The 115,343-nt window shown below is 57.8% G+C and carries 98 protein-coding genes and 1 pseudogene (1 of these 99 cut by a window edge); 54 read left to right on the top strand and 45 right to left on the bottom strand.

The genetic code is table 11. The features are described 5' to 3' along the window. The first annotated feature begins 22 nt into the window (after nucleotides 1-22). A complete protein-coding gene (locus tag FO268_RS09520) occupies nucleotides 23-568 on the top strand; it encodes a PRC-barrel domain-containing protein (RefSeq protein WP_150992323.1) in 546 nt (181 codons plus the stop codon). Nucleotides 569-654: 86 nt separating this feature from the next. Here FO268_RS09520 and FO268_RS09515 read toward each other — a convergent pair whose 3' ends face one another. Further along, on the bottom strand, nucleotides 655-1,926 hold the full coding sequence (locus FO268_RS09515) for a DUF2254 domain-containing protein (protein ID WP_225316571.1): 1,272 nt from the start codon (nucleotides 1,924-1,926) through the stop codon (nucleotides 655-657). Between the two features lie 94 nt (nucleotides 1,927-2,020). On the opposite strand from FO268_RS09515, the gene FO268_RS09510 reads away from it, so the two are divergent. Next, nucleotides 2,021-2,788 carry a matrixin family metalloprotease gene (locus FO268_RS09510; protein WP_202336593.1) on the top strand — a complete coding sequence of 256 codons (768 nt, stop codon included), beginning with the start codon at nucleotides 2,021-2,023 and terminating at the stop codon, nucleotides 2,786-2,788. Nucleotides 2,789-2,794: 6 nt separating this feature from the next. Here the strand turns inward: FO268_RS09510 and FO268_RS09505 are convergent, their stop codons facing one another. From FO268_RS09505 to guaB, 4 genes are all read right to left on the bottom strand, one after another. Beyond that, nucleotides 2,795-3,343: an outer membrane beta-barrel protein gene (locus tag FO268_RS09505; RefSeq protein WP_202336586.1), complete on the bottom strand. Its 549-nt coding sequence runs from the start codon at nucleotides 3,341-3,343 to the stop codon at nucleotides 2,795-2,797. Between the two features lie 161 nt (nucleotides 3,344-3,504). Next, on the bottom strand, nucleotides 3,505-12,060 hold the full coding sequence (locus FO268_RS09500) for a GH36-type glycosyl hydrolase domain-containing protein (protein WP_225316569.1): 8,556 nt from the start codon (nucleotides 12,058-12,060) through the stop codon (nucleotides 3,505-3,507). Nucleotides 12,061-12,291: 231 nt separating this feature from the next. Continuing rightward, nucleotides 12,292-13,869, bottom strand: coding sequence for a glutamine-hydrolyzing GMP synthase (gene guaA, locus FO268_RS09495; protein WP_150992317.1), 1,578 nt, complete (start codon nucleotides 13,867-13,869; stop codon nucleotides 12,292-12,294). Between the two features lie 65 nt (nucleotides 13,870-13,934). After that, nucleotides 13,935-15,398, bottom strand: a complete 1,464-nt coding sequence (guaB, locus tag FO268_RS09490; RefSeq protein WP_150992315.1) for an IMP dehydrogenase — start codon at nucleotides 15,396-15,398, stop codon at nucleotides 13,935-13,937. 191 nt (nucleotides 15,399-15,589) lie between these two features. Here guaB and xseA point away from each other — a divergent pair, with 191 nt between their 5' ends. The 3 genes and pseudogenes from xseA (at nucleotide 15,590) to FO268_RS09475 (ending at nucleotide 19,523) form a co-directional block, all read left to right on the top strand. After that, the gene (gene xseA / locus FO268_RS09485; RefSeq protein WP_150992313.1) at nucleotides 15,590-16,969 is read left to right on the top strand and encodes an exodeoxyribonuclease VII large subunit; all 1,380 of its coding nucleotides are present in this window, start codon (nucleotides 15,590-15,592) and stop codon (nucleotides 16,967-16,969) included. 93 nt (nucleotides 16,970-17,062) lie between these two features. After that, nucleotides 17,063-18,952 (top strand): annotated as a pseudogene (locus FO268_RS09480) (propionyl-CoA synthetase); the annotation flags it as partial. Between the two features lie 358 nt (nucleotides 18,953-19,310). Further along, nucleotides 19,311-19,523, top strand: a complete 213-nt coding sequence (locus tag FO268_RS09475; RefSeq protein ID WP_137434736.1) for a cold-shock protein — start codon at nucleotides 19,311-19,313, stop codon at nucleotides 19,521-19,523. Nucleotides 19,524-19,601: 78 nt separating this feature from the next. Here FO268_RS09475 and leuA read toward each other — a convergent pair whose 3' ends face one another. Further along, nucleotides 19,602-21,302: a 2-isopropylmalate synthase gene (gene leuA / locus FO268_RS09470; protein ID WP_150992309.1), complete on the bottom strand. Its 1,701-nt coding sequence runs from the start codon at nucleotides 21,300-21,302 to the stop codon at nucleotides 19,602-19,604. A gap of 145 nt (nucleotides 21,303-21,447) precedes the next feature. Here leuA and FO268_RS09465 point away from each other — a divergent pair, with 145 nt between their 5' ends. Beyond that, nucleotides 21,448-21,945 (top strand): Lrp/AsnC family transcriptional regulator, encoded by a 498-nt coding sequence (locus tag FO268_RS09465; RefSeq protein ID WP_150992307.1) that lies wholly within the window; start codon nucleotides 21,448-21,450, stop codon nucleotides 21,943-21,945. A 4-nt stretch (nucleotides 21,946-21,949) separates the two neighbouring features. Here FO268_RS09465 and FO268_RS09460 read toward each other — a convergent pair whose 3' ends face one another. Together FO268_RS09460 and FO268_RS09455 are read right to left on the bottom strand one after the other, a co-directional pair. Then, on the bottom strand, nucleotides 21,950-22,564 hold the full coding sequence (locus FO268_RS09460; RefSeq protein ID WP_150992305.1) for a TetR/AcrR family transcriptional regulator: 615 nt from the start codon (nucleotides 22,562-22,564) through the stop codon (nucleotides 21,950-21,952). Nucleotides 22,565-22,573: 9 nt separating this feature from the next. Next, nucleotides 22,574-23,002 (bottom strand): PaaI family thioesterase, encoded by a 429-nt coding sequence (locus tag FO268_RS09455; RefSeq protein ID WP_150992303.1) that lies wholly within the window; start codon nucleotides 23,000-23,002, stop codon nucleotides 22,574-22,576. A 108-nt stretch (nucleotides 23,003-23,110) separates the two neighbouring features. Between FO268_RS09455 and FO268_RS09450 the strand changes: the two genes are divergently transcribed. After that, nucleotides 23,111-24,844: a proline--tRNA ligase gene (locus tag FO268_RS09450; RefSeq protein WP_150992301.1), complete on the top strand. Its 1,734-nt coding sequence runs from the start codon at nucleotides 23,111-23,113 to the stop codon at nucleotides 24,842-24,844. 45 nt (nucleotides 24,845-24,889) lie between these two features. Here the strand turns inward: FO268_RS09450 and murB are convergent, their stop codons facing one another. The 9 genes from murB to FO268_RS09405 all read right to left on the bottom strand — a co-directional run bounded on the left by murB (nucleotide 24,890) and on the right by FO268_RS09405 (nucleotide 33,714). After that, nucleotides 24,890-25,918 (bottom strand): UDP-N-acetylmuramate dehydrogenase, encoded by a 1,029-nt coding sequence (murB, locus tag FO268_RS09445; protein ID WP_150992299.1) that lies wholly within the window; start codon nucleotides 25,916-25,918, stop codon nucleotides 24,890-24,892. Then, nucleotides 25,915-26,394: a low molecular weight protein-tyrosine-phosphatase gene (locus tag FO268_RS09440; protein ID WP_150992297.1), complete on the bottom strand. Its 480-nt coding sequence runs from the start codon at nucleotides 26,392-26,394 to the stop codon at nucleotides 25,915-25,917. The genes murB and FO268_RS09440 overlap by 4 nt, the downstream gene beginning before the upstream one ends. Further along, complete coding sequence (kdsB, locus tag FO268_RS09435; RefSeq protein ID WP_150992295.1) at nucleotides 26,391-27,179, bottom strand: 3-deoxy-manno-octulosonate cytidylyltransferase; 789 nt, start codon at nucleotides 27,177-27,179, stop codon at nucleotides 26,391-26,393. The genes FO268_RS09440 and kdsB overlap by 4 nt, the downstream gene beginning before the upstream one ends. A 12-nt stretch (nucleotides 27,180-27,191) precedes the next feature. Then, nucleotides 27,192-27,380 carry a Trm112 family protein gene (locus tag FO268_RS09430; RefSeq protein WP_150992293.1) on the bottom strand — a complete coding sequence of 63 codons (189 nt, stop codon included), beginning with the start codon at nucleotides 27,378-27,380 and terminating at the stop codon, nucleotides 27,192-27,194. Next, entirely contained in the window at nucleotides 27,373-28,401 is a 1,029-nt protein-coding gene (gene lpxK, locus FO268_RS09425) for a tetraacyldisaccharide 4'-kinase (RefSeq protein ID WP_150992291.1), read from the bottom strand. Before lpxK ends, FO268_RS09430 begins: the two co-directional genes overlap by 8 nt. After that, entirely contained in the window at nucleotides 28,398-30,173 is a 1,776-nt protein-coding gene (gene msbA / locus FO268_RS09420; protein ID WP_150992289.1) for a lipid A export permease/ATP-binding protein MsbA, read from the bottom strand. Before msbA ends, lpxK begins: the two co-directional genes overlap by 4 nt. Beyond that, entirely contained in the window at nucleotides 30,170-30,592 is a 423-nt protein-coding gene (locus FO268_RS09415; protein ID WP_150992287.1) for an ExbD/TolR family protein, read from the bottom strand. Before FO268_RS09415 ends, msbA begins: the two co-directional genes overlap by 4 nt. A 5-nt stretch (nucleotides 30,593-30,597) precedes the next feature. Then, complete coding sequence (locus FO268_RS09410; protein WP_150992285.1) at nucleotides 30,598-31,224, bottom strand: MotA/TolQ/ExbB proton channel family protein; 627 nt, start codon at nucleotides 31,222-31,224, stop codon at nucleotides 30,598-30,600. A gap of 93 nt (nucleotides 31,225-31,317) precedes the next feature. Beyond that, nucleotides 31,318-33,714, bottom strand: coding sequence for a DNA internalization-related competence protein ComEC/Rec2 (locus FO268_RS09405; protein WP_150992283.1), 2,397 nt, complete (start codon nucleotides 33,712-33,714; stop codon nucleotides 31,318-31,320). Nucleotides 33,715-33,809: 95 nt separating this feature from the next. On the opposite strand from FO268_RS09405, the gene FO268_RS09400 reads away from it, so the two are divergent. Then, nucleotides 33,810-34,385 carry a DUF2062 domain-containing protein gene (locus FO268_RS09400; protein ID WP_150992280.1) on the top strand — a complete coding sequence of 192 codons (576 nt, stop codon included), beginning with the start codon at nucleotides 33,810-33,812 and terminating at the stop codon, nucleotides 34,383-34,385. On the opposite strand, the gene FO268_RS09395 is transcribed toward FO268_RS09400, so the two are convergent. Next, entirely contained in the window at nucleotides 34,373-35,083 is a 711-nt protein-coding gene (locus tag FO268_RS09395) for an ABC transporter ATP-binding protein (RefSeq protein ID WP_150992278.1), read from the bottom strand. The two genes, FO268_RS09400 and FO268_RS09395, sit on opposite strands and share 13 nt — an antisense overlap. Then, nucleotides 35,076-36,317: a lipoprotein-releasing ABC transporter permease subunit gene (locus tag FO268_RS09390; protein ID WP_150992277.1), complete on the bottom strand. Its 1,242-nt coding sequence runs from the start codon at nucleotides 36,315-36,317 to the stop codon at nucleotides 35,076-35,078. The genes FO268_RS09395 and FO268_RS09390 overlap by 8 nt, the downstream gene beginning before the upstream one ends. A 113-nt stretch (nucleotides 36,318-36,430) precedes the next feature. Between FO268_RS09390 and FO268_RS09385 the strand changes: the two genes are divergently transcribed. The 9 genes from FO268_RS09385 to infA all read left to right on the top strand — a co-directional run bounded on the left by FO268_RS09385 (nucleotide 36,431) and on the right by infA (nucleotide 43,289). Further along, complete coding sequence (locus tag FO268_RS09385; RefSeq protein ID WP_150992275.1) at nucleotides 36,431-37,018, top strand: PilZ domain-containing protein; 588 nt, start codon at nucleotides 36,431-36,433, stop codon at nucleotides 37,016-37,018. 92 nt (nucleotides 37,019-37,110) lie between these two features. Further along, nucleotides 37,111-37,419 carry a hypothetical protein gene (locus FO268_RS09380; RefSeq protein ID WP_150992273.1) on the top strand — a complete coding sequence of 103 codons (309 nt, stop codon included), beginning with the start codon at nucleotides 37,111-37,113 and terminating at the stop codon, nucleotides 37,417-37,419. A 95-nt stretch (nucleotides 37,420-37,514) separates the two neighbouring features. After that, complete coding sequence (locus tag FO268_RS09375; protein WP_150993301.1) at nucleotides 37,515-38,549, top strand: agmatine deiminase family protein; 1,035 nt, start codon at nucleotides 37,515-37,517, stop codon at nucleotides 38,547-38,549. Beyond that, nucleotides 38,546-39,469: a carbon-nitrogen hydrolase gene (locus tag FO268_RS09370; RefSeq protein WP_150992271.1), complete on the top strand. Its 924-nt coding sequence runs from the start codon at nucleotides 38,546-38,548 to the stop codon at nucleotides 39,467-39,469. Before FO268_RS09375 ends, FO268_RS09370 begins: the two co-directional genes overlap by 4 nt. A gap of 7 nt (nucleotides 39,470-39,476) precedes the next feature. Continuing rightward, nucleotides 39,477-40,388, top strand: coding sequence for an AAA family ATPase (locus FO268_RS09365; RefSeq protein WP_150992269.1), 912 nt, complete (start codon nucleotides 39,477-39,479; stop codon nucleotides 40,386-40,388). Between the two features lie 21 nt (nucleotides 40,389-40,409). Continuing rightward, nucleotides 40,410-41,360 carry a thioredoxin-disulfide reductase gene (gene trxB / locus FO268_RS09360; protein WP_150992267.1) on the top strand — a complete coding sequence of 317 codons (951 nt, stop codon included), beginning with the start codon at nucleotides 40,410-40,412 and terminating at the stop codon, nucleotides 41,358-41,360. 202 nt (nucleotides 41,361-41,562) lie between these two features. Continuing rightward, complete coding sequence (aat, locus tag FO268_RS09355; RefSeq protein ID WP_150993299.1) at nucleotides 41,563-42,282, top strand: leucyl/phenylalanyl-tRNA--protein transferase; 720 nt, start codon at nucleotides 41,563-41,565, stop codon at nucleotides 42,280-42,282. After that, nucleotides 42,279-42,992, top strand: a complete 714-nt coding sequence (locus tag FO268_RS09350; RefSeq protein WP_150992265.1) for an arginyltransferase — start codon at nucleotides 42,279-42,281, stop codon at nucleotides 42,990-42,992. The genes aat and FO268_RS09350 overlap by 4 nt, the downstream gene beginning before the upstream one ends. A gap of 78 nt (nucleotides 42,993-43,070) precedes the next feature. Continuing rightward, the gene (infA, locus tag FO268_RS09345) at nucleotides 43,071-43,289 is read left to right on the top strand and encodes a translation initiation factor IF-1 (protein WP_007153725.1); all 219 of its coding nucleotides are present in this window, start codon (nucleotides 43,071-43,073) and stop codon (nucleotides 43,287-43,289) included. Between the two features lie 66 nt (nucleotides 43,290-43,355). Here infA and FO268_RS09340 read toward each other — a convergent pair whose 3' ends face one another. The 3 genes from FO268_RS09340 to clpS form a co-directional block, all read right to left on the bottom strand. Next, nucleotides 43,356-44,387 (bottom strand): putative solute-binding protein, encoded by a 1,032-nt coding sequence (locus tag FO268_RS09340; RefSeq protein ID WP_150992263.1) that lies wholly within the window; start codon nucleotides 44,385-44,387, stop codon nucleotides 43,356-43,358. A gap of 226 nt (nucleotides 44,388-44,613) precedes the next feature. After that, entirely contained in the window at nucleotides 44,614-46,884 is a 2,271-nt protein-coding gene (gene clpA, locus FO268_RS09335) for an ATP-dependent Clp protease ATP-binding subunit ClpA (protein WP_150992261.1), read from the bottom strand. Between the two features lie 18 nt (nucleotides 46,885-46,902). Beyond that, the gene (gene clpS / locus FO268_RS09330; protein WP_137434762.1) at nucleotides 46,903-47,262 is read right to left on the bottom strand and encodes an ATP-dependent Clp protease adapter ClpS; all 360 of its coding nucleotides are present in this window, start codon (nucleotides 47,260-47,262) and stop codon (nucleotides 46,903-46,905) included. Between the two features lie 329 nt (nucleotides 47,263-47,591). On the opposite strand from clpS, the gene FO268_RS23270 reads away from it, so the two are divergent. The 8 genes from FO268_RS23270 to FO268_RS09290 all read left to right on the top strand — a co-directional run bounded on the left by FO268_RS23270 (nucleotide 47,592) and on the right by FO268_RS09290 (nucleotide 54,648). Next, nucleotides 47,592-47,918 carry a cold shock domain-containing protein gene (locus FO268_RS23270; RefSeq protein WP_150992259.1) on the top strand — a complete coding sequence of 109 codons (327 nt, stop codon included), beginning with the start codon at nucleotides 47,592-47,594 and terminating at the stop codon, nucleotides 47,916-47,918. 203 nt (nucleotides 47,919-48,121) lie between these two features. Further along, a complete protein-coding gene (locus FO268_RS09320) occupies nucleotides 48,122-48,763 on the top strand; it encodes a pseudouridine synthase (protein WP_150992256.1) in 642 nt (213 codons plus the stop codon). Next, nucleotides 48,760-49,209, top strand: a complete 450-nt coding sequence (locus tag FO268_RS09315; RefSeq protein WP_150992254.1) for an NUDIX hydrolase — start codon at nucleotides 48,760-48,762, stop codon at nucleotides 49,207-49,209. Before FO268_RS09320 ends, FO268_RS09315 begins: the two co-directional genes overlap by 4 nt. A gap of 10 nt (nucleotides 49,210-49,219) precedes the next feature. Further along, nucleotides 49,220-50,419 carry a tRNA 2-thiouridine(34) synthase MnmA gene (mnmA, locus tag FO268_RS09310; RefSeq protein WP_404802913.1) on the top strand — a complete coding sequence of 400 codons (1,200 nt, stop codon included), beginning with the start codon at nucleotides 49,220-49,222 and terminating at the stop codon, nucleotides 50,417-50,419. Beyond that, entirely contained in the window at nucleotides 50,416-51,060 is a 645-nt protein-coding gene (gene hflD / locus FO268_RS09305; RefSeq protein ID WP_150992249.1) for a high frequency lysogenization protein HflD, read from the top strand. Before mnmA ends, hflD begins: the two co-directional genes overlap by 4 nt. 79 nt (nucleotides 51,061-51,139) lie before the next feature. Then, nucleotides 51,140-52,507, top strand: coding sequence for an adenylosuccinate lyase (gene purB, locus FO268_RS09300; RefSeq protein ID WP_150992247.1), 1,368 nt, complete (start codon nucleotides 51,140-51,142; stop codon nucleotides 52,505-52,507). A gap of 3 nt (nucleotides 52,508-52,510) precedes the next feature. After that, complete coding sequence (locus FO268_RS09295) at nucleotides 52,511-53,662, top strand: cupin domain-containing protein (protein ID WP_150992245.1); 1,152 nt, start codon at nucleotides 52,511-52,513, stop codon at nucleotides 53,660-53,662. A gap of 20 nt (nucleotides 53,663-53,682) precedes the next feature. After that, a complete protein-coding gene (locus FO268_RS09290; RefSeq protein ID WP_150993297.1) occupies nucleotides 53,683-54,648 on the top strand; it encodes a GNAT family N-acetyltransferase in 966 nt (321 codons plus the stop codon). Here the strand turns inward: FO268_RS09290 and FO268_RS09285 are convergent. Further along, entirely contained in the window at nucleotides 54,637-55,647 is a 1,011-nt protein-coding gene (locus FO268_RS09285) for a LysR family transcriptional regulator (RefSeq protein WP_150992243.1), read from the bottom strand. The two genes, FO268_RS09290 and FO268_RS09285, sit on opposite strands and share 12 nt — an antisense overlap. A 258-nt stretch (nucleotides 55,648-55,905) precedes the next feature. Here FO268_RS09285 and FO268_RS09280 point away from each other — a divergent pair, with 258 nt between their 5' ends. Further along, nucleotides 55,906-56,679, top strand: coding sequence for a hypothetical protein (locus FO268_RS09280; RefSeq protein ID WP_150992241.1), 774 nt, complete (start codon nucleotides 55,906-55,908; stop codon nucleotides 56,677-56,679). 126 nt (nucleotides 56,680-56,805) lie between these two features. Further along, nucleotides 56,806-59,076 carry an ATP-binding protein gene (locus tag FO268_RS09275; RefSeq protein ID WP_150993295.1) on the top strand — a complete coding sequence of 757 codons (2,271 nt, stop codon included), beginning with the start codon at nucleotides 56,806-56,808 and terminating at the stop codon, nucleotides 59,074-59,076. On the opposite strand, the gene FO268_RS09270 is transcribed toward FO268_RS09275, so the two are convergent. Both FO268_RS09270 and FO268_RS09265 read right to left on the bottom strand, forming a co-directional pair. Then, nucleotides 59,036-59,506 carry a MarR family winged helix-turn-helix transcriptional regulator gene (locus FO268_RS09270; protein ID WP_150992239.1) on the bottom strand — a complete coding sequence of 157 codons (471 nt, stop codon included), beginning with the start codon at nucleotides 59,504-59,506 and terminating at the stop codon, nucleotides 59,036-59,038. The two genes, FO268_RS09275 and FO268_RS09270, sit on opposite strands and share 41 nt — an antisense overlap. A gap of 3 nt (nucleotides 59,507-59,509) precedes the next feature. After that, entirely contained in the window at nucleotides 59,510-59,995 is a 486-nt protein-coding gene (locus FO268_RS09265) for a glutathione peroxidase (RefSeq protein WP_150992237.1), read from the bottom strand. 218 nt (nucleotides 59,996-60,213) lie between these two features. Here FO268_RS09265 and FO268_RS09260 point away from each other — a divergent pair, with 218 nt between their 5' ends. The 3 genes from FO268_RS09260 to htpX all read left to right on the top strand — a co-directional run bounded on the left by FO268_RS09260 (nucleotide 60,214) and on the right by htpX (nucleotide 62,879). After that, nucleotides 60,214-61,428: a pyridoxal phosphate-dependent aminotransferase gene (locus FO268_RS09260; RefSeq protein ID WP_150992235.1), complete on the top strand. Its 1,215-nt coding sequence runs from the start codon at nucleotides 60,214-60,216 to the stop codon at nucleotides 61,426-61,428. An 11-nt stretch (nucleotides 61,429-61,439) separates the two neighbouring features. Next, on the top strand, nucleotides 61,440-61,901 hold the full coding sequence (locus tag FO268_RS09255; RefSeq protein WP_150992233.1) for a hypothetical protein: 462 nt from the start codon (nucleotides 61,440-61,442) through the stop codon (nucleotides 61,899-61,901). A 96-nt stretch (nucleotides 61,902-61,997) separates the two neighbouring features. Continuing rightward, complete coding sequence (gene htpX, locus FO268_RS09250; RefSeq protein WP_150992231.1) at nucleotides 61,998-62,879, top strand: protease HtpX; 882 nt, start codon at nucleotides 61,998-62,000, stop codon at nucleotides 62,877-62,879. Nucleotides 62,880-62,891: 12 nt separating this feature from the next. On the opposite strand, the gene pdxB is transcribed toward htpX, so the two are convergent. The 3 genes from pdxB to FO268_RS09235 are packed head-to-tail and all read right to left on the bottom strand — an operon-like array spanning nucleotide 62,892 to nucleotide 65,937. Beyond that, nucleotides 62,892-64,046: a 4-phosphoerythronate dehydrogenase PdxB gene (gene pdxB / locus FO268_RS09245; RefSeq protein ID WP_150992229.1), complete on the bottom strand. Its 1,155-nt coding sequence runs from the start codon at nucleotides 64,044-64,046 to the stop codon at nucleotides 62,892-62,894. Between the two features lie 19 nt (nucleotides 64,047-64,065). Continuing rightward, a complete protein-coding gene (locus tag FO268_RS09240; RefSeq protein WP_150992227.1) occupies nucleotides 64,066-65,352 on the bottom strand; it encodes a DEAD/DEAH box helicase in 1,287 nt (428 codons plus the stop codon). Between the two features lie 6 nt (nucleotides 65,353-65,358). Next, on the bottom strand, nucleotides 65,359-65,937 hold the full coding sequence (locus tag FO268_RS09235; RefSeq protein WP_150992225.1) for an elongation factor P hydroxylase: 579 nt from the start codon (nucleotides 65,935-65,937) through the stop codon (nucleotides 65,359-65,361). 151 nt (nucleotides 65,938-66,088) lie between these two features. On the opposite strand from FO268_RS09235, the gene dsbD reads away from it, so the two are divergent. Continuing rightward, on the top strand, nucleotides 66,089-67,996 hold the full coding sequence (gene dsbD / locus FO268_RS09230) for a protein-disulfide reductase DsbD (protein WP_150992223.1): 1,908 nt from the start codon (nucleotides 66,089-66,091) through the stop codon (nucleotides 67,994-67,996). Here dsbD and tusA read toward each other — a convergent pair whose 3' ends face one another. Next, nucleotides 67,997-68,236 (bottom strand): sulfurtransferase TusA, encoded by a 240-nt coding sequence (tusA, locus tag FO268_RS09225; protein ID WP_150992221.1) that lies wholly within the window; start codon nucleotides 68,234-68,236, stop codon nucleotides 67,997-67,999. An 87-nt stretch (nucleotides 68,237-68,323) separates the two neighbouring features. Here tusA and FO268_RS09220 point away from each other — a divergent pair, with 87 nt between their 5' ends. Continuing rightward, the gene (locus FO268_RS09220; protein ID WP_150992219.1) at nucleotides 68,324-68,611 is read left to right on the top strand and encodes an antibiotic biosynthesis monooxygenase family protein; all 288 of its coding nucleotides are present in this window, start codon (nucleotides 68,324-68,326) and stop codon (nucleotides 68,609-68,611) included. Between the two features lie 24 nt (nucleotides 68,612-68,635). Here the strand turns inward: FO268_RS09220 and rlmM are convergent, their stop codons facing one another. Beyond that, nucleotides 68,636-69,712, bottom strand: a complete 1,077-nt coding sequence (gene rlmM / locus FO268_RS09215) for a 23S rRNA (cytidine(2498)-2'-O)-methyltransferase RlmM (RefSeq protein ID WP_150992217.1) — start codon at nucleotides 69,710-69,712, stop codon at nucleotides 68,636-68,638. 113 nt (nucleotides 69,713-69,825) lie between these two features. Between rlmM and FO268_RS09210 the strand changes: the two genes are divergently transcribed. Next, nucleotides 69,826-71,667: a sensor domain-containing diguanylate cyclase gene (locus FO268_RS09210; protein WP_150992215.1), complete on the top strand. Its 1,842-nt coding sequence runs from the start codon at nucleotides 69,826-69,828 to the stop codon at nucleotides 71,665-71,667. 1 nt (nucleotide 71,668) lies between these two features. Here the strand turns inward: FO268_RS09210 and FO268_RS09205 are convergent, their stop codons facing one another. Continuing rightward, nucleotides 71,669-72,331: an alpha/beta fold hydrolase gene (locus tag FO268_RS09205; protein ID WP_150992212.1), complete on the bottom strand. Its 663-nt coding sequence runs from the start codon at nucleotides 72,329-72,331 to the stop codon at nucleotides 71,669-71,671. 223 nt (nucleotides 72,332-72,554) lie between these two features. Between FO268_RS09205 and ccoN the strand changes: the two genes are divergently transcribed. The 9 genes from ccoN (at nucleotide 72,555) to FO268_RS09160 (ending at nucleotide 81,249) form a co-directional block, all read left to right on the top strand. Beyond that, nucleotides 72,555-73,985: a cytochrome-c oxidase, cbb3-type subunit I gene (gene ccoN, locus FO268_RS09200; RefSeq protein WP_150992210.1), complete on the top strand. Its 1,431-nt coding sequence runs from the start codon at nucleotides 72,555-72,557 to the stop codon at nucleotides 73,983-73,985. Nucleotides 73,986-74,000: 15 nt separating this feature from the next. Beyond that, nucleotides 74,001-74,609: a cytochrome-c oxidase, cbb3-type subunit II gene (gene ccoO, locus FO268_RS09195; protein WP_150992208.1), complete on the top strand. Its 609-nt coding sequence runs from the start codon at nucleotides 74,001-74,003 to the stop codon at nucleotides 74,607-74,609. 5 nt (nucleotides 74,610-74,614) lie between these two features. Then, nucleotides 74,615-74,803 carry a cbb3-type cytochrome oxidase subunit 3 gene (locus tag FO268_RS09190; RefSeq protein WP_150992206.1) on the top strand — a complete coding sequence of 63 codons (189 nt, stop codon included), beginning with the start codon at nucleotides 74,615-74,617 and terminating at the stop codon, nucleotides 74,801-74,803. Then, nucleotides 74,800-75,690: a cytochrome-c oxidase, cbb3-type subunit III gene (gene ccoP / locus FO268_RS09185; RefSeq protein ID WP_150992204.1), complete on the top strand. Its 891-nt coding sequence runs from the start codon at nucleotides 74,800-74,802 to the stop codon at nucleotides 75,688-75,690. The genes FO268_RS09190 and ccoP overlap by 4 nt, the downstream gene beginning before the upstream one ends. Before the next feature lie 131 nt (nucleotides 75,691-75,821). Continuing rightward, nucleotides 75,822-77,255, top strand: coding sequence for a cytochrome c oxidase accessory protein CcoG (gene ccoG / locus FO268_RS09180; RefSeq protein WP_150992202.1), 1,434 nt, complete (start codon nucleotides 75,822-75,824; stop codon nucleotides 77,253-77,255). 38 nt (nucleotides 77,256-77,293) lie between these two features. Continuing rightward, nucleotides 77,294-77,809, top strand: a complete 516-nt coding sequence (locus FO268_RS09175; protein WP_150992200.1) for a FixH family protein — start codon at nucleotides 77,294-77,296, stop codon at nucleotides 77,807-77,809. Then, complete coding sequence (locus tag FO268_RS09170; protein ID WP_150992198.1) at nucleotides 77,806-80,253, top strand: heavy metal translocating P-type ATPase; 2,448 nt, start codon at nucleotides 77,806-77,808, stop codon at nucleotides 80,251-80,253. Before FO268_RS09175 ends, FO268_RS09170 begins: the two co-directional genes overlap by 4 nt. Before the next feature lie 43 nt (nucleotides 80,254-80,296). Beyond that, a complete protein-coding gene (ccoS, locus tag FO268_RS09165) occupies nucleotides 80,297-80,551 on the top strand; it encodes a cbb3-type cytochrome oxidase assembly protein CcoS (protein ID WP_150992195.1) in 255 nt (84 codons plus the stop codon). Next, a complete protein-coding gene (locus tag FO268_RS09160; protein ID WP_150992194.1) occupies nucleotides 80,551-81,249 on the top strand; it encodes a sulfite exporter TauE/SafE family protein in 699 nt (232 codons plus the stop codon). The genes ccoS and FO268_RS09160 overlap by 1 nt, the downstream gene beginning before the upstream one ends. Before the next feature lie 15 nt (nucleotides 81,250-81,264). Here FO268_RS09160 and ttcA read toward each other — a convergent pair whose 3' ends face one another. Next, nucleotides 81,265-82,176, bottom strand: a complete 912-nt coding sequence (gene ttcA, locus FO268_RS09155) for a tRNA 2-thiocytidine(32) synthetase TtcA (RefSeq protein ID WP_150992192.1) — start codon at nucleotides 82,174-82,176, stop codon at nucleotides 81,265-81,267. A 79-nt stretch (nucleotides 82,177-82,255) separates the two neighbouring features. On the opposite strand from ttcA, the gene FO268_RS09150 reads away from it, so the two are divergent. From FO268_RS09150 to FO268_RS09140, 3 genes are read left to right on the top strand one after another with little or no spacing between them, the layout of a single operon-like run. After that, a complete protein-coding gene (locus tag FO268_RS09150; RefSeq protein WP_225316562.1) occupies nucleotides 82,256-82,924 on the top strand; it encodes a TetR/AcrR family transcriptional regulator in 669 nt (222 codons plus the stop codon). Between the two features lie 11 nt (nucleotides 82,925-82,935). Further along, on the top strand, nucleotides 82,936-83,583 hold the full coding sequence (locus FO268_RS09145; protein WP_191966930.1) for a DNA-J related domain-containing protein: 648 nt from the start codon (nucleotides 82,936-82,938) through the stop codon (nucleotides 83,581-83,583). A gap of 58 nt (nucleotides 83,584-83,641) precedes the next feature. Beyond that, the gene (locus FO268_RS09140; RefSeq protein WP_404802919.1) at nucleotides 83,642-84,640 is read left to right on the top strand and encodes a polysaccharide deacetylase family protein; all 999 of its coding nucleotides are present in this window, start codon (nucleotides 83,642-83,644) and stop codon (nucleotides 84,638-84,640) included. Between the two features lie 7 nt (nucleotides 84,641-84,647). Here FO268_RS09140 and FO268_RS09135 read toward each other — a convergent pair whose 3' ends face one another. The 4 genes from FO268_RS09135 to FO268_RS09120 are packed head-to-tail and all read right to left on the bottom strand — an operon-like array spanning nucleotide 84,648 to nucleotide 89,268. Continuing rightward, complete coding sequence (locus tag FO268_RS09135; RefSeq protein WP_150992183.1) at nucleotides 84,648-85,700, bottom strand: MalM family protein; 1,053 nt, start codon at nucleotides 85,698-85,700, stop codon at nucleotides 84,648-84,650. Between the two features lie 35 nt (nucleotides 85,701-85,735). Then, entirely contained in the window at nucleotides 85,736-87,361 is a 1,626-nt protein-coding gene (locus tag FO268_RS09130; RefSeq protein WP_150992181.1) for an OmpP1/FadL family transporter, read from the bottom strand. Between the two features lie 37 nt (nucleotides 87,362-87,398). Further along, nucleotides 87,399-88,409 carry a transporter gene (locus FO268_RS09125; protein WP_150992179.1) on the bottom strand — a complete coding sequence of 337 codons (1,011 nt, stop codon included), beginning with the start codon at nucleotides 88,407-88,409 and terminating at the stop codon, nucleotides 87,399-87,401. A gap of 58 nt (nucleotides 88,410-88,467) precedes the next feature. Then, nucleotides 88,468-89,268, bottom strand: a complete 801-nt coding sequence (locus FO268_RS09120; RefSeq protein WP_150992177.1) for a C39 family peptidase — start codon at nucleotides 89,266-89,268, stop codon at nucleotides 88,468-88,470. A 252-nt stretch (nucleotides 89,269-89,520) separates the two neighbouring features. Between FO268_RS09120 and malT the strand changes: the two genes are divergently transcribed. Further along, nucleotides 89,521-92,277: an HTH-type transcriptional regulator MalT gene (gene malT, locus FO268_RS09115; RefSeq protein WP_150992175.1), complete on the top strand. Its 2,757-nt coding sequence runs from the start codon at nucleotides 89,521-89,523 to the stop codon at nucleotides 92,275-92,277. 25 nt (nucleotides 92,278-92,302) lie between these two features. On the opposite strand, the gene FO268_RS09110 is transcribed toward malT, so the two are convergent. Next, the gene (locus FO268_RS09110; protein ID WP_150992173.1) at nucleotides 92,303-93,766 is read right to left on the bottom strand and encodes an SLC13 family permease; all 1,464 of its coding nucleotides are present in this window, start codon (nucleotides 93,764-93,766) and stop codon (nucleotides 92,303-92,305) included. A gap of 20 nt (nucleotides 93,767-93,786) precedes the next feature. Beyond that, nucleotides 93,787-94,107, bottom strand: a complete 321-nt coding sequence (locus FO268_RS09105) for a TraR/DksA family transcriptional regulator (RefSeq protein ID WP_150992171.1) — start codon at nucleotides 94,105-94,107, stop codon at nucleotides 93,787-93,789. 155 nt (nucleotides 94,108-94,262) lie between these two features. On the opposite strand from FO268_RS09105, the gene FO268_RS09100 reads away from it, so the two are divergent. The 5 genes from FO268_RS09100 (at nucleotide 94,263) to malK (ending at nucleotide 100,456) form a co-directional block, all read left to right on the top strand. After that, nucleotides 94,263-95,888 (top strand): diguanylate cyclase domain-containing protein, encoded by a 1,626-nt coding sequence (locus tag FO268_RS09100; RefSeq protein WP_263645065.1) that lies wholly within the window; start codon nucleotides 94,263-94,265, stop codon nucleotides 95,886-95,888. Beyond that, the gene (locus tag FO268_RS23215) at nucleotides 95,851-95,985 is read left to right on the top strand and encodes a diguanylate cyclase domain-containing protein (protein ID WP_263645064.1); all 135 of its coding nucleotides are present in this window, start codon (nucleotides 95,851-95,853) and stop codon (nucleotides 95,983-95,985) included. The genes FO268_RS09100 and FO268_RS23215 overlap by 38 nt, the downstream gene beginning before the upstream one ends. Nucleotides 95,986-96,075: 90 nt before the next feature. After that, on the top strand, nucleotides 96,076-97,440 hold the full coding sequence (locus tag FO268_RS09095; RefSeq protein WP_150992169.1) for a sodium:solute symporter family transporter: 1,365 nt from the start codon (nucleotides 96,076-96,078) through the stop codon (nucleotides 97,438-97,440). 245 nt (nucleotides 97,441-97,685) lie between these two features. Beyond that, nucleotides 97,686-99,302 (top strand): alpha-glucosidase, encoded by a 1,617-nt coding sequence (locus FO268_RS09090; RefSeq protein WP_227716379.1) that lies wholly within the window; start codon nucleotides 97,686-97,688, stop codon nucleotides 99,300-99,302. 38 nt (nucleotides 99,303-99,340) lie between these two features. Then, nucleotides 99,341-100,456 (top strand): maltose/maltodextrin ABC transporter ATP-binding protein MalK, encoded by a 1,116-nt coding sequence (gene malK / locus FO268_RS09085; RefSeq protein WP_150992166.1) that lies wholly within the window; start codon nucleotides 99,341-99,343, stop codon nucleotides 100,454-100,456. A gap of 406 nt (nucleotides 100,457-100,862) precedes the next feature. On the opposite strand, the gene malG is transcribed toward malK, so the two are convergent. From malG to malE, 3 genes are all read right to left on the bottom strand, one after another. Continuing rightward, nucleotides 100,863-101,753: a maltose ABC transporter permease MalG gene (gene malG, locus FO268_RS09080; protein WP_012137814.1), complete on the bottom strand. Its 891-nt coding sequence runs from the start codon at nucleotides 101,751-101,753 to the stop codon at nucleotides 100,863-100,865. A 10-nt stretch (nucleotides 101,754-101,763) separates the two neighbouring features. Beyond that, the gene (malF, locus tag FO268_RS09075; protein WP_150992164.1) at nucleotides 101,764-103,257 is read right to left on the bottom strand and encodes a maltose ABC transporter permease MalF; all 1,494 of its coding nucleotides are present in this window, start codon (nucleotides 103,255-103,257) and stop codon (nucleotides 101,764-101,766) included. Between the two features lie 165 nt (nucleotides 103,258-103,422). Further along, nucleotides 103,423-104,622, bottom strand: coding sequence for a maltose/maltodextrin ABC transporter substrate-binding protein MalE (gene malE, locus FO268_RS09070; protein WP_150992162.1), 1,200 nt, complete (start codon nucleotides 104,620-104,622; stop codon nucleotides 103,423-103,425). Nucleotides 104,623-104,884: 262 nt separating this feature from the next. Here malE and FO268_RS09065 point away from each other — a divergent pair, with 262 nt between their 5' ends. The 3 genes from FO268_RS09065 to FO268_RS09055 all read left to right on the top strand — a co-directional run bounded on the left by FO268_RS09065 (nucleotide 104,885) and on the right by FO268_RS09055 (nucleotide 109,021). Continuing rightward, on the top strand, nucleotides 104,885-106,711 hold the full coding sequence (locus FO268_RS09065) for an alpha-amylase (protein WP_150992160.1): 1,827 nt from the start codon (nucleotides 104,885-104,887) through the stop codon (nucleotides 106,709-106,711). Between the two features lie 2 nt (nucleotides 106,712-106,713). After that, nucleotides 106,714-107,601, top strand: coding sequence for an aldo/keto reductase (locus FO268_RS09060; RefSeq protein ID WP_225316561.1), 888 nt, complete (start codon nucleotides 106,714-106,716; stop codon nucleotides 107,599-107,601). A gap of 169 nt (nucleotides 107,602-107,770) precedes the next feature. Next, nucleotides 107,771-109,021, top strand: coding sequence for a substrate-binding protein (locus tag FO268_RS09055; RefSeq protein WP_150992158.1), 1,251 nt, complete (start codon nucleotides 107,771-107,773; stop codon nucleotides 109,019-109,021). Between the two features lie 103 nt (nucleotides 109,022-109,124). Here the strand turns inward: FO268_RS09055 and tpiA are convergent, their stop codons facing one another. The 4 genes from tpiA to FO268_RS09035 all read right to left on the bottom strand — a co-directional run. Continuing rightward, a complete protein-coding gene (tpiA, locus tag FO268_RS09050; protein ID WP_150992155.1) occupies nucleotides 109,125-109,922 on the bottom strand; it encodes a triose-phosphate isomerase in 798 nt (265 codons plus the stop codon). Nucleotides 109,923-109,955: 33 nt separating this feature from the next. Then, nucleotides 109,956-111,257 carry a phosphopyruvate hydratase gene (eno, locus tag FO268_RS09045; RefSeq protein ID WP_150992153.1) on the bottom strand — a complete coding sequence of 434 codons (1,302 nt, stop codon included), beginning with the start codon at nucleotides 111,255-111,257 and terminating at the stop codon, nucleotides 109,956-109,958. A 172-nt stretch (nucleotides 111,258-111,429) separates the two neighbouring features. Further along, complete coding sequence (locus FO268_RS09040; RefSeq protein ID WP_150992151.1) at nucleotides 111,430-113,436, bottom strand: methyl-accepting chemotaxis protein; 2,007 nt, start codon at nucleotides 113,434-113,436, stop codon at nucleotides 111,430-111,432. Between the two features lie 235 nt (nucleotides 113,437-113,671). After that, a protein-coding gene (locus FO268_RS09035; protein WP_150992149.1) for an ABC transporter substrate-binding protein crosses the window boundary here: on the bottom strand, nucleotides 113,672-115,343 show its 3' portion. 77 nt of this gene lie beyond the right edge of the window; only the last 1,672 of its 1,749 coding nucleotides appear in the window; its start codon lies beyond the right edge, outside the window; its stop codon occupies nucleotides 113,672-113,674.

Genomic DNA, 115,343 nt, shown 5'->3' with positions numbered 1-115,343 from the left:
ACCCGATTCGCAGGAGGATCCTATGAATAAGCTACATGCACTCGCATTCTATGGGCTGGTCGCACCGGCCATAACCCTGGGTTCAGGTGCCGTGTTCGGCGCCGAAACCGGCAGCGAGACCAAGGACGCGGGAGAGCAAAGCATGGGTCAGGATGCTGGCGCGGCTAATCAGAGCTCTCAACAAAGCCAGAATGCCACCCAGCCCAGCCAAAACGAGAATGCGCAAAGTGCCGCGAAAGCAGACAATCAGTCTGGCATGAAAAATCAGGGCTACATGGCCTCTGCTCCGGCTAACGGCATGCAGGCCAGCGAGTTGATCGGTACTGACCTCAAAACCAGTGGCGACGAAAGTGTAGGCGAGATCGGCGACCTGATTATTGACCAGAATGGTCAAGTGGTGGCTGTTGTAGTCAGCGTCGGCGGATTCCTGGGTATGGGCGAGAAACACGTAGCCATCAACTGGGATGATGTACAAATGTCAAGCAGTCCTGATGGCCAGGACCTGCGTGTTGACATTACTCGTGAGGAGCTTGAGTCAGCACCGGGTTACGAAAAACAGGAAAACTGAAAGCCAGCACCACCCTTTAATATCAGGGTGGAATGAGTTAACAGCAGGGGCCGATGCCCCTGCTGTTTTGGTTTGGCTTCCCGAGTCTAGGGTGCCGAAAACGCAGCGGCCCTGCGTACAGCCTCGATATCATCTTCAAGTGACATAGCACACTCCGCGCGTGCCAGCGCCATGCGGCTATGCTTTTTAGCGGCCGCAGCCATCGCATGATCTCCTGTCTCAGCCAATGCAAAGAATGCTTTTTGCAACCGGATGGAAACTTCTACCATCCCTGCGCCGTCACGGGCCATAGCCGTAAAGGCGTCTTCGAACAGGTCGTCGATCACCAGCTCCGGTACTGCCACACGGTTATAGATGACCTTCCGCGGGCTGCCTTTTTCAAGCGGGGAATGCCAAAGAGTGAACAGCCGCACCATGGTACCGATAACATTGATCGCCGTTCCCGGGTCATTGATACCAGGCGACAAGGCTTTGTCGGCGATCTCGGAAAGCGCGAGAAGACCGAAGCGGGGATCATCTTCGAAGGTGCGGCTTGAACTAATCGTGAATGCGCTGGCAAAGGCCTCCGGCCTGAAAACTTCGTCCGCCTCAGCACCTTTCTCAACATGCAGAAGCGGGGAGCATGTGCTGACAAATTTTCCAGGTAATGCCGCCACACTCACCCGGCAATTGAGTGCTTCAGCACAGGACTGTAACGTCTCCATATCAATGTGCTGAACGTAACCAACCACTGTAGATAATACGGGAACGCCCGTTTCTCCTGCCCGCTGCTTCACGACTTTCAATGCGCCCAGTGTTGGCGCGCGCCGGCGACGATCCAGTGCGTCACCGGCTGCCGCTTCTGCTTTCTCAATAGTGTTCACCACCCTGCCTAGCCGGGCAATTCTGTCTACCCAGCGAACGAAAGTGACAATGACTACGGCAAACACCAGAAGAGTAAGCACGAAGATCGAAAAGCGGCCAGCAGAGCCGAACAGGTGGTTCTGAACAGCGATCAACGAAACAATACTGAAGATAAAAGCGCCAATAAAAGCAGACAATGCATTCTGGGTAACATCATCGGCAATAACCAACGGTATGGAACGAGGCGTGGTGCCCTGACTGGCAGAGGCATAAGCAGCCACCATCGATCCAACTGCGAAGGTCGCAATAACCAACATGCTGGAAGCCATTATAGACAATAGGGTCTCGACAGATTCCAGAGTGACCTCAGGTAATAGCCCTGAAAGGCCTGCACCATCGGCAAGCCCGGCAATAAAGGCACCACCGACGGAAAGTACGCAAAGCATCAGTGGCTTGACCCACAGACGCTCTTTGATGCGGCTGAGCACAAAGCGCAGCCTGTCGGCGCTAAACATTGTTGATAAGGCCCTCATTGCATGCTCCGGTAAGTAAACAATCCATTACCAAACTACAACCGATATATCCACTGCGTACCAGTACTCTGCCGTAATGAATCGACTCCTGGTATCGCTGGTACGCTCCGCTCAGTTCGGGTATATCACAAAAGCTCTCATAGTGGCCTTTTTCCTGTCACTGGCGCTTCCGTTGCATGCCGCTGATAGAGCTGACGGATATCGGCTACTGGAGCTGGAAGGCTACAAGGTCAAGTGGGGCGAGCGAAAATTGGGCGTGGGAGCAAGCATAAGCTACGCCTTCGCTGATGAGACAATGCGGTTCGAGGAGGCGCGCAACTGCGGTGTTCTGGTGCCGATGAAGACGCTCTCTGGACAAGATCTCCCGTTTGAAACATTGGAGCGGGAAACGGCCGCTGCGTTTCGGGTCTGGGAGCGAGCAGCCGACCTGTCATTCCATCGGGTTGCGAACGCCATTGAGGCAGATATTATCCTCGGTGCTCAAGGGGAACCCCGCATGCGGGCATTTGCCAACGTGTCCTTCGCGCCCGAAGAGGAAGAAGGTGTGCGCACCATCCGTCAGTCACTTGTGTGCCTGAATCCCGAGCAGAAGTGGAAGGTCGGGTTTGGCGGCGACAAAGAGGTGTACGACATCCGCTACACGCTGATTCATGAGATTGGCCACGCCATCGGCCTGGACCACCCCGGTCCATCCGGTCAGGTGATGGGATTTCGCTACACTGAAGCCTTCCCCGGGCTTCAGCCCGGGGATCTGCTTGGCATCCGCCGTCTCTATGGGCGTGGTGCCAGTGGTAACCAACTTGCCGATGGCCCAGAGGCCCACCTCTTCAAATCAGTACCCTGACATGGCTCAGAAGTTGTAGCCCAGACCCACCGTGTAGGCCCAGATGCCATCATCCTGAAACGCGTCGGTAGCATCATCGGTGTCGCTGAACAGGAACTGGTACTCGGCGCGGGCGAGGAAGAAAGTCTTCGTCAGCACGTAGTACCTTATACCCGTTTCCAGGCCGGCAAAGGCACTGTCCTTGACACCGTCACCGTAGATCCCGCCAAGGCTGGCACCAACGAAGGGCCGGGCACGGTCTTCCAGGAACTGATGGTTGAGGTAACCACGGGTAGAGCCGTTCCAGAAGTCATCCGAGACGCCTTCGCCTTCGATATCGGCGTAACTGATGCTTTGCCTTACGCCGGCAACCATGTTGTCCCGCAGGTACCAGCCCAGATCGCCGGTCACGCCGAAGCTGCCGCTATTGAAGTCCCGGTCGTTACTGCCGGTGCCCGAGATGGAGAATTCCCGCTCACCCTCTTTGGGGCCGAACTCTGAGGATTGTGCAACTGCCGCCATTGGCAGTGCACCGAGAAGACAGAAAGTGATGGCCGCAGTGTTGATTCTGATCATAGGACATTCCTTACTCGCGTTTCCGTAATGCGCCGTTTCGTACCTGGCGCGGATCGTGGCGAGACGGCTACTACGGCATTCAGCCGACGCGAACGCACACCTGTAGAATCGGCGAACAGACACCTGACTGTCTGTTCGGCAACGCACACAGGGCGCCGCTGTTACGCCCCTCCCAGGTCTACCTCGACAAAGTGCTCCTGGCGGTCATCGATCAGCGGAATGCGCATATCAGGCCGTCCGGCTCCATCAACGCTCACGCTTGTTACCTGCTGTGATGGTCCCCCGGTGCGTCGGACGTTAATATGGTAAACAGTCTCACGAAAACGATAATGAACCCTGTAGCCATCCCAATCGACCGGCACACAGGGCTCGATGCGTAGATGGTCCACTTCGAGCCGCAGCCCCAGAAGCGTTTCCACGGTAAGCCTGTACATCCAGCCTGCGGCACCGGTGTACCAGGTCCAGCCGCCGCGGCCGATGTGCGGCGAAACCCCGTAGATGTCGGCACACATGACATAGGGCTCGACCTTGTAGTGCTCTATGGCTTCAGGCGTACTGCCGTGGTTCACAGGATTGAGCATGTCGAACAATTCCCATGCGCGCTCGGTGTCACCCTGCATGGCGAATGCCATCGTGGTCCAGATCGCGGCGTGGCTGTATTGGCCGCCGTTCTCGCGAACGCCAGGAATGTATCCCTTGATATACCCCGGCTCCAGATCTGATTTGTCAAAGGGCGGGTCGAGCAGCTGGATGATCTTCTTCTCGCGTCGCACCAGGCGCTCGTCTACAGCCATCATCGCCTGTCTGGCCCTCAGCGTATCTCCGCCTCCCGAGATAACCGACCAGCTCTGGCTGATTGAATCGATCTGGCATTCATCGTTGCTGGCCGAACCCAGCGGAGTGCCGTCGTCAAACCAGGCGCGCCGGTACCAGGCACCATCCCAGGCATGGCGCTCGATATTACTGCGAAGGGTTGTCGCCTCTGCGTTGCACAGGTCGGCAAATTCCTGTTCATCGCGGTCACGAGCCAGCTCAGCAAACAGTTCGAGATTCTCAACGAGAAACCAGGCCAGCCACACGCTCTCACCGCGGCCATCCTTGCCGACCAGATTCATACCGTCATTCCAGTCGCCGCAGCCCATCAGCGGTAAATGATGGGGGCCGAAGCGCAGCCCGTACTTGAGCGCACGCACGCAGTGCTCATACAGGCTAGCCGCCTCGGGCGAGCGCTGTGGCTGGTCGTAGTAGGCTTCCTCTTCCGCATATAACTCCCGCCCCTCCAGGAAATGAATGGACTCGTCAAGCACACCAGTATCTCCAGTGGCCAGAACATAACGACAAGTGGCATACGGGAGCCAGAGATAGTCGTCAGAAAAATGGGTGCGCACGCCCTGTCCGCTGGGCGGGTGCCACCAGTGCTGTACGTCACCTTTGAGAAACTGGCGACCGGCATGCCGGACCAGTTGCTCACGGGCCAGCCATGGCGTCGCATGAATCAGCGCCATGGTGTCCTGCAACTGGTCGCGGAAACCGTAAGCCCCGCCGGACTGGTAGTATCCGCTTCGTCCCCAAAGCCTGCAGGACAGCGTCTGGTATACTAGCCAGCCATTAGCCAACACGTTCAGTGCCACATCGGGCGTGTCGACGCTGACGGCTCCCAAAGTATGGTTCCAGTGCTCCCATACTGACTCCAGGGCCTGGCGCGCGCCGGCCTGTCCGCCGAACTGCTGGATGAGATGGCGCGCTTCATCGGCGTTGGCGGCTGCTCCGAACACAAACACAACCTCCCGTTCCTGGCCCGCATCGAGTTCGATCGCGGTCTGGATGGCTGTGCAGGGATCGAGCCCCGCGCCGGTTCGACCCGACAGACGCTTCCGGCGCATCGCCGCCGGGCTGGCCAGGGTGCCGTTGCGGCCAATGAATTCGGTGCGGTTTCCGCTCACCGACCGTTCTCGCTCGCTGGTCTGCGCAAACACCACCCGATTACCACATTCGCGACCATAGGCATTGCGGGCGAACAGGGCGCCAGTATGCAAATCGGTTTCCGTAACAATGTGCATCAGGTTAGCGTGCCGCCACTCCCCCATTACCAGTTCCCAATACCCCGTGAGTGAGAGGCGACGGGCACGCTTCGACTGATTGCGCAGTTTGACCACCAGGAACTTCACCGGGGCATCCATGGCGACATAGGTGAACAGTTGGGAAGCGATCTCGGCCTCAAAGTGCTCGAACACGCTGTAGCCGAAACCATGCCGACAGACATAGCCGGAGCGGCCGCGAGCAGGCAGCGGCGTCGGCGACCAGTACTCACCGGTTTCCTCGTCGCGGATGTAGAGCGCTTCTCCGCTGCTGTCGGAGATCGGGTCGTTGTACCAAGGGGTAAGGCGGAACTCATGCGCATTTTCCACCCATGTGTAGGCACTGCCGCTCTCACTGACGACAGTGCCTATGTGAGGGCTGGCGATCACGTTAGCCCAGGATGCCGGCGTAGTCTCTCCCGGTTCGAGGGTAACGACGTATTCGTGCCCGTCGGGGGTAAAGCCGCCAACGCCATTGCTGAAAATCAGCTCGCGCGGCTGCAGCGGATACACAGTTTCGGCACGCGTTGGCTGGGAAGGCTTGAACAGGTCTGATGGACGTCCTGGCGAAACCCGGCGATCCACCTGCTCGATCAGGGTCTCGGCAGTGTCGCTGAAGACAATGCGGGCTACGGTTTGCAGCAGCACACGCTCATCCTCGGTAAGCTCTTCGGCCCGGCGCACGAAGATCCCGCCCGGTTTATCGATTACCTGCGCTTCGGGTCCAGCATTGATCAGCCCCATGATCAAATCCTGTAGCTCCGCCCGATAGCCTGAGAAACCTTCGTTGACGATCACCAGGTCTGCAGCCAGGCCCTTCATTCGCCAATAGGCGTGTGCCTGTACCACCTGCTTGACCAGATCGATGCGGTTGAGGTCTCCGATGAACAGCAGGACGATGGGCAGATCCCCCGAAATCGCAAAGCGCCAAAGTCCTGACTGCCCCAACTGATTGCGAGCGATGATGTCCGGCGCCGCACGGCGCAGGGCATTGCCGTAAATGACCGAGTTGGCCAGGCGGCCAAATTTCTGGGCATCGGCTTCGGTTGCGTTAAGGTGTCGTAATACCTCCTGGCTCTGGAACCAGGCCATCTCGAACGCGCGCTCGACGAAGTGGCGGTCACAGTATTTCTCGAGCAGAATCAGTGCAGCCTCGCGCGTCTCCGCAACACCGGAAATAATCTGAACTCTTGCCGATTCATCCGGGGTCAGGGTCACCGTGCTGCGGATTGCCACGCATGGGTCAAGCACCGCCCCCTGAGTGTTCGACAAGGTTGATGAGCGGCCTTCGCTGTCCATCACCACCGGATTGGCGGCCGTGCGACCGCGGCCTATAAATATAAAGCGGGCCCGGTCAGTCTCACAGGAGGGCTTATCGGTCACAGAACCTGGCACGGCCAGCAGGTGAAACATCCATGGCACCTGCTCGCCCGGTGTGCGGGGGCGTCGTGTACAGAGGATTGCCCGCCGCCCGGGCAGGATTTCAGTCTGCACGAAGAGGTTGCTGAACGAGCGATGTGCCAGGTCCGCGTTGAGGGGCGCCAGAACCACTTCAGCAAAGCTTGTCACTTCAATATGGCGGGTGCGAGACGACTGGTTGGTAAGCTTGACGCGCCTAATTTCGACATCATCTTCCGGGGAAACGCTGAGCTCAGTATGTGCTTCGATTAAATGGTCGCGCCGCCGGTATTCAGCGCGGCCCTGTACAAAGATCGCTTCGTAATGGTCGGCCGGGCGCAGGGTGGGCTGGTGCGCAGTCGACCAGTATGTTCCGCTGTCGCGGTCGCGCAGGTAGACAAAGGTGCCCCAGTTGTCGGAAGTGGCGTCCTCCCGCCAGCGGGTGACCGCGAGGTCACCCCAGCGGCTGGTGCTGCCGCCAGCATGAGTGGCCATCACGTGATAACGGCCGTTCGACAGCAGATGAACTTCGGGGAGTCGGGTGTCCGTGTCCGTAAAGACGCGCATCGTTGCGCCGGCTTCTGCACTGGGCGGGCGCGCCGCGGCGCTGGCTTCGGCTGCGTGGGGGTGCAGGGTTTCCCCTCGCTTCGGCACCCGCTCCTGCAGCAGCAGTTCGGTTGCTCGCGCGAGGGGGTCGGACATGAAGCGTCGCTGCATCGGCTGGTGGAGCAAAACATGGGCAAAGGCCAGGAGGCTCATGCCCTGGTGATGTGCCATGAATGTCTGCACGATGGCGTGCGACTTGCCACGGGGGACACGTGTGGGCGTGTAGTCGATCGCCTCGTAAAAGCCGTAGGCGGCAAGAAAATCCTGATCAGCCAGCGCCTGCAGATTACGGCAGGCTTCCCGCGGCATCACCGTTAGTGCCAGTGCGCTAGCGTAGGGTGCGATCACAATGTCGTCGCCCAGCCCACGCTTGAGGCCAAGGCCAGGTACCCCGAAAGCCCGGTACTGATAAACCTGATCAAAGTCGGTGGCGTTATAGCAGGATTCGGAAATCCCCCAGGGTACCGCGCGTTGACGGCCGTATTCGATCTGGCGCGCCACTGCAGCCTTGCAGGTTTGCTCCAGCAGCGTTCTCGCATAACTGGGCATTATCAGCTGAGGCATCAGGTATTCGAACATCGAGCCGCTCCACGAAATCAGGCTGACGTCGCCACCATGACTGGTCAGCAAGCGGCCGAGCGTGAACCAGTGCTTCTGCGGCACCTGCCCCTGTGCGATAAGCAGGAAGCTGGCCAGGCGAGCTTCCGAAGCCAGGAGGTCATAGCAGGCAGGATCGCGGCGGCGCTCACTGACGTCGTAGCCGATAGTCAGCAGGCCTCGTTCACTATCGTAAAGAAACTCGAAATCCATTTTTGCCAGATCCTGGCAACGGGTCATCAGGTCATCGATGAGGTCGAGCTGTGCCTGCGCGCCAGCTCTATCGGTGCGGCGATTTGTGGCGGCAAGTTCCACCCGGGTCGGAAGCCCACTGCCCTGCCACGATTCGGGCACCAGCTCACCAAGTTCATTGCGAAGCGCACGGAATTGCTCGTCGAACGCCCGCGCCCAGTAAACCAGTTCGCCATCAATACCGACATCCTCCGACAGCCAGGGAAACAGTGCCCTCTCGGCGCGCGCAATCTGATCCAGTGCGCTGACGGCGGCAGCCTGAGTCAGCGGCTGCCCCTTGAGTGTGAGGTCGCGCAGGGTGTCTTGAAGCGCGCGGATGTGGTTGCCCAGTTCGGAGGCAGACGAGACAGGCAGCTGTTCGGCCAATACTTGCAGGGTGTCCTGCAGGCCGTGCAATGCAATGAGCGACAGCACCGGCTGGTCTTTCAGCTCGGCCAGCCCAGCCTGAAGGGTAATAAGGCTGCCGACCAGGTTGCCGCTGTCTACCGAGGAGACGTATCGCGGTTGCAGTGGCTGCAGCGTTCGGGTGTCATACCAGTTGTAAAAATGGCCGCGATAGCGTTCCAGCTGCTCCATTGTGCGGAGTGTATTGTCGATGCGCTGCAGACACTCCCCCACTGTTATATAACCGAAATCGACCGCAGCCAGGTCGGCCAGAACTGACATGCCGATGTTGGTAGGTGAGGTGCGCGACGCGATGGTCGGCGCAGGATAGACCTGGAAATTGTCAGGCGGCAGCCAGTTGTCGTCCGGGCCGACGAAGTCAGCAAAGTAGCGCCAGGTGCGGCGGGCCGCAGTGCGCAGAAATACTTGTTGCTCACTGCTCAAGTCGGGACTGGCGGTAACCAGCGGCCGGCTGATCCACCAGCCAACAACGGGCGACACCAGCCACAGCAGCAAGATTGGGCCTGCGACGAGCCCCGCCGCCCATGTGCTTCCGACCACGACCAGGGCTACGCCCACCGCCACTGCAAGTACCGGCGCAATCCACATTTCCAGGATAAAGTCGGTCAGTGACCTGCAGGCGTTGCGGCGTTCGTAGCCGGGCAATTGCCACATCAACAGGCCACGACGTGTGAACGGCATGCGCGCGCCTGAGCGCCAGATCGCCCCCAGAACAATTCGAGTGTCATAGGGCAAGAAGACCAGGGTCAGGAGAGCAAGCGCAATCGGACGGCCGGCAGATTTTCCGGTCAGGCTCAGGTGTAGCAACCATTCAGATTCATCCGGCTTGCGAATCAGCTCAATCAGGGTGGAGAGCATGGGGGGCAGGAATACCACCATGATGACCAGCAGCGTCCACACCCACACGGGGTTCGGACCAAAAAGCCAGCCCCCTACCAAAAGGGCAAGCAGCGCTGGCGCCACCAGGCTGCGTCGCAGGTTGTCGAAAATCTTCCACAGCGACAGCGCTGACAGCGGATTTGCCTGCCGTTTCGACCTAACTCCATTAAGGCCCGGTGGTCCCGGCACGCGCGGCAGCAGCCAGCCGGCAAGCTGCCAATCACCGCGAATCCATCGGTGGCGCCGGCTGGACTCGGCGGCAATACTGGCCGGTTGCTCCTCAATGAGGTCAACATCGGTGACGAGGCCCGAACGCGCGTAGCCGCTTTCCAGCAGGTCGTGACTGAGGATGAGGTTCTCCGGAAAGCGTCCATCAACGGCCTGACGAAACGCATCGACATCGTAGATACCCTTACCGATGAACGAACCTTCCCCGAACAGATCCTGGTATACATCCGACACTTCGCGCGTGTAGGGGTCGATGCCCGAGTCACCCCCGAACAGTCTGGAAAAACGAGACTGGCCTGCGCTGGTCAGGCTGATCGGAGCACGGGGCTGCAGGATGGCATAGCCTTCTACGATCCGCCCCCTGGTGTCATCGTAAACCGGCCGGTTGAGTGGATGCGCCAGGTTGCCGACCAGAGTGTGCGCAGCATCGCGGGGCAATTGCGTATCGGTGTCCAGGGTGATGACGTACTGGATCGAAGCAAGGATGGCCTGATCGCCGACGATCTCCGAGAAAGCGGTGTCTGCCCCGCCCCGGAGCAGGGCGTTGAACTGCTCGAGCTTGCCGCGCTTGCGCTCGTAGCCCATCCACACCCGCTCGAACGGGTTCCACACTCTTGGCCGGTGAAAAAGATAGAAAATGCAGGGGCGGTCATCGCGATAGGTTTCGTTAAGTGCTTCTACCGCTGCGCGCGCGTACGCAAGCAAAGCCGCATCTTGCGGCAGTGTTTGCTCGGGCGCATCGGGGAAATCTGTCAGCAGGGCGAAGTTCAGATTGGGGTCCCGATTGCCCAGATAGCGTATCTCCAGGGCTTCGATCAGATGATCGACCTCCCGCCGACTGCCGAGCAACGTGGGGACCACAACCATGGTGCGGTGGGCATCGGGAATACCCTTTGAGAAATCCAGCCGTGGTAATGCACGGGGTGGCAACAACAGCGTGACCGCCAGGTTAACCAGCGCGACCGCCAGCGCTGAGGCACTGATCATGGCCGTGATTGCAATGAACCAGTAGCGCCAGTCAGTAGGCGCGAGCCCATCAAGCAAATAAAGCACGCCAGCCGTTGTGAGCAACGTCAGTAACAGGATCACGCCGAGATAGAGTGGCAGACGGAAAGGCTGGCTCGCGCGTTTCATGCGGGTTGTAAACGACGGGCAGCAGCTGACCGAACGCTCCAGATGCGGGCGCCCCCGGTCGATCAGGTAGTAGCCTACATGCGCGCAACGGTCTTGCCGGCCCTGCTGCGCGGCAGCCGCCTGCGCAAGAACAATGGCTTCCCGGGCCACCGCCGCTTCGTCACTGCCGCTGCCCCGCGCCACATCCTCAATAACATGCCGGTAACGGTCCCGGGTGGCGAAATCCTGGCGGGCGTGCATGCCTGACGGGTCTTCGCAGAGGGTCTTTTCGACGACACTGAGCGACTCAACGTAATGCTTCCAGTCCATGGCGCCGATGAAGCGAAGGCTGCCGATGCTGTTGGCGATGGATATCTGGTTCGCCGCAGCCGTCCGCCCGGCCGCCTCCGACAACCTCGTTGCGGTGGTGCCCTGCTCAAGCAATTTCTGTTCGACCCAGGTTTGCACGAAGGCCATGGCGGGCCCCTGCGCCTGAAGCCGGTCATAAAACTCTTCCACGAACGACGCGGTCAGCGGTACATCGGCATGGGCAAACTCGGCCAGCAAATGGATCAGTTGCTTGGGTTCACTTTCTGCCGCGTCGAGCATGCGGTCCGCCCACCTGATGGCGGCGTCGCGCTCTTCGCGCCGTTGGGCGATGCGTACGCCGACGCGGCGCAGATTTTCCAGCAGCGCCAGCTTCAGCATGATGGGGAAGGCCCACAACTCGCCCAATTTCAGAGGTTCGACGGTCTGGTAGGCAGCGATGAACTGGGTGACGTTGTCGGTGTCGACCCGACCATCCATGTGGGAGATCAGCTCCAGAGCCAGGTCGTAAATGCGGGGGAAACCGACCGATTGGCCATCGGCCAGGCGCGGCAACTGCCGGCTGTAACCACGCGGAAGATGGCGCCTCGCCAAGCCCATCTGCTGCTCGATCAGATAAAAGTTGTCGAGCAGCCAGGCTTCGGTCGGCGCAATCCGCTGCCCCGCCGTTACCGCGGCTGTGACGACGTCGTAGGCCTCCAGCAAAACGCGTGCGTTGTCTGCCAGACGAGGCAGCAACCTGTCCGCTCCCGGGCTCGGATCAATTCGATGCTGTCCTGCCAGGATGACCGCATGACGCTTCAGTTGCTCAACGCTGAACAACTCCGCGCGCAACAACTCGGTATCCCGGTTATGACGAAGCCCGTTCCCTTTGCGTACCCAAAACCTGAACGCTTTGATGGTTATCGCTCCCTGTTAACCCTTTGATTGGTCAGGGCAGCCCTGGCCATATTGCCGGTATTTACCGAAAATACAGGTCCCAGTGCTTGCGATACTTCAGCCTTCGTGGTTTATTCGGTCACGCTCAAGTGTAGTTGTCCATTGCGGTCAGTGCCACATGCGCTGCTATTCCCACTCAATAGTGGCAGGTGGCTTGGAAGAGACATCGTAGGTTACCCGGGATACGCCTTCGATTTCGTTGATGATGCGGTTCGACACTGTTTCCAGCAACTCGTAAGGCAGATGTGCCCACCGCGCTGTCATGAAATCAATAGTTTCTACCGCCCGCAACGCAATCACGTACTCGTAACGGCGCGCATCGCCAACAACACCGACAGACTTCACCGGCAGGAAAACCGCGAAAGCCTGGCTGGTCTTGTGGTAGAAGTCGGCACGATGCAGCTCCTCCAGGAAGATGGCGTCGGCCCGACGGAGGATTTCGGCATACTCTTTCTTTACCTCGCCCAGAATCCGTACACCCAGGCCCGGCCCCGGGAAGGGGTGGCGATAAACCATGTCATAAGGCAGGCCCAGTTCAAGGCCGATGCGACGCACTTCATCCTTGAAAAGCTCCCGCAATGGCTCCACCAGCTTCATTTTCATGGTTTCCGGCAGACCGCCCACATTATGGTGGGATTTGATGACATGGGCCTTACCGGTCTTGGAGGCGGCGGATTCGATCACGTCCGGGTAGATGGTCCCCTGGGCCAACCAGTTCACATCCCGGATATTGGCAGCTTCTTCGTCGAACACGTCGATAAAGGTATTGCCAATGATCTTGCGCTTTTTCTCGGGGTCATCAACACCCTTGAGCTTGGACAGGAACAGGTCTTCCGCATCCACGCGGATAACCTTGACGCCCATGTTGCTGGCGAACATGTCCATTACCTGGTCGCCTTCGTGCAGGCGCAGCAGCCCATTGTCCACGAACACGCAGGTTAACTGATCGCCAATGGCTTTGTGCAGCAGCGCTGCGGTAACAGAGGAGTCAACACCACCAGAAAGTCCGAGCAGTACCTTGTCTTCGCCTACCTGATTGCGAATCTGCTGGACAGCATCATCCACGATCTTGGCTGGTGTCCACAGCGCCTCACACTGGCAAACATTGAGTACAAAGTGTTCCAGAATGCGCTTGCCCTGCAGGGTATGGGTCACTTCCGGGTGAAACTGCACACCATATAGATTACGGCTGAGATCCTGCATGGCAGCAATCGGCGCACTTTCGGTGGATGCCAGCAACTCGAAGCCCTCAGGCATGACCACAACCTTGTCACCGTGACTCATCCAGACGTCCAGCAGGGAATCACCGGTGGCCGTCAGGTGATCAGTAATATCCTGAAGCAAAGGCCCCTTCGCTCGCACCTTGACCTGGGCATACCCGAACTCCCGTTTCTCGGAACTGGCCACCCGGCCCCCCAGCTGCTCGGCCATGGTTTGCATGCCGTAACAGATACCAAGTACCGGGATGCCTTTCTCGAACAGCCCTTTGGGCGCCCGGGGGCCACCCAGCTTGGTGACAGATTCCGGACCACCAGCCAGAATGATGCCTTTGGGGTTGAAATCGCTGAGCTCCGGATCGGTAATATCGAAGGCCTTGATCTCACAATAGACACCGATCTCCCGAACGCGGCGTGCGATGAGCTGGGTGTACTGGGAGCCAAAATCGAGAATCAGAATACGGTGGTCGTGGATGTTGTGGGCCATGAAATCCTCGGATCAGAAAGAAAAAGCGCGGCTCATACCCTTGGCCGCGCCTGGAACGACAATAATCAGCCGATACGGTAGTTGGGAGCTTCCTTGGTGATCGTCACGTCGTGGACGTGGCTCTCGCGCATGCCCGCGTTTGTTATGCGAACAAATTCGGGCTTGGTACGCATTTGTTCCATGGTGGCGCACCCCGTATACCCCATGGATGCCCGAAGGCCACCCATAAGCTGATGGACAATGTTCCGCATTGGCCCCTTGCAGGCCACTCGGCCTTCAATGCCCTCAGGCACCAGTTTCTCAATACCCTTGCTGGCATCCTGGAAGTACCGGTCACTGGAGCCCTGCCCCATGGCGCCGATCGACCCCATACCCCGGTAGGCCTTGTAGCTGCGGCCCTGGTAAAGCTCAACTTCTCCCGGGGCTTCGTCAGTCCCGGCCAGCAGGCTACCAATCATTACGCTGTAGGCTCCGGCTGCAATGGCCTTGGAAATATCACCGGAGAAACGGACACCGCCGTCAGCAATCACCGGTATGCCACGGTCTTTCAGTGCCGCCGCCACGTTGGATACGGCGGTGATCTGGGGAACACCGATACCGGCAACAATACGGGTAGTGCAGATGGAGCCGGGACCAATACCCACCTTGACGGCATCAGCACCGGCATCCGCCAGGTCAATAGCCGCCTGGGAGGTGGCAATGTTGCCACCAATCACCTGCACTTCCGGGTAGTTGTCTTTGATCCACCGAACCCGGTCAAGCACCCCTTTGGAATGGCCGTGAGCAGTATCCACCACAATCACGTCAACCCCGGCCTCAACCAGTGCCGCAACCCTGGCATCAGTATCAGCACCGGTTCCTACCGCTGCGCCAGCACGGAGACGGCCTTGATCATCTTTACACGCCAGCGGGTAATCCTTGGCTTTCTGGATGTCCTTTACGGTGATCAGGCCTCTTAACTCGAACTCCTCGTTGACCACCAGCACCTTTTCAATGCGGTGGCGGTGGAGCAGCTCCTTGACGTCTTCCAGGTCTGCCCCTTCCTTGACGGTTACCAGCTTGTCCTTTCCGGTCATAATCTCGGAAACCGGTGTATCCAGGCGGCTTTCAAACCGGATGTCACGACCGGTCACGATACCCACCAGATCACGGCCATCCACTACCGGGAGTCCGGAAATATTGTTCGCCATGGTAATGTCGACCAGCTCGCGAACGGTGGTCTCCGGTGTTACGGTGATCGGATCCTTCACCACCCCGCTTTCGAATTTCTTTACCTTACGGACCGCTGCGGCCTGCTGCTCTACCGACATGCTCTTGTGCATGATGCCGATGCCGCCCTCCTGGGCCATTGAGATAGCCAGATCCGCTTCGGTAACGGTATCCATGGCCGCCGACACCAGAGGAATATTAAGCTTGATACCTTTGGTCAATTGCGTCTGCAGGTTGACCTGATGAGGAAGGACCTCTGAACGTCCTGGAACGAGCAGTACATCGTCAAAGGTGAGGGCTTCTTCGGCAATTCGCAGCATTGGGATCCGCCTTTTGAACATGCTAGATTGGAGGATTGCGGCGCCACACCCGAGGGGATGTAACAAAGCAAAATCCTTAATCGACCTATTATAAATGGGCCGTGGTTGACAGTAAACCAGCGTTGTTTGACCGCCGGGTTGCATCTTTTTGAATTTTCGTTATTTTTACCCTCCATTTTCGGCTTGTGCGTATGCATCAACACGGAGCGCCTCCCTTGGACAGCGGTTTTCAGGATTCCCGGCCACGGGCACTGAGTGTCAGCGAACTGAATCACCAGGCTCGCCATCTGCTTGAGGCCAGTTTCATGCAGGTCTGGGTTGAAGGGGAGCTGTCGGGCCTTTCCCGCCCTTCCTCCGGCCACTGGTATTTTTCCCTCAAGGACCGCAAGTGCCAGATCCGCTGCGCCATGTTCCGGGGCTTCAATCAACGTGTTAAGGAGGTCCCGAAAGAAGGCGAACAGGTGCGTATCCGCGGCAAGGTCACGCTCTATGAGAACCGGGGCGACTTCCAGATTATTGTCGAGCACATCGAACCGGCCGGCCTGGGGGCACTGCAACAGGCTTTCGAGGAACTGAAACGGAAACTGCAACAGGAAGGGTTGTTTGATGCGGACCGCAAGAAACCTCTGCCGACAACGCCTCGGCATATAGGAGTGGTCACCTCGCCCACCGGCGCGGCTATCCACGACATTCTCACCGTGCTCGCGAGGCGGTGCCCCGCCATACCGGTCACCCTCTACCCTACGGCGGTTCAGGGCAAGGCTGCCACTGCCGACATCGTTCGCGCCATAGACCGGGCTGCCCGCCACGGCGTTGCCGACGTTCTGATTATCGGCCGTGGGGGTGGCTCCCTGGAAGATCTCTGGTGTTTTAATGAAGAAGCCGTGGCGCGGGCAATAGCGCAATGCCCGCTGCCAACCGTCAGCGCGGTCGGTCACGAAGTGGATATCACGATTGCCGATTTCGTGGCCGATCTGCGCGCGCCCACGCCATCGGCCGCCGCCGAAAAAGTTTCCCCGGATCAGAACGACTGGCTGCGCCAGCTCCGGGAGCGCGAACTGCGACTGGCCGGGGCCGCCAGCCGTGCCCTCAAGCGCATGGAGACCCGGCTGGAGCACCTCTCCGCCCGGCTGCGTGATCCACGCCGGGAACTGATGGAAAAAGCCCAGCGCATGGACGAACTGGACCTGCGGCTTCACACGGCCATCACACAACGGGTTGAACGCGACAGGGTCAGAGCCGCCCATCTTGGGCAACGCCTGGCAATGCAGTCCCCAGCCAGGCGGCTCAGCGACAGCCAGGCCAGTGTCAGCCAGCTTGTTGACCGACTGGTCCGGGCGGCAAAGGAAACCATCCTGCGTCGGCGCGAGCGCCTGGAGCACATGGGCCAGACACTCCACGTCGTCAGCCCGCTGGCCACCCTTGGCCGGGGCTACGCGATCGTCCAGCAGCAGAACGGTGACATTGTCCGTCATGCCGACCGGGTCAGGCCGGGTGAAAAAATAACTGCCCGGGTTGCCAGCGGGCAGCTCGAAGCAAACGTGATTTCAGTCAATTCCGGCGACCAATAATCGCAAAAAAGACAGAAAGTTAGCCTATGGTCTAGTAGTCCTGCACCTCAAACCGCTTACAGTTGTGAGAAACGCCCCACACAACAACAACTCTACGAGGTGGATGTTATGGACTACCACTCCGAATTCAGGCAATCCATCGACCGGCCTGAGGAATTCTGGCGCGAGAAAGCGTCTGCCATTGACTGGATTGAACCGCCCAAGACCATCTGGACACCAACCGATAACGGACATGGCCAGTGGTTCCCGGACGGTGTCCTGAACACCTCGGATGTTGCTCTTGACGCCAACATCCGTGCCGGTCGCGGTGAGCAGAAAGCTCTGATTTACGACTCCCCCGTTACCGGCACCACCCAGTCCTACACCTATAATGAACTTACCCGTGCCGTGGCCACCTTTGCCGGTGTGCTTCAGGATCGGGGTATTACCAAGGGTGACCGGGTAATCATCTACATGCCCATGGTGCCGGAAGCCGTGATTGCCATGCTTGGCTGTGCGCGCATTGGCGCCATCCATTCGGTGGTTTTTGGAGGCTTTGCCGCACACGAACTGGCGGTTCGTATCAACGATGCCACACCCAAGGCTCTCATTACTGCCTCTTGCGGTATCGAAGTGAAGAAGGTTATTGAGTACAAACCGCTGGTGGACAAGGCGATAGAGCAGGCAGACCATAAACCGGAATGCTGCATTGTTTTCCAGCGGCCACAGGTGCGAGCTGAACTCACGAACGGCCGGGATTTTGACTGGAGCGAGCTCATGGCCCAGGCCAACCCCGTCGACCCGGTACCGGTAAAAGCCACCGACCCGCTGTATATCCTCTACACTTCCGGCACCACCGGTAAGCCCAAAGGCGTTGTCCGGGATAACGGTGGCCACGCAGTGGCGCTGCGCTACAGTATGCAACTGGTTTACGACGCCAGCCCTGGCGACGTTTACTGGGCGGCCTCGGATGTAGGCTGGGTGGTTGGTCACAGCTACATTGTTTACGCGCCCCTGTTCGCCGGGTGCACAACCATCCTTTACGAAGGCAAGCCGGTCAAAACACCGGACGCCGGCGCGTTCTGGCGTGTTGTCCAGGACCACGGCGTCAAACTGCTGTTTACAGCGCCTACGGCGTTCCGCGCGGTTCGAAAGGAAGACCCCGAAGCCGATCAGCTGTCGCGATACGACATCAGCTCACTGAAACGTATCTTCCTGGCCGGGGAACGACTGGACCCTCCTACTTACGAATGGCTCAAGGAACACACCCGCCTGCCAATCCTTGACCACTGGTGGCAGACCGAGACCGGCTGGGCCATCTGTTGCAATCCGGTGGGCATCGAAATGATGCAGACAAAACCGGGGTCTGCCACGGTACCCTCACCCGGCTACAACGTGCAGGTGGTGGATATGGAGGGCAGCCAGGTTCCCGCTGGCGAGCAGGGCCAGATTGCTGTCAGGTTGCCCTTGCCACCGGGTTGCATGACCACCGTGTGGGGCGATGACGCCCGCTTCCGCAAGACCTATCTGGACCCCATCCAGGGCTTCTACAGTTCCGGAGATGGTGGCTATATCGATGACGACGGCTATGTGTTTGTCATGGGGCGGACCGACGATGTCATCAATGTGGCCGGGCACCGGCTTTCAACCGGCGAAATGGAAGAAGTTGTTGCCTCACACCCCGCGATTGCCGAATGCTGTGTGGTAGGCGCCCACGATGAAATGAAAGGTCAGATTCCGATTGGCCTGGTACTGATCAAGGACGGAGCAACCATCGATCATGACGAGCTTGAAGACGAACTGATCGAGATGGTTCGTGAGAAGATTGGTGCCATAGCCTGCTTCCGCAGGGCTCTGGTGGTGGACCGGTTGCCAAAAACGCGGTCTGGCAAGATTCTGCGCCGGGTCATCCGCCAGATTGCAGATGGTGAGGAATACGCTGTGCCCAGCACCATTGATGATCCGGCGATACTGGAAGAAATCAGCCAGCAATTCAAACACTGAAACAACCCGCGATCGCCACGCATTGTCACCAACCGGAGCCTGTCAACTGGCAAAGCTTCGGTTTGGTGACAAGCTTATTACAACTTGTTGTTTTTGCGGCTTAAAAAACTTGAATAAAGTATTAAAAAAAGCGTTGACGGACTCCCAGCTCGGTCTATACTGAAAATGCTGTGAAAATACAGCGGTATTTTGTGAATGCGTTTCAACGTCCTGCCGAAGTGCTCTTCGTTGCCCCTTTCCTCAGTACTTTCTGGATTTTTGCAGCATCGGTAATCCGGCGCGGTAACCCAACAGGGGACCCGACAAGAGTGCCGACGGTCCCGTGAGGGCAAAAATCTCGGAAATACAGGAAAGATCAATGTCAGATGATACAAAAACAGGCCACGTGAAGTGGTTTAACGAGTCAAAGGGCTTTGGCTTCATCGCCCAGGACGGTGGCAGCGACGTATTCGTCCACTACAGTGCAATTAACTCCAGCGGATTCCGCACCCTGACCGAAGGCCAGCAGGTGCAGTTTACCGTTACACAGGGACCGAAAGGCCCCCAGGCGGAAAACGTAACCCCGGTCTGAGGTTTACGCGACCCCGCCCTATGCCCCTCACGGGCACAGGGAATATGAAAAAGCCGGCCAACGCCGGCTTTTTCTTTTTCAGGCCCCTTCTTCCAACGCCTCTTCATTGCCAACCCTGTGCTTGCGATCCGCACCCACCATCTGGGCAACTGCCGAAAACAGAGCCTGGAGCGTAGCAGACGTGGTGTCCTCCGCCAGGGCCGCCGCGCTGCAGTGCTGGCCGTTAACGGTCACCCGGATGCACGCCAGCGCATTGGCGTTGGTGCCTTCGCCCAGTGCAAATTCATCGTAGGCCTCGACCGCCAGCGACACACCATATTCTGCCTCAAGCGCCGCTGAAACCGCCTCCACCGCACCAAGCCCGTGCCCCTTAAGGGTGACGGGATCCTCCGCCGTGCCAATACTGACGGTGGCGGTAACGCCTTCGTCATCCCGGTGGAGGTCGTAGGACCTCAGCTCCCAGGCTTCGATCACCTTCAGGTACCGCTCTTCGAACAGCCAGTGAATGGTCAGCGAGTCGATTTCCCCGCCGTTGGTTTCCGCCTCGTGCTGCACCAGCTTGCTGAATTCGATCTGCAGCCAGCGTGGCAGGCTGATGTTGTAGTCTCTCTCGAGAACATAGGCAACACCACCTTTGCCGGACTGGCTGTTGATGCGGACTACCTCTTCATAGCGGCGACCGAGATCCCGCGGATCAATTGGCAGGTAAGCCACATGCCAGGTCTCTCCGTCCTTGCGCTTGCTCAGGCACTTGCGGATCGCATCTTGGTGACTGCCAGAAAAAGCGGTGAACACAAGTTCACCTGCATAGGGGTGTCGTGGATGGGTGGATATTTCGGTACAGGCTTCCACCACGTCGGTAATTTCTGCCATGCACGAAAGGTCTACGGTTGGGTCCACACCTTGTGAATAGAGGTTCATGGCCATGGTCACCAGGTCCATATTGCCAGTGCGCTCACCGTTGCCCATCAAAGTGCCCTCCACCCGATCAGCCCCGGCCATGACGGCCAGTTCGGCGGCAGCCACACCGCAGCCACGATCGTTGTGAGTGTGAACACTGATGCTGATGTGCTCACGGTAGCGGATATGGTCGCAAATCCACTCGATCTGGTCGGCGAACACGTTCGGCGTGGCCATTTCCACGGTGGCTGGCAGGTTGATCACTACCGGCTGGCCCTGGTCGGGACGCCACACATCATTGACTGCATCAATCACTTCTGCGGCGTAGTCCAGCTCGGTGCCTGTAAAGCTCTCCGGTGAATACTGGAAGGTCCACTCGGTATCCGGGTATTGTTCAGCGTGAGCCTTGACCAAACGGGCCCCGTTCACGGCTATATCCCTGACACCGGCCCGATCCATGCCAAACACCTGCTCGCGCTGGACCGTGGACGTTGAGTTATATACGTGCACGATGGCCTTGCGAGCGCCCTTCATGGCCTCGTAGGTGCGCTCAATCAGCTCTGGCCGGGCCTGGGTCAGTACCTGAATGTGGACGTCGTCGGGAATCCTGTCCTCTTCGATAAGCTTGCGGCAAAAGTCGAAATCCGGCTGGCTTGCGGCTGGAAAGCCGATTTCGATTTCCTTGAATCCCAGCTTCACCAGTAACTCGAACATCCGCTGCTTCTGGGCCACCGACATGGGCTTCACCAGCGCCTGATTGCCATCCCGAAGGTCCACGGCACAAAAGCGCGGTGCGCGGGTAATGACTTTATCGGGCCAGCGACGATCGGTTTTCGCCACCGGTGTGAACGCAACATATTTACGGTGATCAAAGGCCATTTGGGTGATTCCTTGCTGTTCAGACTGGAAACTATTGACTGTAAAACAGGATAGCGCGGCATTTGGGGAAAATGATTGCTTTTTTGCCTATCGAAGCGAGAGAATAGCTATATTATTCTATTTTATGCAACGGAAACGGCATTTTATGTCAACCACAGCAAAATCACTCGTTAAAATCGACAGGATTGACCGTAATATTCTCGAACAATTGCAGCAGGACGGTTCCCTGACCAATCAGGAACTGGCGGACAAAGTAGGTCTTTCACCTTCCCCTTGCCTGCGACGGGTTCGCGCACTTGAGGAAGCCGGGGTTATTGTCCGGCAAGTAACGATTCTCGACCATAAGAAGCTGGGGCTATCGTTAACCGCAATCATCCTGATCGGAATGGACCGCCATACGCCTGAGCGCTTCGATGCCTTCGAGAAGCAGGTGGGTGAGTACCCGGAAGTACAGGAATGCTATCTGATCACAGGCCAGGATGCCGACTACATGCTGAAAGTTGTGGTACCGGACATGGATCACTATCACCACTTTCTGCTCAATCGCATCACCCGCATTCAGGGCGTCAGCGGCGTGCACTCAAGTTTCGTGCTGAGACGGGTGATTGACAGTACGGCATTGCCCCTGGGGTATCTTTCCTGACCTGCTACCGGACCAGCTCAGCCAGATAGGCGCGCGCCATATTCTTGAGTTCGCTGACCATCAGGCGGGCCTGTTGCTCCGGCAGTGTAGCCGCAAGACGGAGGACTGTACCGACAGAGCGTGGCAGCATCAGACACGCCGTCCAGCGCCGCGCGTCCGGAACATGAGGGCACTCCCTCTTGAGGCGGGCATCCATATCGCGGGCATGGCTGTATAGCTCCCGGATATCCAGCTCTCTCAATTCCGGCATGGATTCCACGCCACTCCAGATCGCGGAGTACGCCGGCTCGGTCCGATAGAATTCGTAAAACTGGTCAACCAGCACATCCACCGCTTCCATAAGATCCAGGGTTTCGAGCCGGTGTCTCAACGCTGACTCCATCCTGCTCACATGGTCCTCGGCAATGGCCTTCACAATGGCGGTCTTGTTGGGGAAGTAACGATAGAGAGAAGCCAGTGACATACCGGACTGACGGGCAATAGCAGACATGCTGGTGGCATCAACACCGACCTCATGAAAGATCGACGCTGCATGCCTGAGGATGCTTTCAACCCGCTCCCGGCTTCGCGCCTGCACTGGCTGACGGCGGGGTGTCACATTGGTCGATTCTTCGGTCATATCCCTTCTTCAGTCGCAGTTATAGGGTAAAGCATAGCTGCCAGTAACGTGGGCGACCAGTTGCTGGTCATTCCCTTCCCCGGACAGCAGTCGGACTTCACAGAACGCAATCCGCCTCCCCATGCGCAGAACGGTGGCCTCGCCGATCAGATCGGCCGGCGCCGGCTTATGCAGAAAGTTAATGGACAGGTTGCTGGTTACCGCCATTTCCACCTTGCCGAGAGCGGCCATCACGGCCGCATACATCGACGCATCCGCCAGGGCCATCTGGACCGGGCCGGACAGGGTGCCCCCAGGGCGGATCAGCCGCTCCGAGAAAATCAGGCGGGTGCGGGCATAGCCCTCGTTTCCGGCCTCGTCGACAGTAAAACCGATATCTTCCGCCATGGGCACTCCGGCGCGTATGACTGCTTCCACTTCCGCCGCGGTGAGGGTCATTCACTACTCTCCCTTTGTCCATCTGTACCTTGTGGTAAACGCTCCGTACAATAGCGGCCACCACGTAATTAATAAAGAATCCCTTTTCAACTGTTTACGGATAACACCATGCGAGCAAGCCGTTACCTGATTGCCACCCAGAAAGAAACGCCTGCAGATGCCGAAATCATCAGCCATCAGATGATGCTCAGGGCGGGGATGATCCGCAAACTGGCCGCCGGCCTTTACTCCTGGCTGCCAATAGGGCTCAGGGTACTACGCAAGGTTGAACGAATCGTGCGGGAGGAAATGGACAAGAGCGGCGCCCAGGAAGTATTGATGCCTGCGGTGCAGCCCGCCGAACTCTGGCAGGAATCCGGCCGCTGGGAGCAGTACGGTGGCGAGTTGCTGCGGATGAATGATCGCCATGGCCGTGAGTTCTGCTTTGGGCCTACCCACGAAGAGGTTATCACCGACCTGATCCGCAATGAACTCAACAGCTACAAGGAACTGCCGGCGAATTTCTATCAGATCCAGACCAAGTTCCGTGATGAGCGACGGCCACGTTTTGGCGTAATGCGCGCCCGGGAGTTCATCATGAAAGACGCTTACTCCTTCCATGTGAACGCAGAATCGCTGAACGATACCTATCAGGTAATGCATCGTACCTACTGCGCCATTTTTGATCGCCTGGGACTGGATTACCGCCCGGTGGAAGCAGACTCCGGAGCCATTGGCGGCAGCGCTTCCCATGAGTTCCATGTTCTCGCCTCTTCCGGCGAAGACGCTATCGTTTTCAGTACTGCCAGCGACTACGCTGCCAATATCGAGAAGGCCGAAGCCGTCGCGCCCGCTGGCGAGCGGCCGGCCCCTTCCCAGGAAATGAAGGAAGTGGCAACCCCGGAACAACGCACCATTGAAGCCGTTGCCGGTTTCCTGAACGTTGACGCCAGCGCCACGGTCAAGACACTGATGGTCAGGGCGGAAGAAGACGACGAAGGAAACAGCAGCCTGGTAGCCTTGGTCCTGCGGGGCGATCATACCCTCAACGATATCAAGGCAGAGCAGCTGCACGGAGTTGCCGAGCCGCTGACCATGGCGACCGACGAAGAGATCGAGAAGGCCATTGGGTGCAAGGCCGGCTCTATCGGGCCTGTGAACCTTTCGGTACCGGTGATTGTCGACCGCAGCGCAGCGCATCTGGCCGATTTTGTCTGTGGTGCCAACAAAGAGGGCTACCACCTGACCGGCGTAAACTGGGAGCGCGACGTACCCCTGGCGCGGGTGGAAGACCTTCGCAATGTACTGGAGGGCGACCCCAGCCCCGACGGCAAAGGCACCCTGGAAATCCGCCGCGGCATCGAGGTGGGCCATATTTTCAAGCTGGGCAACAAGTACAGCAAGGCCATGAACGCCACAGTGCTTGATGAAAACGGCAAGAGCGCCATTCTGGAAATGGGATGCTACGGAATTGGTGTTTCGCGGATTGTGGCCGCTTCCATTGAACAGAACCACGATGACAAAGGCATCATCTGGCCGGAAGCTATTGCCCCGTTCGAGGTGTCCATTGTGACGTTGAACGCCCACAAGTCACCGGCAGTAATGGATGCGGGTGAAAAACTTTACGAACAGCTTCGTCAGGCAGGCTTTGATGTTCTGCTGGATGACCGCAACGAGCGGCCCGGTGTGAAGTTTGCGGACATGGAGCTGATCGGTATTCCTCACCGCTTCGTGGTATCTGAGCGGGGCCTGGCTGCGGAAACCCTGGAGTACAAGGGCCGCCGCGATGAAGACAAGCAGGATGTTCCGTTGGCAGAAGTGCTCCCCTTCCTGATCAGCGCTTCACCCCGTAACGGTCTCTGAGGGCTCGTTCCAGGGCCTCTGTAAAGCGGGAGTGGTTCATCCTGGCTAGCCGCCAACCACTCCCGGCTCCATTTCCAGCGCGATACCAAAGCGCGCATGGACATCACTGCGAATCCTGTCTGCCAGTGCCAGCACATCCTGGCCATTGCCATGGGAATGGTTCACCAGTACCAGCGCCTGCCGGTTGTGAACCCCAACCTTGCCATTGCGATACCCCTTCCAGCCGCACTTGTCGATTAACCAGGCCGCCGCCACTTTGGCACTGTCATCGCCCGGATAGCCGGCAATGTCCGGGTAGGATTTCTGTAGGGCATGCCAGGTTTCCAGAGGCACCACCGGATTCTTGAAAAAACTGCCGGCGTTTGGCAATTGCGCGGGGTCAGGCAGCTTGCGCCGCCTGACCGCCATTACGCCTCTGGCCACATCCAGAGGCGTCAGGTCTTGGGTGCCGTGGCCTTCGAAATATTCCGCAAGGTCTCGGTATTCGAGAGAAAATGGCCGGGAACGGGACAACCTCAGACGAACGGTGGTAATAACGTAGCGACCAGGCTCGTGCTTGAATACACTGTCACGGTAGCTGAAATGGCACAGGCTGTTGGTGAGGGTAATTTCGTGGCCGTTATGTCGGTCCAGGGCACTGACTTCCACCAGGGTATCCCGCAGCTCGGTACCATAAGCCCCAATGTTCTGAACCGGTGCCGCGCCAACGGTACCGGGAATCAGTGCCAGGTTTTCAATGCCCCTGTAACCGACGGACGCGGCGTACAGTACACTTTCATGCCAGTTCTCACCTGCGCCCAGCACCAGCGTAGCCTCATCACCCTCAACATGCTCCCAGCAGCGGCGGGAAATGGCGATGCGTATGACCAGGCCCGGGTAATCTCCCGCAAACACCAGATTGCTCCCACCGCCGAGGATCAGCAACTCCACCGACTTCGTGGAGGCCCAGTCCAGAGCCTGCTGAAGAGCCTCAACGGACGCCACTGACACAAAATACCGTGCCCTCGCGGCGATGCCCAGGCTGTTCAGGTCGCCGAGAAAAACGTTCTCCCTGATCCGTGGCTCGCTATTCAAGCCAACTGCTCCCGTATATGCTGGAGAAGTCCCTCACTGGCTTCGTTGATCAGGTCCAGCACGTGCTCGAAACCATGCTCACCGCCATAATAGGGGTCCGGCACCTCCTCGTATCCGGAACTGCCAAACTGCAGAAAAAGCACCGGCTCAGTGCCTCCATTCTGGCGCCAGACGTCCCGCACATCCGCCAGGTTCTGTCGGTCCATCACCAGCACATGGTCGAACCGGTCCAGGTCCTCACTGTCGAACTGGCGTGCCCGCAGAGGGGCAATATCAATACCGCGCTTACGTGCTGCCGCGATGGCCCGGCTGTCCGGGCCTTTGCCAACATGCCAGTTGCCGGTGCCACAGGAATCAATCGTAATCCGGTCATCAAGTCCGGCCTGTTGCACCACCTGACGGAAAACTCCCTCGGCACTCGGGGAACGGCAGATATTGCCGAGACAGACAAATAGTACTTTTACCGGTGCTGTCATGGGTTCGGGGCCTCCTTTTGCTTTGCTGCCATGATCTGCCGCAGACGCTCCAGATCCTGCTGCGTATCAACACCTGACGGTGGCACCCGGCAGGCTTCTTCCACGTGAATGCGGGCGCCGTTATACAAAGCCCGCAGCTGCTCCAGGGACTCCGTGACTTCCGTAGGCGCTGGTGGCCAGGTAACAAAACTCTGCAGCAGGCTGACGCGGTAACCATAAATACCGATATGGCGATAGTACCCGACGCCCTCCGGCATCTGCTTCTGGGCGCCTTGTCCCTGCCAGGCATCCCTTGCCCAGGGGATGGGCGCACGGCTGAAATAATGCGCCATGCCGCGGTGATCAAACACTACTTTCACCACATTGGGGTTGAACACCTGGTCTGCCTTTGAAATCCGTTCACAGAGGGTCGCAATAGCGGCATCAGGGTGCGCTTCCAGGTTGGCCGCCACCTGATCAATCAACTCTGGAGGTATCAGTGGTTCATCACCCTGGACGTTGATCACCCGCTCACCAGGTCCGAAGTTCATCAGCCGGGCAACTTCTTCAAGCCGGTCGGTACCACTGGCGTGATCTGCAGACGTCATCACCACCTCTGCGCCGAACGCCCGGCAGGCTGTTTCAATGCGAGGGTCATCAGTGGCAATGATGACGCGGGTAGCGTGGCTTTCGCACGCACGGTCATAAACATGCGCGATCATCGGCTTGCCAGCAATGTCAGCCAGCGGCTTTCCCGGCAGGCGAGTGGAAGCATAGCGGGCCGGGATCACAACGGTATAGGACATACAGGCTTCCTGTCAGCGTTTGGCCAGACGCTCATCGGTGGTCAGAGTGCGGGCCTCGGTGGCAAGCATGACCGGTATTCCTTCGCGAATCGGAAAGGCCATTGCATCCTGGTAGCAGATCAGTTCGGACTTGTCCTCGTTGAGCTTGAGGTCGCCTTTGCATACCGGGCATGCCAGCAGGGCCATCAGTTTCTTATCCATGGTGTATTCTCACAGTATCGTTGGAATCCAGTGATTGACGACAATGATTGACGCTGGCCATGAACGCTTCCCTGAACGATTCAGAAAGCCCGGCTTCTACAACCAGCACCCAGGTGTTGGCCGGCGCAAACCCACGGCATTTAACCGCATCCTTCGCCGTCATTACCAGCCACTCCCCTTCTTCTGCCCGCAGGTCTTCGAGGGTATAGCGGTGATGATCCGGCAGGGCAAGGGGCCGGACCTGCGCCCCCAGCCCCCCCAGTGTATCGAAAAATCGCTGCGGATTGCCTATACCCGCAACTGCCCTTACCGGTTGCCCGTGAAGATGCTCGGGCGGGAAACTTTCACCGGTAACCAGGTTACGCAACTCGGTGGGTGCCAGGGTCATGGTGAACTGGTGTTCGTGGTCAATCTCGTCCAGGCGGCCACCATTGGTTATGACGAAATCGACCGAAGCCAGTCGTTCCAGTGGCTCTCGCAAGGGACCTACGGGGATCAGGGCCCCGTTGCCGATGCCACGGGCAGCGTCGAATACGGCCAGCTCGATGTCTCTCGGTAACCGGTAATGCTGGAGCCCGTCATCACATACAAGGATGTTCCCCAGCTTCTGATCAAGGGCCCACAAGGCACCGCGTTTTCGGTCCGGGTCGACGACCACCGGGCAACCGGATTGCGCGGCCAGCATCACCGGTTCATCGCCCGCCACATCGGCTCCGATCTCCGGGGTAACCATCAGCGGATAGTGGTCAGCCTTGCCACCATAGCCCCGACTGAGGATCACCGGATGCCACCCCTGCTCCTGCAGTAGCCCTGTCAGGGCCGCGGTTAAAGGGGACTTCCCGGTACCACCAGCAGTGATGTTACCCACCACCACCACCGGAACCGGAATGCTTGCGTCACGAGCCTGCCACGCCCGTCGCCTCCGGCTTTCAGCAACAGCCCGGTAAAGCCAGACCAGTGGATACAGGGGCCACAGCGGGCGCTTTCCACCATACCACAGCCGGTCTACCAGCGCGGTCATGCCTGCTCGCTGAATTGCATCTGATGAAGCTGGGCGTAGGCACCACCCTGGGCAAGCAGTTCGTCGTGGCGGCCAGATTCTACGATTCTGCCGCCATCCATCACCAGAATGCGATCGGCCTTCTCGATGGTGGAAAGGCGGTGGGCAATGACCAGGGTTGTCCTGCCTTTCATGACGGTTTCCAGAGCATCCTGAATGTGACGCTCAGATTCAGTATCGAGGGCTGAGGTGGCCTCGTCGAGAATCAGAACAGGCGCATCCTTCAGCAGTGCCCGGGCAATCGCCAGGCGTTGGCGCTGACCACCAGAGAGCATGACACCATTATCGCCGATCATGGTATCCAGACCCTCTGGCATGCGCTCGATAAACTCCAGTGCATGGGCCTTGGCGGCGGCATCGGTGATCTGCTCACGGCTGTGATGGCGGAGTGCGCCATAGGCAATATTGGCGGCGATGGTATCGTTGAACAGCACCACGTTCTGGGTGACCAGCGCAATCTGGGCCCGCAATGCTTCGAGAGTGAATTCCTTCAGGGAGTGGCCATCCAGCCGGATATCGCCGCCGGTGTATTCATAGAACCTGGGTAGCAGACTGACCATGGTGGATTTTCCGCTGCCGGAGCGCCCAACCAGTGCGACACTCTGGCCTGCGGGAATGCTCAGTGAGATGCCCTGGAGAACATCCTCCAACTGATCCCGGTAGCGAAAACACACGTTGTCGAACTCGATGTCGCCATCCACACGCTCCGGAGCATAGGTGCCGGGGTCATGCTCCGGCTCCTCGTCCATAGTACCGAAAACGTCATGGGCTGCAGCCACACCTCGCTGAATCTTGGCATGCACCGAGGTTACCTGTCGTATGGGCTTGGCCATGGTGGTGGCGGCGGTGATAAACGCGACCAACTCACCCGTGCTCATGTTTCCACGGATTTCCGGGGCCAGCATAAACCAGACCAGTGAGGCGATGGCGATGGCAACCAGCACCTGGATGACCGGTATGCTGATAGCCTGAGTAGAAGCCATTTTCAGGCTCTGTTCCAGGTTTTTTTCGCTCACCTTACGGAACCGGTCCCGCTCATAGTGTTCACCGCCAAAGGTGCGCACAACCCTGTAGCCACTGATAGACTCCGACGCCACATGGGTGATATCGCCCATTGACCCCTGAATTCGCTTGCTGATCTTGCGAAACCGCTTGCTGGCATAACTCACCACAAGAGCAATCAACGGCCCTACCGCCAGGAAGACGAGCGTCAGCTTCCAATTGGTGTAGATCATGAACCCCAGCAAGCCCAGTATCGTCAACCCTTCACGAAGAGTGATGGTCACCGCATTGGTAGTGGCTTCGGCTACCTGCTCCACGTTAAAGGTGAGCTTGGATACCAGGCGGCCCGACGCATTCTCGTCGAAATAGCGGGAAGGCAGGTTCAGCAGGCGGTCAAATACCTGCTTACGCAGCGCGTTGATAACCTGGCGCCCGACATAGCTGATGAAGTACTGGCTCATGAAGGTGCCCACGCCGCGAAAGGCGAACACACCTACAATCAGCAAGGTCAGCTGTATACGGTTCTCGTCTGTAGGATTTTCCAGGGCGGTGATGACGTATTCCATGGCTGCCGCCATGCCGGTTGATGCCGCCGCGTATATGACGTTGCCCACTACGGCAAGCGAAAAAGCCAGCCAGAAGGGTTTTACATAAGCCAGCAAACGCTTGTAGGTTGCCCAGTTTGATGCCGGCTCCCGGCCTGTGTCCGCTGGTGAGGTGGATGCGCTCACTGCCGTTCCGCCTCTCGCTCGGTGGTGATGCTGAGCTTGGCAAAACCAAGGCGACCGGCAACGTCCATGGCACGGACCACGAACTCATGGGGCGTGCGGGCATCTGCGGTAATGATGAACGGTAGCGAGGCATCATCGCCTGCAAGCTCGCTGACAGCACGCTCCAGGGTTTCCCTTCGGTTATTCACCAGGGCACGGTCGTTGAGAATGTACTGCCCTTCGGCATTGATCACCACGTCAATCAACCTGGCTTCCGATTCGGACCGCTCACCGTTGGCTTCCGGCAGTTCGATATTGAGATGGCTCTCACGGGTGAACGTAGTAGAAACCATAAAGAATATCAGCAGCAGGAAGACCACATCGATCAGTGGCGTCAGGTCAACCCCGACTTCCTGACTTCTCTGGCGCTTGAACTTCACGGTGTTCAGGCTCCTTCCACGTCGATTTCGCGGTCACCATGCACTACTTCAACCAGCTTGATGGCTTCCTGCTCCATACCCACCACCAGCTCATCAACACGACGGATGAAATAGCGGTGACAGATCAGTGCGGGAATGGCCACGCTAAGGCCCGAGGCTGTAGTGATGAGGGCTTCGGAAATACCGCCAGCGAGATTGCCGGCATCACCAACTCCGGCCAACTGGATTTCAGCGAACACTTTGATCATGCCAATTACCGTGCCGAGCAGACCCAGCAACGGTGTGATGGTCGCGACCGTGCCCAACGGATTGAGGAAGCGCTCCAGATCATGGATGACCTGGCTGGCCTCATGTTCAATGCTTTCCTTCATGATCTCACGACCATGTTTTGCGTTCATCAGACCGCCGGCCAGGATGCGGCCCATGGGAGAAGAGGCCTGCAAGGCCTTTAGCTTGCGGCCATTAAGCTCTTTTTTCTTGATCCAGCGCCACAACTCATTAACGGTGTGCTGCGGCGTCACCCTGGAGGGCCTGAGAGTCCAGAAACGCTCAAGGATGATGGCAAGTGCAAGAATGGAACAGGCAAGAATCGGCACCATGAGGATGCCACCGGCTTTCAAAAGCTCGAACACGCTTGGTCTCCCTGATTGTTAGCAAGCCGCGCTACTTTAGCATAGCTACCGGCGGAGGCCACACCCGGAATGTCACGGTTTTTATACGGGACATCAGTGGCTTTCCGGTTTTCTGACCCAGAACGGTGTTTGCGCCCTCGCCTCTGTTACCGACACTCCATCCTGCTGCCACACCAGGCGGACAGCACCGGAAGTTGCGGTATTCAGCAAGCGGCTGCCAGCAGAAAGATACCGGCTCACCACATCCGGATGAGGGTGCCCGAAACGGTGGCGGTAACCCGCGCTGAACACCACAAGATCCGGCGCCATCTGCTTTACCCAATGTTCCGACGATGACGTTTTACTGCCATGATGAGGCGCCAGAACCACACGGAATTCCGCTGCTCCCGGCCGGCGGTCATCGGTGAACATGCGCTCTGCCCGCCGGGTAATATCCCCCGGCAGAACTACTTCAACGGCCGGGGAGCCGAAGCGGATGGTCAGCACGCAGGACGCATCGTTGCTCTCAACCCCGCCTGGGCTGCCACCCTCGCCGGCGCTGCGCCAGAAGGAAAGTTCCAGGTGGCCCATGCTCCGGGCATCCTGCGGAGCACAGGATTTCACTGTCACGCCTGGATCATCAGGAAGCATGCCCTTTATCCGCTCCGGCTCTCCGGTAATCACCTCCCGCACATTGAAGCTGTCGAACAACAGCGGCAAGCCGCCAGCATGGTCGCCATCACCATGACTGATGACCAGGGTATCGATACGGCTCACCCCCAGTTCCCGGAGGTTGGGAATCAGTACTGAATCAACTGCGGAGTAAACCCCTTCCAGCGCCGGCCCGGTATCGTAAACAAGTACGTGGTCCTTATCCCGCACCATCACCGACAACCCCTGCCCAACATCCCACACCCAGAGTTCCGGAGAATCCACCGGCGTATTCCCTGCACCAGACCGCGAATCCGCGACAAGACCAACTGCCACCCAGATTCCCGCCAGGCAGACCGTCGCCAAGCGAAAACCACGGAACGGCAGCAGCAACGCCAGCATAACCACAGCGGCGAGCAACAGAAGAGTCGGCACGCCCGGGGCAGGCATTGTAACGTCGACCTCCGCCAGCCATGACAGCCCCTTCCAAAGCACAGCAAAAACCAGATCAAGAACGCCTGCAACAATGCCATCGCCCGACGGGGTAACCAACATGACAACCGCCCCGAGCACGAGAACCGGCATGACCACCAGCGAGACCCAGGGAATCGCAAAGAGGTTCGCCACAAAGCCAATGACTACCTGGGACTGACCCAGAACCTCCAGGATCGGCCAGAGTGCGGCGAACACAGCCAGCTGGGCCAACAATAACCCACAAAGCCACCCTGCCTGGCGCAGACGAAGGCTGAACAGCAGTACCAGAACGGAAACCGCCCCGAATGAAAGCCAGAATCCCTGATCAAGCGGCGAGAACGGATCACTCAGCAAGACGAGAACCAGTGCTCCGAGCAACCCTGTAGAAGCCCCCGTCTTCCGTGCCCCCAACAAAACCCAGCCAGCGATAACGACCATGATCAATGCCCGCCTGGTGGGCACAGAAAACCCTGCCGCAAGCGCATAGGCGAGGCTGGCAAGTGACACGCAGAAAAACACCAGCCCCCGCAATCTATGAGGTGATACATGGCGCTGAGGCAGCCAGAGCAATAATCGGCGGCAGAGGAAGCCAGCGCCGGCTGCCACCAGACCCAGGTGCAACCCTGAAATGGCCACCAGATGAATAGTGCCGGTCGCTTTGAGGACCTCCCAGTGGCCGGGCTCCATGTGCCCGCGGTAGCCGATCATCAGCGAGGTGATAAGCGGGAAATGCCGGGCGTTCGCAAGCCGTTCCGAGGTCTCACTGACAAGGCGGTTACGCCAGCGGTGGTAGCGACATTGGAGCTGACAGTCAAAACTGCGGTCCGGAGCCAGGCTGCGAATGGTGCCGGTTGCGCCGAATCCCTTTCGGTACAGCCAGGATTCGTAGCGAAAGCCCACGGGATTCACGGACCCATGAGGACGTTTGAGGACCACCTTCAGCCTCAACTGCTGAGCGACACTAGTTGTTGCTGTTTCGCCATACCAGGCAAGACGCACTTTCCGAGGCAACCCTGGCGAGCCAGGCGCTTTTAAAGCCGCCGGCAGGTGCCATTCGTTCACACAGAAAGCAAAACGGACGCTGCCGAAGCTGGCGTAGGAGGGTACGTCACAGAGATAACCGGACACCTCCAGCACCTCCCCCTCCAGACTGACCGGAAGAGTGTCGTGTTGGCGGATGTCGGCCTGCCAACCCGCCCAGATCATACCAGCGAGACCGGCGGCAACGATTATCGCCAGCCCGCGGAGCATTGGTGAGCCAACCAGCCTCAGGGTGCAAAGCGTGATTACCATCGCGGTAATCAGCCAGAGCAAAGGTGGTAAGACCGCAAGGCTATACAGTAAGATAACGCCGCAGGCGAAGCCCGCGAGGCCAACCCTGGCCATAAAACTTCCGGACAATCCTTGTCCCCCTGATAGTTGGTCTTCTCCGGGCGCCGCAAATTCCCGGAACCATCATTCTGAGCAGGCAGAACTTCCCGATGCCAAAGAAGTTCATGAAACGCTATCTACCATCGCCGGAAAAAGTGCGCGCGATCGAATCGCTGCACTTTCTTGGCGATATCCTTCATGAACCCAATCTATGGCACATTAACCGGCACAGCGTTGCCCGCGCATTCCTGGTGGGCATCTTTCTCGCCTTTATCCCCATGCCCTTCCAGATGCTGGCAGCGGCTTTCTTTGCCATCTGGTTCAATGCCAATCTGCCGCTGTCAGTGGTACTGGTGTGGATAAGCAATCCCGTAACCATGCCCCCGATGTTCTATTTCAACTACAAGGTCGGGGCCTGGATTCTGGACAGGCCGGTGCTGAATTTCGAGTTCCAGCTGTCCTGGTCCTGGCTCAGCGGGCGACTTTTGGACATCGGCATCCCGCTTTACCTGGGGTCACTGCTGGTCGCCACGCTATCGGCCTGCCTGGCCTATCTCATCATCCAGTTCCTGTGGCGGCGCAAGGTCCGCTCTGACTGGCAAGACCGCCGCTCGGTACGCATCCGACACCGGCGGCTGGCAAGGCGTGCGCAGCGAGAACGGGCCAGCGACAATCAAAGCTCCTGAAACAGTTCTCCCTGTTCCAGCCGCAACACCCGCCCAAGACTCCTGGCCATCTTCATATCGTGAGTTACCAACACAAAGGCAATACCAATCTGATCCCGCAGTGACTCAATGAGGTCGCGAACGCCCTCTCCTGTCTGCTCGTCCAGATTACCGGTCGGCTCATCCATCAGCACACACTCGGGCTCGTTCACCAGGGCACGGGCAATGGCAACCCGCTGGCGCTCGCCGCCGGAAAGTTCACCGGGTTTGTGGGCCAGTCTATGCCCCAGGCCAACACGCTCCAGAATGGCACTCGCCTTCGCCGACGCCGGTTTTACTCCTATTCCTCCCAGGGCGCAGGGCATCATTACGTTCTCCAGCGCCGAAAACTCGGGGAGCAGGTGGTGGAACTGATAGACAAACCCCAGGTGACGGTTCCGGAAACGGGCGCGCCCTGCCTCACTCATGCGATGAATGTCCTGGCCGCAGATGTCGATGTGTCCTGAGGAGGGCTTGTCGAGCCCCCCGAGAAGATTCAGCAGCGTTGTTTTACCGGCACCACTGCTGCCAACAATACCAACGCTTTCCCCAGCCGATACCCGCAGCGAAATATCCGAGAAAATTGTGAGCTTTCCGGGGCCTTCATTGTAGGTACGGGTGACCTTCTCACAGTCAATCACCAGGGCCTTTTCCTTGTTCTCGGTTGCTGAATCACTCATAACGCAAAGCCTCCGCCGGATCGACGCGTGATGCACGCCAGGCCGGATAAATCGTTGCAAGCAGGCTCAGGGCAAGGCCGGCCCCGCTGATAATCCACACGTCCTGCCACTGCAATTGGGACGGCAGGTAGCTGATGAAATACACATCTGCGCTGAGGAACTGATGCCCCATGAATTCTTCCAGCCACGCGATGAATCCGCTGATGTTGTAAGCGCCAAAAACGCCCAGCGCCGTCCCCACAATCGTACCGGTAATGCCGATAACGGCGCCCTGAACGATGAAGATTCGCATGACCCTGCCAGGAGTGGCCCCCATGGTCCGCAGGATGGCGATATCCGCCGTCTTGTCGGTCACCACCATGACCAGGGTAGAAACGATATTGAAGGCCGCTACCGCAACGATAAACATCAACAACAGGCCAATCATGGTTTTTTCCATTCGGATGGCCTGGAAGAGATTGCCGTGGGTACGAGTCCAGTCTGAAATGTAGTGACGACCGCTGAGTTCGGTGGCTACTTCTCGGGCCACATTCGGAGCCTGGAACAGATCGTCCACCAGTAGACGCACCCCCTCGGCCTTGCCTCCGGTGCGCATGAGCTTGGAGGCATCGTCCATGTGAATCAGGGTGTAGTTGCCATCCAGTTCAGCCCCGACACTAAACACACCCTTGACGGTAAACCGCTTGAGTCGTGGCAGTACACCGGCAGGTGTCACCGAAGCCTCTGGCAGTACTACGGTCACTTTGTCCCCAATCTGCAACCGCAGCGCAGACGCCATCAGCTTACCGATGATAATACCGAACTCCCCCGACTTCAGGTCGTCCAGACCGCCTTCGAGCATGTGGTTTTCGATGATTGATACGCTTCGCTCCTGTTCCGGCAGAATGCCATTGAGCATCACTCCGCGGACATCACCTCCACCGGTCACCATGCCCTGCCCCTGTATATAAGGCGCGGCGGCAATGACCGATGGGTGCTGTTCAACCTGGCGATCAACATCTTCCCAATCCTGCAGCGCACCGTCGGCCTGAATGGTGGCATGGGGCACCATACCCAGAATCCGCTGCTTGAGTTCACGGTCAAAACCGTTCATCACTGACAGAACAATGATCAGTACCGCGACACCGAGCATCAGGCCGATCATGGAAGTGAGTGATATGAACGAAATAAAGTGATTACGTCGTTTGGCTGCGGTGTACCGCAAACCAACATAAAGTGATAAGGGTCTGAACATTGGGAGGAGCCTGTCGCTACCTTCTGGTCTGTCGAAAATCCTGCCCGATACGACGCGGCAGGAAGCTGCTAAACTTCTAACATCAAACAATAATACCGTGTTCTGGAGCCCCGATGCCTGCAACGACACCCCATAACAACCCGGAAGAGATCTCTTCTGATCGCCGGGATTTTTTTCGTATCAGCGATCATATTGGCCTGGAAATCCGCAAGCTCGATCCCGAGGACCGAGCCAAGGAAAACCCCTTTAATGGCAGTCACCTGGAAAGCCTGCGCTCGGAATTCAGACGCCTCGATCAGGACGTCAGGGCACAGTTGGCCACGCTGGCCGAGCGTGACCGCCTGCTGACCTCACTGATCAAGTCACTTAACGGGAAGCTGGATACGCTGGCGCGCATTATGGCCTTTGAGCAAAATCCGTTGCAACCTGAAGACTGGCAGGACGTCACGCTCAGCGAAGGTGGCCTGTCGTTTCATACGGCTACCGGCAGCGTCACGATGGACGAAGTTCTCGCCCTGAGGATGACCCTGCCACCGGAGCTGTTCCAGCCGGTTGCCATTGCCCGGGTAATCAGTGTCGAGCCGGACCGAAGCGGAGGCGCCAGGGTCCATACAGAATTTACCGACATCCACGACAGCGACCGTCAGCAAATCGCCCGGCATGTGATGCGTTGGCAAATTCGGCAACGCCAAAAAGAATAAACTGTCCACAAATCACCGAATCGGGGCTGACTTTTGTTAGTCTTTGTCAGATATTACGTTTTATCAATGTGATGCCATGGAGTAAGCCTCTGATGAAAAAAAGCACAATAAAAGCAGTCTGTGCCGCCACCACCCTTACCGCGCTGGCGCTGGCCCCCTTCACCACCGTTGCTGCTGAAGAAGTTCGGGTGCCGGTGAAGTCACAGGCTGAGCGCAGTGCCGAGGCAGACCTGCCCCGCACCGGCGTAAGCCAGGCCAGCGTTCGTAACGGTTGGGGTAACCCACGGGAAACCATGGGCCCGGTGGGGGACCCACCTATTTCCCAGTGGCATTATGAGGATTTTGTCGTGTATTTTGAGAGCGACAGGGTCGTCCATGCTGTGCTCAAGCCTCGACGTTGAAAAATCGTTCAATTATATCCTGACGCAACCCCTCCTGTTCGTTAGAATGTCGGCTTTTGAATAAAGGTGTTCGCAACTTGACTTCCAGACCTGTGATGCCCGCAGAGTGGGCACCCCAAAGCGCCGTAATGCTGACCTGGCCCCACCCGGGAACCGACTGGAGCGACTGCCTCGCGGAGGTGGAACCCGTGTTCCTGGATATTGCGCGAGCTGTACTCCGCTTCGAGCATGTCGTGCTCAGCTGTGAACATGTGTTTCGCCTCCAGGAACTGGAACGGGATCTGAACGCTTACGCGCAGGAACAGGGGCTGCCAGGCCGGGTTGTCGCGGTCCCCGCACCCGCCAACGATACCTGGGCACGTGACCACGGCCCCATCGCCATATCCGGCGCAAAAGGCCCGGAACTGCTGGATTTTCGCTTCAATGCCTGGGGTAACAAGTTTCCCTGGGAAAAGGACAACGCCCTTAACAGCCATCTTGCGAATTTCGGTAGCTTCGGCACGACCTCGCTGGTGCCTGTGGAGTTCGTCCTTGAAGGCGGGTCCATCGAATCCGATGGTGAAGGGACAATACTGACCACCAGTGAGTGCCTGCTGACTCCGTCCCGGAATCCGTCGATGGACCGCGCCTCAATCGAACACCTTCTGGGAGAAACCCTCGGCGCCGAGCGGATTCTGTGGCTCAACCATGGTTACCTGGCCGGTGACGACACCGACAGCCATATCGACACGCTCGCCCGTTTCTGCGCGGTGGATCGTATCTGTTACGTGGCCTGTCCCGACGTGAGCGATGAACATTACAGTGCCCTGGCGGCCATGGAAGAAGAACTGCAACAATTCCACCAGGCCAATGGTCAGCCCTATCACCTGACCCCTCTACCCTGGCCCGATGCCATCTACGACGATGAAGGCGAGCGCCTGCCGGCGACCTATGCCAACTTCCTGATCATCAATGGCGCCGTTCTGGTACCGTTCTATGGCGTGCCACAGGATCAGGAGGCCCTGGAAGTGCTGGCCGGGCTTTTCCCCGACCGGGAAATGATTCCGCTTAACTGCCGCCCGTTAATCAGACAACACGGCAGTCTTCACTGCGTCACCATGCAGATACCCGCAGGAGTTGTTCAGGCATGATCCGCCCCACCCCGGCCGGTACGCTGGCCCTTGCCGCCATTCAACAGCCCTGCAGTGCCGACAAGAACACCAGCCTGGCCACCAGTGAACGTCTGGTCCGCCAGGCTGCAAAAGACGGCGCGCAGCTCGTGGTCCTGCAGGAACTGCATGCCACCCTGTATTTCTGCCAGACCGAAGACACCTCCGTGTTCGAGCTTGCCGAATCCATACCGGGACCCACCAGCGATCGCCTCTCCGCCCTGGCGGCGGAGCTGGGAATTGTCCTGGTAGGCTCGATATTCGAGCGGCGGATGAATGGGGTCTATCACAACACCGCGGTAGTTTTCGAGCGGGACGGAAGCATTGCCGGCCTGTACCGGAAGATGCATATTCCGGACGATCCCGGCTTTTACGAAAAATTCTACTTCACACCTGGCGACGCCTGCTTCAACGATGGCACCAGCGGCTTCACCCCGATCGACACCTCCGTGGGCCGCCTTGGCGTTCTGGTATGCTGGGATCAATGGTACCCGGAAGCTGCGCGCCTGATGGCCCTGGCCGGCGCTGAAGTACTGATCTACCCTACCGCGATCGGCTGGGACATCACCGACGACGCCGACGAGCAGGCTCGTCAGCTCGAAGCCTGGGTAACGGTTCAGCGGGGTCATGCCGTGGCCAACAACCTGCCCGTGATCGCCCCGAACCGGGTCGGTACAGAGCCGGATCCCGCCGGGCTTTCGGATGGTATCCGCTTCTGGGGTAACAGCTTTATCTGCGGCCCCCAGGGCGAGTTCCTGGCGCGAGCCGACGATCACTCCGAAACCATACTGTCCACGACGATTAACCGCTCACGCAGTGAATCGATTCGACGCATCTGGCCGTATTTCAGGGACCGACGCATTGACGCCTATGGCGACATTCTCAAGCGGGTTAGGGACTGATCAATACATGAAAAAACTGACGGATACCGTTATCCGCGAACTGAACAGCATACTGCTGGGCAAGGATCACCAGGTTCGCCTGGCACTCTGTGGTCTTCTGGCCCGGGGCCACCTGCTGATAGAAGACATACCGGGCATGGGTAAAACCACCCTGTCCCACGCCCTGGCCAAAGTCATGGGGCTCAGTTATCAACGTATCCAGTTCACCAATGACCTGTTGCCTGCCGACGTACTTGGCTTCTCCATGTACGACAAGGAAGCCGGCAGCCTGATTTTCCACCCGGGGCCCGTCTTCGCCCAGGTGGTACTGGCGGACGAAATTAACCGTGCCTCCCCCAGAACCCAGAGTGCGCTGCTGGAAGCGATGGAAGAGCGACAGGTGTCTATTGAGGGTGAGACCCGGCCACTGCCGCACCCGTTCTTTGTGATCGCAACCCAGAACCCCATTGAGCAGGGTGGCACCTACCCGTTGCCGGAGTCCCAGCTTGACCGCTTCCTGATGCGAATCCGGCTCGGCTATCCCGACCCCCGCGCCGAACGGGAATTGCTCGAGGGAGAGGACCGCCGGGTAATGACTGACCGCCTGCAGCCCATCCTCTCAGCAGAGAACCTGCAAACGCTACAGGACGCCGTCAACCGGGTTACCACCAGCCCGGCATTGCTGGATTACGTGCAGCGACTGCTGGAGCAAAGCCGCCGCATGCCAGGCCTACTCTACGGCCTTTCACCCCGCGCCGGCCTTGGGCTGGTGCGTGCTGCCAGAGCCTGGGCCCTTATGGACGGCCGCCATCATGTATTGCCCGATGACATCCAGGCCGTATTTCCCGCAGTTGCAGAACACCGCCTTGAACAGGGAGAATCCGGAAAGAGCGCTGAACGAATCAGGCAACTTCTGACCTCCGTATCTGTCATTGAATAAATTGTTAACGAGAGACCCCCAATGAGCGAAACCAAGCACTCCCGACTGATCATCCTCGGCTCCGGCCCGGCCGGCTACACCGCAGCAGTCTATGCGGCCCGCGCCAACCTGAAACCGACGTTGATCACTGGCATCGAGGTGGGTGGGCAACTTACCACCACCACAGACGTAGACAACTGGCCAGGTGATAACGACGGCGTGCAGGGCCCGGAACTGATGCAGCGCATGCTCAAGCACGCCGAGCGTTTCGAAACCAATGTGGTCTATGACACCATCAACGAAGCCGACCTGCGCAACCGCCCCTTCCGGCTCAAAGGTGACAGCGGTGAATACACCTGCGACGCCCTGATCATCGCCACCGGCGCCTCGGCCATGTACCTGGGCCTGGAATCGGAAGAGAAGTTCAAGGGCCAGGGCGTCTCAGCCTGCGCCACTTGCGACGGGTTCTTCTACAAGAAACAGAAAGTCGCCGTCATCGGCGGCGGCAATACTGCCGTTGAAGAAGCACTGTACCTCTCCAACATCGCCGACGAAGTCACCCTGGTACACCGCCGCGACAGCCTGCGCGCCGAAAAGATCCTGCAGGACAAACTGTTCGAAAAAGCCGAAAACGGCAACGTCAACATCGTCTGGGACCACACCCTCGACGAAGTCCTAGGCGACGGCACCGGCGTTACCGGCATGCGCATCAAAAGCATGAAAGACGGCTCCACCCAGGAACGGGACCTGGCCGGCGTATTCATCGCTATCGGCCACAAACCCAACACCGACCTGTTCCAGGGCCAACTGGATATGGAAAACGGCTACATCAGAATCCGTTCCGGGCTGGAAGGGATGGCTACCCAGAGCAGCATCCCCGGAGTCTTCGCCGCCGGCGACGTAGCCGACCACGTCTACCGTCAGGCTGTCACTTCCGCAGGTTTCGGTTGCATGGCAGCCCTGGACGCAGAAAAGTTCCTGGATCAGGACTAAGCTTAATCGAAAAACCAATTCGGGAATGGTCCCGGGCAGGCAACTCCCAGGCCCGAAAAGGCGGGTGGGCGCGGATGTCTGAAACTGTGCGGAGCCATGGATGGCGAAGCCCAAGCGCCACATGGATGTGCTTGAGCGTGTTTCAGACCTCCGTGCCCACCCGCCGACACCACCAACACGCAAACCCGAACTCTGGACCCAGATGACCTCACTACCCTGGCTAGAACAAGACCACCTCTGGTTCCCCCCCGCCGAACAGGCCCTCGACGACCCCGACGGATTGCTGGCCATCGGCGGTGACTTGTCCACCGAGCGCCTCAAACTGGCATACCGCAGCGGCATCTTCCCCTGGTTCAGCGACGACCAACCCATACTCTGGTGGTCCCCTGACCCCCGCTGCGTTCTGTTCCCGGACGAAATACACATCGCCAAAAGCCTGAGGCGCACACTTAACAGCGGCCACTTCACAATCACCGCCGACCAGGCGTTTGCCCGGGTTATCCGACTGTGCGCCAACACCCGCGCCGAAGGCACGTGGATTACCAAGGATATGATCGACAGCTACGGCCAACTGCACAAACAGGGCGTTGCGCACTCCATTGAAGCCTGGAACCCGAAAGGCGAACTCGTAGGCGGAATGTACGGGCTGGCGATTGGGCGCTGTTTTTTTGGCGAGTCCATGTTTTCCCTGGAAACCAACGCCTCTAAAGTCCTGATGGTCCACCTGGCCAATCAGCTCAGGGTGTGGGGATACCGCATCATGGACTGTCAGGTGGAAAGCGGCCACCTGCTCAGAATGGGCGCCCGCTGTATTCCCCGCAGTGAATTTTTATCTATACTCAGAACATGCGTCGATACGAGTCCGGACCACGACCACTGGGACTTTCAATGGCAGTGGGCCGGAGACCGGAGGTGTGAATGAGTAATCTCAGAACCCTGGTATTTTTTGCCACGCCGGCCCACGATTGCAGCTACCTGCCCGATCGCGAAGCAACCACCATGTTCGTCGACCCACGGGCCCATATTGATAAGCGGTTATACAGCCAGCTGACCGCACTGGGGTTCCGCCGCAGCGGCTCCCACTATTACCGCCCACATTGTGAGCACTGTAACGCCTGCGTTCCGGTCAGGCTGAAGGTGGATCAGTTCAAGCCTGACCGCAGCCAGCGCCGGGTGGTGAAGAAAAATTCCGACCTTTCCTGCAGAATGGTCCGGGCCACGTTTTCCGAGCGGTACTACAGCCTTTACGCCCACTACATCGAACAAAGGCACGCCGATGGCGACATGTACCCGCCCTCCCGCGAGCAGTTCATGTCCTTCCTCGTTGAAGGGGCGACCGACTCCTGGTTCGTTGAAATCATGGATGGCGATAAGCTGGCGGGGCTGGCCGCCGTGGATATGCTCGACGAAGGGCTCTCAGCCATCTATACCGTGTTTGATCCTGCATATGAAAACCGGAGCCTGGGGACCTTTGCTGTACTCTGGCAGATAGAAGAGGCCAAGCGACTGGGGCTTCCCCACCTGTATCTGGGGTACTGGATTGAAGAGTGCCGGAAGATGAACTACAAAACCCGTTTTCGTCCCATTGAGGCTCTCCGGGACGGTCAGTGGCGGAAGATGGACGTTAACTGATTTTGCCAAATGGCGGCAAATCAGGCAGAATTGCGCAATTTAAAATCACAGCAAGCCAATTTACGAGGTTTTTACTGAATGGCAAAGTCCGATGCTATTGAAATGGAAGGCGTTATTGTCGACACGCTTCCAAACACTATGTTCCGCGTTGAACTTGAAAACGGCCATATTGTTACCGCTCACATCTCTGGCAAGATGCGCAAGAACTATATCCGTATCCTGACAGGAGACAAGGTCAAGGTTGAGCTGACCCCCTATGACCTGAGCAAGGGGCGCATCGTTTACCGCGCCCGCTAATAGCTATGTGATATCTGATAGCCCCGGCTCCGGGGCTTTCTCCTCCGCTGCCAGACCTGGCGCCCCCTACTCCCGGTTTTCCGCCGTACACTCCGCTGCCCCCGGGTTGGTATAACACCGCACCTTACGCAGTATGGTCATCATTTCATCGTGGTAGACTCCGGCGGCCAGCATGCCGGACTCCTCCGTGGATTCCTGCATATCAATTCGCACGCTGCGCAGCATCTCCTGATATCCCCGTACCGCCTCTGGTGATATTTCGACCCAGCGCTCTTCGGGTATCGCCCGCTCATACTGCCTTACAATACGCATGGCTTCCGGATAAAGCCTCGACATGATTCGCCGTGACTGACGCACGAAGGCGTCATCAAATTCACCTTGCCGGGCAATCAGCTGAACCGTGACCTGTCCAACCGGGTATTTCACAATACCGCCCGTCTCCCCCATGCCACGGAACATCTCCAGCACCTCATAGGCGGCTGCAGGCGCGTAGCTGATATCCGCCTCTCCGGAATTGAACAGGCGGGCAAAGTTGGAGATCTTTGCGGTCACTGGCACCGCCCCCACGTATTCCACCATGTGGCGGGCATCGTGATGCCCCTCAAACACGGTGATGCGCTTGTTCTTCAGCGCATCCACATGGTCAATGGCGCGATCATTCACAAACAGATAGGCAGCACCCATCGGCGTCACGCCAAGCACTTCGTACCCGTCCTGCTCCAGGTGGTGGCCTACCCTTGGACTGGACAGTATATGGAGCAGTACCTGCAAGTCTTCATAGTAAGGAACGGCCCCGATAGCACTGATCGACCCCGAAAAATCATTGAACTTCCGGGCTCCCATATCAGTTACCGCAACGATATCGCATTGACCGGAGCGGAAGTCAGCAATCGCCTGGTTTTCATTCGTATAGGGCCTCATCGAAAGCGGCACCCCGGCCATGGTGGCCTTGCGCTGGTAATCCTGCAGGGTGCGATAAACAAATCCCCCGGCGCCTGCTACGTCAAATACACAGAATTCCCGCCGCTCCCCGGCGCCGGCACTGTTCCAGGCCCAGAACGCGAGAGCCCCCAGCAAGAGCAGGTGTAATGCTTTCATTTCCCGATTCTCCTTATCATTGTTGTCGTGCGGAATTGCCGGCCGCGGCCCGTTCACGCCGGTTTACCCAGCCTGCAGACAACAATCTGACAGAGAACGAACAGGAATGGATTGACGGCAATGGCAGGGCGAGTGCCCCAAAAGGGCCAATCGGGAGAAAACCTTCATAAAAAAAGCCACGCTGTCTCCAGCGTGGCTTTTCGTTTTCCCGGCTAAAGTTCGGTGTCTACACCGCCTCGGCCGGTTCGTCCTCATACTCGAAATGCAGTTCATCGTCCTTGAGATGGATATGCACGTCACCCCCGCGTTCCGAGAGGCGACCAAACAGAATCTGCTCAGCCAGTGGCCGCTTGATCTTGTCCTGGATCAGCCGAGCCATCGGACGCGCGCCCATGGTGACATCGTAGCCCTTCTCTGCCAGCCACACCTTCGCAGCATCATCGACGTGAAGCACAACATGCTTCTCATCCAGCTGGGCCTGCAGTTCGGTAAGGAACTTGTCCACCACGTGGGTAATGGTGGCCGGTTGCAGGTCGCCGAACTGGATAATGCCATCCAGACGGTTGCGGAATTCCGGCGTGAAGGTCTTGGAAATAATTTCCATGCCGTCACTGCTGTGATCCTGCTCGCTGAACCCGATAGAACGGCGGGCCATACTCTCGGCGCCTGCGTTGGTGGTCATCACCAGGATCACGTGGCGGAAATCCGCCTTGCGTCCATTGTTGTCCGTCAGAGTGCCGTGGTCCATTACCTGCAGCAGCAGGTTAAAGACTTCCGGATGGGCCTTTTCAATCTCGTCCAACAGCAGTACACAGTGCGGATGCTTGCTCACTGACTCCGTCAGCAGACCACCCTGATCGTAGCCCACGTAGCCAGGAGGCGCACCGATCAGACGGGACACGGTATGCCGCTCCATGTACTCCGACATGTCGAAGCGAACCAGCTCGATCCCCAGTACTTTGGCAAGCTGCTTGGTGACTTCGGTCTTGCCCACCCCCGTGGGACCGGCAAACAGGAAGGCGCCTTCGGGCTTCTCCGGAGCCTTGAGGCCGGCGCGGGCAAGCTTGATGGCAGTGGAAAGTGACTCGATGGCCGGGTCCTGACCGAAGACCACCATCTTAAGGTCCCGCTCCAGGTTTCGGAGCAGGTCCTTGTCGCTGGTGGAGACGTTCTTCGGCGGGATACGGGCGATGTTGGCCACCACGTCCTCGATCTCTGATACATCGAGGGTTTTCTTGCGCTTGGCAATGGGCAGCAGGCGCTGATGTGCCCCGGCCTCATCGATAACATCAATGGCCTTGTCGGGCAGATGCCGGTCGGTGATGTAACGCTCCGACAGCTCCGCAGCCACCCGTAATGCCTGGTCGGTGTATTTCAGGTCGTGGTGCTTCTCGAAATGAGGTTTCAGGCCTTTGAGGATCTGGTAGGTATCCTCAACACTGGGCTCGTTCACATCGATTTTCTGGAAGCGACGGGCCAGCGCACTGTCTTTTTCGAAAATGCCTCGGAATTCCTGGAAGGTGGTGGAGCCGATGCAGCGGATTTCCCCCGAGCTCAGCATGGGCTTGAGCAGGTTGGAGGCGTCCATGACACCGCCGGAAGCGGACCCTGCACCGATAATGGTGTGAATCTCGTCAATAAACAGAATCGCGTGCTTTTCTTTCTTGAGCTCCGCAAGCAGGCCTTTCAGACGCTTCTCGAAATCGCCCCTGTACTTGGTGCCGGCCAGCAGCGCGCCCAGATCCAGGGAGTAGACCACCGCGTCCGAGATGATATCCGGTACCTGGCCATCCACAATGCGTTTGGCCAGGCCTTCGGCGATCGCGGTTTTGCCCACACCGGCTTCGCCCACCAGCAGCGGATTGTTCTTGCGACGGCGGACCAGGATCTGGACAACCCGTTCCACTTCGTGTTCCCGGCCGATCAGAGGGTCAATGCGGCCCTGACGTGCCTGTTCATTGAGATTGGTTGCGTAGCTTTCCAGAGGACGCGAAGCACCGCCCTCCTCGCCAGCTTCTTCGTGAGAAGCCTGGTCATGACCTCCCTGATCTTCGGCACCCTGAACGCGGGAGATGCCGTGGGAAACAAAATTCACCACGTCAATACGGGCAATGCTCTGCTTCTTGAGCACATAGACCGCCTGGCTTTCCTGTTCACTGAAGATGGCCACCAGTACGTTTGCACCGGTCACCTCTTTTTTGCCAGAGGATTGCACGTGAAAGACAGCACGTTGAAGCACGCGCTGGAATCCGAGCGTGGGTTGGGTTTCCCGCTCGCTATCGTTGCTGGGGATCAGTGGTGTGGTTGAATCCACGAACTCAACGAGTTCTTCCTGAAGCCTGGCCAGGTCTGCACCACATGCTTTCAGGACGCCCACTGCCGAATCGTTATCGAGCAAGGCCAGCAAAAGGTGCTCCACCGTCATGAATTCATGACGCTTGTCGCGGGCACTTTTGAAAGCCGTATTCAGTGTAATTTCTAGATCTTTGCTCAGCATGGGCCACCCCAAGGTCTATCAGTCCGCACGTTCAATCTCGCAAAGGAGCGGATGCTCGCATTCCGAAGAATACTGGTTCACCTGTGCTGCCTTTGTTTCCGCGATGTCTCGGGTATATACCCCACATACGGCCTTTCCCTGCGTATGGACGAGCAGCATCACCTGCGTCGCCTTTTCTTCGTTCATTCCGAAGAAGGTCATCAACACATCCACGACAAAATCCATGGGTGTGTAGTCATCGTTCAGAAGCAACACCCTGAAGCGTGCCGGACGCTTTAGAGCAGGCTTCTCGGGAGCAACACTGACATCATCCTGACGCCCGGGTTGTTCGTCCTCTCCCTGATTTAATACTAGTAGAGAATTCTGGATAGTCCGCATGATTCTTTACCGGAAATCGGTGCCTCTTCCTAAAGATGGTTGTCTGCCGTCCGGTTTTCAAGGTGCGTGAAGGAACCCGGACGTGCGCTGGTTATCAATAACGCCATGATACAGGCTCAGACCCCGGTTCAACCATACATTCCAGCTATAACTGCTATTGACTCTGAACGAATATTGGTCAACAGTACGATAGCAATGTAAAATATTGTAAATTGGCGTAAGCGGCCCGTTACAGAACGCCTGTAACAACCCGGTATCCGTGCAAGGCAAAACGCCCGGAATATACCAATAACAAAGACACTGACAGTGAAAGAACAGGGGAGTTCATCATGCCAAGAGGCAAAGTAAAGTGGTTCAACAATGCCAAGGGTTATGGCTTCATAATTGAAGAAGGCTGCAGTGACGATCTGTTTGCTCACTTCTCTTCAGTGCAAATGGAAGGTTACAAAACTTTAAAGGCCGGCCAGCCCGTCACCTTTGAGAAGAAACCAAGCGACAAGGGGATCCACGCGGTCAACATTGTCCCTGAAGAGCAGCCGCAAAAGCAGGGTTCGTCGGAAGCCAGTTCCGAAAAAAAGCCTGGCAGCGACAGTAGCGGTGCCGAAGAGGATCATAGCAGCGACTATCAGGATCATCCTCGCGCCGCCAACGCCTGACCCGGAACAGCTTCGCCCTCGGCGGTTATCGGAATACCCTGCCCGACCGCCGCATGGCACCGCAACTGTGCAAGCAGTTTGCGGTCTGATACCCCCGTACCCCCTGAAATAGTGGGCGGACTTGTAGTTCCGTGCGCGCTGATTTCCGGCTGTTTCTGGCATACTACCCTCTCCCAGTTCCGACCCGAAGGTAATGAGCCGCAATGGCAATGCTGATCCTGTTTAACAAGCCCTACCGCGTAATGTGCCAGTTTACCGACGGCAAAGACGGTACGGACGGCAACCGCCGTGCCACCCTTGCAGACTGGATCACCACCCCTGATGTATACCCTGCCGGCCGGCTCGATTTCGAATCCGAAGGCCTTTTACTGCTGACTGACAACGGCCAGTTGCAGCACCACATCGCCTCTCCTCGAAAGAAGATGCCGAAAACCTACTGGGTTCAGGTTGAGGGCGAAATCTCCGACAAAGCACTCCAGCAACTGCGGGAAGGGGTTGAACTCAAGGACGGTAGAACCCGCCCGGCAGAAGTGGCATCCATGGAGCCGCCCGATCTCTGGCCGCGTAACCCGCCGGTCCGTTACCGGGAAGCAATCCCCACCAGTTGGATACAACTGAGAATCACCGAAGGCAAGAACCGCCAGGTTCGACGCATGACCGCCGCCGTGGGCTTCCCTACCCTACGACTGGTTCGCTATGGTATCGGGAACTGGACCCTTGATGGGCTTGCACCCGGGGAGTTCAGAGCAATCACGGCCCACCCGCCGGCAGCCCGATCACAGACAGCCGGACGCAGACCGATAAAATCCCGTAAACCCTCCGCACGGAGAAGCCCACGCCCATGACCTGGACACCCCACGCCACCGTTGCTGTTATTGTCGAAGATGATGAGGGCCGGTTTCTGCTGGTCGAAGAGGTCAGTCATGGCCAGGTGGTGTTCAACCAACCGGCAGGCCACGTCGAGGAAGATGAACGGATCATTGATGCTGCGCTGCGGGAAACGCTCGAAGAAACCGGCTGGACGGTGGAGCCTGAGTATTTCCTCGGAGTCTACACTTACAAGGCCCCTGCGAACGGCGTGACCTACTACCGTTTCTGTTTCTCGGCCAAAGCAGTGTCCCGGGTTACCCGGGAACTGGATAATGGCATCATTGCCGCCCACTGGCTGACACCGGAGGAAATCAGCCAGCAGGCCGATAAACTCCGAAGCCCGCTGGTGATGCAATGCATAGACGATTACCGAAACGGGCGCCACTTTCCCCTGGACGTCATTGTCGAACCGCAGACGTAACCGGGCTTAAATGCTAGAATCCGCCCCTTTGAACCCGACAGACCCAGACATGACTAAACCACCAGAAAATACCCGAGTAATTGTCGGCATGTCCGGCGGCGTGGACTCTTCCGTGGCAGCCTGGCTCCTTAAAGACCAGGGCTACCAGGTAGAAGGCCTGTTCATGAAAAACTGGGATGAGGACGACGGTACCGAATACTGCACCGCCATGACCGACCTGGCAGACGCCCAGGCGGTGGCGGATGCCATCGGTATAACCCTGCACACCGCCAGTTTTGCAGCGGAATACTGGGACCGGGTATTCGAGCACTTCCTGTCGGAATACAAGGCCGGCCGGACGCCAAATCCTGATATCCTGTGTAACAAGGAAGTGAAGTTCCGCGCCTTTCTGGACTACGCCATCACCCTGGGTGCTGATTACATTGCCACGGGCCATTACACCCGCCAGCGGCCGCTGAATGATGGCAGCGGCAGAGCCGAACTGCTCAAGGGGCTTGATCCTAACAAGGACCAGAGCTACTTCCTGCATGCGGTTTCCGGCGACCGTATCGCCCGCACACTGTTTCCCGTGGGTGAACTGGAGAAACCAGAAGTAAGACGCATTGCTGCCGAGCAGGGCTTCATTACCCATGACAAGAAGGATTCCACCGGTATCTGCTTTATCGGCGAGCGCAAGTTCCGCGATTTCCTGAAGCAGTATATTCCTGCCCAGCCCGGGAATATCGAGACGCCTGACGGCCAGGTAATTGGCCGCCACCAGGGGCTGATGTACCACACCATCGGCCAGCGCCAGGGCCTGGGTATCGGTGGTCTGAGCGAATTCGGTGACGACCCATGGTACGTGGCGGATAAAGATCTTTCCCGCAATGTGTTGATTGCCGTTCAGGGCAAGCACCACCCTCTGCTTTTCTCCCGTGGCCTGCTCAGTGGGCCGGTAGACTGGATTGCTGGGGAACCGCCGGCTGCGGAGTTCCGCTGCAAGGCCAAAACCCGTTACCGTCAGCCGGATCAGGACTGCGTTGTCACCGTCCGAGGCGGTGGGTTCAGAGTAGTGTTTGACGAGGCCCAGCGAGCCGTCACACCCGGGCAATCCGTGGTCTTCTACAACGGCGAAGTCTGCCTTGGCGGTGGTGTGATCGAGCAAACCTGGCGGGACGATGAGCAGGAACCGGCACCGTCCATCCACACGTCAGAGGGAGCCGGCGCATGAGCCGTTCCATACATGACCAGACCCTTGCCCTGGCAGGGGTTTTCCAGGCCTCGGCCCTGGTTCAGCAAATAGCCCATTCGGGGCAGTGCGCAGAATCCAGCTTTGAAACCTGCATGCGCTCCCTGTTTGCGACGCAACCCGAAACCACTCTGGACGTCTATGGCGGCGAACTGAAAGACCTGCGGGAAGGCCTGTCCACGCTGGCCGGCGTGCTCAGCCAGCAAAGCAAGCAGCAGGACATCGAAGTACTGCGTTATGCCCTCAACCTGATCAACCTGGCATCCAAGCTGCGGCGCAACAGTGACATGCTGGATGTCATTGGCAGCCGCATTGACCAGGCCCGTCACACGGCCAGCCACTTCGGCTACAACCATGGCAACCTGGTTGCCAATCTGGCCTCGATCTACGCGGATACCATCAGCACCTTCCGCCAGCGCATCCAGGTCACTGGCGAGCCCACTATTCTGCAGCGCGAGGAAAATGCCGCGAAGGTTCGGGCCCTGTTGCTGGCCGGCATCCGGTCTTCAATACTCTGGCACCAGACCGGTGGGCGCCGCTGGCAGCTGATTTTCAACCGCCGCAAAGTCATCATGACTGCCCGGGAACTGGCCGAGAAGGCAAACCGCTCGGTTTACGACTGAATCCCGGCCGCTGCTGGTGTATCATATGCGCCCCCAGTTTTTCTTTTGACCGATTCTTTGATGACTTGAGAGGTTTTCGATGGAACTCAACGCCCTGACCGCCATTTCCCCGGTGGATGGACGCTATGGCAGCAAAGTCAGCGTTTTCCGTGACATTTTCAGTGAATATGGCCTGATCAGGAACCGCGTGACCGTCGAACTCCGCTGGCTACAAAAGCTGGCTGCCCACCCCGAAATCACCGAGGTGCCTGCCTTTTCTGCCGAAGCCAACCAGTTCCTGGACAACATGGTCTCCGGCTTCAGCCTGGCAGACGCGGAACAGATCAAGGGTATCGAGCGCACCACCAATCACGACGTCAAGGCGGTTGAGTACTTTATCAAGGAAAAGATCGCCGGTGTTCCGGAACTGCACGCCGTTACCGAGTTCGTCCACTTCGCCTGCACCTCCGAGGACATTAACAACCTGTCCCATGCTCTGATGCTGCGTGAAGGCCTCGACCACGGCCTGTTGCCAGCCATGGACCGGGTAGTGGACCGGTTGGCCGAACTCGCCCACGATCATGCGGAACAGCCGATGTTGTCCCGCACCCACGGCCAGACCGCATCGCCATCGACGGTGGGCAAGGAACTGGCCAATGTGGTTTACCGCCTGCGCCGCCAGATGAAGCAGATTCGAGCGGTTGAGCTGATGGGCAAGATCAACGGCGCCGTAGGCAACTACAACGCCCACCTGTCTGCTTACCCCGCCATCGACTGGGCGCAGAATGCGAAAGACTTCATTGAGAGCCTGGGGCTGGACTGGAACCCCTACACCACCCAGATCGAACCCCACGATTACATTGCCGAGCTGTATGACGCCATTGCCCGTTTCAACACCGTCCTGATTGATCTGGACCGGGATATCTGGGGCTATATTTCCCTGGGGTATTTCAAGCAGAAAACCGTGGAAGGCGAAGTGGGTTCGTCCACCATGCCCCACAAGGTCAACCCCATCGATTTCGAGAACTCCGAAGGCAACCTGGGCATCGCCAACGCCCTGTTCAGCCATCTGTCTGCCAAGCTGCCGATTTCACGCTGGCAGCGGGACCTGACCGACTCCACGGTGCTGCGTAATCTGGGCGTCGGTTTCGCTCACAGTCTGATTGCCTACGAGGCGACACTGAAGGGCCTGAGCAAACTGGAAATCAACCCGGCACGACTGGACGAAGACCTGAACCACGCCTGGGAAGTGCTGGCGGAACCCATCCAGACCGTCATGCGCCGCTATAACATCGAGAAGCCTTACGAAAAACTCAAGGCCCTGACCCGTGGGAAGGCCATGACCCCGGATGTGATCAAGGCCTTTGTGGACTCCCTGGACATTCCCGACGCCGCCAAGGCGGAACTGATGGAACTGACCCCGGGCACCTACATTGGCAACGCCACCCAACAGGCACGGGATATCTGAACCATGAAACTGCCCGGCGGAATGCCCGCACAGGAATTCCTGCGGGATTACTGGCAGAAAAAGCCGCTCGTCATCCGCCAGGCGTTCCCCGGCTTCGAGTGCCCGGTGTCGGCGGATGAGCTGGCGGGGCTGGCCTGCGAGGAGGCCGTCGAATCCCGTATTGTGATCGAGAACGACAACGGCAAACCCTGGCAACTGCACAACGGCCCCTTTGCGCCCGAGCGCTTCGGCAAACTGCCGGATAGCGACTGGACACTGCTGGTACAGGGCCTTGACCATTGGGTACCGGACATTGCCGATCTGCTGGACGAATTCCGGTTTGTGCCCAACTGGCGGCTGGACGACATCATGGCCAGCTACGCACCCAAAGGCGGGAGCGTTGGCCCCCATTATGATCAGTACGACGTGTTCCTCCTGCAGGCGCAGGGACACCGACGCTGGACCTTTGGCGGCCACTGTGACCATACATCCCCCAGGGTGGACGGCACTCCGCTGCGGATACTGAGCAGCTGGGATGGTGAAGAAACCGTGACCCTGGCGCCGGGCGACATGCTGTACCTGCCACCGGGCATTGGTCACCACGGCGTGGCCGAGGATGACTGTATTACCCTGTCCGTGGGTTTCCGTGCACCCACCATTGACGATGTACTGACCGGCTTCACGGATTTCCTCTGTAGTCAGTCCGATGCCTCCGAGCACCTCAATGATCCAGGCCTTCAGGTGCAGGATAATCCAGGAACCATTACTTCGGACGTGATAGACCGCCTTGACGGTGTAATTCGTGAAAAGCTCACCGACAAACGCCAACTGGCGCTCTGGTTTGGCCAATACGCCACGGCGCCGAAGAGTCTCGACATTGTCGTACCGGCAGAGGAACCGGTAACCCCGGAAGCCGTCAGTGGGTGGATTGCAGCAGGCACCCCAATGCGGTGGAATGAGGGCTCCCGTTTCGCCTACTATGACTTTGAGGGCGAAACGGCTCTGTTTGTGGATGGCGAGCAATTTCTGCTTCGGGGCGATGCGCGGCCTCTGGCGCCATTACTCTGTGCCCGCGCCACCCCGGATATGGCAGCGCTGGCAGGGTTTGTGGGCGACGACGCTATCTGCGGGCTATTGAGCAACCTCGTCAACCAGGGTTCACTGTATTTCGAATAACAAGCGTGAGTGACAGCGGAATGAATGTGCGGATTCGCAAATACAGCTGGCAGCTGGCGCCGGCGGACGTCCGGAACATACGCCAGACCGTGTTTGTGGAAGAGCAACAGGTGCCACCAGAGCTGGAGTGGGACGACACCGACGAGATTGCCGATCATTATCTGGCCGTATTGGCCGACAATACTCCGGTGGGGGTTGGCAGGTTGTTCTCCACCCTGGAGGAAACCGCCCACATCGGGCGCATGGCCATTCTGCCAGCCCATCGTGGCAAGGGCATCGGAGAAGCCCTGCTGCGTCATATGATGGGCGAAGCGGCGGGCCAGTTCAGTGAGGTTCAGCTTTCCGCCCAGGAACACGCCATACCGTTCTACCAGCAGTCGGGTTTTCACGTCTGCTCGGATTTCTACGACGACGCCGGCATCCCCCACGTGGATATGCGTTGTCTGGCGCCAAAGCTGGTGAGTAGCGCTTTCGGTGCCCGCCAGAACCCCATGCTACTGGGGGAAGACCGGGACGCCTGGCTGTTTGCCAGTGAAAGAATCATGACAGACCTCATGGATTCGGTAGCCGGGCAGGCCCGCCAGCGGATCTGGCTGTATGATCGCCTGCTGGACCATGATCTTTATGACCGCCTGCGGTTCCGGGAGTTGATCTCCACCCTCGCCCGCCACCACCGGCTCAGCGAAGTGCGCCTGCTGATTCACGACGACAAGCCCCTGGTGAAACGCCGCCACCAGATTGTGGAGCTGATGCGCCGCATTCCCAGCCGTATTGAACTGAAGTTGATCAACGAGGACTACCCTGTTGAAGACCAGCCTTTTATGCTGGTCGACCGTGAGGGCGTGGTGTTTCGTCACGACTTCTACAAACCCGAAGGTTTCGCCAAATTTTCGGATAGTGGCCGGGTAAAGCTGCTGGCCGAATCCTTCCAGCGCATGTGGGATGCGGGAAAACGTTCACTGGAACTGCGGGAATTACCGCTCTGAGTGATGAAGACCGGGAACCTCCGCAGATTCGAACTGCGCCCCGAACGGTGCGAACTCAGCGTCCACTTCCTCCGCCACCTCGGCAATCAGCTTGCGCAACCACTGGTGATCCGTATTGTGCTGCAACAGGGGGCTCCAGGCCATTTTCAGCTCGAACGGCGGAATCTCGAACGGCGGCACCTTGACCACCAAATTGGGATTGTCTTTCTGCAGCCAGGCCGCCCGGGAGGGTAAGGTTGCAATCAGATCATGCTGCTCCGCCAGCAACATCGCGACCTGGTAATGCCTTGTGAATACAGAGATCTGGCGCTTTCTTCCCATCAACGACAGCGCCTCATCCACCCAGCCCAGACGCTGGACATCCTTCGGATTCACCCCTACCCCGACACCAAAACCGGTCTTGCTGACCCATATGTGGCTGGCATCCAGGTAGGTATCGAGAGTAAACGGCTCCTTCAGAATGGGGTTGCGTGCATTCATCAGGCAGGCGAAGTACTCCGTCCACAGAGTTTTCTGGTGAAACGACTGGGGGATTTTATCGAAGCGGTTGATGGCCATGTCCAGCCTACCCTGCTCCACATCCAGGAAGCTGACGTCACTGGGAGTCAGCACGTCCAGGGTAACGTGGGGGGCTTCCTGGCGAATCCGCCGGAGCACCCGCGGCATCAGACATGACTCTGCGTAGTCACTGGCCATGATGCGGAAGACCCGCTGGCTTTCCATGGCGGCGAAGGCAGTTTTCTCGTGCACCGCCTGCTCGATATCCGACAGGATGCCACGCACCAATGGCTGGAGTTCTGTTGCGCGCTCGGTGGCGGTCATACCCTCACTGGTTCTGACCAGCAAAGGATCTCCAAACAAATCCCTCAACCGACGCAGGCCGTTACTCATGGCCGGCTGTGTGATGCCCAGATGATTGGCCGCCTTGGTTACATTGCGCTCTCTGAGAAGCACATCGAGATAGACCAGCAAGTTCAGATCAACCCGGGAAATATCCATACGTTGGCACCTGTGTAATGGCCAGAACCGCCTGTCGCGGGACGGTCACCCGGTACTACGGCGGCTTTATTCATAAAAATAATAGTCTCAAGCGTAGCAATTCATTGAAATGATATAAAGTCAAAATCTTTCACATTTCAAAACGGAATCGTTTCAGGTTTTCTGCTAGTCTTTCGGATACTTGCTGGATTTCTCCGGTTTATTTGCGTCACCGGAGCCCCCCAGTGGCCATCCATTAGCCGGAGCTGTAGCAATAGAATGGATACCACAATGATTGTGCTGCTACTGGCAGCTATCGTTATCGTTTCGATCGTTATTATTGTGGCCAGCCAGATGCGGGAACGGGCCCGTATTGAGCGCGCCCGCAAGATTACCGCTCTTGAAGACAGTTACAATCGCGCCAACCGCTTGCTAGCCGAGATTCCCGGCCAATACCTCACCACCGACCTCAAGCTCCTGCTGATCAGACGCATGGAAGAAACCTGCAAGGATCTCAGGGCGCTCAAGTCCGACCAGCCCGTCGATGAATGGCTCAGGGCTGCCCAACAGCTGAAAAAGAAGGTGATGGACAACGAAGACCGGCGTCCTCCCGTCAAGATTGATTCACCCGAAAAATCCGGCTATGTCAAAGAGCTGCTGCAGAATCTTTTCAAGATGATTGAAGGAATGCATAAAGCCGGCAAGATCGACAGCACCACTGCCAAGAGTAGCCTGAGGTTTGTGTTGTTCCTTGTGCACAAGACCCATGCCGACCTGCATGTCTTCCAGGCTAGGGATTATGTGAAGCAGAACCAGATACGTAAAGCGATTCACGCCTATCATCTGGCCAGTACCGAAATGGGTAAATCCAGGGATAACCCGATGGCGATGAAAGCGGTCAAGAGTTTCCGCACCCGCATCAAGGAACTGGAAGCCATGAAAGGGGACGAATCACCGGGCAGCACGGCCGAGGGGCAATCGCGTCTGGACCGCGAATGGGATACCTTCCTCCACGACGAAGAATGGCGCAAAAAGGCCGATTACGACGATTAGCCGCGGGGTAGTGGCACCTCCACACCATCCGAAACGCTGACAGACAGGGACTGTAGATACACTGTGACAACTCCATTCAAAAAACGGCTTTCCTATCGCCTGACCCGGGACACCGTTTTGATTGCAATGGTGCTGGGGCTGATACTCAATATTGTCCAGGTCACTCTCGATTATTTCAGTGCCCGGGATTCCATGGAACGGGAAATCCGGGCGCTGATCGAAATAAGCCACAGCCCCGCTTCCCAGATTGCCTATAACATCGACATCCGGCTGGCGGAGGAATTGCTGGACGGTCTGCTCCGCCACCCTGCCACCATTGACGCCCGCATTATCGACAGCAATGACCAGACCATGGCTGCAGCCAGCCAGAGCAGTCCGAATTCCCGCTACCGCTGGATCAGTGATCTGTTGTTCGGAGACAGTCGGGTTTTCAGCCAGGAACTGGTGGTGCCACAATTGAGTGACCTTTCCCTTGGCCACCTGACGGTTACTATCGATACCTACCATTACGGCCTGCAGTTCCTGCAAAGGGCTGCTTATACCCTGCTGATCGGGCTATTAAAGAGCCTCGTACTGACGGCGGCTCTGCTCGCCATTTTCTATTTCATCCTGACCCGTCCCATGCTCAATGTGATTGGCGCGCTGAGCCGGGTCCGTGCGGAGTCCCCGGAAAAAGTTCGGTTGCCGGTGCCCGCCAATCACCGCGAGGATGAAATCGGCCAGATGGTGGGCATCATTAACCTGCACCTGGAAACCATGGACGCCAGTCTTGAGCAGTTGCGAAATGCAGAAAGCGCGATAAAGAATTACTCCAACCAACTGGAACAGGAGGTGGACGACCGCACCCGGGAAATCTCCGAAAAGAACGAAGCCCTCCAGCGGGGCAACCGCGCCCTGGTCAGAGCGAAGGAAGACGCAGTCCGCCGGGCCCGTGGCCGGGCCAATTTCCTTGCCAGCATGAGCCACGAAATCCGGACGCCACTTAATGGGGTTCTGGGCATGCTGGGCCTGGCACTGGAAGGCGACCTGGAACCGGCTCAGCGTAACCGGCTGGAGATCGCACTCAACGCCGGGCAAAGCCTGCTCGGGCTGCTGAACGATATCCTCGACATTTCCAAGGTCGAAGCCGGCAAACTCAGCCTTGAGAACATCCCTTTCAGTGTCCGCAGCCTGATAGAGGAGTGCGCGACACTGCATTCCCAGCAGGCCCGACGAAAGAATATAGACGTGGTGACCGACATTGAATGCGATCTGCCTGAATCCTTCCTCGGAGACCCGACCCGCACCCGACAGGTTCTCAACAATCTGTTGAGTAATGCCATCAAATTTACCGATCAGGGCAGCGTCCGTATTCGCGCCACCCGTTTTAACGGTAATCTGCGCATTGATGTGATTGATACCGGTATTGGTATGTCCAAGGAAGGGCTGCACCGGATTTTTTCACCGTTTTCCCAGGCAGATGCCGACACTACCCGGCTGTACGGCGGAACCGGGCTCGGTCTGACGCTTTGTCGACAGTTGGTCGAACGCATGCATGGGCAGATCCTGGTGGACTCTGAAGAGCGTCGGGGAACGCAGTTTACCGTAAACCTGCCCCTGCCGGTCCACGACCAGGCAGCATCAGGAGTAACGCCCGCGGACATCCCTGCGATTGTCAGAACGTCTGGGGTGGATATGGCCATACCCGGTGACCACCCCCACCGCCTGCCTATCGAGAGCCAGCTCAGAGCCTGGAGTATTCCAGTCCGTGACGCGGCCCGCAATGGCGGTGGCATCCTCATGGTTGCGGCCGACAAAGACAAGGAAGCAGGCCAGCAACTGGCAGCACAATGGTCAGGGGCCGGGGTAATTCTGGTGGACAGGGACGGCTCAGCGGTGGCTTCCGGAAACCAGCAGATACTGACCATGCCCCTCAGGCGGGATCAGCTCTTCCGCACACTGTGCGCTGCGGCAGGGCTGAAGCCGGCAACGGCACACTCCGAAACAGGTATGGAGGAAGCCTCAGGCTCTGGAAGGTCCCTGAACCTGTTGCTGGTGGAAGATAACCAGGTCAATCAGGTGGTCGCCAGTAGCATGCTGCGGAAACTGGGCCACAGGGTCACCCTGGCGGAAAACGGCAAGCGAGCGCTGGAAGCACTGAAATCAGGAGGGTTCGATGTTGTGCTGATGGATTGCCAGATGCCGGTAATGGATGGCTACGAAGCCACCCGCAAGATTCGGGAGAACACGGAATGGCGCGATTTACCGGTTATTGCCGTCACTGCCAATGTCATGCAGGGGGACCGGGATGACTGCCTCGAATCCGGGATGAACGACTACATTACCAAGCCCTACAATCGCGCTGACCTGAAAGCGGTTATCGATCGCTGGACTCCTCCCGAGCCTCGAGAAGGCTGAGTACCGAACGCAGCTCCTCACGGAGTGCCAGGATGCGCTCCTCGTCGATCCCCGTGCCGCACAACAATCGCTCAGGAATAGCCCTTGCCTGCTGGCGCATGGCCATGCCCTTTTCCGTTGGAGCTACCGTAACCACCCGTTCGTCGGGCGTATTCCGCTGACGGGTTACCAGGTCTCGCTCAGCCAGCCGTTTCAGCAATGGTGTCAGGGTGCCGGAATCGAGACGCAACCGATTGCCCAGATCAGACACCCGCACCACTTTGCCATCCCCGGCGGCTTCCCAAAGCACTAGCATGACCAGATACTGGGGGTAGGTCAGATTCAGCTCTGCCAACAGCGGCCGGTAGCGGGCGGTGACCGCCCGGTTGGCCGCATAGAGTGCGAAACACAGCTGGTTATCGAGAGCCAGTACGTCGTCTTCCATACTCATGACTTACAGCAACTTCTGAATGTCTGCGCGAATGGCAGAAGGCCGGGTTGTTGGCGGGTAACGCCCTACAACCCTCCCCTCACGATTGACCAGAAACTTGGTAAAGTTCCATTTCACCGCCTCTGAGCCCAGCAGGCCCTTGGCATTATGCTTGAGATACTCGAACAGAGGGTGGGAGTTCGGACCGTTAACCTCAATCTTGGCAAACATGGGGAAATCCACGCCATAATTCAGAGAGCAGAATTCGCTGATGGCCTTGTCGTCTGCCGGGTCCTGGTTGCGAAACTGGTTGCAGGGAAAGCCCAGTACTTCAAGCCCTTTGCCCTTCAGGTCCGCATAAAGAGATTGCAGCCCTTCAAACTGTGGGGTAAAACCGCACTTGCTGGCCGTGTTGACAATCAGCAGTACCTTGCCGCGGAATTCGTCAAGGGAGTGTGCTTCTCCACGAATATCGGTGGCGGTAAAGTCATAGACGCTCTGGCTGCTCATGATTACTATGCTCCTTTGCATTTTCCTCCATTATATTGTGCACAACCCGTTTTACAACCAGCCACGGCCCGATATGCCAGCCAGTTCATGGGATTTATGAGCTTTGGGCGTTAAATCTCCGCTTCTGTGCCACAATTCATCATAATTGGCCTGTTGCCGCCGGCCGTTGCTCCGCTAGAATACAGGCTTATATCTTTTACTGAGGAATTACCGGGCTTATGCAGAACTATCTCAAATCCGCCAAGCTGGATAACGTGTGTTACGAGATACGTGGCGTGGTTCTGCGCGAGGCCCGTCGTCTTGAGGAAGAGGGTCACCGGGTTCTCAAACTGAACATCGGCAACCCTGCGGCTTTCGAACTGGACGTTCCGGAGGAGATCCAGCAAGACGTTATCTACAATATGCACCTGGCCCAGGGCTACGTGGAATCCAAGGGGTTGTTCTCCGCCCGCAAGGCAGTCATGCACTACTGCCAGCAGCGTGGCATCGACAAGGTGGATATCGACGATATTTTCCTCGGCAATGGCGTCAGCGAGATGATCGTGATGTCCATGCAGGCCCTGCTCAACACCGGCGACGAAGTACTGATCCCGGCACCGGATTACCCTTTGTGGACTGCCGCTGTAACCCTTTCCAGCGGCAAACCGGTGCACTACCGTTGTGATGAAGCGCAGGACTGGTTCCCTGACATTGATGATATCCGCAAGAAGATCACCCGGCGTACCCGCGCCATTGTCCTCATCAACCCTAACAACCCCACCGGGGCTGTCTATTCCCGCGAACTGCTGGAACAGGTCGTGGAACTGGCCCGACAGCACAACCTGATCGTGTTGTCGGATGAGATCTACGACAAGATCCTCTACGACGGTACCGAGCATATTCCTACCGCCTCACTGGCGGACGATGTGCTGTTTTTTACCTATAACGGGTTGTCCAAGAACTACCGCGCCGCCGGCTACCGGTCCGGCTGGATGATCATCAGTGGCGCCAAGCACCGGGCACGGGATCTGATCGAGGGTATCGAAATGCTCTCCAACATGCGCCTGTGTGCCAACGTACCCGCCCAGCTTGCCATCCAGACCGCGCTCGGCGGCTACCAATCGATTGACGACCTGGTAGCACCGGGGGGCCGCCTGTTCGAGCAAAGGGAAACCGCCTGGAACCTGCTCAATGATATCCCCGGAGTCAGTTGTGTGAAACCGAAGGGGGCGCTCTACCTGTTCCCCAAGCTGGATCCCAAACGTTTTCCCATCGTCAATGACGAAAAGCTGGTTCTGGATCTACTACTGCAGGAACGCATCCTGCTGGTTCAGGGCTCAGCCTTCAATATTGATGACAAACAACACCTGCGCGTGGTTTTCCTGCCCCGGGAAGACACCCTGGAAGACGCCATGAAGCGCCTGGCACACTTCCTGTCTTCGTATCAGCTGTAACAGAGGGTCTTATGGCGGATATTCATATTGAAGAGTTCTACAAGGACGCCGCAATCGCCCTGGTACAGCTCTACAATGCCTTCCCCCGCCGGGTAAACCTGTTCGTGGAAGACATCGCCGGCCCCGATGAGCCGGACGAATTCGGGCTGCACAGCAAACGGCACATGGCGTGTTTCGGCACCCTGCTCTGGCTGGAAGAGGAAGGCCTGCTGCGTTACGTGGACACCATCCGCCAGGAAGCGCTCGACCAGGCCGTGCTCACCCAACGGGCGTTTGTGCGCATGAGCTCACCCGCCAGCCAGGATCTGCAGGAACAGGAGACCGCCGACAGCGGCGCCGAGCTTCCACCCGCCATCCGTGAAGACTTCTCTACCCACATCCACATGCTCCGCACCGCGCTCCGCAGTGGCAGTTCCGCGAAGATCAGCCGGGTAATGCAGGCAACATTCTTCCGCGACAGCGCCGATCATTAAATTGGTGTAAGCCTGTTGAAGGCGGCAACACAGGCCACATATAGCTGTCAGATACAAACAGCCGCTTGTGGCTGATGATTCAACAAGGAAATCCGGATGCGTATTCTGCTGTTTCTTGCTACTAACCTGGCCGTCATTCTTGTTGCCAGCTTCACCCTGAAACTGCTGGGTGTCGACAGTTATCTGGCCCAGAATGGGATTCAATATGGCTCCCTGCTGGCTTTTGCCGCAGTTTTCGGTTTTGCCGGTGCGATCATATCGTTGCTGATTTCCAAGCCCGTGGCCAAATGGAGCACCAAGGCCAAGGTCATCGAATCACCCAGAACGCCGGCCGAGCGTTGGCTGGTGGATACAGTTCGGGTACTGGCCAAAAATGCCGGCATCGGTATGCCGGAAGTGGCGATCTTCCCCGCATCTCAGTCCAACGCCTTTGCCACGGGCTGGAACAAGAACAACTCTCTGGTTGCTGTCAGTGAGGGACTGCTTCACCGCTTCAACAAGGATGAGATCCGCGCGGTGCTGGGCCATGAGATCGGCCACGTAGCCAATGGCGACATGGTCACACTTGCCCTGATCCAGGGGGTGGTGAACACCTTCGTGATTTTCGCATCCCGGGTGATTGGCTCATTCGTGGACCGCGTCGTGTTCAAGAACGAGAGTGGCCACGGCATCGGCTTTTTCGTGGTGAGTATTGCTGCGGAGATCGTACTGGGTATCCTCGCCAGCACCATTGTGTTCTGGTTCTCCCGCCGCCGGGAATTTCGGGCCGATATTGCCGGCGCACAGCTGGCGGGCCGTGATGCGATGATCAGCGCCCTGGCCCGACTCAAGCAGGAAAGTGAGGTGCCAGACCAGATGCCGGACAGCCTGCAGGCATTCGGCATCAACCGCGGAGCAAGAGCGGGGCTCAGTGCCCTGTTCATGACGCATCCACCGCTGGAAAGCCGGATAGCGGCCCTGCAGACAGCACAGCTATAACCGAGCGAGTCGTTAGAGCTTCAGCTTGAAGCCCAGGGCACGAAACGTGTCCTGCATGGACTTGCTGGTGCCCTTGAGCTGAATCTTGACGCTCGAAAATTCCCGACGCACTGGATAATCCCGGCGCAGCCGGTCAAAGGCCGGCCCCCGCTCCTCGGCCGGAAGCGCCATTGCCAGGCGCATACGTGCATCGTCCCGACGGGGATCGTAACAGGCGCGTATGGCAATATTTGCCGAGTCCATTTCCTGCGCGGCGCTGGTAAAAGACAGCTTCGCCAGCGCAGGCTCCGGCAAAAACTGACCCGCCTTTTTGCGGGCAGGAAGCCCCATATAACGACTCAGCGCCAGGTACACCATTTCGCTACCCTGCACTTTACCTTCAAGGCTATAACCGGCGATATGTGGCGTTGCAAGCCAGACCTTTTCCAACAGTTCAGCGTGTATGCGGGGCTCCTGCTCCCAGACGTCGAGCACAACGGCAGGCGCATTGGGTGCGTCCAGGCGTGCCAGCAAGGCCGAGGTATCGATGACCTCACCACGGCTGGTATTAATCAGCAGTTGGTGCTCCTTCAGCGCGGCCAATCGTTCCTGTCCGAACAGATGCAAGGTGGCGTGGTTGCCTTCCCTGACAAGGGGGGTGTGCAGGGTAACCACGTCGCAGGCCATGGCCTCTTCAAGGCTGACAAAATCCGGACCCTCGTCACCTTCCCGTTCAGCACGTGGCGGGTCACAGCACAAGACATCAAAACTGAGACGCTCCAGCTTGTGAGCCAGCTCGCCACCCACATTGCCAGCACCCACAATGCCGACCCTGAGCTTTGACCAGTCAGCCACGCCCCGGCGCTCGGCATGCAAGGAGATCACCGACATCACATACTCAACCACACTGTTGGCGTTGCAACCTGGCGCAGCCGAGAAGGCGATACCGTTGGACGCCAGCCACTGCTGATCCACGTGGTCGGTACCAATGGTACAGGTGCCGACAAAGCGCACACGACTGCCTTCAAGTAATGACTGATTGACCCGGGTAACCGAACGGACCAGCAGGATATCCGCATTCTGCACGTCAGAAGCCGATAGTGTGCGGCCGGAGACGCGGTGTATCTCGCCGATGTCGCCGAAAAAAGAATCCAGTAAAGGTATGTTCTCGTCCGCTACTATCCGCATGATCCTGCTTCCCGACCCGTTAGTTCCTGCGTTGGCGCTGGTTGCCACTACGACCACCCTGGCTGCGGTTGCCCTGGGGACGCCGGCCACCGCGCTTGCGGGTGATCGGCGGCTTGGCGAGCGCGGTCATCAGCTCTTCGTCAGGAACGGCTGTGGTGAGCTTCTGGCTGATATAGGATTCGATAGCCGGCAATGAAAACGAGTCGTCCTCACTGGCGAAGCTGACGGAGACACCATGCTTGCCTGCACGGCCGGTACGCCCGATGCGGTGAACGTAGTCCTCGGCATTATCGGGCAGATTATAGTTGAAAACATGGGTCACGCCGTCAACGTGGATACCACGTCCGGCCACATCGGTGGCGACCAGTACCTGAATGCTGCCCTCCTTGAACTGTTCCAGCGTTTTGAGCCGCTTGTTCTGGGCGATTTCGCCAGACATCAGCGCCACTTTAACGCCCTGGTTCCGCAAGTCCTCATCAAGATCACGACACTGGTCTCGCCGGTTGGCAAACACGAGCGCTTTCTCAACTTCCGGGCGTCGGAGGTAATTCACCAGAACCGGCAATTTCTCGTCCTCGCCTACCAGATAAACCGTCTGCTTCACCCGCTCGGCGGTTTTCTGTTCCGGCTCGATTTCCACGAACTCAGCACTGCGGGTCCACATGGAGGCCAGGTTGAGAACGTCCTGGTTGAAGGTGGCGCTGAACAGCAGTGTCTGGCGCTCTTCTTTGGGGGTACATTTGCGGATGATGCGCTTAACATCCGGGATGAACCCCATATCCAGCATTCGGTCGGCTTCATCCAGGATCAGGATGTCCAACTGGTCAAGAAACACATCCTGGGACCCCAGGAAATCAATGAGGCGCCCCGGCGTCGCCACCAGGATATCAACAATTTCGTTCTGCAGCTGGTCACGCTGTTTGTCGTAGTTCATCCCACCCACGACGGTGACCACATTATGGCCGGTGTAGCCGCACAGCTGCTCCGCGTCCTTGGCAATCTGCATCGCCAGTTCCCGGGTAGGCGCCAGGGCAAGGACTCTGGGCTCCGAAGCAAATCGATCCTTTTCGGGAATAGGCGTTTCCAGCATGCTCTGAATGGCGGTGATCAGAAAAGCCGCGGTCTTCCCGGTCCCGGTCTGCGCCTGGCCGATCAGGTCCTGGCAGGCCAGTGTGAACGGTAGTGTTTCGGCCTGGATAGGCGTGCAATGCTCAAAACCGATATCGGTGATGGCGTCGAGTACTCGCTGGTCCAGGTTAAGATCCTTGAAACGTGTCTTGCCGGCTTCGGGTGCGTCAGATGTCATATTGCTTCAATTTACCTCGGTCTCTGTAGCGGAACACTCGGGCATCAGGCGCCTGGTCTCTTTCTTCCAGACTTCATTAAAATCAGCCTCGGTTCCATAAAATGTTCTGAGCGTCTGAAAGAACATGCCAGCACGGGCCGGCAAGCCATATTCCAGATAATCGTTGGCCTGGAACGTCACATTCCTGCGAAAGGCATCTTCGTCCCATGCGCCGTTGCCTGACAGGTTGTCGACGCTGATGTGAAATCGAGCGCCTGCGGCAACGGAAAACAGCCATTCCAGGGCCTGGGGTCTTATTTCCGCCTTTTCGAAGGCCTGCTGCTGCTCTACGCTGCGGCCGTCCGGGCAATACCAGTAACCGAAGTCCCGGAGCGTGCGCCGGTGTTCTCCGGCAATACACCAGTGACTGATTTCATGCAGTGCACTGGAAAAGTAGCCGTGCGCAAAAATAATCTGTGCGATGCTGTCAGGCCTCGCCGCCGGCAAATATTCAGGTTCATCGCCGCCCCTGACCAGCATAGTCCGGTATTTTTCCCGGAACAGGCCATTAAACAGCATGATAAGATCATCTGGATCATGTCTCATGGGACCGGTATTGTGCGACTTTAGACGATTCAATACCAGAGGGAACTTTTGCCTGGCAACTGTGTCCATTGCAACCTGTAGCGGCGCTGTCTCAACCTCGCAGGATTCAGCGCTGGTCAACACCTGAACCACCAATGGTACGTTATTGACTATGACCGGCAGCAGCACAACCTTATGCAGTAATACCCCTCCCCGGGTTTTAAGCCGTTTAATCCTGTTTCTGGCATTATCCTTTCTCTCAACGTTAACCGCTGGTGCCGGCAACTCACTGTTTGGCAATGGCAACGACTTTCTTCCGGTTGATGAGGCCCTGCCCTTCAGCTTTACCGCAGAGAATGGTGCTGTGTTGCTGTCATGGAACATTGCGCCGGATCACTACCTTTATGAGGGACGCATCAGTGTCAGCAGCAACACAGAGGGTGTTGAACTGGGTGAACCTGAGTTTTCCTATACCGGTACCGACACGGAGGATGAGTTCTTTGGCAACGTCACAGTATTCTATGAGCCGGTCGAAGCCCGGGTTCCGGTAAAGCTTCCCGAGGGCGTCCGCGAGGCTGAGCTGCAGGTAACCTACCAGGGCTGTGCCAGTGCGGGGCTCTGTTATCCACCACAGACGCGGGACGTGCTCTATTACGCCAGCGCTGGCGACGATTCGCCATCGACTACGGCCAGCAGCGCGGGAGGGGCGTCCCCTTCGGGTAACAGTCCAGCGACCCCCGCAGACACCTCCACGGCAACAGGCCTGGCTGGTTTCCTCGCAAACCAGTCCACGCTGGTCATTGCCGGCCTGTTTCTGCTGCTGGGCCTGGGGCTAACATTCACACCCTGTGTCCTGCCAATGGTACCGATCATCTCGTCCCTGGTGTCCTCCCGCAACACCAGCACAACAGCGCATGCCGTGCTACTTTCCACCAGTTACGTACTCGGCATGGCCCTCACCTATGCAGCGGCCGGGGTGATTACCGGCTTGCTCGGGGCAAGCTTCAATCTGCAGGCCCACCTGCAGTCTCCCTGGGTTCTCGGCGTTTTCGCAGCGCTGTTCGTGATATTTGCGCTGTCCATGTTCAACCTGTTCGAGATTCAGCTGCCACGGTTTATTCGCGAGCCTCTGGATAACGCCAGCCATCGCCTCACAGGGACCCGCGTAGCCAGCATTTTCGGTATTGGCGCCCTATCAGCCCTGGTTGTTTCCCCCTGCGTTTCCGCGCCACTGGCCGGAAGCCTGTTATACATCAGTACCACCCAGGATGCTGTGATAGGTGGTGTTGCCCTGTTTGCGCTCGGACTGGGCATGGGCCTTCCACTGATACTGGTAGCGGTCGGCGGGCGCAAACTGCTGCCCACAACCGGCCACTGGATGAACGTCGTCAAGGCCTTCTACGGTGTCATGCTGCTGGCTGTGGCGATCTGGCTGGTAGAACGGATGGTGCCAGGGTGGGTAGCCCTGACATTGTGGGGACTGCTTGTGGCCATTACTGGTGTTCAGCTGGGCGCCTTTGACGCTGCGAAGGCCGGCTGGGAACGCACTCGCAAGGGAATGGGGCTGGTCCTGTTTGCCTATGGCATAGCGCTACTTGCCGGCGCAGTCTCCGGCGCCAGTGATCCCCTCAGGCCACTCGCTGCGTTCACAGCCTCCAATCAGTCTTTGGCGGGGAGTTCCTCCTCAGTCGCGGCAGCGACTCATGCGGAGTTTCTCCGGCTCGACTCACCGGCTGAAATTCGTGACGAACTGAAACAGGCCAGCCAGGCAGGCACACCGGTGATGCTCGATTTTTACGCCGACTGGTGCATCTCCTGCAAAGTCATGGAACGCAACGTGTTCAGTGACGGAACCGTTATCCAAGCGCTGGCGCCCTACAAACTACTGCAACTGGACATGACGGATAACACTCCGGAACAACAGACCCTGCTGGACGAGCTCGGCCTGTTCGGCCCGCCGGCCATCCTGTTTTTCGATAACACTGGTGCAGAAATGGACACGGCCCGCGTGCTGGGAGAGATGGACCGTGACCAGTTCCTCGGTCACCTTGATTCACTGGGCGGAGGCGTACGGGGCTGATCACTCCCCGCGCCGGATAAAGAACACGAACTCTTTCTCATCGTCACTGCTATACACCAGTTCATGGTTGAGAAACTGACAAAAACGCGGAATATCCCGGGTTGTGGAAGGGTCTGTTGCTACCACTTTCAACACCGCTCCCGGGCTGATCTCCACAATCCGGTTGTGCAACATCATGACCGGCTCGGGACAAAACAGCCCCCGGGCATCCAGTTCTGCATCGTAGTCTGGCTGTCCCAATGTCTGTCCTCCTGCAATTCCACCTGAAATTTGAAAAATACGTGCTAAATTATTGTTTATAGCCGTCAAAATAATACGAGGTAAACAATGATCCGGGTGCTGATTGAACGCCATATTGCCGAATCACTAGAAACCGCTTATGAGGAGAGATCCCGCAAGGTTCTCCAGAACGCCGTAAGCGCGCCGGGCTTTGTGTCCGGCGAAACACTGGTTGATTCCCACGATGCCAATCATCGGTTTACTCTTGCCAACTGGCGCTCCGAAGCAGACTGGCAACGCTGGCATATGTCTGAGGAACGCCGGGAGCTGATGGCAGAACTGATCCCCATGATGGACCGGGAAGAAATCATCACTGTGCTTCACCACAGCGACTGACGACTGGCATCGGGAACCTGACAGTCAGTCCAGGCGCTCCACGAAGCAGGTAATCTCCTCACGGTCATGATAGAGGTGGCGGGCCCTGATGCGGAAATTCATTTCGGTCCGGCCCAGCCCCTGCTCCAGAATATCGCGGCAAATCAACCACTCGTCGTACCGTTTTTTCATCGGAAGCTTGAGGTTGAATACCGTGTAACGACAGAGCTTCTGATTCAGCCAGTCCACGGCCATTGCCGCGGTACGGCGCGGGTGATCCACAATATCGCAGACCATCCAGTCCACCCCTCGCCTGGGCCGCCACTGATAGCCATCGGCCTCAATATGCTCAACATGGCCTGACGCCATGAGTTCGCTGTTCATCGGCCCATTATCAACGGCGGTGACCATCATACCCTGCCTGACCAGTTGCCATGTCCATCCACCCGGAGCGGCCCCCAGATCGACCGCCTGCTTTCCGCCACCCAGGTAGTCCAGCTCTGCGTCCGGAAGCAAAAACACTTTCCAGGCTTCTTCCAGCTTGAGTGCCGAGCGACTGGGAGCGGCAGCCGGCAAGCGTAAGCGGGGAATCCCACTCACGAAACGGGCCCGGTTACTGGCTACACTGACACCAGCAATAACCCTGTCAAAGCCGAGCAACAGCAATTCCAGCCGAGCCGGCAATTCCGCCCGGGGGTCAGGCTGCAGTAACCCAGCGCCTCGCAGGCCTCGGGAGAGCGGCGATACCCATTTGCGGGCGAAATTACCAAGGTCCGGGTCAGTGTTGTTTTCAGGCAAACGGATTTCCACCCTGGCGCAGGCCGGAAAGTCTGCGTCCGCCTGTTTCAGAGCCTCGATAACAGCGCCCACGCGGTCTGCAGGCGGCAACGACACGTCTGCCAGAACCACGAACCAGTCCCTGACAAAGACCAACTCGTGGATAGAAATGCGGGCCAGCAGCGTGTCTGCAAGAGTCGGCCCCGGGAGATTGAAAATAATGAACCCCGGGGAAGTCCCGGGCTCAAAGTAGCCATAAACACCCTGGGTCGCTGCTGTGTCGGTAAGCTCCCGGCCGGCCTCGGTCTCGAAGCCCGGGCGGCAGAAGGCAATCAGTTGTTCCATCAGTCACCTGAAACGGGGCCGCGTAGGGGACCCTTAAATTTGAAACTGTTTAACATCCGCAAGGCTCGCAATTGGCTACACTGTTGAACTTCCCGCTGGCAGGAATACCTTTAATGCTGCTGTACCTGCGTTATTTCATCCCGTTTGTTGCATTGCTGCTTGGCGCAGGCGTGGCCATCGCAGCCCATCCGGCGCAAACGGAACACTGCCCGACCCTGGATGCCAACGTTCCGGAGCAGCGAGCCTCCCTCATGGACCATGTATGCTACCTAAGCGCAACTCCCGGGGAGCCTGCACACGCTGCCAGCACACCAGGAGAACTGGCCGTTGACGCAAACTGGAAAGCAGCCAATGGCCATGATCTGGTGTTCAGTCACACCAACGCTGTTTACTGGGTCCGCCTCAATGTGCGCAATTCTGGCGACACAAGGCAGCTCTGGTACCTCAAGCTTTACTATCCGTTGCTGGATGAAGTCACCTTCTGGCAGTCCGGCAGGGACGGAACAGAAACCATGGCCACCGGAGACCAGTATCCGTTTATGTCGCGGGGCATAGATTACCGGTATTTCCTGCTCCCCGTCACGCTCGGTAGCAACGAAAACAAGACCATCACCCTCCGCATCCACAGCAGTGGCGCCCTGAACGTTCCCCTGTCGCTGGAAACCCCAGAGGCCACCATTGCCCAAAGCAACCATCTGACTCTGATTCACGGCCTGTTCTACGGTGCGCTGCTGGTATTCTCGGCGTTCAACCTCTTGCTTTTTTTCAGCTCTGGCACTGCTTATTACTTTTACAACGCCTTCTATATGGCCTCACTTGGCCTTTTCCTCTTTGCCATGGGTGGATTTGCCAACCAGTATTTCTGGCCCGACAGCACGGGCTTTGCGAATACCTCAATACCCATGTTGATGTCGGTCAGCTCGCTGGCCATGACCCTGTTTGGCCGTTCGTTTCTGGAAGTCCAACCGGACTCCAGGGCAGACCGGGTACTTAAAGGTCTGGCACTGCTCAGCCTGGCCCTGATTGCCTTTGCCTTCATGCTGCCTTACAACAAATCCATCGTGCTGAGCACCACTGTTGCCCTGATCATTATTGGCACCCTGTTCGGGATCGGGCTTGTCCGCTGGCGTCAGGGGTATCTGCCCGCCAAGTGGTACGTCATGGCCTGGTCCGGAATGCTGGCAGGAGCTCTCACTTACTCGCTCGCGGCGTTCGGGTACCTCGCTGACTTTCTGGCGCGGGAGATTTTCATGCAGGTGGCGGTGGGAGCCCAGGTGATACTTCTCAACTACGCCATGGTTCAGCGTTGGCGGCTGCTGAACCAGAAATTGCTGGACGTGGAGCACAATGCCCGCACCAACCTGGAGCTCAAGGTTCACGAACGTACCGCCCAGCTGCGCAACACCATGAGAGAACTCGAGAGAGCCAACCGACAGCTAGCCACACTCAGCCTGAATGATGCGCTGACCGGGCTGCACAACCGGCGCCATCTGGATAACCTGTTACCTGAACTGTGCGCTGAGTCCCGGCGCAGCGGCCAGCCGCTGACCATCGCGCTGCTTGACGCCGATCATTTCAAGGCAGTGAACGATGACTGGGGGCACGACTTCGGTGACCAGTGCCTGCAACATATGGCCGACATGCTCCGGCGCCACGTCAAGCGGCCAAGGGACGTGGCGATCCGTTTCGGAGGTGAGGAATTTGCCCTGCTCTTGCCCGGAACAGGGGCCGACGGGGCGCGCCAGCTCTGTGAACAGATTCTGGAAGACCTGGCCGGTACCCCAATCGCAACCAGCAATGGGGAGTCCGTCATCCTGACCATGAGCGCCGGTACCGCCACCCTCGTTGCAGGAGAGGACGAGAGAGAGCTTTTCCGACGGGCGGATGACGCTCTTTACAGGGCCAAAGCTGCGGGTAGAAACCGGGCGGAACAATCGGAACCGGAACCTTCCTGACCTACTTCCCCCTGCGCATGTAACCGGCAGCCACGCCGGCCGCCTGCCTGATCAACTCATCATGGGTCTCCGGTTGCCGGGCCAGCGGGCGATAATCATGATCCCCGCCCTCCAGCCATGAGAGGCGGACATTCGTCTCCGAGTCCACGCCCTGCGCCTCTACTTCAGGTTTTCGGCCAAACGGGTCACGGGTGCCCTGAATAATCTGAAGCGGACGCTGAAGATCCCGGAAATGCGAGGTCCGCCAGCGCTCCGGCCTGCCCGGAGGGTGAAACGGATACCCGAAACAGACCGCACCGCGAACGTCTGACGGCAGATCCGCTTCCGCAATAATATGACTGGCCATCCTCCCGCCCATGGATTTGCCCCCAATAAAGAGAGGGCTTCCATCACCGGGCTCCGCCAAAGCAGTGGCTATGGCCTCACGAAACCAGTTCAACAATACGGACTGCCGGTCAGGCGGCCTTTTCCGGCCATCCTGCCGGCGTTTTTCCATGTAAGGGAACTCGAACCGCAGCGTGGCCACTCCCTCTTCCGCAAGCCCTGAAACCAGCGTCTCCATAAAGACAGAGTCCGCTGGGGCTCCTGCCCCGTGTGCCAGCAATAGCCGGGCCGCGGGAGGCCCTCCTCGGGCCTCACACCTATAAAATGTTACTGAATTCACCGGACCTCCGGATATGGGCTCGTAACGGTCGCCAGAACGTGAGTGCACATGGCCGGTTACGCACCACTCATGTGCATTAACAAATACTCTAATATATTCGCCATGTTACTGATTTAGACGAATTTGACAGAGCTGGCGAGTTGATCTGAGTCATTGCAAACCGATAATGCTTTCTCCATACTTGCGCCCGCATCTTTCCCACTCTGAACCCATTGGTAAGGCTATGAGCACAGTAAATCCAAACCTGACATACAACTACAAGGTGGTAAGGCAGTTTGCCATCATGACAGTGGTATGGGGGATTGTAGGTATGGCCCTGGGCGTGCTGATTGCAGCACAACTGGTCTGGCCCGCCCTCAACCTCGACCTGCCCTGGACACATTTCGGCCGTTTGCGGCCGTTGCATACCAACGCCGTTATTTTCGGCTTTGGCGGAAGCGCACTGTTCGCTACAGCCTACTATGTGGTGCAGCGCACCTGCCAGGCCCGTCTGTTTTCAGGCCCGTTGGCTGCGTTTACCTTCTGGGGCTGGCAGGCCATTATCGTGGCAGCAGCCATTACCCTGCCAATGGGTTTGACCACCTCCAAGGAATATGCCGAGCTTGAATGGCCGATCGACATCGCAATCACTCTGGTATGGGTAGCATACGCGGTGGTGTTCTTCGGCACCGTCATGAAGCGCAGTACGCCGCACATCTATGTAGCGAACTGGTTCTACGGCGCATTCATTATTACCGTTGCCGTACTTCATATCGGTAACAGCATGGCGCTGCCGGCGACTGCCTTCAAGTCATACTCCGCCTATGCCGGTGTCACTGACGCGATGATGCAGTGGTGGTACGGCCACAATGCCGTTGGCTTCTTCCTGACTGCCGGCTTCCTCGGCATGATGTACTATTTTGTGCCCAAACAGGCCAACCGTCCGGTTTACTCCTATCGCCTGTCGATTGTCCACTTCTGGGCACTGATCGCCACCTACGTGTGGGCCGGCGGCCACCACCTGCACTACTCCGCGCTACCGGACTGGGCCCAGACCGCAGGCATGGTCATGTCCCTGATCCTGCTGGCGCCTTCCTGGGGTGGCATGATCAACGGCATGATGACCCTGTCAGGCGCCTGGCACAAACTGCGCACCGATCCGATCCTGCGATTCCTGGTGGTATCCCTGTCGTTCTACGGTATGTCCACGTTTGAAGGCCCGATGATGTCCATCAAGACCGTGAACGCGCTGTCACACAATACCGACTGGACCATCGGCCATGTTCACTCCGGCGCGCTGGGCTGGGTTGCCATGATCAGCATCGGTGCTGTTTATCACCTGATTCCCAAGCTGTGGGGCCTTCAGGCCATGTACAGCACAGCCATGATCAACGTGCACTTCTGGCTGGCAACGGTAGGTACCGTGCTCTATATCGTGGCTATGTGGGTGAACGGCATCATGCAGGGCCTGATGTGGAGAGCTGTCAACGAAGACGGCACACTGACCTACAGCTTTGTTGAGGCACTTGAAGCGTCTTATCCGGGCTACTTTGTGCGGTTCCTCGGCGGCGTGATTTTCCTGGCCGGTATGCTGGTAATGGCATACAACGTTTACATGACCGTGCGTCAGAAACAGGCCGTTGCTCAGGACAATACAGCAGCGCAAGCGGCGTAACGGGAGACATTACTGATGAAACACGAAATTGTTGAAAAGAACATCGGGATAATGATCGTACTGATCATTCTGACCATCAGTGGCGGCTTTCTTGCCGAGGTGGTTCCGCTGTTCTTTATCAAGGAAACCAACGAGCCGGTAGAAGGCCTGGAGCCGTTGTCGGCCCTGGAACTGGAAGGCAGGGATATTTATATCCGTGAAGGCTGCCATGTCTGCCATACTCAGCAGATCCGGCCCTTCCGCGCCGAAACCGAGCGCTACGGCCACTACTCCGTTGCGGGTGAGTTCGTTTATGACCGCCCGTTCCTGTGGGGCTCAAAACGCACCGGGCCTGACCTTGCCCGTGTTGGCGGCCGCTACTCAGACGCCTGGCAGCGCCAGCACCTGTACGACCCACGCAGCGTGGTACCGGAATCGAACATGCCGGCTTTCCCCTGGCTGTTTGAAGACCGCATCGACCATACCGACATCGCCGCCAAGCTGAGAACACTCCAGACTCTCGGTGTGCCATACACTGACGAGCAGATTGCAGGGGCCGCCGATGAAGTTAAGGGCAAATTCGAAATCGAAGCTCTGGTCGCGTACCTGCAACAGCTTGGTACGGTGATCTCAGAGAAACGGTGATTCCCATGGACGTAAACGACTTACGCGGTATTCACACACTGGTCTTGATGGCCATGTTCATCGGCATCATCTGGTGGGCTTTCAGCAAGCATCGCAAGAAGGCCAACGAAGAGGCAGCCAACCTGCCCTTTGAAGATGACGAAGTGGAAAAGCGTACTCTAGACGAACAGGACAAGACGGAGAAAAAGCAATGAGTACCTTCTGGAGCATCTGGATCAGCGTGATCGTGCTCGGTACTGTGTTTGGGTGCTGGTGGCTTCTCTATGCCACCCGCAAGGGCCAGACAACCGATACTGAAACCGATAGAACCGTGGGCCATTCCTTTGATGGCATTGAAGAGTATGACAACCCGCTGCCAAAGTGGTGGTTCTACCTGTTTCTGGCTACCTGTATTTTTGCACTTGGCTATCTGGCGCTCTATCCCGGGCTGGGTAACTTCAAGGGCCTGCTGGGGTGGACCTCCACCAATCAGTGGGAAGCGGAGGTCCAGGAGGCTGAAGCGACATACGGTGAACTCTACGCCAAGTTTGGTGATACACCGGTGGAACAGCTTGCAGAGAACGACGACGCCATGAAAATGGGCCAGCGATTGTTCGCCAACAACTGTTCTGTCTGCCATGGCTCTGCCGGTCGCGGTTCTCTCGGTTTTCCGAATCTGACCGACGACGACTGGCTGTACGGGGGCGACCCTGATTCAATCCTGACCACGCTGCACCAGGGTCGCAATGGCAATATGCCTGCCAAGGGCACCATGCCGAACATGACCAATGAACAGGTCGATCAGGTAGTCAACTTTGTCCTGAGTTACAGTGGCCGCGAAAAGAACGCCGAAGCAGCAGAAAAGGGTAAAGAAGTCTATGCCCAGGCGTGCGTGGCCTGTCATGGCCCCGAGGGCAAAGGCAACCAGGCTCTTGGTGCGCCAGACCTGACGGACAACACATGGCTCTACGGTTCCACCTATGACTGGATCAGGGAAACCGTTGTTAACGGCCGTCAGAACCAGATGCCCGCCCAGGGCGACCGGCTCTCTGATGATCAGATCCAGATTCTGGCTGCATACGTTTACAGCCTGTCCAACTGAGTGTCCGGCCGGGGCTTGCCCCGGCCCGGTCTGCTCAACCCTGTGTCTGCCCACCGCGGGCACAGGCTTGAGAAGATCCTCTGCCCCACAGCCCTCTGTGATACGGGCGCCACATCATCGGGAGGTTAACGATGAGCAGTGAGATTCCGGTCAAACAGGTTGACCCATCCTCTGACGCCTCCGATAACAAAAACAAAAACGCCGGAACTGTCGAGCTTTACGCCAGCCGCAAGAAGATCTATGTGAAAGAGGTCAAGGGCTTCTTTCAGCGTATCCGCAACGTTAGCCTGACGGCCCTGATGGGCATGTATTTTCTGTTTGTCTGGATCACAGTGGATGGCCAGCCGCTGATTCACTTTGACCTCCCGGCGCGGGAATTTCACCTCTACGGGGCCACTTTCTACCCACAGGATTTTATCCTGCTGTCCGGCATGCTGATCATCTGTGCCTTCGGCCTGTTCTTTATTACCACGCTCTTTGGCCGGGTCTGGTGTGGTTATACCTGCCCGCAAACAGTCTGGACCTTTATCTTTATGTGGGTGGAAGAACGCATTGAGGGCAGTCGCAACAAGCGAATGAAACTGGACAAGGCGCCCCGCTCGGCGGAGAAAATTGCCAAGAAATCCGCCAAGCATTCGGCCTGGCTGCTTATCGCGCTGGCCACGGGCATCACATTTGTAGGGTACTTCTACCCTGTCCGGGAACTGATCACCGACCTGTTTACTCTTCAGGCCAATGGCTGGGCCTACTTCTGGGTGGCCTTCTTTACCGTGGCCACCTACCTGAACGCCGGCTGGATGCGTGAGCAGGTGTGCCTGTACATGTGCCCATATGCCCGCTTCCAGTCCGTGATGTTCGACCCCAACACTCGCGTGGTGTCGTATGATCCTAACCGGGGAGAGCCGAGGGGGAGCCGCAAGAAGGGCATTGACCCAGCGGAACTGGGTTTGGGCGACTGTATCGACTGTGGCCAGTGCGTCCAGGTATGCCCGACCGGCATCGATATTCGCGACGGCCTGCAGTATGAATGTATTGGCTGTGCCCTATGCATTGATGCCTGTGACGAGGTCATGGACAAGATGAACTATCCACGGGGCCTTATTCGCTACACCACGGAAAACGAGCTGGAAGGCAAAACCTCCAAGCTCCTGCGGCCGCGAACCTTCGGTTACGGGCTTGTACTGCTGGCAATGATGGCCGCCATCACCGTCACGATCATGACACGGGTTCCGGCACAGCTCGACGTGCTTAAAGATCGGGGCGCGCCCTTTGGCTACAATGGGGAGGGCCGGATCGAGAACAGCTACACCCTGAAGATCGCCAACATGACCGAAGTACCCCAGGTCTTTACGATCTCGGCTTCGGGACTGGAAGGTATCAGAGTGCTGACTGCAACTACCGTGACCGTCGACAGCGGAGAAAACCGCTCTGTTCCGACCGTGGTGGATGTCGACCCCGAAATTATCTCGGAAAGCAACAATGCCATCGTGTTCAGGATTGAATCAGAATCTGATGATACGCTGGTGCTGGAAACCGAAAGCCGCTTTATTGCTCCTAATCGCTGATTTCCGCGCCCCGGAAATCAGCACTGAGAGATACAACTATGACTGAAAACACATCCACAGGTCCCTGGTACCGTCAGCCCTGGCTCCTGTTCCTGCTGATTTTCCCGGGAGCCGCTATTGTCTGGTGTACCATCGCGATCACGGTCGCACTCAACACTGACAACTCGATGGTAACGGACGATTATTCCAAGGAAGGGCGCGGCATCAATATGGAGATCGCCCGTGACCAGACCGCAAAAGAACTCGGGCTCAGCGCAGAAATCGCCTTCGAAGAACGGGAAATCAGCCTGTCCATGGACACAACTGAGGGCCGCGCAGACTTCCCCTACCTGATTCTTAACCTGTTCCACCCAACCATCGCCGACCGTGACCGTACTGTTCAGTTCCGCTCGATGGGCGACGGTCGTTACACAGCGAATCTGAACCAGTCTATAGAGGGCCGCTGGTACTTTGATTTGCGGGGCCCGGATAATGACTGGCGACTGAAAGGCGAGTCCAACCTGCCATCAGAACGTCCACTGACCCTCGGCGCGGGCGCTGAAGACCGCGGGTGAAACCCTTGAATTGCTATCATTGCGGGGAGCCGGCTCCCGGCAAACCCGCTATCACACTCGAGCTTGACGGAGAGCTACGTCACTTTTGCTGCCAGGGTTGCAAAGCCGTTTGCGAGACAATCCGGGCCGAGGGCCTCGACGGCTTTTATCAGTTCCGCACCGAACCTGCGGTTACCCCCAAAGAACTGACAGGCTCTGAGATCAACCGGCTACGGGAGCTGGACCATCCACTGGTGCAGAAATCCTTCGTTGCACCGGTCAGGTCCGGCCAGGAAGCGACACTGCTGATCAACGACATCACCTGCGCCGCCTGCATATGGTTACTGGAAAATCATATGGCAAAGCAGCCCGGGGTGACTTCCTTCTCCGTTAACCACAGCACCCAGCGGGCTCGCCTGGTCTGGAATCCGGAACAGTCGAGGCTCAGCGACTTGCTGATCGCCATCCACGAACTGGGTTATCGCGCCCGCCCCTATCAGGCCGATGAAGCCGAATCGGCACTGAAAGCAGAGCACCGGTCAGCGTTAATCCGCCTGGCCGTTGCCGGCATTGGCTCTTTCCAGACCATGATGCTGGCCTTTCCCCTGTATTTTGAACTGGTCAGTGAGCTGTCACCGGAGTTTGTCAGCTTTTTCCGCTGGTTCAGTCTTCTGGTGGCTACCCCTGTCGTCCTCTACAGTGCGCGTCCTTTCTTTACCAATGCATTGAGAGACCTTCGCAGCCGGCACCTGACCATGGATGTGCCAGTGGCCACGGCCATTGGGCTTGCCTATGTCGCCAGCGCCTGGGTGACGGTCTTCGGAGGCGAGGAAGTCTACTTTGAATCCGTGTGCATGTTTACGTTCTTCCTCCAGCTTGGCCGTTACATCGAAATGCAAGCGCGTTACCGGGCTGGGCTGACCGGCAATGCGTTAGCCGGTTTCCAGCCAATGGTGGCCAGCCGGATCCGTGGCGACGAAAGCGAAATAATCTCGACCCATGACCTGGCCGCAGGCGACGTGATCAGGGTCAGGCCGGGGGAAACCCTGCCGGCCGACGGCATTATCGTCAGCGGTAATTCGACCCTCAATGAGGCCGCCCTGACCGGGGAGTACCTGCCTGAAACCCGCAACCCCGGCGATGAGGTCCATGCAGGCAGCGTCAACGGCGAGAACCCACTGGAAGTTGAGGTCCGCCGTGCGGGGGCCCAGACGCGACTGTCGGGTATCCTTCGCATACTTGACCGGGTTCAGTCGGAAAAACCGCCAGTGGCGCTGATGGCTGACCGCATCGCCGGTGTTTTTGTCAGCCGCGTATTGATTCTCGCCCCGCTCATCTGGATCGGCTGGTGGCTGGCAGGCGCGGACAATGCCTTTGACATTACCCTGTCGGTACTGGTGGTAACCTGCCCCTGCGCCCTTTCCCTGGCCACACCCACAGCCATTACCTCGGCTACCATGCGGCTTCGAAAGCTTGGGCTGCTCCCCACCCGCGGGCATACGCTCGAATCTTTGAACACGATCGATACAGTCGTTTTCGACAAAACAGGCACTCTGACCCGGGGCGAGCTCAGCCTCGTAGACACCCGCGTGTTCGGCCCCTACAGCGGAGAGCAGTGCCTTGAAATGGCAGCAAGCCTGGAGAAACACTCGGAGCATCCTATTGCCAGGGTGTTTCACCATCTGCGCAGCCCATCCGCGCGGAACGTACAGAACCATCTCGGCGGAGGGCTGTCCGGTAAACTCGACGGACATCGCCTTTACATAGGCCACAGGGATTTTGTGCAGGCCAGCACCGGCCACGAGTCGCCTGCATGCGACGACCAGCGGGGCATGGAAATCTGGCTGGCGAATGACTCGCAATGGCTTGCCCGCTTCACACTGGACGACGAGCCTCGGCCCGACGCAAAAGCAGCGGTGCAGATGCTGCAACAGGCCGGCCTGCGAACCATTCTGCTCAGTGGCGACCGCTCTGGCCATGTTACGCAGATTGCACAAATGCTGGGTATCGATGAAGCCATCGGTCAGGCATCACCCGAAGACAAGCTTCAGGTTCTTGAAGAACTACGTGAACAGGGCCGCCACATCATGATGGTCGGGGATGGACTCAACGATCTGCCCTCAATGGCAGGCGCCGGCGTGTCGGTGGCTATGGGTAGCGCCGCTGACCTGACGCAGCTCAAGGCAGATGCCATACTGCTCAATGGGCAGCTGACCCAACTGGCCGAAGCGCTAAAAACCGCCCAACGCACCCGTCGCATCATTCGCCAGAATATGGCCTGGGCTCTGGGTTATAACCTGTGCGCCCTTCCCCTCGCAGCTGCCGGGCTGGTGCCGCCCTGGTTGGCTGCCATCGGAATGTCGATCAGTTCGCTGGTAGTGGTACTCAATGCCATGAGGCTGGGGCGAACACGGCAAAGGCCGGAAGCGTCAGCGCCGACGGTTGGCGCCGAGGCAACGTCCTGATACCGTGGAAGAGAAATCCCCCCGCAATGCTTGAGGTAGCGCCGTGAAAATCGTGATGATCCTTGTTCCGGTCATGCTGGTACTCGTAGCCTTGGGCATTGTCCTGTTCTCGTGGGCGGTGAAAAACGGCCAGTATGATGACCTGGATGGCCCAGCCCATCGCATTCTCTACGATGATGACAAGGACAAAATCCCGGACGACGCAAAGCAGCCACAACAGCAAACGGCCTCCCGCGATAAACGCTCCCCGGTGACCAAGGCCGAGGATGACAACCCCGGAGACGACCAGACCTCCTGATGGGCGACGAACTTTACCTGAGTTATTCCAGCGCCTTCCTGATCGGGCTATTGGGCAGCACCCACTGTCTGAGTATGTGTGGCGGCATCAGTGCTTCCCTCTCCATGGCCCTGCCGGTAGGCAAGGGCTTTCGACTTCGCCAGACCTTCATGCTGCTGGCCTTCAACGGCGGGCGCATCGGCAGCTACACCCTTATTGCAGCGCTGCTTGCCTTGCTCAGTACCAGTGCGGCTGGCTACTGGACGCAACTGGGCCCCCTTCTCCGGACCCTGGCAGGCATACTACTGATTCTGATGGGGCTTTCCATGGGGCAGTGGTGGCAGGGCATCCGCTATGTAGAGCGAATAGGCGGCCCGGTCTGGAAACGCCTTTCCCCACTTACAAGTCGCGTACTGCCGGTGCACCACGCTGGGCAGGCTCTGGCTCTCGGGGCACTGTGGGGGTGGCTACCCTGTGGCCTGGTCTACAGCACGCTGGGCTGGGCCGCCTTGCAGCCTACCGTAGGCAGCGCTGCTGCAACCATGATGTTCTTTGGCCTGGGCACCCTGCCCTCAATGCTGGCAACCGGCTACGCCGCCGCGTGGATCAGCAAGCTCCGGGAACAGAGGCGTTTCCGACAGTTAGCCGGGTTACTACTGATCGGCTTTGGGATCTGGACCCTGCCACTCTCCGCAATGATGCATTCCGGGCACGGGTAGTGTTTTCGCCTTCTCTCAGATATTGAGCACATCCAGCCGGCCGAAATCCGGGGCGTCCGGCTCAACCGTTCCCACGCCCTGGCCACCCCCTGAACGCCGGGCCCCCTCACGGAAATCGTAAAGCCCTGTATCGGCAAGGTGGGACGGCTCCACATTGCACAGGGCGCGGAACATGGTTTCCAGACGCCCGGGATGCTGTTTGTCCCAACTCTGGAACATGTCTTTGATCACCTGGCGCTGCAGGTTTTCCTGGGAACCACAGAGGTTACACGGAATGATCGGGAACTCCCGCAGCCTGGCGTAGCGGGCGATGTCCTTCTCACGGCTATACGCCAAAGGCCGGATGACCGTATTACGACCGTCATCACTATGCAGCACCGGCGGCATGGACTTGAGCTTGCCGCCGTAGAACATATTGAGGAACAGGGTTTCCAGCAGATCGTCACGGTGATGGCCCAGAGCAATCTTTGTCACTCTGTGTTCTTCCGCAAAATTATAGAGAATTCCGCGACGTAGGCGGGAACAAAGTCCACAGGTGGTCTTCCCTTCGGGCACTTTTTCCTTAACAATACTGTAAGTGTCCTTCTCGATGATGTGGTACTCAATACCGAGCGCCTCCAGATACTCCGGCAACACTTCCTCCGGGAAACCCGGTTGTTTCTGATCCAGGTTCACGGCAATCAGCTCAAAGCGCACCGGCGCGCTTTTCTGAAGGTTGAGCAGAATATCCAGCATGGCGTAAGAGTCCTTGCCGCCGGAGAGGCAGCACATGACTTTATCGCCGGCTTCGATCATCGAGAAATCAGCAATTGCCTGCCCCATTTCCCGGCGCAGGCGCTTCTGCAGCTTATTGAATTCCAGTTTCTGCCTGCGTGCTGCTTCAGAGTTCAGGGCAGTTTCGGAGTTGGCAGTGATTGCTTCGGACATAGATAACGTCGTTCATAGGGTCAGTGAGCGTCGGATTATACGCGTGCAAATGTTCCAGGGACAGGATACAGACATGGATATGTCAGAGACAAAAAAAGAAGCGTACGGCAAGCGCGAGTTCAACCGCATTCGTAACCGCAAAGCCATACTGGATGCAGCCCGGGAGTGTTTCCGGGAACGCGGTTACGACAACTCCACCATCCGCGATATCGTACGCCGCACCGGCCTGGCAGCAGGCACTTTCTACAATTATTTTTCCAGCAAACAGGACATTTTTGCGGCCCTGTTGACCGACTTTCTCGGCCAGCTCAACCATAATCTTACCGAAAGCCGGCAGACTGCCAGTTCGACAGACGACTTCATCTACTTTGCCTATTTCGCGCTGTTCAAAGCCACCGCCAATGACCCGCTGGTGTACGAACTTGCCCATCGCAACGACCGCGCCATACGGGAACTGTTCGGTTCAGATATTCTAGGGCTCACTATGATTTCACTTGAAGATGACGTGAAAAACGCCATTGATCGTGGCCTGCTGCCTGACGTTGACCAGGAGTATCTGTGCGCAGCCTTTTTCGGGGTTGGCTATGAACTCAGCCTGCGCCTTGCTCACCGGGCGCACAAGCATCCGGCCCAGGCGGAAGCAGAGGCCATAAATGCCACACGATTCGCGACCAATCTGTTTCTTAACGGTTTGAAACTGGACTCCCTCTTCCGTAATAACGCCCCGTCCCCTACCATGACAGGATGAATCAACCTGATATGGCAGCGAACGCCACGCCAACTCCCGATCCAGGCTCCCAGAACGACAAACTGAATTTCCAGATTCAGCACCTGTTGGTTGCCACCGAGCGCATACTGCGGCAGAACCCGGCCGGAATTAATGAGCTCGGGCTCATCAAGACGCTACAGAAGGCGCCTTGGGAGCTGATCGGTACCGTAAACTTTGCGGAGCCGGATAAGCTCTATCCGGTTCACTTTCTGCTGTTCCACGTGCTTTACCGTCTCCGGGATCAACTCGCCACCAACGGGGAGACGCTCACCATTTCACCCCTGGTTATCCGGCTTCAGCAGAGCACCGTTGTGGGCGGCACGGGTGTTCCTGACCAGGCAGACGAGTTACGAAACTTCTACCTGGACCTGTCCAAGTATGAGATGCCCGAAGAATCCATAAACCGGATGATGGATGACTTCTGGGCCGGGCGCAGCGGGTATCGGCCGGAACCCGTGGAGACCCGTGAAGCAGCCGCTACCCTCGGCTTTGACGGCATACCGGCAGGATTTGATGAGGTGAAACATCGGTTCCGCAGAGCCGTGATGCGGGCACACCCGGACCGTGGCGGTGAAACCGAAACCATTCAACACCTGAATCAGGCGTTTTCCGTGCTGAAGGCTCACTTCAGAACCTGACATCCAGATCACAGAGGACGACACAATGGTGAAACGATTGACGACCCGATCCCTTCTGATGGTATCGCTGGCCGGTTTTGCCCTGGCCGCGAAAGCTGATCTCGTGGTGCTTCAGTATCATCATGTCAGTGATTCCACACCTCCCTCCACCAGCACCTCTGTCTCTCTGTTCGAGGGGCAGATGGACATGATTGAGGAGCTGGGCATCGAGGTTGTACCTCTGGAGAGCGGCACCCGCGAGGCACTGGATGGCAAGCTGGATAGCCGGAAGCAGGCAGCCATTACCTTTGACGATGCCTACGAATCGGTCTATTCCAGCGCAGTACCGGAGCTCGATAAGCGAGGTTACCCGTACACCATCTTCGTTAACACCGATGCCATAGGCAGCCATGGCTACATGACGTGGGACCAGCTTGATGAGGTACGTAAAAGAAGCGGCGTGACCATTGCCAACCACAGCGAGGACCACGGCCACCTGGCTAAGCGCCCGGATGAAAGTCAGGACGACTGGGCACAACGCGTGGAAAGCAGCCTGGATATCGCCCAGGAAACCCTGGCAGACAGGCTGGGCATTGATGTTCCGATGTTCGCCTATCCCTACGGCGAATTTGACGAAGCACTGGAGGAAAAGATTTCCGAACGCGGTTGGCTTGGCTATGGCCAACAGTCGGGTGCCATCGGCGCTACCTCCGGGGCCACCCGACTGCCCCGCTTCCCCATGGCGAATGCCTATGGCCAGCTCAACAGTCTGAAGGACAAGCTGCGCAGCAAGGCGCTACCTGTGGATGCCGACGAACTGCCGGATGGCGTTATTGAAAACAACCCGCCGACTCTTGAGTTCACTCTCCAGGACGGCATCAGCCCAGACAGGCTGAGCTGTTTTGCTTCGGGACAGGGCCGTATAGATTTCAAGGCCACTGGCAATAAAGTCATGCTCAAAGCCCCCGAGCGTTTCAACAGCCGTCGCTTCCGCTACAACTGCACCCACCCTGCTCGGGATGGCAGTTTCTACTGGCTATCCCAGCAGTGGCTCGATCTGAGTAAGCCTGAGGACTAGTGCCTGCTCACTCCCCTTCCCGTGAAAGTCCGAGCTCGCCGGTACGGGTGTGGGGAATGGCCTCGGGCCCGTATTTTCCCTCGATGACGGTTTGGCCGGCCAGGTCCTCGTCCCGCGTAAACAGCACTATCCAGCGCTCCCCCCGCCCTGGAAAGACCGGAATATAGGCCTGGAGAAAGCCATGACTGTGCCAGGATTCCGGCACATATTCGGCGACCAGGTCGGTTACCACACGCACAGGCGCAAAAGAGCCATCCAGAAAAGCCACGGAAGGCACAAAGACCCCGTTATTGGCAAACGACCTGAGACGAAGGATGAAATCATTATGAGTTTCCGCCGAGGGCAGCCTTACCAGTCGATAAGGGCTATCGCCGGTGCTGAAAGAATGGACAGGGGCAGTTTCGTCCATATCAATGCCGAATTCCCGGCCCTGCTGCCAGTCCTCTGACTCTGCCCTGTCCATATTCCGGCAGCACTTACGGGACCATTGTGCAAAGAAGGATTCCGCATTGGGCTCCATACCCAGAACCGCCATGGCCTCAGGATCAGCACCCTCTGGCAGGGCGGCCTCCCCCGACACCGCGCCGGCCTGATGAATACTCGCTTCCGTCAGCTCGACCGGCGGTTTTATACGTCCCTTTTCAACGGCGGACCGGGTATCCGGCTGATAATAGCTGACACGGAAATTGCCCTCCGCATCCCGCCACGTGAAATAGGGCTGGGGCTCTCCGGGCCGGATATAACCGTCTTTTTCCAGTTGATTACCGTCCGGGTAGTTTTCCAGATTGAATTCATCGTCATACTTTTGTGACGCTAAGCTCTCGCGACTTTCTGTCCCGTCTGCTCTCTGCGCTTCTTCCTGATCTTTCTGCCCACGCTCTTCGTCAGCTTTCTCGTTATCAGCCGCAGCTTCCGGGATCGGCGTATGCCGCACCTGACCCTGCTCATCGACCCAGGTAAAATACCCCTCGCGGCCTGCTGATGAAGTTGAACCTGAGGACTGGCATCCTGCCATGGCGACAACCAGACAGGTGACAACCAACAAATGGCATTTACGCATGGGGGCTGATCACCCTGTTTGCAGACGTTTTCGCGTCAGAATTTGGTGCGGAAGCTTAGGCCCGCCATCACCACCCGAAGCGAGGTTTTTACATCCAGGCCCGCGTAGGGGTTGTAGATGATGTTGGTTATATTGTCACAGTTCAGGTTACAACTGCCATTGGCCGGAATGGTTTCGATGGACTGCAGGTAACTCAGGTTCATGTCAATTTCAGTGTCCTTGTCCCACTGATAGCCCATCCCGACGCTGTATAGATTGGCCCCGCCAAATGGCGCCATGATACTGCGCTGGTCATCGGGAATGACCGAGTCGCGAATTTCGACTCCCGCGCGGAGATCCAGACGGGATGAGGCATGGAATTCCAGGCCGAAACCCCAGTTCCACTGGTCCGTAAAGCCAAGCGGCAACCGTAAAGTACTCGGCGTGGCATTGTCCGGCGACAGAATTCTCGCGGCATTGAGGAATTCCAGGTTGCGGTCGAACCGGAACACAAAGGCATCCCACTGTTTGTAGTCGGTCCAGCCCACATCCACATTGACGGTCAGCTTGGGATGCACATCCACACTGATACCGGTCTGGAAATGCTGGGGATAGGTCAGGTCCATGGATACATTGCCCGCCTCCCTGGGCGCCCCGGACGGCAGGCTCAGAATGGCCGAAGTGATGGCGCCCAGCACAGACCCGTTCACGCTTTGCCAGAAACCGGACCAGTCGTCGGTATACTCGATCTCGAAAGTACCCTTGAGGTTCATGTCGGCTTCCGAGGTATAGCTTGCGCCCCAGGTAAACCAGTCCGTCGGTTCCCACATCACCCCAAGCGCGTAAGTGGGCGACAGCGTTTCCTGCACATTTATACTGAGTGCACCGATATCATCCCAGGGGCCGACGTTACCGCCGCAAAGTGCCAGCCAGGGCTGCAGAGGCTCGTCCCCGCTTTCACAGTTAAAGGCATCCTGAAGAACTTCAGCAACGCCCAGCAGCATATTCGGGGCGCGCATGTACTGATCAGCGGCAATGCCCATATGGGAGAGGTGGATACCGGCACCAACGGCCCATTCATCATTGATCTTGTATCCGACTGTGGGCGACAGATACGTTGTCCGCTGAAGGGCCGTTGCCTGGGGCATGTAGCGACCCGGATCGTCCTTGTCCCGATAGAATCCGGCAGCCAGAGGCAGATAGAAGGCATTACCGAAGGTGAGCTTCGACCCCGGCGGGTTGATACTGATACCGGCAGATGGCGCCACTGCAGGTCCCGGAGGCGCCCTCAGTATGCCAACCCCCGGCACATAGAGAGCAACGTTATTGGTATGGCTGTGTTTGTTGGCAACGGGATCACGCTGTTTCCCGGTCAGGGGATCTGTCTCAAGGCCATCAATACCGAAAATCTCGTAGCCGTCCGGGGCGTGGAAATCCGCATCGATATCCAGATAGATACTCATCAGGTTCACTTCAAGCTGGCGCCCATCAAGCTTGGTCAGGCCCGCCGGATTGTAGTGAATGGCCATGATGCCGGGTGGATCTGCCGTAACGGCGTTCCCCAATGCCAGGGCCTTGGGGTGAATGGTAAGGTTCTGTGCCAGCTGCGCCTCGACACCACAGGTTACCGAGGCTGCGATGATGGCACCGGCAATCCGTTTTTTGTGGCTGGTTATACCCATGAAATCTTCCCTTCCCGTAAAACGTCAGAGGCTGAACTCACTCTTTGAGACCTGAGAATCTGATGGGCAGGGACACGCCCAGCGAAAAATCCGGTGCGTCTTCGGTCAGGCCGATACCAAGGCTGGTATTAACAATGGTGGTATCACTCACACGGGTGCCGAGCGACATGCTGAGAAAGCCACTCATCTGATCCTGGGCAACCGCCTCGGATCCGTCGCTGAAGGAAAGAATGGTTTCGTCGCTGTAACTCAGTTGCGCCGAAATGCTGAGAGAAATGTCATAGGAAAGCGAGTAGGCGAAACCACCGGAGGCAGAGAGACCAAAGCCCGGTTCGATCTCTTCCAGTACCCGCGCGCCCCTCACCTGCTGCAGGTCGGTTTCCGGAAGGTTGTAGGTTGAGCTGACAGAGCCGAATACCACCACCGGATCCAGCACCTTCGACACGCTCACACCGCCTGCAAGCGAGTAATAGCCGCTACCGGTGGACAGCTGCTCATCGATATCGATTTCATAGGGACTGACCCCGGTTTTGGATGTAAAAGTGCCGAAAACCGTGGTGGACATTTTCCCTGGTACGTAGGAAAAGGGCTGCCAGCGTGCCGTGGCAGAGATATCGCCAAAATCGTAAACGCTGAGTTCATCCTGGGTGTCGTGCTTGACCACCAGCGGAATACGGGTACCGACCGTCAGGTTATCCAGCAGGCCGTAATCGTAGGAGAATGCGTTTGTGAAGCTGTGGGTGGCAGAAGGCACAACATCCAGATTTCGAACGGAGCCGTCAGTAATTGCAAGATCCAGCCGCTGGTCGCCGGTGTAAGAGTAATCGAAGGAGTAGTTGAGCGCGTGAGTGCCCTTTTTCTGCAACGAATAACTGGTCTCTGCCGACTGAAAAACCTCCTCAAGCTGCTTGGCGGAGTCTTCGTCACCCTCCTGTTTTGCAAGCGCCTCCCTGGCCTGGTCTACGTTTCCTTCCTGCGACAGCGCCATGGTTGAGTAAAGGCCAGTCACGGAAACAAGGATAAAACCTCGCACTAACCAACGATTCATCCTGACTCCCTTATTTTACTTGTAATGGTTCCTGTGCAAGAGCTTGGCGCCCTGCACGTTAATTGCGACGGTAGAACAGCTGCTTTCTGGTATTCTCGACACTGCCATCCGGATTGTTCTTCTGACGTTCCAGCATGTTCCGGATGCGGCGTTCGGTGGACTCGTGAAACTCCGGAATCTTCTGCAGCGCAAGCAATGTCATTGTGTCGTCATCCACAAACCGCAGGTCCTCCTCCTTCAGTTCAAGGTAATCCAACGGTTTGTCGCTTCCCGGGAAAACGATAAAAAGAACATTGTCATCCCACTTTTCCTCGAACTGGGCGAGCGTAAAGGAAATGTTGCCCACCGCCGGATCAGCCAGGTATACACGTCCGTCCCGGATGGTTCTGAGAACCACAAAGTGCTTGAAGCCAGCATGCTGGATCGGAACGATGGCTGGATGGTCAAGGTCAATCAGGTCATCAATGGTGGCGCGGAAACCTCCGGAGGGATAACCCAGGGCGGTCACCAGCCGCTTCATATCAAGCATGGAGAAGGCGCGCCGCTGAACAATGCGCTCGCTCTCTCCGTAATGAAGCAGGCCTTCCATCACCTGCCGTTCTCCGAGATTCCTGCCCAGGTAAAAATTCAACACGGTGGTTAACGCTGCACTGCCACAGCTGTAGTCATAGGCCTGCCGCACGATGTTGCGGAACTGCTGCTCTACCAGCGGCTCCACACGTGTGTCGGTTCTGAGCTCTATCGGGCTGGTATCAAAATCCTGTTCAATAACGATGGTGCCCTGCTGATAAGGCTCAACAACGACGGCCTCCTGGGCCATAGTGAACGTGAGGATGGATCCGGCGAGTACCAGCAGCATGGTCAGACGAAGTTCCTGTTATTATTAGACATGACGTTTCCTGAGTTACATCTTGTTACGGTAAGATACCGAAATCGTTACTCCCTTAAAGATAACTGTGCCTCAAATCTGCCGCTGCAGAAGGGGCCCACTCTGCCGGTTTTGAGAACTGGTTCATGCCCGTCAAGACACACCCGGGATAAGTTGACGCCGAAGTTGAAAGCCGGTATCACATCCCATGCCACTGTCTGACACCAATTACTGAAGATCCTGATGACAACAACACTGAAGCCGGGACAACTGACGTTCATTGCCGCCAAAAACCAGAGCCCCCAGCCCCCGCCTGCCTTGCTACAACGGGAAAAATTCAACGACCTTCTCCATGGCCTGGAGCCAATCAGCCTGCTGTTGGTTCACGCCCCGGCAGGGTATGGCAAGACCACCACCGTTGCTGACCGGCTCGGGGCGCTAGAGGCAAACACTGCCTGGTACCGGTTGGAGATCGGAGACAATGAGCCCGCAAGATTCGCAGGCTATCTGGGTAACGCGCTGGAGGTGGCGGTGCCCGGTAACTGCACTACCACACTCAAAAAGCTGCAGGACAAGGGTTACGATAACCTTGAGAGTTTCCTCACCGACCTGCTGGCGGAGCTGCCGCTGGACGGGGACCCGCTGTATCTGGTGTTCGACGACTATCATCTGATCGACAATCCGGACATCCACGATGCGTTACGATTTCTCCTCCGGCACCAGCCGGCCCGGCTGACGCTGGTGCTGATTACCCGCACCATTCCTCCCATCGGTGTTGCCCAGCTCCGCATGCAGGGCCGGATGTCTGAGATCACCTCCCGGGAGCTGGCGTTTGGCGCCGATGAGGCCCAGCACTATTTCGACAGCCGTCTACCGTTCGAGATTTCCCGTGAGAGTATTGAGAGAGCAGTAAGGCGGGTTGAGGGCTGGGTGTCAGCGCTTCAACTTCTGTCCGCATCGGCGATGACGAGTCTTGAATTCAACGATTTCGTCGACCAACTGGAGTTCGGTAATCAGCATATCTTTGATTATTTTGATGAACTTGTTGGCCACGGCCTGATCGAGCAGCAACGCAAGTTCCTGTTGCGCACCAGCATACTGGACCGCTTCAATGCGAGGATGGTCATGCGTGTGATGGACGACAGCGACGGCCAGGCATTGCTAAGCAGCCTGCTTGCCATGGGGCTGTTTATCACGCCGGTGGACAATTCTGCCTTGTGGTTCCGCTACCACCCGCTGTTCTCCGTGTACCTGCGGCATTTGCTGAGTTGCACAACCCAGGAAAACAGGCAGCGACTGCACCAACGTGCCTGTGATGCCTGGCTGGAACTGGACCACGCGGAGGAAGCAGCACGACACGCCCGAGAGGCCGGTGACCCTGAACGGATTACCCGGGTCTTGACCATTCACGGGCGCAAGTTTTTCACTGAAGGCCAGTTCATCCTGCTGCAGCGGTGCCTCGATGCCCTTCCCCAGGATGTCATTGCCCAGGATCCTACGCTGACCCTGCTCCGGGCCTGGGTGGCCCAGGGCCAGTATCAGTTTGATGATGTCGAGAACTGGCTGTCTGCCGCCGAATCCAGGCTGGCAGCCTCGATGACTGAAGACACCCAACGGGCCGTATACGGCGAATTCAGCGCCATCCGGGCCCAGGTCGCCATGAACTATGGTGATGGTGAGCGGGCACTGGCTCTGGCCCGGGAAGCGATAGACCAGGAGGCTCGCTACCTGCCCACCTCCCGGGTGGCCGCCGCCTCCGTGATCGGCGAAGCCCTTTTCGTTCAGGGCGAACTCGAAGAAGCCCTCGCACGCATGCAGGAAACCGAGCACCTCGCCCGGGCCCATCAGGCCCACCAGAATGTCATCTGGGCCTTGTGCCAGCAGTCTGAAATCAGTGTGGCTATGGGGCTCCTGCAAAAGGCCTACAACATCCAGGAGCGTGGCTTTCAGTATGCTGAGGAGAACAATCTCAACCACCTTCCGATTCTGGAGTTCCTGTTCCGTATCCGCAGCCAGATCATGTGGGAATGGCATCACCTGGAGAACGCTGAGCGCTGTGCCCTCCAGGGGATTGAAATTCTGGAGGCTCAAGGCGAACGCTGGTATGTGCAGAGCTATACATCACTGGCGAAGGTAGCCCACGCCCGTGGCCGCCAGAGCCTTTGCGCTGACTATATTGCCAAGATCCAGAAGATGCTTGCGTCCGGTGACTATCATCTTGATTGGGTCGCCAATGCCCACGCCACCATGCTGGCCTACTGGGATGCCGTGCGGGATCACGACGCTATCCAGCGCTGGCTGACGATTGCACCGCCCGTTGATCCGGCCACTGCAACCAACCATTTCAACCAGTGTAACGGACGCAACCGTGCCCGGGCCTATATGAGCCTTGGCCTCTACACCAAGGCGCAACCGCTGCTAACAGGGTTGCAGGCCGTGGCTGAACAGGTCGGGCTGAAAACCGATCTGAACCGCAATCATATTGCACTGGCGCTGCTGTACTGGAATACCGAGGATCGGGAGAATGCCCTCAGGCACATGGTGACAGCGCTACAGCTGGCCAGTACCACCGGCGCGGTGGGCAGCTTCCTGCGTATGGGCAAGGTGCTGATTGTCATTCTGAAAGCACTCATCAACGATGACGCCATCGACGGCATGGAGCTGCAGCGGGCGGAACGACTGATCCAGCTGGCGCAGCAGCAGCGGGACTTCAGCCGGGCGATTCGCATCTCGCTGGACGAAGCCATCATTCAGGACATCATTGATCGTCCGGATGTTCCCGAACTGATCCGGACGTCGCCGCTGACCCGCAGGGAGTGGCAGATACTGAGCCTGATCCACGCCGGCCTTTCCAATGACCAGATTGCCGAGCACCTTAAGGTGGCCTCAACCACGGTCAAGACCCATATCCGCAGCCTTTACCAGAAGCAGAATATCAGCCACCGGTCCGAGGCCATCGAACTGGCCAAGGACCTGCTGAGCAAGATTCAGGGAGAATGAAACCGGGGTCGTACCACTGCCCCGGTCAGATGGTAAATACCAGCCCAAGCAGCAGGTAGCTGAGCGCAGTCACCACAACAATTCCGAGAAGGTTAAGGGCAAAACCTGCGCTGATCATATCCTGGATCTTCATGTGGCCGCTGGAGAAAACGATGGCGTTGGGCGGCGTCGCCACCGGCATCATGAACGCGCAACTGGCGGCAATAGCGGCCGGCACGGTCAGCAGCAGGACCGACATTTCCTGGGACATCGCCAGCGCCCCAAGCAACGGCAAGAAGGCGGCCGCTGTGGCGGTATTGCTGGTGACCTCTGTGAGGAAAATAATAACCGCCACTACCAGGGCCACCATCACCAGCACCGGCAGGTGGCCAGCCACCGACAGGCTTTCGGCGATCCATTCTGCAAGGCCCGAGCTACTGATCACTCCCGCCATGGCAAGTCCACCGCCGAACAACAGCAATACGCCCCAGGGAATCCCCTGGGCGGTTTCCCAGTCGAGCAGGAATTCCCGCTCTTTGAGGTTAACCGGGACCAGGAACATGGCGATGGCGGCAGCTATGGCAATGCCGGTATCACTGAGCCACGGCATAAACCCATCGGACAACAGCGGCCGGAAGATCCAGGCCGCCGCCGTCACTACGAACACCAGCGCTACCAGTTTTTCACCTTTCTGCAACGCACCCAGGGCTTTTAACTCGTCCTGTATCATGTCACCACTGCCGGCCTGACTACCCAGCCCAAAATCCCTGCGGGTCAGCCACCACCAGGTCAGTGACAGCATCACCAACGACACGGGAATACCCAGCAGCATCCACTGGGCAAAGCCAACCGAAATACCCTGGTTTTCACTCAGGTAGGCTGCCAGCAAGGCATTGGGCGGGGTGCCGATCAGGGTGGCGATCCCACCGATGCTGGCAGAATAGGCAATCGCCAGAAGCAACGCCGTGGCGTAACGCCTTACGCCTTCCGGGTTGGAAGAGTCCATCATTGCAATCACTGACAGGCCAATCGGCAACATCATGATCGATGTCGCCGTGTTGCTGACCCACATGCTCAGAAAGGCAGTGGCAATCATGAAGCCGGCAATCTGGCGTCGCGGCCTGTCGCCCACACCGCGCAGTGTCAGCAAGGCTATACGCCGGTGCAGATTCCAACGCTGCATCGCCAGGCCCAGCGTAAAACCGCCAAGAAACAGGAAGATGATGGGATTGGCATAGGGTGTGGTCGCGTCTTTGATGTCCCCCAGTCCCAGTGCAGGTATCAGCACAATCGGAATCAGTGCCGTTGCCGGAATGGGGATGGCTTCCGTTGACCACCAGGTCGCCATCAGCAGCATCAGCCCCAGCGCTGCCCAGGCCTCTGCCCCCATCCCTTCCGGGGCCGGGATAATCAGAGTAATGAACAGGAACAGGGGCCCAAGAATCAACCCGATCACCCTGCTCTTCGGCAGGCCGTCGGGTGAGGTATCAGAACGGGCAGCGGCAGACATCAGGCCTCCTTGCTAACAGGTCAATCTTCTGCGCATTTCACGCATACCGTAGTGTAGGGTAGTACCTGCAACCGCCGCGGGTCTATCTCCTCCCCGCAGCGCTCACACTCGTCGCCCAGGCCATTGGACAGCCGTTCCAGAGCGCGCTCTATCTGGGCCAGCTCATTGCGGGTTTCTGTCTCCAGCGAATCGACCACTTCATCATTCTGGGTCTGCACTGCCTGTTCTTCGGAGTCCTTCTCCAGGGCACCATCCTGCCGGTGCTGATGGGCCTCATACTTTGCCAGTCGCGCTTTCAGGTCAGCGCGAAGGGTTTCCAGTTCCGATTTGCGATTGCTCATTTGGACCTCCTGTGCCGGGATTTTCCCCGAATAAATTCCACCTACAGTAAAGCATAGGACTGACAGGCCTTTGACGCTTGTCAAAATTGCCTGACCTGATCCAGTCCAGAATAATGTCAGACAACTTCACGAAAAATGATACCTGAGGAGACTCAATGGGGCCGCAATTTCCCATTTCCCGCATCATGCATAGCGGCATGCTGCTCCAGTGCGCACCGGATACAACCATTGCGCAGGCTGCAGCACGCATGGCGGATCAGGCGGTAAGCTCCATTCTGGTCGTTGAAGGTGGTCGGGTTGCCGGAATCTGGACCGAACATGATGCATTGGCAGTGGACTTTTCAGACTCTGCCGTCCTGCAGCAACCCGTGGCATCAGTAATGAGCGCGCCGGTTGCCACTCTGCCGCATTCCATGGAAATAGGAGCGGCAGCCGTTGAGTTTCGCGAACAGAACCGCCGGCATTTTCTTGTAGTAGATGATGAGGACTGCCCGATTGGCATCCTCTCCCAGACCGATATGGCCCTGAACCAGGGTCTTGAGCCTTATCTGCGGCTAAGGGAAGTCAAAGCAGTCATCCCGGGCCCTGCGGTTGTCGTGGACGGGACAACGCCCGTCTCGGCCGTGGCCCGCCAGATGCACAGCCAACATACCGATGCCGTGGTGGTGAAATGCGACGAGGGGCTGGGAATACTCACCGAGCGCGATATTGTCCGTTTTATCGCCCGTCACGTAGGCAACAGTCCCGCATCACAGCTTGCCACACAACCCCTGCTTTCCGTGCACGAAACCGAGCCATTGATTAATGCCAGGGATTTGCTGCTGGAAAAGCACATCCGGCATCTTGCGGTCACGGGCGGCAATGGCGATGTCATAGGGCTGATTGGCTACCATGACATGCTGGCCGGTGCGGAGCGGATGTATCTGGACGACTTGCGCACTGCCCTGGAACAACGGGATCAGGCACTGGCAAGGTCCCGCAGGACATTACAGCTGGCGGAGCGGGTTATTGAGTCGTCGTTTGAGGGCATTATGGTTACGGACGCCAATGTCACCATCGAGTTCGTCAATCCCGCCTTTACCCATCTCACCGGCTATTCACCCGAGGAGGTCATCGGGAAGACGCCGGAAATCCTGTCATCCGGCCGCCACGATGCAGACTTCTACCAACGGATGTGGCACTCGCTCACAACTCACGGCTACTGGCGCGGCGAAATCTGGAACCGTCGCAAAACCGGCGAACTCTACCTGGAACTGCTGACCATCACGGCGATTACTGACGATGATGGCGAGACCACCCATTACGCCGGGCTTTTCACCGATATTACCCAGCACCGCAGGGATGAGGAACAGATCCGACAGCTGGCGTACTACGATGCACTTACAGGTGTGCCCAACGGGCGTCTGCTTGAAGACCGGCTGGAACATGCCATCCGTCACGCGCACCGCAAGGAGATGCTGTTGGCCGTCATGTTCATGGACCTGGACCATTTCAAGCAGGTCAACGATACCCTGGGCCATGCTACCGGTGACGAACTGCTTCTGCAGTTCACTCACCGGGTTCAGAGCTGCCTGCGGGAAGACGATACTCTCGCCAGGCTGGGCGGTGACGAATTCATTATCCTGTTGCCGGAGATGAACCATATCGACGACGTGCACTGTGTCGCCCGCCGGCTCCTGGGAATTGCCAGCCAGCCTTATCGCGTGGGGGGGCGAAGAGGTAATCGTCGGTGCCAGCATCGGGGTGAGTCTCTATCCGGAGGATGGCACTACCGCCAATGAGCTGATGCAGGCCGCCGACATTGCCATGTATCGCGCCAAACGGGAGGGCCGCAATCTGTATTGCCTCTTCCACCCGGAACCCGCCGTAACCGCCTGACGACGTTGCCAGTTCCCCAGCCCCGTTTGTCGCAGCACCGCCCCGAATGTGTCAGTATTCCCGGCTTCACGACCGGCGGAGAACACCACCATGTTTTATACCACCGTAGCTGCCCTCGCAGCTGCCCTTATTCTTTTCACCTGGCTGGGAATGCGGGCGCGCCTGGCTGATGGTGGCCTGGACGACTACGTGACTGCCCGCAATAGCCAGGGTGCCCGGGCTCTGGGATTGTCTTTCCTGGCTTCCGGCATGGGTGGCTGGATACTGTTTGCGCCCCCGGAAGTCGGGGCGCTGGTGGGGCCCATTGCCCTCGGCGGTTACGCCCTGGGGGCGGCGCTGCCCTTTATCGTCTTTGCTTTCTGTGGCCCGGCCATTCGACGCTACCTGCCCCAGGGCCGCAGTATCGGTGAATTTGCCCAGGCCTGCTATGGCAACGCTGTCCGCCGCTACGTGTCATTGATCTCCGTGCTCTACATGCTGTGTTTCGTCACCGCGGAATTGACCGCCATCGGCGCCATCACCTCGATGCTTTCCGGCGTCAATGGCAATCTGGCCGTGTTGGGTGTTGCCATTGCCACCCTGATCTACACCGCCTGGGGTGGCCTGCGCGCGAGTATTGTCACCGACCAGTGGCAGGCCTTTCTGCTGATTGGTCTGCTGGCCATTGTCGGCTTTGTGGCCATGGATCGGCTGCCTGAACTGACCACATCGAACGCACCATCGGCGCCCGTTGGCAGTGCTCTGAGCGTCGCCCTGACCCTGGTGATTGCCGTTACGGCCGCCAACCTGTTTCACCAGGGTTACTGGCAGCGCCTGTGGTCGGCCCGGGACACCTCAGCATTGCGCCAGGGTGCCCTGTTTGGTGGCGTGATCACCATCGCCGTGGTTGCAGTGGTGGGTGCTCTGGGTATTGCCGCCGCCATGAGTGGCGTGGATCTCGGCTCCCCGCCCATCCCCTTCTTCGCCCTGCTTTCCAGCGCGCCGGCGTGGCTGACGATTCCCGCACTGGTACTGGCCCTGACCCTGGTCGCTTCCTCAGTGGATACCCTGCAGAATGCCCTGGCATCTCTGGCGGTCACCGAAAAACAGGGGCTCTCCATTACCTCGGCACGCTGGATTACCGTCATCCTGATGATTCCGGTGGTGATTGTTTCATTGCAGGGTGTGTCAGTACTCAGGCTGTTCCTGATCGCCGACCTGCTCTGCGCCACGGCGGTCATACCGGTGCTGATGGGCCTCTGGAAAAGAATGACTACCACGGCAGCTGTACTCGGTGGCCTGGCCGGCCTGCTGGGGGCGATCATCCCCGGCTGGGTTGCCGGTGGCAGCCTGATGGCCGGTTTGGAAGTTGCGAGCTTTCCGGGGGGCATTCCAACGCTGATGCCGTTTGTGGGCGCCCTGGCAGGATCTACCCTTGTCAGCCTGGTGCTGGCTTTGGCTGCCGGCAAACGATAACCACCCGTTTTTTGATGGTAACCCTGCCTCTTTCTTCACGGGCAGGGTTACCGTCCCCCAACTCTGGCCTGACGTTCATCTCCTCCCCTCTACGCCCCCCTCATCCCCCGGGCTACGCCAACAAAAAGTCCGGCAGGAGGATGAACGGCCCGTGGCTTGATCGCACTATGCATGAACGCGATTACCACGGAAATCTTCCGTTCCCGACAAAAACAATCTTTCACCGCCAGGGTGTTAAGCGAGGCATGATGATCAAAAACCCGGACTGGTGGCGTGGCGCCGTCATTTACCAAGTTTATCCACGCAGCTTCTACGATTCCAACGGCGATGGTATCGGTGATTTGCCCGGGGTTACCGCAAAGCTGGATTACATCGCCAGCCTGAACGTAGATGCAATCTGGCTATCGCCGTTCTTTACCTCACCCATGAAAGATTTTGGCTACGACGTTTCAGACTATCGCGACGTAGACCCGATATTCGGCACCATTGAAGATTTCGATGATCTGATTGCCGAGGCTCACAAGCGCAACCTGAAGATCATGATCGACCAGGTTCTGAGCCACTCGTCGGACCAGCACCGCTGGTTTGTTGAAAGCCGCGCCAGCCGCGACAACCCCAAATCAGACTGGTATGTCTGGGCAGATCCAGGAAAAGACGGCACGCCACCCAATAACTGGCTTTCAGTCTTTGGTGGGTCTGCCTGGGCCTGGGACAGCCGGCGCAAGCAGTACTACCTGCATAACTTCCTCGCCAGCCAGCCCGACCTGAACTTCCACAACCCCGACGTAGTGGATCAGGTATTGTCGGACGTCAAGTTCTGGCTGGACCGGGGTGTGGACGGCTTCCGCCTGGACGCCATCAATTTCTGCTTCCATGATCCGAAGCTGCGAAACAACCCCCCCAGCGACGCGGTTGCCGAAGGGTCCATTGGAGTGCGCAAGGAAAATCCCTACGCCTACCAGTTCCACAAGTACGACAAGACCCGCCCCGAAAACCTGGCCTTCCTCCGGCGCCTGCGGGCCCTACTGGACCAGTATCCGGGAACCACTACCGTTGGGGAAATCGGAGACGATAATTCACTCGATACCATGGCGGAATACACCGGTGGCGGCGACAAGCTCCACATGGCCTATTCGTTCGACCTGCTGACCGAACAACGTGGCGCCGACTTTTTCCGGAAAACCGTCGACTCCATCGAAAAGAAACTCACCGACGGCTGGCCATGTTGGGCGATTGGCAACCACGACGTCGCCCGCGTGGCCAGCCGCTGGGAAGCTGGTTCAGCGCAGCAACTGAAAGCCTATATGGCCATGCTGCTGACGCTGCGCGGCAGTGTCTGTATCTACCAGGGGGAGGAGCTCGGCCTGACCGAGGCAGAGCTGGAATACCACGACCTGGTTGATCCCTATGGCATCAATTTCTGGCCGGAATACAAGGGCCGGGACGGCTGCCGGACCCCGATGGTCTGGCACCACCGGGAAACCCACGGCGGTTTCTCCGATGCACGCCCGTGGCTGCCGGTTTATGATGAACACTACAATGCCGCAGTGGCGGTCCAGCATGACGAAGATAATTCCATCCTGCAGGCGTATCGCACTTTCCTGGGATGGCGTGCGCAGCAGCCGATTCTACTCAAGGGTGACATCGAATTTCAGAAAAGCCCGAAAGAAACCCTGGTGTACACCCGCAGCTATCAGGGTGAGACCTTGCTGGTGGCCCTGAATCTGACCGACAAAGCAGTTCGGGTAACCGCTCCAGCTCCCGGCCAGACACTCGCAGATACCCCTGATTTTGTCGGGGGGACCTGGAGCGGCCGGCAACTTGATCTTCAGCCATGGGGTGTCGAGATTGCCTCACTCTGACCCCCTGCTTCCATAGACCAAACAAGAAGACACACGTTATGGCCAGCGTCACACTACGAAACATCTGCAAGAGTTATGACGAGACCCAGGTAACCCGCAACGTGAACCTGGATATCGAAGACGGCGAGTTTGTGGTCTTTGTCGGCCCCTCCGGCTGCGGCAAATCCACCCTGCTGCGCATGATCGCAGGACTGGAGGACATCACTTCCGGAGACCTTTACATCGGCAACGACAAGGTCAACAACCTGCCCCCGAAAGAACGGGAGGTGGGCATGGTGTTCCAGTCCTACGCCCTGTACCCCCACATGAACGTGGCGGAGAACATGGCCTTCGGCCTCAAGCTGGCCAAGACCAACAAAGCCGAGATTGACCGCCGCGTAAACGATGCCGCCAGGCTGCTCCAGCTGGACAACCTGCTGGAACGGAAACCCAAGGACCTGTCCGGTGGGCAGCGCCAGCGCGTTGCGATTGGCCGCACCATCGTGCGGGAACCGACCGTATTTCTGTTCGACGAGCCCCTGTCCAACCTGGACGCCTCCCTGCGGGTGCAGATGCGCATCGAGATTTCACGACTGCACAAACGCCTGGACGCCACCATGGTGTACGTCACTCACGATCAGGTGGAAGCCATGACCATGGCCGACAAGATCGTCGCCCTGGACAACGGCACCATCGCCCAGGTAGGCAAGCCCATGGAGCTCTACCACTACCCTGCCACCCGGTTTGTGGCCGGGTTTATCGGTTCGCCGAAAATGAACTTCGTTGACTGCACTGTTGGGAAAGCCGACACCCAGTCCGTTACCGTGACCCTGCCCGGCAACCATTCCCTGGAAATCCCCGTCAATGGTCACGAACTGACTGCTGGTGAAACCGTGAGCCTGGGTGTTCGCCCCGAGCACCTCACCACCGGCGACGAAGCCGACATGTACATGGACGGCGAAGTCACAGTGGTTGAGCGGCTGGGCTACCAGACACTCGTGCACATGGACGTTAACGGCGTGGACGGTGTTATCACCATGCGCACAGACGGCGGCGACCCGATCCAGGAGGGCGCCAAAGTAACTCTGGGATTCAACGCCATCAAATGCCACCTGTTCCGCGAAGATGGCAACGCCTGCCCCCGCCTGTACCGTGAACCCTGCATCGACTTCTGATCTGCTCTGAAGGTTTTCAGGGGTCGGTTCCGTCACGTACCGGCCCCTTTTTTTGCCTCTCTCCTTTTGTCTTTCTCCCTGACCGCTGAGCAGGCTGGGGGTTATTCCTGAAACACGCTGTGAATACATCCCTGTACGCTCGGCTCCGCCATCCATGGCTCCGCACGGTTTCAGGAATAACCCCCAGCCTGCTCAGCTACCTCGGTGGCAGCCGAAAGTAAACCGAGTGCGTTCACAGCGTGTTTCGGGAGAGCCTCCGCCACTGTTCAGCAGTCAGGTAACTGCAAATAGCCTTCAGGTAGCAGCAAAGGAAAGCAAAAAAGCCCGGTCAGCAGGGGGGTATTAGCCTGACCGGGTCGCGAAGTGCAAAAAGGAAGACGCAATGCTCGCGGAAGGGGTGGTGGCATCAACCCTTGACGCCACCGGCAGTAAGCCCGCCAACAATCCATTTCTGGCAGTAAAGGAAGATCAACGTAATGGGTAGCCCCGAGAGCACTGCTGCGGCGGCAAAATCGCCCCACAGGTAGTTCTGCTCATAGAGGTACTGTTGCGCGCCCACCGCCAGAGTCAGCTTGTCGGTATCCACCAGCAGCACGGACGCCATCGGGTACTCCATGATGGTCATGATGAAGGCAAGGATGAACACCACCACCAGGATCGGCACGGACAGCGGCAGCAGAATGTAGCGGAACGCCTGCCATGTTGTTGCTCCATCCACGATCGCCGCCTCCTCCAGGGAACGGTCTATGGAGTCGAAGTACCCCTTGATGGTCCAGATATGCAGCGCCATGCCACCGAGGGATGCAACGATCACCGCGCCGTGGGTGTTCAGCCCCAGCCAGCTGACGTGATTGCCGATCTTGTCGAACAGGGCGTACAGCGCCACCAGGGACAACACCGGCGGGAACATCTGGAAGATCAGCATGGACTTGAGCACAAAGCCTTTGCCCGCAAATCGCATGCGGGCGAATGCATAGGCGCTGGTGGTGGACAGCGCCAGGATCAGTACGGCGGACACCACCGCAATCTTGATGGAGTTCCACAGCCACAGCAGTACCGGGAACGGCGGCTGGGTAACAGTGCCATCCTCACCAGTGTAGGGAATGCCAAGCGCCAGGTACCAGTGCTCAAGCGAGGGGTTCTCCGGCAGCAGGCTGCCGGAGGCGAAGTTACCACTGCGGAAGGAGATGGAGATCACCATCAGCAATGGAAAGAGAATGATCACGATGAACCCCAGCATCCCCAGATGGGATGCCAGAACGCGATACTTGGTGGAGCGGGGTTGAACCATCGCCATGGGTAGCTCCTTATACTTTGACTTTGGACAGTTTGAGGTTGATCAGCGAAAGTGCGCCAACCACCAGGAAGATGGCTGTGGCAATCGCTGCCGCCAGGCCAAAGTTCTGTCCGGAATCCTGGAACGCAATTCGGTAGGTGTAACTTACCAGCAGGTCTGTGGTGCCTGCGGGCGTGCTGGCACCGATAATGTCGGGTGCACCACCGGTCAACAGGGCGATCAGGACGAAGTTGTTGAAATTGAAGGCAAAGCTTGCAATCAACAGCGGCATCAGCGGCTTGATGATCAGTGGCAGGGTGACGTTGAACAGGTTGTTCACCGGCCCTGCCCCGTCCATGGCGGATGCTTCGTACAGATCCCGCGGAATCGCCTGCAGCAGGCCCATGGTAAGCAGCATCATGTACGGGTAGCCAAGCCAGGTATTGACGATCAGGATCATTGTCCGGGCCAGTGCCGGATCGCTGAACCAGTCCGGCCGCATCCCGAACAGGCCCTCCAGAACCAGGTTGATCTCACCGAAGTTCTGGTTGAACAGGCCCTTGAACACCAATATCGAGATAAAGGCAGGTACTGCATAGGGCAGGATCAGCATGGTGCGGTAGAAGCCCTTGCCACGGATCTGGTCCCATTGAAGCAGGTTTGCCAGTAACAGCCCCAGCGCCAGGGTGAACACCACCGTCGCTACCGCAAAGGACAGGGTCCACACGAAGATTTCAAAAAACGGCCCACGAATGCTGGGGTCGGACACCACCTTCAGGTAGTTGTCCCATCCGATGTTGACCGTCCACCCCGGTGACAGTGTCTGACCATCCGCGCTTCGGTAGAAACCGGTGTCGTGATCCGGGAAGTAGGTGGTATCAGTCTGGTTGTCAGTGATGCTGCCGTTATCGTGCAGCATAAACTGGTCTCTGATCGCCGCGAACGCCCGCAAACTGGCCATGCTCAGTTCCCGGCCATCCTCAGTCAGCAACTCCAGTTGCGACAGCTCCGACCTGAGCTGGATAATGTCCCGGATAGCCAGTGGTTCTCCTGCTGGCTTCTCTGAGGCAGGCAATACCGGTGCGCTGGAGTCCGCCCCATCCAGAACCAGCGGTGCTGATACCAGGTCCTGATGGTCCCCTTCCAGATAGAGCACGTAGCCGGCGCCGGTTTCGTAAAGCTCGTAGCTGTAACGAACCGAATCAGACTGATAGGTCCGGTCCAGCAGGTTTTCCTGCACCCGCTCAAAGCTCAGCAGATTACTGGCACTGTAGTTGGTAAAGCCAATACCCACCGTGTACATCAGCGGGAAGATAACGAACAGGCCCATCCCCGCTACAGCGGGGAAAATATAGCGATGGGCGTAGAGTTTTTTGTTAACGAAGACAAATACCGCTGATGCCGTCAGCACCAGGAAAAGCATCGCAAACACAAACTCCTGCTGGGCATACAGCGCCAGTATCAGGTAGAGCGCCATTCCTACTAACGCGGCGAGGGCGCCCCACTTAAGAATCTTTCGGGTCATTGGAAGTCTGCTTTCTGTTCCGGGGGAGGACAGTGTTTCCGTTATCATTGTAGTCAGCCCGCTTAAAGCCGTCGCCAGGCAATACGACGGCAGGTTTGCATCAACAGTTCAGCCACACTGAGAAAGCCGCAGGCAGAATCGCCCGCGGCCTTCCCGTTTCCGGTATTACCTGGTAATGCGCTTGGCTGCGGAGTTCAGGGCATCCTCTACGGATTGTCTTCCGGAAGTGATGTTCTGCAGCGCCGGCCCCATGGATGACCAGAACGCCCCCATGGCAGGCACACTCGGCATGGGCTCACCCAGCTCGGCGTTTTCGAACGTTGCAGCAATGTTCGGGTCAGACGACAGCTCGTCCATGAATTCCTTGTTGGCGACAGCGCCCAGGGGAACGTCGTCGTTCACCATTTTCAGGCCCTTGACGGACAGCGCGTAGTTTTCGAGGAATTCCACTGCCAGATCCTTATTGGGGCTGGCCGTGTTAAGAGTTGCCGCCATCACACCCACCATTGGCTTACTGGGTTCGCCGTCTACCGTCGGCAGTGTGGCCACCCCGAATTCAATACCGCTTTTCTCAAGGTTGCCCCAGGCCCATGGGCCGTTGATCATCATGGCGACTTCGCCCTTGTTAAAGCCGGATTCCATGGCGCTGTAGTCCGCGCCGCGGGGCATGACACCTTCGTCAATCAGGGTGGCCAGCATGTTGGCGCCTTTCATGGCGCCCTCGTTATTAACGCCGGTGTCCTTGACGTCATAGGTGCCATCTTCATTCTGGGCAAAAATATAACCACCGGCTGCGGCAATCATCGGCCAGGTGAAATAGGTGTTGTTGTAGTCCCACAGAATGGCGCGTTTTCCATCTTCCACCAGTTTTTCGTGGATGGCAGGAATGTCCTCAAACGCTGCTGGCGGCTCGGATACCAGGTCCTTGTTGTAGATGAGTCCGATGGACTCGACGGCCATGGGGTAGCCGTACATCTTGCCGTCGACCGTCACGGCATCCCAGGTGAAATCAAAATTGGCATCAACCACGTTTTGTGATGGCTTGATCTCGGAAATGATGCCGCTCTGTGCCCATTCGCCGAAACGGTCGTGTGCCCAGATAAAAATGTCCGGGCCGTTTCCCGTGGCGGCGGATTGCTGGAACTTGTCAGTGGCACTGTCCGGGTGGGCTACTTCAACGGGAATACCGGTTTCCTCGGTAAACCAGTCGCCCACTTCCTGCAGGCCGTCATAACCCTTGTCACCGTTGATCCAGACCAGGAGTTTGCCTTCCTCAATCTCGGCATGGGCAGGTGCAGACATCCCGAAAGTTGCTGCAACAATGGACGCTGCGAGTGTGCTGCGAATAAAAGTTCGACGATTCATCAGGTGATTCCTCTGCTTGTTCTTGCCTTATTCTTGTTGTCCGCCCTGGCACGAGGTTGGCCGGGCGGGCTGAACGCAAATCTTTCTATTGCGAGTAACCGAACTGTGTTGCAATTTGCCGTTGCTGGCATCAGCCCTGATTTCATTCCCTGAGGCGTAGAACGGGGGAGTAGTGAGGCGTAGCAAATTCCGTCTACCACCCTCCCCCCAGGTCTGGTTTGATTAGGCTACGACAACAATAAATGGAACCGGAGCCCATTGCATGAACCCATCCGCGAAAAATTTCAGGTTAACCGCCAGCCTTGTGACGTGCCTCTCCCTTGCCGGCTGCGCCAATAGCCAGTTCGAGACCGCCGCTCCGCCCTCAGACAATACAGCCGCTTCCCCCAGTGGCGGCCTTTGTGTGGCCACCGATGCCGAAATGACGGTTTCCGTGGGCAACACATTCGCTGAGGGTGAATGGCTGCGGGATTTCTATAGCGGCGAAAAGGCCCGGGTTGAAAACGGCGAGGTCACCATGACTCCCGCCCCGGAGGCGGAAGGTCTCTTACTGCTTGAGGCCGCAGGTGCTCCGCAGCAAAGCTTCAACTGGGCCGGCGCCACGGTTTATTTTACCGTGACTGACCGTTTCGCCAACGGCCGCACCGATAACGACCGGAACTACGGCCGTCAGCCCGACGGCAAGGACGAAATCGGTACCTTCCATGGCGGGGACTTTGCGGGACTGACGGATAAGCTTGATTACCTTAAGGAGCTTGGCGTCAACGCAGTCTGGATGACCCCACCCTTTGAGCAGATTCATGGCTGGGTTGGCGGTGGAGACCGTGGTGATTTTCGGCACTATGGATACCACGGCTATTACGCCCTGGACTTTACCCGGCCCGACGCCAACTTCGGTACCCGCGAGGAGTTCCGCACCCTGGTGGAAGAGGCCCACGCCCGCGGCATTCGCGTAGTAATGGACGTGGTCATGAATCATCCTGGCTACGCCACGCTCCAGGATATGCAGACCTTTGATTTCGGCGGCCTCCATGACGGTTTCGAAAAACATCTCCCGGGGCAGTGGGGCGAGTGGCAGCCTGAGTCCTGGGAAGACCTCCACGCCTACCATGCCCTGATTGACTACGATCACCCGGACTGGACCAATTGGTGGGGCAAGGACTGGGTTCGCGCTGGCATCGGCGACTACGATTCCGCCCCACAAGCGTCGATTGACCCGGCAAGGGGCTCGCTGGCCTTCCTGCCGGACTTCAAGACCGAATCCGACAAAGCGGTCGACCTCCCGGTGTTCCTCAGAAACAAGGAAAATACCCGGGCGGAGCAGCTTGATGATGCAACTGTGCGGGAGTACCTGATCACCTGGCTGACAGACTGGGTGCGTGAGTTTGGCGTGGATGGTTTCCGGGTCGATACCGCCAAACACGTGGAGCCGGAAGCCTGGCAGGAACTCAAGGCGCAAGCCCAGAAGGCACTGGAAACCTACCGTAGCAACAATCCTAGGCAACCGCTGCCGGCGGAAGATTTCTGGATGGTGGCGGAGGTTTTCCCCCACACCGTCACCCGCAGCCGCTACTTTGATGCCGGCTTCGATGCAGTGATCAACTTTGACCTGCAGGAAGAAGCCCGGGCCGGTGCCGCCTGCCTGTCGGAAATGGAGCCCATCTACAGCGACTACGCAGAGAAGATGAACGGGGACATACCCTTCAACGTCATGAGCTACATTTCATCTCACGACACCCAGCTGTTCAGCCGCATCGCAGACAATGACCCCGCAATGCAGAAGCGCGCAGCCAGTGCCTTGCTGTTTACACCGGGCACCAGCCAGATATTCTATGGGGATGAATCCGGGCGGCAGTTCGGCCCCACCGGTTCCGACGGCCACCAGGGCACCCGTTCCGATATGAACTGGGCAGACATTGAAAGCGGCACGGCGGCGCCGGTACTGGCCCACTGGCAAAAGCTCGGTCAGTTCCGTGAGCGCCACCCGGCCATCGGCGCTGGTGAACACCAACGTATCAGCATCGAGCCCTATGTTTTTTCACGAACCCACGGCGACGACCGCGTGATCATCGCCTTCGGAAAGGAGTAACCGTGCAAACTACCCACACCCCCGGATTCACACCGGATACACCCCTGATCCTGGGGATGATGCGGCTCCATGACCACCCTGTCCTCACCAGTCCGGCCAGGCTGGCCGACTGGATTGCCGCACGGCTGGAGGAAGGCCTGAACGTGTTCGATCACGCCGACATCTATGGCGGGGGTGAGTGTGAACGGCTGTTCGGCGATACGTTGCGGGCCCAGCCCCTGCTTGCCAGAGCGGTGCGGATAATCACCAAGGCCGGCATTGTACCGGCAAGCATGGACCGCTCACCGTGGCAGGTGAAGCACTACCAGGCCGAAGCCGGTTACCTGAAAAACGCCATTGACCGTGCCCTTACCTCGCTGGCGATGGAGCAGATTGATACCTTCCTGATCCACCGCCCAGATCCGCTGATGCAGGTGGAAGAGGTTGCCCGGGCGCTGGAAAACGCAGTGGCAGCGGGTAAGGTACGCCAGATAGGCGTCTCCAATTTCCTCCCGGAACAGTGGCGATGGCTGGCCGCCAACACCGAACTACCACTAGCCTGTAATCAGAGCCAGTTCTCCCTTGCACATACGGATCCGTTATTCGACGGCACGCTGGAGGCTCACCTGGCTGATGGTCTGCGCTGGCTGGCGTGGTCTCCGCTTGGCGGCGGGAAGCTGGCCGACCGGATTCCCGCTGATATTCTCGATCGCGCACGGGAGGAAACCGGCCTGGATGAGACCGGCCTGGCGATTGCCTGGCTGCGTCAGATTCCGGGAACGCCGGTGCCGGTTCTGGGTTCCATGAATCCTGACAGGATCCGCTCAGCGCTTCAGGGCACCCAGACCGTCCTGCCACGCCCGATCTGGTATCGGCTGCTGGAATCTGTGCGCAACACCGCTGTTGCCTGACAAGCGGAAGTTTCGTGACTGCCATCAAAACCTGACAAATCGTTACACAATTTCCACTTTAGTATCATTGTTGCTTCACCAGAGTCCCGCGACACTGCTCATGCTTTATAAAAACAATATTCAGGTGCCAGTGTTTAGCAGCACGGCGCGATCACGGAGACCTTCGTCGATGCTCTGCAAGAAGCTTTTTGTTTCTCTCTTACTCACCCTGCTTGTAACCACGACCGTAGCAGCGGAATCCCTTAAAATCGGGCTCAACTACCCCCAAACTGGACGATACAAGGATCAGGGCCTGCAACAACGCCTGGGGGCGTTCCTGGCCGTTGATGAAATCAACAAGGCCGGCGGAGTCATGGGGCGCGACCTGGAACTGGTGATACGAAACACCTCGGGCGAGCCGGACAAGGGTGCTAAAAACACCGCTGAACTGATCGACCGTGAAGGTGTACAGATGGTGTTCGGCGGGGTTTCCAGCGCCGTCGCCATATCCTCAGGCAGAGCTGCGAGAGACAGAGACCGGATCTACTTCGGCACCCTGACCTACTCCAACGCCACCACCGGCGCCGCCGGCCACCGCCACATGTTCCGCGAACCCTACAATGCCTGGATGACGGCCAAAGCACTGAGCAAATACCTCACTACCCAGCATTCCAACGACGAGTACTTCTACATCACCGCTGACTACACCTGGGGCTGGTCCGTGGAAGAGTCAGTCAGGAAGTTCACTGGCACCGATGACACTGGGGCGCATCAAGGCGTAAAAACACCCTTTCCACGGGCGCTGATCACAGACTTCCGCAAGGCTCTGGAGCAGGCTGAACAAAGCGATGCCAAGGTGCTGATGATGGTGCTGTTCGGCGACGACATGGTGCGTGCGCTGAACGTCGCCTATGAGATGGGCCTGACGAAGAAAATGCAGGTGGTGGTTCCCAACCTGACCCTCGGAATGGCTCGCCAGGTGGGACCGACCATCATGGAAGGGGTTGTCGGTGGCGCTCCCTGGGTCTGGAGTGTGCCGTATCAGTACGACTACCCAAGGGGCAAGGAGTTTGTGGAAGCCTTCTCCAGTCGCTACGAAATGCGTCCTTCCACTGCCGCGGCTTCTGCCTACAGCATTGTCTATCAGTACAAGGACGCTGTTGAGCGTGCCGGCACCACCGATACCAGCCAGGTCATCCGCGCACTGGAAGGTCACAGGTACACGTTTCTGAAAGACGAGCAGTACTGGCGGGAGTTTGACCACCAGAACGTACAGACCGTCTACGTGGTAAAGGTAAAGCCCCGCGACGAGATCATGGACGACGAGTATTCGAGCGACTATTTCGAGATCATCGATTCCATGCCGGGAGACGAAGCAGCACAGACCCGTGAGGAATGGGAAGCCCGCCGCAGAGAGGCAGGCCAGCCACTGACTCTCTGACCGGAGGAGTGTAGTCGGCGTTCAGGAAGCCTGAGTGCCGACTCTTTACAATATCGTTGATCATTCCCCGGTTACGCTCCGTCGCCTGAATGGCGGCGGGTTGTTAATCCAATACGTCGCACTCGCTATCAGATTCCGCGACGGTGTCTGCCAGTGCAGCCCCAATGTCAGAGAATTCCTCGGCCTGCAGGGAGGCTCCGCCTATCAGCCCACCGTCTACCTGTGGAGACTGAAACAGTTCTGCTGCATTGCCTGCCTTGACACTTCCCCCATAAACAATTCGAGTGGTTTCTCCCAGACCTGCCTGATGGTTTTCCAGGAACTGACGGATGGCTCGGTGGGTGTCTGACACCTGTTCCGGAGTCGCTGTCCTGCCGGTACCAATGGCCCAGACCGGCTCGTAGGCAAGAATACTGCCACCAAGGCCTGCCACTCCGTTATGGTCGATAACCGCCTGCAACTGGCTCTCGATCGCCACCATTGCCATCCCCTGCTCCCGCTCTTCAAGGGTCTCACCGATACAAAGAACCGGGCTCATGCCGGCGGCGCGCACCTGGCGGAAACGCGCAGCTACATTGCCGTTAGACTCGTGATACAGCGACCGGCGCTCCGAATGGCCGACAAGCACATACCGGCAGCCCATTTCCTTGAGCATGGTTGCGCTCACCTCACCCGTGTGGGCCCCCGAAGGTTCAGAGCTGGCATTCTGGGCGCCGAGAGAAATTCCGGTATATCCAAGCAGATCCCGAACCTGGAAGAGGTAAGGGAATGGCGGACAGATGGCCATATCAATGGCTTTCCGCAAAGGCCTGAATCTTGCGAGCATACGCACCAGCAGTGCCTGGTTGGCGTGCAGGCTGCCGTTCATTTTCCAGTTTGCAATCAGAATGGGTTTTCTCATGGTCTGCCTCCTGTCGTTCCGTTCATTGCCGCTTCAGGTATCCAGGGCACAGCGAATCGCCCCCACTCCCGGGTAGAACGCCCGGGCCCCCAGATCCTGCTCAATGCGCATCAAGCGGTTGTATTTGGCAACGCGATCTGAGCGACAGAGAGAACCGGTCTTTATCTGGCCGGCCCTGGTGGCCACTGCCAGGTCGGCAATAAAGGTGTCTTCAGTTTCGCCACTGCGATGGGAAATCACTGCGGTGTACCCTGCGTCCTGGGTCATGCCAATGGCGTCGAACGTTTCAGAGAGGGTGCCGATCTGGTTGAGCTTGATGAGCACGGAATTGCCGACCTCCTGCCGAATGCCCTCGGAAATAAGACCAGTGTTGGTGACAAACAGATCGTCACCCACCAGTTGAACCCGGTCACCAAGCTTCTTGGTCAGTAACTTCCAGCCGGCCCAGTCGTTTTCGTCCATGCCGTCTTCAATAGAGGCAATGGGATACTGCATGGCCAGCGATAACAGATAGTCAGAGAATCCGGCGGAGTCGTAGCTTTCACCCGTGCCGGCCAACTGATAGCGGCCATCCCGGTAAAACTCGGAGGCTGCGCAATCCAGTGCCAGCACGATGTCAGTGCCGGGGCGATAACCTGCTTTGACCACGGCCTCCAGAATAAGATCAAGGGCCTCTTCACTGGAACGCAGATCGGGCGCGAAACCACCCTCGTCACCAATGGCTGTGGACAGTCCATTTTTCTTCAGCAGTGATTTCAGTGCGTGGAAGATCTCTACTCCCATGCGGAGCGCTTCACTGTAGCTCGGCGCCCCCACCGGCTGGATCATGAACTCCTGCAGATCCACATTGTTGTCTGCGTGGGCACCACCGTTAATGATGTTCATCATGGGCACTGGCAGCACGCACGGGCCGGAGCAGCCATAGAGTTCTGCCAGATAGCGGTAGAGAGGCTGCTGCCGGTAATTTGCAGCTGCATTTGCAAGTGCCAGAGAAACCGCGAGGATACCGTTGGCGCCAAATCCGGCCTTGTTCTCGGTCCCGTCCAGATGACACATCAGCCGATCAATCACGACCTGATCAAACACTACCCTGCCTTCCAGGGCGGGGGCGATATACCGGTTCACCGATTCAACCGCCCCCAGAACACCCTTGCCAATGTATCTGTCGGGGTCACCATCCCGTTTCTCCAGAGCCTCGCTGGAGCCGGTGGATGCCCCGGATGGGGAGCGGCCTTGTCCAACCACGCCGTTTCCCAATGTGACATCCACCTCCACTGTGGGAAAACCCCGGGAATCCAGGATTTCCCGGCCGAACACTGATTGAATATGCTCCATACTGATAAACCCGCCTGATCTGTTGTTTTTGTTAATGCACCGCATTCGCGCACTATCGAACAGTAATGGTGATTGTAATATTCGTTTACGAACATTAACAAGCGAAAAAGAACAAAGTTTCAATATGATTTTGTTATATCGAAAACCCGGAATCGTTACCTGGCGCGGAAGCCTAAACCCGAAAGCGTCCAATCAGCGCTTCAATGTCGGACATAGACGCCTTGAGCTGGTCGCTGGTGGCCACCAGTTGCTCAATCTGCGCCAGGTTCTCTGACGAAGACCCGCTGATCTCAGTCACGTTATGTGAGACCGAACGGCTCACGTCCTCCTGCTCATCCATACCAGTACGGACATGTTCCGCACTATTGCGAATCTGATCCACCGCCTCGCGAATGGTTTCAACTCCTCGTGAAGCGTCGGTTATCAGTTTCTTTACCGACTCCAGACGATGGAAACTGTCTTCCATGGAAGCCACTGCCGCCCCCGCATCACCCTGAAGACGGGTTACAAGCTCACGGATGGTTTCGGTACTAGTGGTGGTTTTCTGGGCAAGCTGCCGCACCTCATCCGCGACCACCGCAAAACCACGGCCGAATTCACCGGCCCGCGCTGACTCAATGGCGGCATTAAGTGCCAGCAGATTGGTCTGGTTTGCAATCTCATCAATAGATTGGGTAATCCGCCCGATATCGTGGGAGGCACTTTCCAGCTTCCTGAGTTTCCCGGAGGTCTGCTGGACCTGTTGCTCCAGCTCGTCCACGCATGCCATGTTGGAGCGTGCCGTAGCCTGGCTGGCGTCAACATGGCGGTTTACCGATTCCACCAGCTGGTGGGTATCACGAACCGAGTCGGCCACTTGATGACAGGAGGCCTCCATCTCGTTCATTGCTGTGGCGATGGAATCCAGTTCGTCCGCCTGGCCGCGAATGCGTTGGCTCAGCTCATGGGAAAAGTCTGCGTTTGACGCTGCCACGCCAGTGATTTCTCCCCCGGCTTTCTGAAGGCTGCCGAGGACCTCCCGCATGGCAGCAGCCAGCTGATTGGCCGAATCCCTGAGCTCTACAAATTCTCCTTTGGCCGCGAACGTCAATTCACGACTGTAATCGCCGGAAGCCATCGCAGAAAGATGACTCACCGTGGACCTCAGGGGCACACTGATCATCCGCCCGAGCCATATCGAGATCACAACGGCAATGAACAGAATCAGCGGTACCAGGTAGTAGACCAGTTGCTCGGAAAAACGTGCAGTGGCATCCAGGTTGTCGACTGCCTGAACCGCTGCCTGCCCTGCCGCCCCCACCATTTCATCAATGTGCCCATTGAGAACATCGAGTTCACGCTCGACGTCCGTTATCGTGGCGTTCACTTCAAGTACGTTGCGGCGGTAATCGTAGTACTGGCTGACAATACCGGTCTCGCTGTTTACGGACTCGAAAAAGGCCGCCGCTACCGGAGCAAGGTCCGCCAGCGAGGCTATTTCATCAATAATGGCTTCGATATCCTGCTCTACTGTCACGGTATTGAAGCGCAGGTTCTCGACGACTTCTTTCAGCCTGTCCGCATCCTCTGTGCTGACCAGTTGCATAATCAGTAGTTCGATATTCGAAAGATTGCTCATAACAGACATCAACAGGTCCTTCAAATAAATATCGGACCCGGCGGGTGCTGCCCCTTCACGCAGCAATAACTGCTTCATTTCCGAAGCTCTGGCCAGGAAGTCTGATAGGTCCCGGTTTACAGACGCCGACACCCTGATCACTTCGGCCTGATGCTGGTTGAGCCTTCCCGCCTGTTCCTGAAGGGCACCCAGCTCCTGCTGAAATTGTTGCGCAGGGTCATCAAAACCTTCCAGCAGCCTGATGTTGCCGGCCTCCGCAGATAGCGTGTCTACACGCTCTCGCAGCCCGGAGATCATGACAGTCAGCTTTCCATAGCGGGATTCCAGCTCTTCGTTATTCCGGACCCTTGCCAATGAAGTCACAGCAGTACCACTGATGCCTGTTGTCGCTTCCACAGACTGCACGGACCGCTGGAATGGGAATATTCTTTCCTTCACCTCCGATGTGCCATCGGAAATGGACATCATCATGCTTCCATTGAATAGCCCCCAGCCCGCAATCAGCACGCAGAGGAAGCCGAAACCCAGGTAAAGACGGTGGATCACTGAGATGTTTTTCATGCCCCATAAACTCCCTACAACGTACCCGGCAGGTTCCGGGCATTTAAAGGACAATACAGGTACCGAAAGGTGGAAAAAGGGCCGGCAGGGTTAACCCGCAAAGTGCGGGGACACCTGAAATGCTAGTAAGGGGGGTATGAAAGCAACCGGCCAAGACCCACCGACCTGACGGTGTTAGGTCTGCCGCTACCCGGGAGACGGTGGGCAGCGGCAGGGCACTACAGGTAAGTGTTGATCAACTCTCGCGAGCTTCTTCCCAGGTCTTGAGCAGCTCGTCGTAGCGGACGGTCTTGCCTTGCGGCTTTTCGTTGTCCAGCTTCGGCTTCGGCGCTCCTGGCTGGTCCAGCCAGTACTGCGGATCACGCGGCTCGTTCAGCTTGGGGCCGCAGTTGGGCATGACATTGGCACGCTCCAGACGCTCCATCACGCGGTCCTGCGCTTCGGCCAGGCCGTCCAGTGCTTTCTGGGGAGTTGCCTCGCCACTTGCAGCCTGGGCAATGTACTGCCACCAGAGCTGAGCCAGCTTTGGATAATCAGGTACGTTGGTACCGGTAGGTGACCACTGCACACGGGCCGGACTGCGATAAAACTCAACCAGGCCACCAAGCTTCGGCGCCATCTCGGTCATCACGTCAGAGTTGATGTCGGACTCGCGGATAGGAGTAAGACCAGCAATGGTTTTCTCCAACGACACAGTCTTGGAAACCGTAAACTGGGCATACAGCCAGGCCGCAAGGCGACGCTCTTTGGGAGTGGACTTCATGAAAGTCCAGGATCCGACGTCCTGATACCCCAGCTTCATGCCCTCTTCCCAGTAGGGACCACGTGGGGAAGGTGCCATGCGCCACTTCGGTGTGCCATCTTCGTTAACCACTGGCAGGCCGTCTTCGATCATGCTGGCGGTGAACGCGGTGTACCAGAAGATCTGCTGAGCCACATTGCCCTGGGCAGGTACCGGCCCGGCTTCCGAGAAGGTCATGCCCTGTGCTTCAGGTGGAGCATACTTGTCCAGCCAGTCGACATACTTTGTTGTCGCGTACACGGCAGCAGGCCCGTTAGTGGCACCCCCGCGACTGACGCTTGCACCCACGGGGTGACACTCGTTAACCCGAATACCCCACTCGTCCACGGGCAGACCATTCGGCAGGCCCTTATCACCGGCACCGGCCATGGAGAACCAGGCGTCCGTGAAACGCCAGCCCAGTGAGGGGTCTTTCTTGCCGTAGTCCATGTGGCCATAGACACGCTTGCCGTCAATTTCCTTCACATGTACCGAGAAGAATTCGGCGATGTCTTCGTAAGCAGACCAGTTGACCGGCACACCCAGCTCATAGCCGTAGATATCCTGGAACTGCTTTTTAAGGTCTTCACGCTCGAACCAGTCGGCACGGAACCAGTACAGATTGGCAAACTGCTGATCCGGCAGCTGATAGAGCTTGCCATCGGGACCCGTGGTGAAATCCAGGCCAATGAAATCCTCAAGGTCAAGGGTCGGCAGGGTCAGATCCTTGCCTTCACCGTTCATGATGTCCTCAACCGGCATGACCTTACCGTAGCGGAAGTGGGTACCAATCAGGTCTGAGTCATTCACCCAGCCGTCATAAATGTTGCGGCCGGACTGCATCTGGGTCTGCAGCTTCTCGATGACATCCCCTTCCTGAATCAGGGTATGGGTAAGCTCGATACCCGTGATTTCAGTGAAAGCTTCTGCCAGAACCTTGGATTCATATTCGTGGGTAGCGATGGTTTCGGAGACGACATTGATCTCCATACCACGGAAAGGCTCAGCAGCTTTGATAAACCACTCCAGCTCTTTCATCTGTTCTTCTTTGCTCAGGGTCGAATTCTTGAAGGCTTCGTCAATCCACTTCTTGGCGGCATCCGAATACTGATCGGCACTGACCTGA

This window comes from Marinobacter denitrificans, assembly GCF_008795955.1.
GTDB lineage: Bacteria > Pseudomonadota > Gammaproteobacteria > Pseudomonadales > Oleiphilaceae > Marinobacter > Marinobacter denitrificans.
This window is presented reverse-complemented; position numbering and strand designations above follow the sequence as displayed.

What these genes read in the sequence shown, in the direction of transcription:
- FO268_RS09220 (WP_150992219.1), top strand. Translation starts at nt 68,324, where the DNA reads ATGATCCGGGTGCTGATTGAACGCCATATTGCCGAATCACTAGAAACC.
- FO268_RS09240 (WP_150992227.1), bottom strand. Translation starts at nt 65,352, where the DNA reads ATGACATCTGACGCACCCGAAGCCGGCAAGACACGTTTCAAGGATCTT.
- malF (WP_150992164.1), bottom strand. Translation starts at nt 103,257, where the DNA reads ATGACCCGAAAGATTCTTAAGTGGGGCGCCCTCGCCGCGTTAGTAGGA.
- FO268_RS09110 (WP_150992173.1), bottom strand. Translation starts at nt 93,766, where the DNA reads ATGTCTGCCGCTGCCCGTTCTGATACCTCACCCGACGGCCTGCCGAAG.
- FO268_RS09515 (WP_225316571.1), bottom strand. Translation starts at nt 1,926, where the DNA reads ATGTTTAGCGCCGACAGGCTGCGCTTTGTGCTCAGCCGCATCAAAGAG.
- FO268_RS09105 (WP_150992171.1), bottom strand. Translation starts at nt 94,107, where the DNA reads ATGAGCAATCGCAAATCGGAACTGGAAACCCTTCGCGCTGACCTGAAA.
- FO268_RS09120 (WP_150992177.1), bottom strand. Translation starts at nt 89,268, where the DNA reads ATGCTGCTGGTACTCGCCGGATCCATCCTCACGTTCACTATGGCCCAG.
- ccoO (WP_150992208.1), top strand. Translation starts at nt 74,001, where the DNA reads ATGAAACACGAAATTGTTGAAAAGAACATCGGGATAATGATCGTACTG.
- FO268_RS09440 (WP_150992297.1), bottom strand. Translation starts at nt 26,394, where the DNA reads ATGACAGCACCGGTAAAAGTACTATTTGTCTGTCTCGGCAATATCTGC.
- infA (WP_007153725.1), top strand. Translation starts at nt 43,071, where the DNA reads ATGGCAAAGTCCGATGCTATTGAAATGGAAGGCGTTATTGTCGACACG.
- aat (WP_150993299.1), top strand. Translation starts at nt 41,563, where the DNA reads ATGACCTCACTACCCTGGCTAGAACAAGACCACCTCTGGTTCCCCCCC.
- FO268_RS09090 (WP_227716379.1), top strand. Translation starts at nt 97,686, where the DNA reads ATGATGATCAAAAACCCGGACTGGTGGCGTGGCGCCGTCATTTACCAA.
- FO268_RS09210 (WP_150992215.1), top strand. Translation starts at nt 69,826, where the DNA reads ATGCTGCTGTACCTGCGTTATTTCATCCCGTTTGTTGCATTGCTGCTT.
- FO268_RS09145 (WP_191966930.1), top strand. Translation starts at nt 82,936, where the DNA reads ATGGCAGCGAACGCCACGCCAACTCCCGATCCAGGCTCCCAGAACGAC.
- FO268_RS09125 (WP_150992179.1), bottom strand. Translation starts at nt 88,409, where the DNA reads ATGAATCGTTGGTTAGTGCGAGGTTTTATCCTTGTTTCCGTGACTGGC.
- FO268_RS09235 (WP_150992225.1), bottom strand. Translation starts at nt 65,937, where the DNA reads ATGAGACATGATCCAGATGATCTTATCATGCTGTTTAATGGCCTGTTC.
- FO268_RS09175 (WP_150992200.1), top strand. Translation starts at nt 77,294, where the DNA reads ATGACTGAAAACACATCCACAGGTCCCTGGTACCGTCAGCCCTGGCTC.
- FO268_RS09260 (WP_150992235.1), top strand. Translation starts at nt 60,214, where the DNA reads ATGCAGAACTATCTCAAATCCGCCAAGCTGGATAACGTGTGTTACGAG.
- FO268_RS09255 (WP_150992233.1), top strand. Translation starts at nt 61,440, where the DNA reads ATGGCGGATATTCATATTGAAGAGTTCTACAAGGACGCCGCAATCGCC.
- FO268_RS09460 (WP_150992305.1), bottom strand. Translation starts at nt 22,564, where the DNA reads ATGACCGAAGAATCGACCAATGTGACACCCCGCCGTCAGCCAGTGCAG.
- ccoG (WP_150992202.1), top strand. Translation starts at nt 75,822, where the DNA reads ATGAGCAGTGAGATTCCGGTCAAACAGGTTGACCCATCCTCTGACGCC.
- hflD (WP_150992249.1), top strand. Translation starts at nt 50,416, where the DNA reads ATGAGCCGTTCCATACATGACCAGACCCTTGCCCTGGCAGGGGTTTTC.
- clpA (WP_150992261.1), bottom strand. Translation starts at nt 46,884, where the DNA reads ATGCTGAGCAAAGATCTAGAAATTACACTGAATACGGCTTTCAAAAGT.
- guaA (WP_150992317.1), bottom strand. Translation starts at nt 13,869, where the DNA reads ATGGCCCACAACATCCACGACCACCGTATTCTGATTCTCGATTTTGGC.
- FO268_RS09505 (WP_202336586.1), bottom strand. Translation starts at nt 3,343, where the DNA reads ATGATCAGAATCAACACTGCGGCCATCACTTTCTGTCTTCTCGGTGCA.
- FO268_RS09055 (WP_150992158.1), top strand. Translation starts at nt 107,771, where the DNA reads ATGCTCTGCAAGAAGCTTTTTGTTTCTCTCTTACTCACCCTGCTTGTA.
- xseA (WP_150992313.1), top strand. Translation starts at nt 15,590, where the DNA reads ATGCATCAACACGGAGCGCCTCCCTTGGACAGCGGTTTTCAGGATTCC.
- FO268_RS23270 (WP_150992259.1), top strand. Translation starts at nt 47,592, where the DNA reads ATGCCAAGAGGCAAAGTAAAGTGGTTCAACAATGCCAAGGGTTATGGC.
- FO268_RS09135 (WP_150992183.1), bottom strand. Translation starts at nt 85,700, where the DNA reads ATGCGTAAATGCCATTTGTTGGTTGTCACCTGTCTGGTTGTCGCCATG.
- FO268_RS09520 (WP_150992323.1), top strand. Translation starts at nt 23, where the DNA reads ATGAATAAGCTACATGCACTCGCATTCTATGGGCTGGTCGCACCGGCC.
- kdsB (WP_150992295.1), bottom strand. Translation starts at nt 27,179, where the DNA reads ATGTCCTATACCGTTGTGATCCCGGCCCGCTATGCTTCCACTCGCCTG.
- FO268_RS09285 (WP_150992243.1), bottom strand. Translation starts at nt 55,647, where the DNA reads ATGGATATTTCCCGGGTTGATCTGAACTTGCTGGTCTATCTCGATGTG.
- FO268_RS09370 (WP_150992271.1), top strand. Translation starts at nt 38,546, where the DNA reads ATGATCCGCCCCACCCCGGCCGGTACGCTGGCCCTTGCCGCCATTCAA.
- ttcA (WP_150992192.1), bottom strand. Translation starts at nt 82,176, where the DNA reads ATGTCCGAAGCAATCACTGCCAACTCCGAAACTGCCCTGAACTCTGAA.
- malG (WP_012137814.1), bottom strand. Translation starts at nt 101,753, where the DNA reads ATGGCGATGGTTCAACCCCGCTCCACCAAGTATCGCGTTCTGGCATCC.
- FO268_RS09265 (WP_150992237.1), bottom strand. Translation starts at nt 59,995, where the DNA reads ATGAGCAGCCAGAGCGTCTATGACTTTACCGCCACCGATATTCGTGGA.
- FO268_RS09290 (WP_150993297.1), top strand. Translation starts at nt 53,683, where the DNA reads ATGAATGTGCGGATTCGCAAATACAGCTGGCAGCTGGCGCCGGCGGAC.
- FO268_RS09390 (WP_150992277.1), bottom strand. Translation starts at nt 36,317, where the DNA reads ATGTTCAGACCCTTATCACTTTATGTTGGTTTGCGGTACACCGCAGCC.
- FO268_RS09130 (WP_150992181.1), bottom strand. Translation starts at nt 87,361, where the DNA reads ATGGGTATAACCAGCCACAAAAAACGGATTGCCGGTGCCATCATCGCA.
- FO268_RS09140 (WP_404802919.1), top strand. Translation starts at nt 83,642, where the DNA reads ATGGTATCGCTGGCCGGTTTTGCCCTGGCCGCGAAAGCTGATCTCGTG.
- FO268_RS09455 (WP_150992303.1), bottom strand. Translation starts at nt 23,002, where the DNA reads ATGACCCTCACCGCGGCGGAAGTGGAAGCAGTCATACGCGCCGGAGTG.
- pdxB (WP_150992229.1), bottom strand. Translation starts at nt 64,046, where the DNA reads ATGCGGATAGTAGCGGACGAGAACATACCTTTACTGGATTCTTTTTTC.
- FO268_RS09475 (WP_137434736.1), top strand. Translation starts at nt 19,311, where the DNA reads ATGTCAGATGATACAAAAACAGGCCACGTGAAGTGGTTTAACGAGTCA.
- eno (WP_150992153.1), bottom strand. Translation starts at nt 111,257, where the DNA reads ATGGAGCATATTCAATCAGTGTTCGGCCGGGAAATCCTGGATTCCCGG.
- FO268_RS09100 (WP_263645065.1), top strand. Translation starts at nt 94,263, where the DNA reads ATGGGGCCGCAATTTCCCATTTCCCGCATCATGCATAGCGGCATGCTG.
- FO268_RS09465 (WP_150992307.1), top strand. Translation starts at nt 21,448, where the DNA reads ATGTCAACCACAGCAAAATCACTCGTTAAAATCGACAGGATTGACCGT.
- dsbD (WP_150992223.1), top strand. Translation starts at nt 66,089, where the DNA reads ATGACCGGCAGCAGCACAACCTTATGCAGTAATACCCCTCCCCGGGTT.
- FO268_RS09405 (WP_150992283.1), bottom strand. Translation starts at nt 33,714, where the DNA reads ATGGCCAGGGTTGGCCTCGCGGGCTTCGCCTGCGGCGTTATCTTACTG.
- malK (WP_150992166.1), top strand. Translation starts at nt 99,341, where the DNA reads ATGGCCAGCGTCACACTACGAAACATCTGCAAGAGTTATGACGAGACC.
- FO268_RS09280 (WP_150992241.1), top strand. Translation starts at nt 55,906, where the DNA reads ATGGATACCACAATGATTGTGCTGCTACTGGCAGCTATCGTTATCGTT.
- FO268_RS09315 (WP_150992254.1), top strand. Translation starts at nt 48,760, where the DNA reads ATGACCTGGACACCCCACGCCACCGTTGCTGTTATTGTCGAAGATGAT.
- htpX (WP_150992231.1), top strand. Translation starts at nt 61,998, where the DNA reads ATGCGTATTCTGCTGTTTCTTGCTACTAACCTGGCCGTCATTCTTGTT.
- tpiA (WP_150992155.1), bottom strand. Translation starts at nt 109,922, where the DNA reads ATGAGAAAACCCATTCTGATTGCAAACTGGAAAATGAACGGCAGCCTG.
- ccoP (WP_150992204.1), top strand. Translation starts at nt 74,800, where the DNA reads ATGAGTACCTTCTGGAGCATCTGGATCAGCGTGATCGTGCTCGGTACT.
- FO268_RS09365 (WP_150992269.1), top strand. Translation starts at nt 39,477, where the DNA reads ATGAAAAAACTGACGGATACCGTTATCCGCGAACTGAACAGCATACTG.
- FO268_RS09320 (WP_150992256.1), top strand. Translation starts at nt 48,122, where the DNA reads ATGGCAATGCTGATCCTGTTTAACAAGCCCTACCGCGTAATGTGCCAG.
- mnmA (WP_404802913.1), top strand. Translation starts at nt 49,220, where the DNA reads ATGCTAGAATCCGCCCCTTTGAACCCGACAGACCCAGACATGACTAAA.
- FO268_RS09160 (WP_150992194.1), top strand. Translation starts at nt 80,551, where the DNA reads ATGGGCGACGAACTTTACCTGAGTTATTCCAGCGCCTTCCTGATCGGG.
- FO268_RS09400 (WP_150992280.1), top strand. Translation starts at nt 33,810, where the DNA reads ATGCCAAAGAAGTTCATGAAACGCTATCTACCATCGCCGGAAAAAGTG.
- FO268_RS09395 (WP_150992278.1), bottom strand. Translation starts at nt 35,083, where the DNA reads ATGAGTGATTCAGCAACCGAGAACAAGGAAAAGGCCCTGGTGATTGAC.
- FO268_RS09380 (WP_150992273.1), top strand. Translation starts at nt 37,111, where the DNA reads ATGAAAAAAAGCACAATAAAAGCAGTCTGTGCCGCCACCACCCTTACC.
- guaB (WP_150992315.1), bottom strand. Translation starts at nt 15,398, where the DNA reads ATGCTGCGAATTGCCGAAGAAGCCCTCACCTTTGACGATGTACTGCTC.
- trxB (WP_150992267.1), top strand. Translation starts at nt 40,410, where the DNA reads ATGAGCGAAACCAAGCACTCCCGACTGATCATCCTCGGCTCCGGCCCG.
- FO268_RS09295 (WP_150992245.1), top strand. Translation starts at nt 52,511, where the DNA reads ATGAAACTGCCCGGCGGAATGCCCGCACAGGAATTCCTGCGGGATTAC.
- clpS (WP_137434762.1), bottom strand. Translation starts at nt 47,262, where the DNA reads ATGCGGACTATCCAGAATTCTCTACTAGTATTAAATCAGGGAGAGGAC.
- purB (WP_150992247.1), top strand. Translation starts at nt 51,140, where the DNA reads ATGGAACTCAACGCCCTGACCGCCATTTCCCCGGTGGATGGACGCTAT.
- FO268_RS09340 (WP_150992263.1), bottom strand. Translation starts at nt 44,387, where the DNA reads ATGAAAGCATTACACCTGCTCTTGCTGGGGGCTCTCGCGTTCTGGGCC.
- FO268_RS09375 (WP_150993301.1), top strand. Translation starts at nt 37,515, where the DNA reads ATGCCCGCAGAGTGGGCACCCCAAAGCGCCGTAATGCTGACCTGGCCC.
- FO268_RS09095 (WP_150992169.1), top strand. Translation starts at nt 96,076, where the DNA reads ATGTTTTATACCACCGTAGCTGCCCTCGCAGCTGCCCTTATTCTTTTC.
- lpxK (WP_150992291.1), bottom strand. Translation starts at nt 28,401, where the DNA reads ATGACCGCGCTGGTAGACCGGCTGTGGTATGGTGGAAAGCGCCCGCTG.
- FO268_RS09150 (WP_225316562.1), top strand. Translation starts at nt 82,256, where the DNA reads ATGTCAGAGACAAAAAAAGAAGCGTACGGCAAGCGCGAGTTCAACCGC.
- malE (WP_150992162.1), bottom strand. Translation starts at nt 104,622, where the DNA reads ATGAATCGTCGAACTTTTATTCGCAGCACACTCGCAGCGTCCATTGTT.
- FO268_RS09450 (WP_150992301.1), top strand. Translation starts at nt 23,111, where the DNA reads ATGCGAGCAAGCCGTTACCTGATTGCCACCCAGAAAGAAACGCCTGCA.
- FO268_RS09275 (WP_150993295.1), top strand. Translation starts at nt 56,806, where the DNA reads ATGGTGCTGGGGCTGATACTCAATATTGTCCAGGTCACTCTCGATTAT.
- FO268_RS09385 (WP_150992275.1), top strand. Translation starts at nt 36,431, where the DNA reads ATGCCTGCAACGACACCCCATAACAACCCGGAAGAGATCTCTTCTGAT.
- FO268_RS09350 (WP_150992265.1), top strand. Translation starts at nt 42,279, where the DNA reads ATGAGTAATCTCAGAACCCTGGTATTTTTTGCCACGCCGGCCCACGAT.
- FO268_RS09430 (WP_150992293.1), bottom strand. Translation starts at nt 27,380, where the DNA reads ATGGATAAGAAACTGATGGCCCTGCTGGCATGCCCGGTATGCAAAGGC.
- malT (WP_150992175.1), top strand. Translation starts at nt 89,521, where the DNA reads ATGACAACAACACTGAAGCCGGGACAACTGACGTTCATTGCCGCCAAA.
- ccoN (WP_150992210.1), top strand. Translation starts at nt 72,555, where the DNA reads ATGAGCACAGTAAATCCAAACCTGACATACAACTACAAGGTGGTAAGG.
- leuA (WP_150992309.1), bottom strand. Translation starts at nt 21,302, where the DNA reads ATGGCCTTTGATCACCGTAAATATGTTGCGTTCACACCGGTGGCGAAA.
- FO268_RS09040 (WP_150992151.1), bottom strand. Translation starts at nt 113,436, where the DNA reads ATGAAAAACATCTCAGTGATCCACCGTCTTTACCTGGGTTTCGGCTTC.
- FO268_RS09270 (WP_150992239.1), bottom strand. Translation starts at nt 59,506, where the DNA reads ATGAGTATGGAAGACGACGTACTGGCTCTCGATAACCAGCTGTGTTTC.
- FO268_RS09510 (WP_202336593.1), top strand. Translation starts at nt 2,021, where the DNA reads ATGAATCGACTCCTGGTATCGCTGGTACGCTCCGCTCAGTTCGGGTAT.
- rlmM (WP_150992217.1), bottom strand. Translation starts at nt 69,712, where the DNA reads ATGGAACAACTGATTGCCTTCTGCCGCCCGGGCTTCGAGACCGAGGCC.
- FO268_RS09065 (WP_150992160.1), top strand. Translation starts at nt 104,885, where the DNA reads ATGAACCCATCCGCGAAAAATTTCAGGTTAACCGCCAGCCTTGTGACG.
- FO268_RS09190 (WP_150992206.1), top strand. Translation starts at nt 74,615, where the DNA reads ATGGACGTAAACGACTTACGCGGTATTCACACACTGGTCTTGATGGCC.